Consider the following 98,831-nt stretch of genomic DNA (forward strand, 5'->3'; position numbering starts at 1 on the left):
GCTGCAAGTAACTTCTCTTTCAAGCCTCCGATCGGCAGTACTTCTCCACGTAAGGTAATTTCACCGGTCATGGCCACATCTGAGCGCACAGGGTTACCCGTTAAGCTAGAGACCAAAGAAGTTACCATTGCAATGCCTGCACTTGGCCCATCTTTTGGTGTGGCGCCTTCAGGTACGTGCACATGTACATCTCGTTTTTCATGAAAATCTGCATTTATCCGTAACTTGTCAGCCCTATTACGTACAACCGTCATCGCGGCCTGAATAGACTCTTGCATCACATCACCCAAAGAGCCAGTAAATGTCAATTTACCTTTACCTGGAACTGCCGCACATTCTATTGTAAGTAAATCACCACCTACCTCAGTCCATGCTAAACCTGTGACCTGACCGATACGATCACCATCTTCAGCTTTGCCATAATCAAAACGTTGTACGCCTAGAAATGACTCTAAGTTATCTTGGTTGATGATTACTTTTTGCGTGTCTTTATTGAGTAAAATCTCTTTCACGGCTTTGCGGCACAGTTTAGAAATTTCACGCTCCAGATTACGTACACCTGCTTCACGAGTGTAATAGCGGATAATTCCAATAATAGCACTATCTTCTATTTCAACTTCGTTCGCTTTTAAACCGTTACGTTTAACTTGCTTTGGAATTAGATGCTGAATGGAGATATTCAGTTTTTCATCTTCTGTATACCCCGATAGCCTTATTACTTCCATCCGGTCTAATAATGGCCCTGGAATGTTAAAACTGTTTGACGTAGCGACAAACATAACATCAGATAAATCGTAATCGACTTCTAAGTAGTGATCAGCAAAATTACTATTTTGTTCAGGGTCTAAAACTTCTAACAATGCAGATGCCGGATCTCCACGCATATCTGATGACATTTTATCAATCTCATCAAGTAAAAACAGCGGATTCTTAACCCCTACTTTGCTCATGCTTTGAATCAGCTTACCTGGCATAGAACCAATATATGTTCTTCTATGGCCTCGAATTTCTGCTTCATCTCTTACACCACCCAGAGCCATTCTCACATACTTACGTCCCGTAGAACGCGCAATAGACTGCCCTAAACTGGTTTTACCGACGCCTGGAGGACCAACCAAGCACAATATTGGACCTTTAAGTTTATTAATTCGCTGCTGAACGGCAAGATACTCAATAATACGTTCTTTGACTTTTTCTAAGCCATAATGATCAGCATCCAGAATTTTTTGCGCACCCGCTAAATCTTTTTTCACTTTGGAACGCTTTTTCCACGGCACATTGATCATCGTATCAATATATGAGCGGACTACCGTAGCTTCAGCCGACATTGGCGACATCATTTTCAACTTATTAAGTTCAGATGTGGCTTTTTCTTCTGCTTCAGCAGGCATTTGCGCTTCACTGATACGTTTTTTCAGTGCTTCAAATTCATCCGGTACATCATCCAGTTCGCCCAGCTCTTTTTGAATGGCTTTCATTTGCTCGTTCAAATAGTACTCGCGTTGTGACTTTTCCATTTGCTTTTTAACACGAGAGCGAATTTTCTTTTCAACTTGCAATAAATCTATTTCGCCTTCCATCAAAGCCATTAAATACTCTAATCGCCCAGTGACACTGTCTAACTCTAATACTTTTTGTTTTTCAGGCACCTTAATTGGCATATGTGCAGCCATTGTATCCGCTAAGCGAGCAGCTTCGTCAATACCTGATACAGATGTGAGTACTTCGGGTGGTATTTTTTTATTGAGTTTTACATATCCTTCAAATTGACTCACTGCGCTGCGAATAAAGATATCTTGTTCTTGTTCATCTATATCTTGAGACTCAACAAACTGTGCTTCAGCCAGAAAATATTCATCAGAGATTATAAACTTATCAATCTTCGCGCGCTGCGTACCTTCAACAAGCACTTTTACTGTACCATCCGGTAACTTGAGTAGTTGCAGTACGGTGGCAATCGTACCTACATCATAAATTTCGTCTGTACTTGGATCATCAACAGACGCATCTTTTTGCGCGACTAAAAATATTTGTTTGTCATTTTCCATTGCCGCTTCTAAGCATTTTATCGACTTTTCTCGGCCAACAAACAATGGGATCACCATATGTGGATATACAACGACATCTCGTAGCGCCAACACAGGGATTTCGACTCGATCCGTTCTCTCAAGCGTCATTTGATTCTCTTCGCAATTCGTTATTTTAATAATATAGATAGCTATATGGGGATAGTTACCATAAAGTTCAATATGTTGATAAAAAAAGGAGCCATAGGCTCCTTTTTATTCAACAGTGGTATTACTCTGAGACAGCTTTGTCTTGACCACTATTTTCGTAAATCAAAATTGGATCCGATTCACCTTTTATCACTGTTTCATCAACAACAACTTTGCTCACATTATCAACTGAGGGCAATTCATACATTGTATTTAGCAATACACCTTCAACAATAGATCGTAACCCACGAGCTCCAGTTTTACGTTCCATCGCTTTATGTGCAATGGCTTTTAGCGCATCTTCTCGGAACTCTAACTCAACATCTTCCATTTGGAAAAGCGTAGCAAACTGCTTAGTTAATGCATTTTTAGGTTCATTTAATATTTGAATTAAAGCATCTTCATCAAGTTCTGTCAGAGTGGCAACAACAGGTAGACGACCTATAAACTCTGGGATCAGGCCATACTTGACTAAATCTTCCGGCTCAACATCTTTAAATGTCTCACTCAGAGAGCGTGAAGAGTCTGCTGACTTAACTTCAGCACCAAAACCAATACCTGCATTTTTATGGCTGCGTTGTTCAATCACTTTATCCAAGCCCGCAAAAGCGCCACCACAAATAAATAGAATTTTAGAAGTATCAACTTGCAAAAATTCTTGCTGAGGGTGCTTTCGACCACCTTGCGGCGGAACAGAAGCGACAGTCCCTTCTATTAGTTTAAGCAATGCTTGCTGAACACCTTCGCCAGAAACATCTCTGGTAATAGATGGGTTATCTGATTTTCTCGATATTTTATCGATTTCATCAATATAGACAATGCCGCGCTGCGCTTTTTCTACATCATAATCACATTTCTGTAAAAGCTTTTGAATGATGTTTTCAACATCTTCACCAACATAGCCCGCTTCGGTCAATGTTGTTGCATCAGCCATTGTGAATGGCACGTCAAGCAATCGAGCGAGTGTTTCAGCTAGTAACGTCTTACCACTTCCCGTTGGACCTATTAAAAGAATATTACTTTTACTCAGCTCAACATCAGATTTATTGTTAAGCCCCTGGTTCTTTAATCTCTTGTAATGGTTATATACAGCAACAGACAATACTTTTTTAGCATGCTCTTGCCCAATAACATAATCATCCAAATGATTTCGGATCTCTTTGGGAACTGGTAATTTGTCTGCTGCGTCATGTTTAGGCGCAATATCTTTTATTTCTTCGCGAATAATGTCGTTACACAGATCAACGCATTCGTCACAAATATAAACAGAAGGCCCCGCAATTAACTTACGAACTTCATGTTGGCTCTTACCGCAAAATGAGCAATATAAGAGTTTGTTACTTTTGTCGCCGTCTGTTGGAGTGTCGGACATTCAGCTACCTCATTTTCTCTTCGTTATCCTATTAGATAACCATCTACAATGACTTCACTATACCAAATATTTTCCAACTTGGCATAGTTAGGCGTGCGATAACATCGCACTCCCTACTTCTTTATTTAATTTCTCGACGAGTATGGACTGCATCTATAAGCCCATAATCTAACGCTTCATGCGCACTCATAAAGTTATCACGATCTGTATCACCCGCTAATACTTCATAAGGTTGGCCTGTATGCTCCGCCATTAATCTGTTTAATTTTTCTTTAATAGACAGAATTTCTTTAGCATGAATTTCAAAATCAGAAGCTTGACCTTGAAAGCCACCTAATGGTTGGTGGATCATAACGCGAGAATTAGGCAAGCAGTAACGTTTACCTTTGGCACCACCAGACAGTAAAAATGCCCCCATACTCGCAGCTTGACCAACACAGACAGTGCTTACGTCAGGCTTAATAAAATTCATCGTGTCATAAATTGACATACCTGCGGTCACTGAACCGCCGGGTGAATTAATATACAGGAAAATATCTTTGTCTGGACTTTCTGATTCCAAGAATAATAGCTGGGCCACAATCAAATTAGCCATTTGATCTTCGACTTGTCCTGTCAGGAAAATAATCCGTTCTTTTAACAATCGCGAAAAAATATCAAAAGAGCGCTCACCTTTAGCTGTTTGCTCAACAACCATTGGTACTAATGCACTGAAAGGATCGATCATACCGTCGTTCATATTTTTCATTCCTTATGCGCAGCGATAATTTGGATAGTGCTGCGAATTAGTTAATCTTGGTAGCCTAAAACGAAAAAGGCTCGGACATACTGCTATCTTGCAGAACGTCACGAGCCATTAAATCGTTAGCTTAGCGTTAAGTCAATGACTTATTACGCACCTTGCTGAGGATTCATGATGTCATCAAACGCTTTTTCAACGTCAGTAACAGAAGCAGCAGCTAAAATAGACTCAACTGCTTGCTCTTCCATTGCTACGTTACGCATTTGCTTCATCATTTGATCGTTACCTTTATAATAGGCAACAACTTCTGTTGGATCTTCGTATGCAGAAGCAACCGTTGCAATTAACTCTTCAACTTTTGCATCATCTACTTGGATCTCATTCGCTTTAATAACTTCACCTAGTAATAGGCCAGTTTTAACGCGTGTTACAGCTTGCTCGTGGAACAATTCAGCAGGTAACTCAGGCATATTTTGTGCGTTACCACCAAAACGTTGTGCCGCTTGCTGACGCAGTGCATCAATTTCTTGATCAATAAGTGCTTTAGGAACGTCTGTTTCGTTATGCTCAAGTAACCCTTTGATCGCTTGATCTTTCACATTTGCTTTTACAGCTTGAGAAAGTTCACGAGACATGTTTTTCTTAACTTCTTCTTTAAGTGCATCAACACCCCCTTCAGCAACACCAAACTTCACTGAAAATTCATCATTAAGCTCTGGAAGCTCTTGAACTTCAACTTTCTTAATAGTGATAGTGAACTGTGCAGGCTTACCTTTCAGGTTTTCTGCATGGTACTCTTCAGGGAACGTTACATCAGCGATAACTTCTTCACCAGCTTTTTTACCAATGATGTTGTCTTCGAAACCAGGGATCATACGACCTTGTCCTAGTTCTAGTGGGAAATCATCTGCTTTTCCACCTTCAAACACTTCACCATCTACAGTGCCAATAAAATCAACCGTTACACGGTCATTCTCACCCGCAGCAGCATCACTTTCAGCCCAATCTGCGTGTTGCTTACGAAGCGTTTCTAGCATATTAGCTAAATCTGCATCAGTAACATCAACAACTGGCTTTTCTACAGTAATTTTATCTAAGTCTTTAATTGCTACTTCTGGGTATACTTCAAAAGTTGCATCAAACTCTAAATCTTTACCTGCTTCTAACGCTTTAGGTGCAAATGTTGGTGCACCTGCAGGATTGATTTTTTCAGCTACGATAGCATCGATATAATTACGTTGCATGATATCACCAGCTACTTCTTGACGCACAGCGGCACCAAAACGTTTAGTGATCACTGACACTGGCACTTTACCAGGACGGAAACCGTCGATACGCTGAGTTTTTGACAGTTGTTGTAAGCGTTTTTTAACTTCAGTCTCAACGTTCTCTGCAGGAACGGTGATAGTCAGACGGCGCTCAAGGCCTTGAGTCGTCTCAACAGAAACTTGCATGATTTACCTCAATCTTCAATTTTGGGCGACAACGCGCCTTCCTTACAAACAAGTAATGCACCATGTCAAATTTGAGCTCTCTACGAAACTTCACTAAAGAACTAATTACATGAGCTATTCTTGCTGCCTGCCCTTACTGGGCGCTATGTTTAATAATAGACGCGGCATTATAACCTATAAAACTTGATAGTCGAGTAATGAAAAGAAATTAATAGGGAATAAAGATTCAAGTGGTTAAAATATGATTAATTATGGAATTTATAGTGGGAGAGATGGTCGGCGATGCAGGATTTGAACCTGCGACCCCTTGGACCCAAACCAAGTGCGCTACCAAACTGCGCTAATCGCCGACAAAATATATTATAGATAATCTAGAAAAGTGGTCGGCGATGCAGGATTTGAACCTGCGACCCCTTGGACCCAAACCAAGTGCGCTACCAAACTGCGCTAATCGCCGACAAAATATATTATAGATAATCTAGAAAAGTGGTCGGCGATGCAGGATTTGAACCTGCGACCCCTTGGACCCAAACCAAGTGCGCTACCAAACTGCGCTAATCGCCGACTTAATATTTTCAATGTAGATGGGGCGACTGATGGGGCTCGAACCCACGACAACCGGAATCACAATCCAGGGCTCTACCAACTGAGCTACAGCCGCCACTACATAGAGTCTTACAAATTTTAAAATGGCGCACCCGGAAGGATTCGAACCTTCGACCAACGCCTTAGAAGGGCGTTGCTCTATCCAGCTGAGCTACGGGCGCATCGTCAGAACTTCGTTCTTCCTTACTTTAACTTCATAAAATGAAAGTAAAGTGGTCGGCGATGCAGGATTTGAACCTGCGACCCCTTGGACCCAAACCAAGTGCGCTACCAAACTGCGCTAATCGCCGTTACCATTTTTGTTGTTTCGGAGTCTCCTCGTTGACAACGGGGTGCATAATAGTGATTTGACCGTGGTAGGTCAAACACTTTTTAAAAAAAACATTCCAACTGCTTACTTTTACCCCAAAAAGTATATTTTTTAGATCAGTTTGCTGAAATTTATACAGTTTTCGTGCTATTAGCTCTAACTACGGCATATTTAACTCGCTTTGTTTTGATTGTTCCTTGGCCCAGTCATGGTTTTTGTGAGAAAATAGCGCCAATGCTTCACTAATGTGTAGTGGCAATTATAGAGCAACCCCTTTACGCTCTTTATCGTTCAAGTTTTTAACTCCTAATAAAGGTCAACCATGACGGCAAACATCATTGATGGTAAGGCTATAGCCAAACAAGTTCGTAGCACCGTAGCGAAACGTGTAGAACAAAGAATAGAGCAAGGCCTTCGGGCACCAGGACTTGCTGTTGTTCTAGTAGGACAAGATCCAGCGAGTCAAGTGTATGTTGGCTCTAAACGTAAAGCCTGTGACGAAGTCGGCTTTGTGTCTAAATCTTTCGATCTCCCTGGCGATACCAGCGAAGCACAACTATTAGAGCTTGTCGATTCATTGAACAATGACCCCGAAGTAGATGGGATATTAGTTCAACTTCCTTTACCAGAAAATCTAGATGCCGAAAAAGTACTAGAACGTATTCACCCCCATAAAGATGTTGATGGATTCCATCCATATAATATAGGTCGATTAGCACAGCGTATGCCAGCTCTACGCCCTTGCACACCAAAAGGTATTATTACACTACTTGAATCTACAGGTGTTCATTATAGGGGAATGCATGCGGTTGTAGTTGGCGCATCAAACATCGTAGGCCGACCAATGTCATTAGAGTTGTTATTGGCCGGTTGCACTACCACCGTTTGTCATAAATTTACGCAAGATTTAGAAGCTCACGTGCGTCGTGCAGACTTACTTGTCGTTGCTGTAGGTAAACCTGAATTTATTCCTGGGGATTGGATTAAAGAAGGGGCAATGGTTATTGATGTAGGTATCAACCGATTAGAATCAGGTAAACTCGTTGGCGATGTGCAGTATGACATTGCAGAACAACAAGCTAGCTTTATTACACCAGTTCCAGGTGGCGTTGGACCCATGACGGTTGCAAGTTTAATTGAGAATACACTTGAAGCATGTGAAAAGTACCATAGCTAGCACTGTTTAATATGCCTCGTACATATTTGATAAAGCCGCAATAAAACAGCGGCTTTTTTTATTATAGAAGGCGTATCCAGAAGTTACTTTATTTGCATAATTCTTAACGTAGTTAAAGTACTATTAAGCCAAGTAGCAAGATCGGTATTTTAATAGAGTTAATATAATTAACGCGCAGAGTCATTATCTTTTTTCTTTGAGTACTGTTGTTTTGACTCTAAACCATCTTCTTCCTTAGCCCCTTTTTGATATTCCTGTGCTATCTCTTTTTCAATCAATTCTCTTTGTTGTTGGTACTCTTTCTGTGAAATACTGCCGCTGGCAAGCAACTTATCAAGTTCATCAAGCTTTGAACGCAGCTCATCAATCTTTTCTTTACTCACACCCATACGCCCTAATAATAGCGCCTCTTTCATCTGGCCTAAAAATGATTCATCTTTTGTGTATACAGATACATTTTTATTTTGAAATGACTTCGTGGTTTCTGAAGGCGTATAAGATGCCATCTCTTTGGCAAACTCTTGCCGCTCCAGTTCATGCATTTTTTCGCGCTGTGGGGCTGGTTTAACTTGGAAGCTTGATTCTGTGGTACTTCTGAATAATAACATGCTGATCTCCTTATTTACCTATAAAGAAACCAGCAAGTAACACGCCACAATCACACTGGCGCTATAAGTTCTCAGTCTACTTGGCCTTTAATTGGACCATGGGCCAAATTAACACTCGGGTTTTGTCCTCGCTGACGTAATAGGTGATCCATTAAAGTAATGGCCATCATTGCTTCAGCAATGGGTATAGCCCGAATGCCAACGCAAGGATCATGTCTACCTTTAGTAATGATTTCGACAGCTTCGTTAGATATATTAATACTTTGACCAGGTATCGTAATACTAGACGTAGGCTTTAAAGCAATTGACGCGACAATATCTTGCCCAGTGGAAATACCAGCAAGCACACCTCCAGCATGATTACTTGCAAAACCATCAGGGGTTAGTTCATCACGGTGCTCAGAGCCTTTTTGGGTAATGCAATCAAAACCATCACCAATCTCAACACCTTTAACAGCATTAATACTCATCAATGAGTGCGCCAACTCAGCATCTAATCGGTCAAAAACAGGCTCGCCCAACCCAACAGGCACATTTTTAGCAACCACAGTAACTTTCGCACCTATCGAGTCCCCTTGTTTTTTAAGGTCACGCATATATTCATCTAATGCGTCGAGTTTACTTGAGTCAGGAAAGAAAAATGGGTTTTGTTCCACTTGTGACCAATCAAACTGCTCAGCACTGATAGGCCCTAATTGAGATAAACACGCATTAATTTCGATGCCATGAACCTGCTTCAAATACTTTTTAGCAATGCCGCCAGCAGCTACCCTAATCGCAGTTTCCCGTGCTGAGGAACGACCACCACCTCTATAATCACGATGACCATACTTATGCCAATATGTGTAATCGCCATGACCAGGTCGAAATGTTTCAGCAATTTTGCCATAATCTTTCGAACGCTGATCAGTGTTTTCAATTAACAAACCAATACTGGTCCCTGTTGTTTTTCCTTCGAAAACGCCAGACAAAATCTTTATTTCATCCCCTTCCCTACGTTGTGTTGTGTAGCGACTTTGCCCTGGTTTACGCCTATCTAAATCAAGTTGCATGTCCGCTTCACAAAGCTCTAGCCCCGCGGGAACACCATCCACGACACCACCCAAAGCAAGGCCATGGCTTTCGCCAAACGTACTCACTTTGAATAATTGTCCTATACTATTACCTGCCATTACCCTTCCTCATTCCAATGACAACGACGAGTGCTTGTAACTCAATACGCACACTAGTTATTAAAGTACTCGACTAACTGCTGTTTCGAGATCATAAATACTCCAAGGCCACCGCGCTCAAATTCGAGCCATGTAAATGGCGCTTCAGGGTATAAAGCATCCATATGTACCATAGAATTACCCACCTCGACAAATAATAAGCCATCATCTGTTAAGTGTTCTGCGGCTTCCAATAATATGGTGCGAGTTACATCTAAGCCATCGTCACCAGAAGACAGGCCCAGCTCTGGTTCATGATGAAACTCATCTGGTAAATCTTCCATATCTTCTGCATCGACATAGGGCGGATTAGCCACAATTAAGTCATACTTTTGATTTGGTACGCCGCTAAATACATCAGACTGAATACCATAAACTCTGTCATGGAGCATATGTTCACAAATATTAATATCTGCAACCTCTAGTGCATCATAAGATATATCGACTGCATCCACTTGCGCATTCTCAAACTTATTCGCCAATGCTATGGCGATACATGCTGACCCAGTGCACATATCCAAAATCCGTGTCACTGGCTGCGACTCGGGTAACCAAGGTGCAAAACGCGCGTCAATCAATTCTGCAAATGGTGAGCGTGGAATAAGTACCCGCTCATCAACATAAAAGGGTAAGCCCGCAAACCAAGCTTGGTTTGTCAAATATGGAACAGGAGTGCGATCATCTATACGCGCAAATATATAGCTCATTAAACGTACTTTTTCAGTTCGCGTTAATTTAGCTTGCATTAGCTCTGTTGGCGCATCTAAAGGAAGGTTTAAGATTGGTAATACTAGGCTAACAGCCTCATCCCAAGCATTGTCAGTACCATGGCCAAAGAATAAGCCATGGCTTACAAATTGGCTCGTCGTCCAGCGTAACCAATCTTGAATTGTCAACAATTCATTATATGCTTCTTCAGCAATCTTTTCAGTGATCTGCAACTCACTCATAACCATATCTCAATATAACTGTATTTTATACGCGCTATTGTAACGGTTTTTCAGCTAGGTTTTTACGCTTTTTTTATTTAGAATGCGCTAAAAGATGATGTTAGATATAAATCCCATGACTGATGAAGATGATTTTAGTTTGTTCCGAAACTCAATTACCGGTGCACGAGAGTTTAAACAAGATACGGTGCGCTTTAAAAAAACCGTGAAGCCGCAAACTGGTGAATTACTTAACGAGCAAACAAAACAACACCAATCTGAATTTTATTTTTCAGATGAATATATTCCAGATATAGATACTCATGGTACGGTTAACTACGTTCGACCCGGTGCGGATAAGTACTTAGCTAAGCAATTGCGCCGAGGAGACTTTGCGCCTGAACTAATGCTTGACTTGCACGGTTTAAATAAAGATCGCGCCAAAGATGAGCTAGCTGCGTTAATTCATGCTTGCAAAAAACAACATTATTACTGTGCTTGCATCGTCCACGGTATTGGTGAACGAGTATTAAAACATAAAGTCCCGCAATACCTTGTGCAACACCCTGATGTACTTGCAATACATCAAGCGCCTTTAGAATATGGTGGTAAAGGTGCCGTGCTTATTTTGGTCGACTTACCGCAATCTGATGAGTTTCGACGTTAGAAATAAAGAATTATCTGTAAAATGACTGTAAATTTTCTAGCTGGGGTATTACTAATACGTTATATTGTATTCTTATTGATGTAGTACTTACTTAGAATGAAGTAAGCGATATATAGGGTCACAATGAACGAATTACTCAGTGCTGATTTAGCCATTTTACTTATAGAACCTTCTGCCACACAAAGAAAAATCATTGCAAAAGAACTGCAAGAAGAAGGTATCTCAAATATTGATTTCGCCGACTCACTGGTTAGTGCCAAAGAAATGCTGACAACGAGTATTCCTGACCTTGTCATATCTAGTATGTACTTTAGTGATGGTACAGCACAAGAATTACAAGCGTATATCAATACAGAGCTCAGCGAACACGGTATACCATTTATGTTAGTTTCAAGTGAGACGCGTAAAGCTGAACTTGAGGTATTCAAGCAATCAGGTGTCATTGCCATTTTACCCAAACCATTTAACAAAGTGCACTTAGGCCGCGCTATTAACGCTACGTTAGACATTTTAGCGCCACAAGAACTTGAGCTCGACTTATACGATGTACATGATTTGCGTATTTTAATTGTTGATGACTCAAGACTTGCGCGTAATCATATTCGCAGAGTCTTAACTAATCTTGGTGCACAGCGATTCTGGGAAGCCGAAGATGGCGCACATGCATTAGAAGTGCTGCAGTCAAACATGTTTGACTTAATTGTCACTGATTACAATATGCCGTCTGTAAATGGCCAAGAGTTAACTGAAACTATCCGCAACAGTGATGAACACGCGCATATCCCTGTTTTAATGGTGACCTCCGAGGCAAATGATACGCACTTAGCGAACATTGCACAGTCTGGTGTCAACGCCCTGTGCGACAAACCATTTGAACCTGATACAGTGAAAAAACTGATTTATCAGCTACTTGATCAAGATTAACCAATATATCGTCAATTTAACCATTTGACTGGTTTTTTTCACAAACCAGTCAATCTAACTCTTTATTGGAAAAACAAAAAACACTTAATAATCAATGAAATAAAAATAAGCATCAGTATGGCACAACCTTTGTAATAGTTACTACGTCTAACTAATTAATCATACATATAAAGGAACAAGGCTATGAATACTTTCACTAAACTAACTGCTGCTGCACTATTTCTTAGTACGAGTATATCTGCTCAAGCTAACTCAATTACACTCGATTTATACAGCGAAGTTTCGGAGCAAATCACCAGTATTATTTCAACTCAAATAGAAGAAGCGAAATCTGCTACTTTGCGTTCTGTGACAGACGCATTAAATTCTGAATTAAAAAAGCAAAACAACAACTTAAATACAGCACAAATTAACAAGGAAGAAGACAATGACTAATCAAGTACTTTTTGTCAGCTTACTTGCATTGCCAGTTGTGAGCTTATTTTTAGGATATTTAGGGTTTGAATTATTAAAACTTATAAACCAGCGATTGTCTGCAGTAATATAAAAATGAGTCAATGTATATAAGGTACGGGTATGTTATATAAAAAAACCCGCCAAGCGGCGGGTTATCAAACTAGAGCAAATTATAGCGCGCTTTCGTTTTCAGATAAGAACTTAGCAACACCTTCTGGACTCGCATCCATACCAGCTTTACCTTCAGTCCAACCAGCTGGACATACTTCACCGTGCTCACTATGGAATGCTAATGCATCAACCATACGCAGCATTTCATCAATGTTACGACCTAGTGGAAGGTCATTAACGACTTGGTGACGTACGCTACCTGTTTCATCGATAAGGAATGAACCACGAAATGCTACACCCGCTTCTGGGTGCTCAACATCATACGCTTGACAAATTTCATGTTTAACATCTGCAACTAGTGCATATTTAACTGGACCAATACCACCTTCGTTTACTGGTGTATTACGCCATGCATTGTGTGAAAACTGTGAATCAATAGAAACACCAATTACTTCAACACCACGTTTCTGGAACTCTTCAAAACGCTTATCAAATGCAATTAGCTCTGAAGGGCATACGAAAGTGAAATCTAGTGGGTAAAAGAAAATAACCGCTTTTTTACCTTTAATAGTCTCATGCAAATTATAGCTATCTACAATCTCACCGTTACCTAATACTGCTGCTGCTGTAAAGTCTGGTGCCTGACGGCCTACTAATACACCCATTGTATTCTCCAAATAGTTAGGTTTATATTCAATCTCATCGTACAACTTAGCACGACATCATTAATACTTAATGACTTCTATATTGAGGCTACAAAAAATAATACAACCCCAATAAAAAATTTGCATAAGTGTATGCGTCTGAGGAAGAAATTGATAATCGATTTTAACGATGAGAGTAATCTGTTTTTTGGATGGTATAGTTAGGCGAAAACGTTTGGTAATTGAGTACAAAAAAGCCTCGCTATGCGAGGCTTTTTTTATTGACTTTTAGTCCATAATATTTGCTGGCATTTCGCCTCGCAGTTGCGACCATATTTCACCACTTTGGTGACCATACTTACGCATCAATGATATCGCACCGTCATGATCTTTATGCTGTGCCAAAATAGTTAAATCTTTATAAAACTGCCTTGCTAATTCACGTGTACGTGGGTCTGAAAAGTAATGCCCACCAATTTTGGAGTATAAGCCTTTAAACCCATTAAGAACTAACACGTAAATTCGATTATTTCCTGCAGCAGCCAACTGATGATGGACACGATAATCATATTCAGCAAATGCATCTGCTGTATCTTCTAATTCATCACTTTTTGATAAAATCTCAACAACTTGCTCTGGATTCACTTTTATTGCAGCTCGAGTGTAGATCGCGCTAATATTTGTACGAGCTGATAACAGTTGATCAGTTAGTTCAGGCATTTTATCTTCATCAAGTCGCGCTAACGTCTCAAGAATATTCAAACCTGAAGTTTCCCAGAAATTATTTACTCGAGTAGGCTTACCATGCTGAATAGTTAACCAACCGTCTCGAGCCAAGCGCTGGAGTACCTCTCGCAACGTGGTTCTAGTAACACCAATTAACTCTGATAATTCACGCTCAGCAGGCAAGATAGAACCCGGTGGAAATTCACCGTTCCAAATTGATTCGACAATATATTCCTCAGCAAATCCTGCTGGGCTTTTGGCTTTGAAAATTCTCATCTAACACCACTTCGTTAAATATGCGACTGCATCATTTCGTTAAGCCACTGATTGTACCAGATGATTGACAACTAACAAGCAAAGATCTCTATACCAGCCTATTGATATGCGTTTTATCTAACAATAGTTGCAGTACACTCCTGTGATGGCACATAATACGCAAAAATAATAGGAATGATTATGAATTGGATAACTTCACTGTCTCACTCTCGACCCGCATGGGTACTGCTGGCTGTCAGTGCATTTGTATTTGAAGCCGTCGCGTTATTTTTTCAATATCAGATGGAACTAGCTCCCTGTATTATGTGTATCTACCAGCGTACAGCAATGCTTGGATTATTATTTGCTGGGTTGGTTGGCGCAATAAATCCAAGTAATACAATTTTTAAGATTGTCGGGTTTTCAGGTTGGGGCCTGGCCAGTATTTGGGGCTGGCTAATTGCAAGAGAACACACCAATATGCAAACAACCACTGACCCATTCGCATTTACATGTGATATTGTGCCAAACTTTCCAGAGTTTTTACCATTACATGAATGGCTTCCTTCATTTTTTGCTGCAACCGGTGATTGCGGCAATATTGATTGGCAATTTATGAATATGAGCATGCCTAATTGGATGGAAGTAATTTTTGCGTTTTACAGTGTTTGCTTTATCACGGCCTTTGCTGCATATTTATTTTGTTCAAAAAGGCAATCATAATGTTCGTTTGGAAACTCAGTCAAATAGTAAGTTTAGCAACTTTCAAAACTCGAGAAAGACAACAAATATTAGCATTAGCTATCGATGCGCTACCCCCAATGCAAAAAGTGCTACTTCGCATCGCCAAACTCTGTGTGCTAGTGCCTTTCTTTGTTAGTTTCGCATATATTGAGAGTTGGAAATTGATCCCTCTTTTGCTCATTGCAGGCCTCTTATACCCACTCCTAACCTCTCCTATTGAAATATGCTTTGCCAAACCTCACCTCGTGCACGCTATTCGTAATTTCCAAGAAAATAAGACAACACAAGCCTAACTGGCTTGTGTTGTTACCCTCAGTTAAAAACTCACCTTCCCTTCAAGTTTCAACAATATGCCTTGGCCAATCCCCTTAACTTTCCCCAATGATGCTAAATCAAGGAAATTACCATGCTGACTGCGATAGTTAATGATTGCTTGCGCTTTTTTTTCACCAATCCCTGGTAATACTGCGAGCTCCTGCCAATGTGCAAAATTAATATTAACTAATTCAAACTTATTGTTACTTGTTGACCGTGTCTCTTCTAATGGCAGTGACTGCTCATTTTCAACGGCGTGATTGAAAGTGCTGAATAATATTGATGTGACTAACAAGATATTTCTTATATGCATATTTCCCTCCTGGAAATGGTCATACTATGTAACTGAGAACAATGTTCTCACATGTAAACATCCTAAAATCTATTAGGCACTTTAAATAAAGTTCTCAGACTAAACTTTGTCAAATATAAATCGTACTAAAAATAACTAACCACCTGTTTATAATCTATTTTTATAATAGGGTACTTTAATTTTTCAACATATTATTCGATTAAGAACTATGATAATCTTCTTGCAAGTTACAATTTAAACGATTACTGTATAAAAAAACAGTATTACGCAGGAGTGATCATGGCTGTTGTTATTAAGTATGTTGTAGAAAGAAACGGAGTCGAGCGCATGACCTTTACCAGTAAAAAAGAGGCTGATGCATACGATAAAATGCTAGATGTTGCTGAATCCCTTGAGCAGATGCTAGCGAAAGTAGACGTCCCTCTCAGTGAGCAACAAGTTGAATCGTTAGCGCTTGAAATCGCGAAACGAAAAGATGAATTTCTATCTGTACTAAAAGGTGTTAAGCCTGAGACACCAAAAAAAGCCAAAAAGCCAGAGACAGATGCGGATGATGAAAAAGTAGCAAATATTAATCAAGCATAAAAAAACCGCTCATAGAGCGGTTTTTTTTATGCTTGATGTCAAAATCACTTTAGCACATCAGCAATCGCGTTCGAGAAGTAATCTATATTTGTCTGGCTTACACCTGCAACATTAACTCGGCTCGAGCCCACAATATAAATCGCATATTCTTTTTGCAAACGATCAATTTGCTCTTTATTAATACCCAAAAATGAAAACATACCATTTTGTTGATCTATGAATGAGAAATCTTGCGCAACGCCTTTCTCTGCTAAGCTACTTTTAATCAAAGTTCGTAAACCATTAATACGACTACGCATTTCATCTAGTTCATCATGCCAAAGTTGTGTCAGTTCAGAGCTACTCAAAATTGTATTAACAATATCTGCACCGTGTGCTGGTGGCATTGAATAAATACTTCGAACCACACTCAATAGTACCGAGTTTGATACATCTGCAGTTGCACTATCATTTGAAATAAGTGAACATGCACCAATACGCTCTCGATACAAACCAAAGTTCTTTGAACATGAAGAACAAATCAACATTTCTTCAACTGTATCAGCTAATAAACGTAACCCTTTCGCGTCTTCATCTAAGCTGCTACCAAAGCCTTGATAAGCAATATCAACTAAAGGTGTAAAACCAACATCTTTTGCAAGTTCTGCAACAACCTTCCACTGTGCTTCGTTTAAATCCATGCCACTTGGGTTATGACAACATGCATGTAATAAAACAACATCACCTTTAGGCACCTGCTTCAGTGTATTGATCATCTCATCAAACAGTAACCCCTTATTTTCATAATCATAATAAGGGTATTCTTTCACCGTTAACCCAGCAGCTTCAAACAAGCTGATGTGATTGGCCCATGTTGGTGTCGTTACCCACACGGTTGCATTGGTATTACAACGTTTAATAAACTCCGCTGCTACGCGCAGTGCTCCCGTTCCGCCTGGAGTTTGTGCTGTGCGTACTCTATTAGCAAGCAAAGCACGGTGTTCACCAAGCAATAGTGATTCCATTTTTTGGCAAAAATCTAAATTTCCAGCAAGTCCAATATATGATTTTGTTGTTTCGTTTTCTAATCGAAATGCTTCTGCTTTTTTTACCGCTTTTAATACAGGAGTATTACCTTGCTCGTCTTTATATACACCTACACCCAAGTCAATTTTATTTGGGTTTGTATCTTGCTTGTATGCAGCCATAAGACCAAGGATCGGATCTGTCGGTAATGGTTTCAATGTTGAGAACATGGGTTATCTCTTTTATTAGTGTAATATCAGCATATAGCTAATTGGCGTAATAGCTTATATGCACTGAATAAACGGGGATTAAAACTGTGTTTATAGTAACATAAATTAGCTATAACACGAGTCTTCACATCACGGTAAATATTGAGGAATTCTAATGCAAACAGCGATTAGTAAAGCTAAAGTTTCTGCTGTAAAAAAATCATTCCGAAATGCTTCAGCATCAATGATCCCAATGCATTGCATTTTCTCATTATAAAGTGGTAAACAACTTTCAGATTGTACTTTTGGATCGCATGTATAATATTCTCCACCACTTGCAATATAGTCCTGAACGTTATTAATCACCCGACCATGGCCAGACATAGCAACTTGGACATTATTACTCGTTTGAGAAAATAACGTATTTATTGGAAATAAAGGTCGACTTGGCGCACCAATATATGCCAATTTTAGGAGTTGAAGTCCCTCTCCTGTCTTCGTATTTTGATAAACCCCGAACCAATCTACATGTGTTCTTTGCTTGATAAATTGAACAATTGTCTGTAATTGGCTTAAACTCAGACTATTTTTCTCTGAGTATTCTATGTATTGACTAAGTTCAAAAGGTTCATCTTGTAAATGTCCAAACAGACTACATGCTCCCCCTTCTCCTAATTCGGGGATCCTGAATGACCAAATTGCGCCGTGTGTATTATCCGACTCAGCAAGATAGTTATCCAGTTCTACTAATGCTTGCTCCACTTGCAGTACATCCACATTTAAATTTGCACGATCAAGGTATTTAGAAATCATTTAGCCATCCATACATCTAAAGGTATAAATGGAGATTATCATGAAACGACACATTTGCAAATAATTGCTGTACCAAGTTACGTAATTAGCGTACTAAAAATATTGGGGACGTTTAAAAGTAACTCACTCAGCGAATATTAAAAAGAGGTCAAATTAAGGGGAAAATAGTTATTCCTCTAAGCAGGTATAATTTATTGCAATGAATACACCATTTCAACCTCATTCCCTGCATGGTTATACCTTACGCTTTGTGCTATTTCATTCAATAAGCTCAGCCCTCGACCATGCTCTCTATGTAACTCTGTATCATTACTTTCTTGATTGCGAAAACCATTACCAGAATCACATATAGAAAAGAATAAGCTGAGGGAGTCAGGACAATAACGGGCTGAAATTATAATTAATGCATCCGTAAGACAAACTAGTGCTTGTTCACGTAATTGATAAAATTCGAAAAAACCTTCATCTTGATTTTTAATCTCAGAATCTAAACCCAGTACGCCATGATCTAATGAATTGTTATAAGCTTCAGAAAGTAATAAAAAAATGTTTGATCTATGCTCATTAATTCCCTCAAGCTGACTTAAAACATCAACTAACTCTAGAATAGGATCGCTGTCCTTCATTTGACCTGCATTTAAACTCATCGAAATGCTAAAAGGCAACTTAGAGTAAGTCGTTGACTCAGTACGAAGTGCTTCACTTGCAATGCAGTTAATGATCGCAATACTCAAATCATCTTGTTGCTCACCATGCTCAGAAAATGTATGCACTTTTTCGATAATATCCGCAGTTGTTACCATAGGTACGCTTAATAACGCACTTTTTAGTAACTCTTCTCCAAACATATCGCCTTGCTTACTTTCTGTTTCAATGATGCCATCTGTAGCCATAACCAGTCGCTGATCTGGCTTAACTTCTAAGTGAATTAAGTGCCTCTCAAACTCCTCTTCATCCAAAATACCCAACGCCATATGTTGCGCTTCTAAAGTTCGAATTACTACCCCTTCTTGATCAATCAAATATAAGTCAGGTAACCCCCCAATCCAAGCTGAAATACTCTTACCTGATTCACTCAGTTCAACAATTGCTGCGGCACAAAACATATGGCCAGGTAACAATGTATACAAGACATTATTCAGCTCAAATGCAATATCATTTACAGCCATGCCTTTATTCACCATGGTGTAAAAAACACGAGAGGCGGGTAATGCACCAACAGCGGCCGCAAGTCCATGCCCAGTAAAATCACCTAATAAGCAATAAAAACCACCCATTGGGCTGCGTGCCATCAAAAACATATCCCCGTTAAACATTGAAGCCGGTGAAAGGTGATAATCACAATGATGGGGAAACTTTACTTGTTGAGACAACGCATTACTAAAGATGTGTTCTACAATCTCATGCTCACGTTCGGTTTGATTATAATGATACTCAAGCTGTTTCTTTTGCAAGTGGGCTTCTTGGCTCAATTTACGAGTTCTAGCATGTGCCTTAATTTTTGCCGACAGTATAATTCGGTCAAATGGTTTATGAATAAAGTCATCACCACCCACAGCCAAACATTTTTCAAAGCTCGCATGGTCTTCAAGCGCAGTAATAAAAATCACTGGTAAATAAACATCACCAGCCAATTGTTTTATTTTTGGAGCCGCTTCAAAGCCATCCATAACCGGCATCATTACATCCAACAGCACGATATCTATGTCCGTACTTTGTAATACTTCTAGTGCCTGACATCCATCATTCGCTACTTCTACATGATAGCTTTGTTGCTCAAGCATCGCTTTAAGCAGAGTACAATTAAGCGGCTGGTCATCAACAACGAGAATTCGCACAGACGTAAGCCTTACATTATGAATTAATCAATATCAAACTTCTTATCAAACCGAGATATTTGTAATATTTTTTTAAGCTGGGGTCTACAATTACTTATGTGAATACTGCCTATAGAATCACCCAATGTTTTTTTCATATTAAGTAACATACCTAACGCAGAACTATCCATATAATCGGTTTCACGCAGGTCTATAACTACTTTTTCTGTTTGTTCGCCCACTTCAGCATAGGCCTGTCGAAATGACTGAACTAAATTAAAATCGAACTTTCCCCTGATCTGGATGGTCAATGTTTTTCCATCCGATGAAGCATTCTTGCTCAAACTCATCTTAAGCTCCTAATATGGTTTGAATTTGTTATCCGTGCACTGATTTAAATATAACGCTTATACATTTTTTCGCCAAAAATAAACGTCATCAAATGTAATTTATTTTTTTTATTTGCGTTTCTCTTACTCCTAAGCATAAAAATAAGCTTGGTATCAGCAAATAATATATCTAAAATGCAAAGACAGGCATAACATACAATAGGGTTTAGGTAAAAATGTCAGAAAATCGCTTAGTATATTCAACCGACATTGGTCGAATTAAAGTAGATGAACCTCAAGTTGATTCACCAGCAAAAATATTTAAAGATGGTGCTATACGAATTGAACGGCAGACCAAAGGCCGTAAAGGTAAAGGCGTCATGCTGGTTGTTGGTGTTGACCCTCAAGTCCATGATTTAAAGAAATTGGCTAAGACCTTAAAAAGTAAAATGGGACAAGGTGGTGCGCTAAAAGAAAACATCATTGAAGTCCAAGGCGATGACAGGAACAAACTCAAACTTATTCTTGAGTCTCTTAAGTTTAAAGTAAAAATAGCCGGTGGTTAAATACCGGCTTTATCTTGTAGCTGAGATCTAAATATCTCTATTTCATGTTCTGGTAAAGGAGGACTGTAATAATACCCCTGAACAATAAAGCAATTATTACGTTTTAAGAATGCAACTTGCTCTTTAGTCTCTACCCCTTCAGCGACGACCTGCAACTTAAGCTTTTGCGCCATCGCAATAATAGCCGCCGTAATTTCCATGTCATTAGAGTCATCCGGAATATCTTTAACAAACGATCTATCCACCTTTAAGCTATCGACTGGGAATCGTTTCAAATAACTCAGAGAAGAGTAGCCTGTTCCAAAATCATCAATTGACAACCCAATACCCAGATCTTTCATCTGATGTAACTGTGCAATTGCCGCTTCTACATCTCCCATTAACATACTTTCGGTCAATTCCACATGTAATAGGCTTGGTGGCATTTGTGTTCGTTCTAAAACATCGGAGATTTCTGCTATTAAGTGCGCATCTTTAAATTGCCTTGCTGAGAGGTTGATTGACATATTTCCCGAGCGCCCTTGACGCTGCAATCGCATTGAGAACATACAGGCTTCTTCCAATACCCATGCACCCAACTCCACAATAAGCCCTGTAGCTTCAGCAATTGGAATAAATTTCGTCGGGGGGATCATGCCTTTATCAGGATGTTTCCAACGGATCAACGCTTCATAACCAACAATTTTCAGTGTCTTGCAATCAACTTGAGGCTGATAATATAGTGAAAACTGTTTTGATTTAATAGCTTGCCTAAGTTCATTTTCAATATACAGTCGTTCATTCGCAGCAGCGTCCAGTTCCTGAGAATAAAAGTGGAAGGTATTTCGTCCTTTGGCTTTTGCTTCATACATCGCTAAATCAGCATGCTTAAGCAATTGCTCCTCTTCTTGACTATCAAAAGGCGCCATTGTTATGCCAATGCTGGCACTAACAATCACTTCATTATTACCGAGTTTAATTGGCTGATTTAAAGTACGCTGAATAATATGTGCCACTTCCATTGCATTTTCACGTTTCTCGATACCACTTAGTAGCACAGCAAACTCATCGCCACCGAGTCGTGCAATAGTATCTTCTGATCTTAACCGCAGTTTTAACCGTTCAGCAACTTCAACCAATAACCGATCACCGGCATCATGACCTAACGTATCGTTAATTCGCTTAAACTCATCAAGGTCAAAATAAAACAAAGCAAATGCATAGTGACCGCGCTCAGCCAGTGCCATTGATTTTCGGAGCTGCATTCTAAAGAAGGTTCTATTGGCAAGCCCTGTCAATGTATCAAAGTATGCGAGCTCTTCCATTTTTCTCTGACTTTCTTTTACAAAAGAAATATCTTGCGCAGATGCCACATAACTAGAGATTTGCCCTCCATCTTCTCTGATTGGAGAAATACTTAGACTCACCCAAATAGGTTTAGGTCCAGCCCCTTCAAGCATGGTATCACCACGCCAGTAATTACGACTGCGCAGGTCAATATCGATATCATCAACCAATATTGCCATATCTTTTGAGATTATATTCAGTAATGACTTTCCTAAAAAGTGACCTTCTTCAAAGCCTGTCATTTCCAACATCTTAGGATTTACATATTCCACTTGAAAATGTTCATTCGTAATAACCACAGCAGTACCAGAAAATGAAACCGCCTTTGACAATCTATTTGCGGCTTTTTCTGCTATTTCTTTTTCCGTAATACGTTGATTCAAGCCGCTAACTAATTTTTTTATCTCTGTGCTCATATCGTTAAAAGACGCATTTAACTGACCAATCTCATCTTTACTACTGGGCATTGACGGCATATCCCATTGGCCTCGACCAAAGCCCACAACCGCATTAACTAACACATTGATGCGACCCAATACTAATTGATATAACACTTGATGCAGCAACAGTGCGACAAATAATGCATACAGCAAAAATAAGCCAAAAAATTTAACTTTCAATTCTTCCAGCGCCGATAACGCTGAATCCCTTTTCTTATATACGCCTATATACCAATCCAGTTGCTTTAATTGTTTAATATTAATAATATGATCTTCATTCTCATGAATAAATTCATCTTGAAACTCAGGCAGCTTAACCAACAAAGCTGACTCAATCACATTGCTTAACGCTGGAATTGACAATGCGTCTTCATTTGTCAATTTAGCGCCTTGGTTTTGTTTGCCAAAGTTTGGCGCCGCAATAATCTTGCCTTGTTGGTCAAATATTATAAATCCTTGCCTCGTATCTGGGGCTGGTAAATGCGACAACAGTGTATCTAACTCAAGATCTGTTCCTGTAAAACCTAAATAGCGATCATTGTGATAAAGAGGGACCAGAATACTGATAACCCATTTATTCCAAACATCGTCAAAATGAACCCGAGACCAAATCGCTTCCCTCGTAGGGTTTAACTCTTCTCTCAACAGAGGCAATGTATGCGTGCTAAATAACGCTTGTTTTGGTTTGCTATTTAATAAAATATTGGGAGGCGCTATACGGACAAAATTTCGCTGTGTTACTAAATAAAAATTGAAAAAATCTTGTAATAATGGTGGTGCAATGATATTCCATAATGATTCTGACTGGGAAAACAAGGACTTGTCTTTTGTGCTTAACTCACTTGACGATAAATACGCCGCAGATAACCCATTTTTTGCAGTGCTTCTAAATGCACCATCAAGATCAACAACATTCAACTTTGCTGGTGTTAATGTTAAATTTTCCCCTGTGAATAGCTGCTTGGCCACAACTGCATTTGCTTGTTCCGCCAAACTGGTTTTTAATTCAAGATACTGGCTAAATTGAGTAACCGCCTGACCACTAACTCGCTTTAACTCGGCGTATTCTTCATAAATTAACTGTCTCTCTTCTGATTTCAGCATGAGTGCCGCTGCGAAGATCCCCGCAACCAAACACACCGCCGAAATCAACATCGACAGTTTAACACTTAAGGAGTTGGCTCCAAATCTCGAAGGGGGCCTACGATTGACCACGGTTAAACCCTTATCATAATTGTAATTTTTCTATAAAGATTCGAATTAATATAACAGATCCTTGTTGCTTAAGTCACGCGCGTATCACCCCCCACTGAAACAATTATGTGCCATAACTCTAATTACACAAAATAATAACTTGTCGAACTAATTTAAAGTGTGGTAATAATGTATGTAATTTAAGTTATTCGATTGTTCGAACAAGACTATGAAAATCATAATTACGCACATTACATATTTCTTTTTTAGCTTCTTTAGGTGAAGAGGCTGAACTGTTTGTGAGTAAATCAAATAGCTAAGCCTCCCAAATGGGAGGCTTTTTTTTGCCATTGGGAATGAGGACCTATGACTGAAAACATATTAAACGCACTTCGTCACGACATCAATGAAATAGATGCTGACTTAATGGTGCTGCTAGCAAAACGCCGTCGTATTAGCCACAGTGTATTAGAATATAAAATTGCGAACAGCAAACCTATTCGAGATGAAGAGCGAGAGCAAGCACTGTTAGAAAAACTAATTAGCTATGGCAAATCACTGGGATTAGACGCCTTTTATGTCAACAGTGTTTTTCAAACCATCCTTGAAGATTCTGTTTTAAACCAGCAGGCTTTATTACAAAAAAGCCTAAATCCAGAAGTGCTTGGCGATACACATCGAGTCGCATATTTAGGCGGTCAAGGGTCTTATAGTCAATTAGCCTGTCACAAATACTTTAGCCGTCGGCCGGGTAAAATTGTAGAAATGGGCTGCTCTACGTTCGATAAAATAACGGAGCAAGTTGAACAAGGTAAAGCTGACTATGGCTTACTTCCAATCGAAAATACCAGTTCAGGGAGTATAAATGAAGTTTTCGATTTACTTCAACATGCGCAAGTCTCCATTGTTGGTGAAGTTACGCAAACCGTTGAACATTGCTTGTTAAGTAACCTTGGGACAGAATTAAAAGATATCACTAAAATCTTTGCACATCACCAACCATTTGCACAATGCAGCCGCTTCCTTCAAAGTTTAGGTGAGCTACAACAAGAAACTTGTGACTCAACTTCCAGCGCAATACAATGCGCGTTAGAAACCCCAAACAGTGCGGCAATTGCTTCTGCTCAAGCCGGTAAAAATGTTGGCCTCGAAGTTGTAAAAACCGCCTTAGCCAACCAGGCTGAAAACCACAGTCGTTTCATTGTTGTAGCTCGTCAATCACTGCAAGTTTCAACGCAACTCCCAACAAAAATCAGCTTAATAATGGCGACAAAGCAGCAAGTTGGTTCATTGGCTGACGCACTAATGATTTTTAAGCTTCACAATATTAATATGGTCAAACTAGAATCCAGGCCGGTTCCTGGTAATCCTTGGGAAGAAGTCTTTTATGTGGACTTGCTTGCAAATACTGCTGAGCCTAAAGTGCAAAAAGCACTAGAACAACTCAAAGAGTGTACTCAATTTATTCGTATTTTAGGGTGCTATCAAAGTGAATCTTTACAGGCTGTAGACGTCCTTTAATTTTATCGGTTAAAAATAGCGGACAATCCGCTATTTTTAACTCGATTTGTCAATCTAATACTTTTGAATCGTTGGCTTTATTTAATAGGCCACGACTTTGCGATAAAAACTGAGTTACACAACTGGAAAAGTACTGTTTGGCGTCAGCAAATGCATCTATCAGCGCCGCTTTATCGCCTTTTTTCAACATATCCAACGTTCCGGCAAAAGTGTCTTGATAACTCGCTAATAGCCCTTCTACATCGTTGTATTGGGCGAGCATAATATCTGAGTAAAGCTCAGGAGATTGAGCGAATAACCGCCCAACCATCATGAGTTCAAGTTGATATATTGGGGAAGAACAGCTTCTTAGCTCTTCCAAAGTATGACACTGTTTTGCTAAAAACCGACCATAAACAAACGTTGTTAAGTGACGCATAACTTGGATTATTTGCATCGCTTGATCATGTTTCTTTGCATCAATATTGACCAACTGACAACCCCAAACACCCAACTGCTTTAAAAACCCAGCATAAGCCTCTGACGCTCGGCCATCACATACAACAACGGTCTGTTTTACCCAATGAGAAATATCAGGGCCAAACATTGGATGCAGCCCAACAACGGGACCCTTATGTTTGTTCATCAAACACTTCAACGGGCCTTGTTTAATAGACGTTATATCAGCTAATACGCAATCATCTGCCAATGGGGGTAATCCGGCAACAACTTCTTCAAGCGCGTTAATCGGGACACTAATTAATACCAGTTTAGCCCCTTCAAGCACTTCAGATATGTTGTCTTGCTGAGGTCTATCGAGAATGCGGACCTCATAGCCAGAACGGCGAAACTGTTTCGCAAATAGTTGCCCCATAGCCCCTTCACCACCGACAATAACAATGGGTGATAGGTCAGGTGCAGCACATGCGAGCTTACTTTGTTGATTCTCATACGCTTCGCGCATCATTCGCCTGAGTATATCTTCGATTAAGTCAGGATTAACACCACTTTCTTGTGCTTGCTGTCGCCTTGCAGAGATCAATTCTGCTTCTCGTTCTGGTGCATGTAAAGGTGCACCTGTCTGTTGTTTAACAATGCCTACCTGCTCTGTCAATGCGCGACGCTTCGCTAATAATGCCACTAATTCAGTATCACAGGCATCAATGCCTTCTCTCAATGTATGTAAATCAATTCCATTATCCATAAGTGTAAACTTAAAATTACAGTGTAAAATATATAATACAGCCAGTCTATCAGGAACAAAGTCTTGAGAAAAGACATAAAATAAGCAGTCATAAAAATATAACGCACAAAACAAAACAGGCCACTCAAAGAGTGGCCTGTTTTTTCAGCGTGATAAACGCCCGTATTAATTAAGTTTTTCTTTAATACGTGCTGATTTACCTGAACGCTCACGTAGGTAGTAAAGCTTAGCACGACGAACTGCACCGCGACGCTTAACTGTAACGCTATCGATAAGAGGGCTGTGCGTTTGGAATACACGCTCAACACCTTCACCGTTCGAAATCTTACGAACAGTGAAAGCTGAATGTAGACCGCGATTACGCTTAGCGATTACAACACCTTCAAAAGCCTGTAGACGCTCTTTGTTACCTTCTTTTACACGTACCTGTACAACTACTGTATCACCAGCACCGAATACTGGTACGTCTTTTTTAAGCTGCTCTTCTTCAAGCGCTTTAATAATATTTTGGTTTACTTTTGCCATTATATTTCTCACATTCCTAGGTGTAACTGTCTTCTAGCCACAAGCTTCTTGGTACTCATGCTGAAATTCAGCGAGTAGTGCCGCTTGCTCCTCAGTCAGAGCTAGGTTACGCAACAAGTCTGGACGTCGTAGCCAGGTTCTTCCTAATGACTGCTTTAAGCGCCATTTCGCAATTGCCTGGTGGTTTCCACTGAGCAATACAGCAGGCACCTGTTTGTCGTCCAATGTTTCTGGCCGAGTATAGTGAGGGCAATCTAACAAGCCATCCGAAAAGGAGTCTTGCTCAGCTGACTGGTTGTGCCCTAATACACCAGGCACTAATCGCGCGACTGCGTCAATAAGTGTCATGGCGGGTAGTTCACCACCGCTGAGAATAAAATCACCAATAGACCATTCTTCATCTACAAGAGATTCAATGATCCGTTCATCTATACCTTCATACCGACCAGCTACTAAAATCAATTTTTCAGATGCCGCTAACTGAGCAGCACCTTGTTGATCTAGTTTTCGCCCTTGAGGGGACATATAAATTACTTTAGCGCCTTCTCCAGCCGCAGATTTTGCAGCTAAAATAGCCTGTTGTAATGGTTGAACCATCATCAACATACCAGGGCCGCCACCATAAGGTCTATCATCTACGGTTCTATGCTTATCTGTTGCATAATCTCGTGGATTCCAACAGTTAAAATCGATTAAACCGTTTTTAACTGCACGTCCTGTAACGCCTTGTTGGGTTATCGCATCAAACATTTCTGGAAAAAGTGAAATCACTCCTACCCATAGTGGATTTTGCTGACTCATTTAAAAGCCTGGATCCCAATCAACAGTAATTTTTTTCTCTTCATGTTTGACTTCTTTAATAACTGAATCAGTTAGAAAAGGAATTAAACGCTCCGATTGACCAAATGCATCTTTTTTGTTTGCTTTCACAACCAAAACGTCATTTGAGCCTGTCTCCATCAAGTCATCAACAGTGCCTAAATCATAACCTTTATCAGTTACAACCGACATGCCAATGAGATCTCGCCAATAAAACTCCCCAGAAGGAAGTTCCGGCAATTGCGCTGAATCAACTGAGATTTCAGCATTGGTATACGCCATTGCTTCGTCTCGGTCGTTTACTTGCGCAAACTTGGCGATAAAGCCCTTGTTGTGACGACGCCAGTCGCTCACTTCAAGAGTTTGCCATTTACCTTGTTGCCCTATTAACCATGGGCTGAAATCGAAGATCCCTTGGGGATCATCAGTAAATGAATGTACCTTAAGCCAGCCCTTAATTCCGTAAGGAGCACCAAGCTTACCTACTACAATAATCGTGGTGTTTTCTTGACTCATGGTTACACTTACGCCTATTAAGCCGCTTTACGAGCGTCTTTAACTAACTTAGCTACGCGATCTGTTAGAGATGCGCCCTGACCAACCCAGTGTTCAACACGGGCTAAGTCTAAACGAACTTTCTCTTCTTGACCTTGAGCAATAGGGTTAAAGAAACCTACTTTCTCGATGAAACGACCGTCACGCGAGAAACGGCTATCCGCAACCACAATTTGATAGAAAGGACGCTTTTTAGCGCCACCACGTTGCAAACGAATAGTTACCATACCGTCCTCTGAATAGATTGACTGTTTTCATTAATAAGATTTACTTCCCACAATAGGAAGCTGGGGAATTGTACGAGTTTTTAGCCACAATGCAAGTAAGAAGTGCGGATAAATGACACTTAGGTAGATTAAATGCTGATCTGGGGGATAAAAAACAACCATAACATGGTGCTGCTTTTGTAATCAATAAAAAAGAGGCTGTTGCCTCTTTTTTATTTTCATCAAAGAAATAGCGATATTTTGCTCTAGAACTTAGGACCACCACCGCCCATCATTCCCGGCGGCATCATCCCTTTCATGTTGCGCATCATTTTCATCATGCCACCTTTACCCTTCATTTTTTTCATCATTTTTTGCATTTGGGTAAACTGCTTAAGCAATTTATTAATGTCTTGCACTTGCGTGCCTGAACCTGCAGCTATACGTTTTTTGCGCGAACCTTTAATAATATCTGGACGAGCTCGCTCTTTAGGCGTCATAGAGCTAATAATTGCCTCCATTTGTAAGAACGTTTTGTCCCCTACCTGCCCTTTAACAGCATCTGGTAAATTATTCATACCAGGCAGTTTCTCTAACATCGACATCATGCCGCCCATGTTTTTCATTTGCTTTAGCTGCTCTGCAAAGTCTTCCAGTGTAAAGCCATCGCCTTTAAATACTTTCTCAGCCACTTTTGCAGCTTTATCTTTATCGACTTTCATCTCGACTTCTTCGATAAGTGATAAAACATCACCCATCCCCAAAATACGAGATGCAATACGGTCAGGGTGGAACGGCTCTAGTGCATCCGTTTTCTCCCCTACACCCATAAACTTAATAGGTTTACCCGTAATATGACGGATAGATAATGCAGCACCACCTCGGGCATCACCGTCGGTTTTTGTCAGAATAACACCTGTAAGCGGTAATGCCTCACCAAAGGCTTTCGCAGTATTTGCCGCATCTTGACCTGTCATCGCATCGACAACAAATAAAGTTTCTACTGGTGTAATTGCATTATGAAGGTCTTTAATTTCATCCATCATGTCGGTATCAACATGCAAACGACCTGCTGTATCAACTAACACAACATCTATAAACTTCTTCTTCGCATGGCTTATCGCATTGTTTGCAATATCTACTGGCTTTTGCGAAATATCACTGGGGAAAAACTCAACATCCACTTCAGTTGCCAGTGTCTCTAGCTGTTTTATCGCGGCTGGGCGATATACATCCGCACTCACCACTAATACTGATTTCTTTTTACGTTCTTTTAAGAATTTAGCAAGTTTAGCAACACTGGTTGTTTTACCCGCACCTTGCAAACCAGCCATCATTACCACAGCTGGAGGCTGAGCCGCTAAATTAAGCTCTTCATTTGCTTCACCCATCGCGCTTTCAAGCTCTTCACGCACAATTTTGATAAAGACTTGGCCTGGGCTTAAGCTTTTTGTGACCTCAACGCCCACCGCTCGTTCTTTTACTTGTTTAACAAACTCTCTAACAACGGGCAGAGCAACATCGGCTTCAAGCAATGCCATACGCACTTCTCGTAGCGTATCTTTTATATTTTCTTCAGTAAGGCGGCCTCTGCCACTGATATTCTTTAACGTTTTACCTAAGCGTTCTTGGAGGTTTTCAAACATGTATAGGTTCCAATATATCGTAATTGCTGTGCATTATACTGATATGCACTTAACTAATACAGTATTCAAGTGCAGACAAAGATTCTTTTTAGAAACTCTATGCAAGCGGCTAGGCTTAAAATACAATAGCCTATCAAAGGAAATTAATTATTAGGCCTTAATCATATGTTGATTGTTAGCTTGTCTCTTATTGCCAGCGTTTTTTATGTGCTTGCCACCGGGCATGTGCTATCTCGCCTCTTTCATAAAGAAGGGCCTAGCCATAAATTGACAATCATACTCAGTACGCTCGCGATACTGACACATATGCTTGTTTTAGTGAATTCTGTGTTTACCATTGAAGGGCAAGATTTAAGCACCGTCAACGTCGCATTACTGACATGCTGGGTCATCGTTGTTAGTGTTACCACTGTGTCGCTTAAGTTCCCGGCAACCTTGCTGCTGCCTGTTGTCTACGGGTTTGCTGCGCTACTATTAACAGCGAGTTTGTTTATACCTCATCATATTGTTATGCAATCAATTAATGTCGATATTGGACTTGTCACACATATCTCTTTATCGTTATTAGCGTATTGTGTGCTGATTATTGCTACTTTATACGCCATTCAGTTCTTCTTTATTGATAAACGTTTAAAACAAAAAGACTTAGCTATCATGCATAGTCACTTGCCGCCTCTTATGCAGGTTGAGCGTCAATTATATCAATTACTTACAGTTGGCACTGCACTACTTACTTTGGCTTTATTGTCTGGTTTTATATTTCTTGAAGGAATGTTTGCAAAGGAATTTATACATAAAACTGTATTGTCACTGCTCTCATGGGCGATATTTACAGCCGTTACAATTGGTCATCACTATTTGGGTTGGCGCGGGAAACCCATCGTATTCACTATTATTAGCGCTTCAGGACTGGTTACTCTTGCCTATTTCGGCAGTAGATTCATTCAAGAAGTGATACTTGGTAAGTTTTAACTTGACTAACAATCCAAGCTAACGCTTAATACGCTTTCGTAAGAAAAAAAGGACTCCTCTGTTGGACGACATATCTACAAGCACCCTATTTATAATATTGGGTTTGCTTATTTTGATCTCGGGCTACTTTTCAAGCTCTGAAACAGGGATCATGTCAATTAACCGTATTCGGTTACGCCACCTCGAAAAACAAAATCACAAAGCAGCGAAACGTGTTAGTAAGTTACTACGTCGACCTGATAGGCTCATCGGCCTGATCCTTATCGGTAATAACCTCGTTAATATTGCGGCTGCGCAAGTTGCCACAATAATCGGCATTCGCCTATATGGTGATATGGGTATTGCCATTGCCACATTTGTATTAACACTCGTGGTGCTCATTTTTGCTGAAGTAACGCCAAAAACATTGGCCGCACTTTACCCAGAAAAGGTCGCTTTTCCCAGTTCAATAATTCTTAAGGGTTTACTTAAAGTTCTTTTCCCTTTTGTTATCGCGGTAAATTGGATAACCAATGGGATGTTGCGTATTTTTGGCATCTCAAATCAGCAAATAGAAGAGCATAGCCTAAGTAAAGAAGAGCTTAAAACTGTGGTGAATGAGTCAAGTGCGTTGCTGCCTTCAAATCACCAAAATATGCTCACATCCATTCTTGATTTAGAGCAAGTTACCGTTGAGGATATAATGATCCCGCGCAATGAAATTAACGCAATAGACATAAATGACGATTGGAAAGACATCTCTAAGCAACTCACCAATGCACAACACACCCGTGTATTGCTTTATCGTGACCAAATCGACGATGCTGTCGGCTTTATTCACTCCAGAGATGCGCTGAGGCTACTTACTAAAGAGCAATTCGATAAGCCTTCATTGTTGCGTGCCGTTAGAGAAATTTACTATATTCCTGAGAATACCTCATTAAATACGCAGTTACTTAAATTTCAACAAAGCAAAGAGCGAATTGGCTTAGTTGTTGATGAGTATGGTGATATTCAAGGGTTGGTCACACTCGAGGATATTCTTGAAGAAGTTGTTGGTGACTTTACAACCACGCAGACACGCGCGACAAGTGACGAAGTAGACGTACAAAGCGACGGTTCAGTACTGGTTGATGGTGCCGCTAATATTCGCGATATCAATAAAGAAATGACTTGGGAGTTGCCAACTGAAGGACCAAAAACACTCAGCGGCTTAATTGTAGAGTATTTAGAAGATATTCCGCAAACACAGCTCGGAATGCGTATTGCAGGCTACCCAATTGAAATTATTGAAATTAAAGAAAACATGATTAAGCAAGTCAAAGTATTTCCACAACAACGAACAGCAACAAAATAAGCATACAAAAATAAAGCACCAAACCATCAATTTGGTGCTTTAACATTACGTTTTTATAAGCTGTTTTTAAAAGAATAAACGCTCAAACCAGTTCTTATCTAAATCTGCTTCACAGCGTTTCAGTTGTGCGCCATAGCGACTCGCACGGTGTTTCACTTTATTCGCCACTGCCATCAACCATTTTTTCTTACGATAAGTACCGCGCTTGTAGCCGCCCCAACCATCGTGATAATTTAAATATTGTGCGTAAGCATCCCACTTAGAAATACCATTTACTTTATGGGTTTTATAAACAAACCATGCCATAAAATCTATGGCATCTTCGAAATCATCTCGGTCTGCACCTGAGTTACCTGACTCACGAATATAATCTGCCCAGGTCATTGTTTTAGCTTGCGAGTAACCATATGCAGAGCTCGCCCTACCTGTTGGAATGATCCATAAAAAGTATTCCATTGGCGGAGCCGCATCATGTTTAAATGAGCTTTCCTGATACATCATTGCCATCAACACATGCTTTGGGGCACCCCACTTTTCTTGTGCGTCTCTGGCATCATAATACCAATCTTCTTTTTCCTGAAAAATCTTACATAAATCATCAGGTTGTTTTGGTGGTGCCGTTGCGCACCCACCCAATATAAACAGCAAAGGTATAAATAATCGTTTTTTTGTCATCTTTTTTTAAACCTATTGAACTTTTGCAATTCTGGTGAGTCATAACTTATGAATGCAGTTATTTAGCATTGTTTCATCCCTGAATTTCAATTTACGCAGCTTCTATAGCTGCGTTTTTTTTGCTGCTACGTTTCCCTTCACCTTACTTCCAATATTAAATTCAGCATCATTTATCTACATAAAATACACTACATCAAACACAATCAATACCCTTTTCTCTAGTCAATAGTTCTGGGCCTATAAATTGATTGTACCTGAAAAAGCAGGCAAAATACGCTTGAAAAATACATCGTATTACATTAAAGGAATAGAGATGAAAAAAAGCATAGTCTTATTTGCATTAGGTATCACCTCGCTTAATGCACTCGCCGTTGATACCAGCACGATATCGATTACTGACGCGCCTTTTAGTGCTATTGCAAATGATATCATTGACGATAGTCATGCAATACAATCGGCCACTAACTTTGCAATACAAAACAATAAAAGTGTGTATATTCCTGCTGGTACATTCAATATTGAAAGCACCCTCGATTTCACCATGTAAGAGATTCATATCCGCAAAAATTAAAGTGACTGGCGAAAAAAGAGAGCACTCAAAACGAGTAACCTCTTCTAATATCAGTTTAATCACGGGGCTTATAGTGTTGAATCACATAACCGAACCTTGTAGCAAACCAATTCGCAACCGCAAGGCGTCGCCATTGATATACCCTTAGTCTCATATCGCTCTCATTACACACAACTTGATATCACAGGTTCTAATAAAGGGATCAACGGCAAATGGGTAATATGGAGTCGTTTTGAACGATTTATCTATCGGCAATACTTATTAAAGTAATGAACGATATGACGCGATTATAGATGCTGAAAACGGAGGTTCTATCACGACCAATGGCAGGACAGTCCAAGGTTAGTGGCAACACAATGCGGTACTCAAAAACCCCCAGTTAAGAGACAAGTTAGTGGCGATTGGCGGCCTTGGTAACTACGGCAACCAGTCAACACACTCTAATGGTATTATCATACAAACCGCATCTATTAGCTTGCCGGAAAATAGAACTTGGCGAGCACTGCAGGAGCGCATTGCTATATCTGGTAACGCTGCATACCGAGTGACTGTGCCAGATATTAGAGACGATTATGAACCCGTTTAGTCAGAATACACCCTTTATAATTTCGACGGCAATAACCGCTATGGCAAAGTCAGTCATTTTTCTAGCGTTCAGCGAGTTAAATACAAAGTTGAACCTGGAAAAGTATCCGCCAAGCTCAATTACTCTGGCGGTTGTGGTTTATCTCATAGTAAAACTATGGAAGAGAAAACACATTAAAGCTGATTTCACAATAATTGCTGATAATAAATACTAGGCTATGCGAAAAATGAATAAATTTATTTTAATTTGGAACTTTTTTGAAAGGGCTGAGTCATACCTTGTGAATGCAGTAGTTTAGCATTGTTTCATCCCTGATTTATATTTGCGTAGCCTTTTGAGCTACGCTTTTTTTTGCCTACGCTTTAGCAAAATAATCATCTAAAAAAGCGCTAAAAGACAACCGGTCATCGTTGCTGACTGCTTGCTCTTTTTCTTTAGATTTAGCGGCCTCATTGAGCAGCATTTGTTCGTTATAAACACTATACGACTGCTGCTTTGACGCTGCTTTATATGTGTGTGCAAGCGACAGCGCCATCACACCAGCATCTTGCTGTTCGCTTTTCAATAACCCAATTAATCTACCTGAATACGTAAGCGAACTATCTGTCACCCAAGCACTCAACTTTGCAATTGTATTAGAGTAATCTAACGTGTCGCACGCGCTGTCCATGTACTTTGCAACCGCCGCAAGATCCGTAAATATTTGCGTCGCCCATTTAGTAATGTTCACTGTGTGCGATGCTTGTTTTAACGCCAAATCTGGATTTCTACCTTGATTCACCACATTTTGTAAATTGACCTGCGTTAGTTGCTGTTCATCCCAATCCATTTCTGGTGATGATTTCAATAAGCAATACGTCAAAAATACATCTAAAAATCGGATCTGCTCAATATCAATACCGGTATCAGCAAAAGGGTTAACATCAAGCGCTCTGATCTCAATGTACTCAATTCCACCTTTCGCTAATGCTTGAGAAGGTGTTTCACCACTTTTGCTGTTGCGCTTTGGCCTAACAGGTGAGTAAAATTCATTCTCTATTTGCAAAATATTTTTATTTAACTGTTTTGGGTTATCACTTTTGTAATCAGTTAACTCACCGTATAAGTCTGAGTGACAATGAATTGCTGAACGCAAACCCGCAATATACTCATCTAAATTGTTATACGTCACTTTCAATGACGATTGGGCACTGTTCGTATAACCCAGATCGCCAAGGCGCAATGCCGTGCCATGTTCAAGATATAACGTACCTTTACCAATTTTTTCAAATGGTAAAGCACTGTCATTACCTTGTAAGAAAGAGCGACACAAAGAAGGCGATGCACCAAATAAATAGCTCACAAGCCACATTTCTCGCTTAAAGTTGCGGATCAAACCAAGGTACTGTTCCGAAATAAATGCTTGTTTGGGCTGCTTGTCATCATGGAGCTCTTGTAAGCTTTGCCATAATGAGTCTGGAAACGACATATTAAAATGCACACCAGCAATGGCTTGCATCACACTACCGTAGCGATTTTTTAACCCTTCGCGATACAATGTTTTCATACGGCCAATATTAGAGTTGCCGAATTGCGCCAAGGCTATGTCACTTTCATCGTTAATAAAACACGGCATACTCATCGGCCACAACAGTTCATCGCCCATATGCTCTAAGGTGAACTTTTGCAAGTCGCAAAGTTGTGCCAACGTCTCTTCTGCATTTTCGCCAGCAGGTGTAATAAACTCGAGTAATGATTCAGAGAAATCTGTCGTAATACTATTATGCGTTAGCGGGTGACCCGCTCCCTCTGGATGCGAAGTTTGAGCTATTTTGCCACTTGCTTTAATTCTTAGCGCCTCGCGCTCAATGCCTCGTTTTATGCCTTTAATTGCATGCTTATGCTTAGGCTGAGATAAAGTGTCTAATCGTGTTTTAAGTTCTGTAGTAATCAAAAAAGTATCCTCAAGCCAATACGGGCAATGTCATCTCAATGGGGTCAATTGTGTAAATACTCAAGCGGTAATTATAATTTTTCCGCAATAGTTACCTTGCTCCATATAACTATGGGCCCCAGATATATCGTCTAAGCAAAATGTTTTATCTTCATGCACTCGAATCTCTCCTGTTTGATATGCACTATATAGCGCTTTTAAGTCCGCTCTATTAGCGCTAACAACAAGACCACTTGCGTTAATACCAAGACTCTCTGCTTTAGTGCACATCACATCCTTTGACAAAGTAGGTACCGTTACAACTGAATTGCCCTTCTTTATATGCTCTAGTAATTGCAAACCACATTCGCCGCCGACTAAATCGAGCAAGGAGCAGTTATGCTGCGCACTGTCATAAAACGTGTCGTAACTCATAACACGTACATAAAGCGCCTGTAATAACTGATGAGAAGCTCGAGCGCTCAGCGCCACAACATCAAAGTCTAGCATTTTCGCAATTTGAATCGCTAAGTGTCCTACGCCACCCGTTGACGCATTAATAAACAATGGCTTGTCTTTATGATGCATAAGTTTCTGTAATGCCTGCCACGCAGTCAAACCTGCCAAACATAGACCGGCAATCCGTGGGTTTTCTTGCGCACCAACAACAATTAACTCACTTTGATTGGCATGAACATGAGTCGAATAACACCCAGGCGAATGAGCAAACCCTGCCATAGCAATAATGTGTTGGCCAACCTGAACGTCAGAGACATTTTTACCAACGTTCTCAACCACACCAAATACATCATACCCTAAAGCCATGAACGCCTCAGATGCTTTATTTTTAGCCACAAAGCCTAATCCCATCCGCGTTTTTACGTCAATTGGATTAACACTGCTGCTGATCACCTTAATTCGAACATCTTCCGCATCAAGATGTGATAGAGTCTGTGAAATATTGGTTAAAGCATCTGCGTTACCAAATTGGTATACGCCATAGGTTTGGGTTGTCTCATTCATTGTTATTCCTAACTTTTACCTATTGTTATAACTGACTATAATCTAACATAATTTCTGTGTATTCCCTATGGAGAAAAACATGCGTCGAGGGCAATCAATCACGAATGAAGAGGTCACATTTGACGACTCTCAGCAACTCGTATCAACAACAGATTTAAGAGGCGTAACAACGTACGCAAATGAAGCTTTTTGCGCTATCTCTGGGTTTTCTGAGAATGAACTCGTAGGGAAAAATCATAACATAGTGCGCCACCCGGATATGCCCAAAGCAGCATTTAAAGAGCTGTGGGAAAAACTTAAAGAGGGGCATTCATGGCGGGGAGTCGTAAAAAATCGTTGTAAAGATGGTCGCTATTATTGGGTCGATGCTTTTGTCACTCCGATTTTTGAACGAGGCCAATTGGTCGGCTATCAATCTGTGCGCGTCAAACCTTCTGAGCAATTAAAGCAACGGGCACAACGCTTATACACGGCCATCAATGCGGGTAAACAGGTATGGCATTGGCGTGAAAACATCGGAGTGCGACAAACTATCAGTATAATTGCGATTTTATCGAGCCTTATTTTGCTTACCTTACAAGCTGGGTGGCTTAGCGCAATCATTACCAGTGTACTACTCTTATCATTGCTTTTTATAAACTACGATGAGCTTATAGTTACACCCGCCCAATTGGCCAAACAGCGTGCTGAATTTGATTCTGTCTCTCGGTATATTTACGATGGGCATGCCCCTTTTTGCATTGCAAAATACAACCAAGGTATGCTGCAGGCCAAGTTACGCACTGTGCTGGGTCGAATGCAAGATTCCACCATTACCTTTAAGGGTATTGCCACCAGCTTAGATGAAAAATCCAGTCATACCGAGCAAGGAATAAAAGCACAAAGCCAACGGCTAAGTTCAATGGCCACCGCAATGTCTCAAATGAGTGTAACAATTGGCGAAATATCTCACAGTACAAGTGAAACTGCCACAAAGGTCGATACAACTCAAGCACATTGCAATGATATCAAAGCAACCATGACTGATAATGCCAGTATGGTTAGCTCTTTGGCCAACCAAGTTGATGAAGCAGCGCAAACAGCAACTACACTCGCAAATGAAGCTGATAAAATTGGCCAAGTCATGACCGAAATCGAAGGAATTGCTGAACAAACAAATTTACTCGCATTAAATGCAGCCATTGAAGCCGCGCGCGCAGGCGAACATGGCCGAGGATTTGCTGTTGTTGCAGATGAAGTACGCGCACTTTCATCACGTACACAAAATGCTACCAGCCATATTTATAACTCGATTAAAGAAATCCAAGATACATTACACAACTGGTCAAAAGTCATGCAGTCGACCAAAAACAGGGCTGACAACTGTGTACAAGCGAGCCAAGCAAGCCAAGAAGCGCTTGAAACTATTTATAACCAAATAACTGACATTGCCAATTCTGCGCTAGAAATTTCCGCGGCGGCTGAGCAACAACAAGCTGTGAGTACTGACATTAATACCAATATAAATACCATCAGCAATCATGGTGAAGAGAATTTACAGTTAAGCTATAAAGTCGCTGAAGATGCCGCAAAACTGGTTAATAGCGCAGAGAAGGTCAATGGTATGCTCCTAACATTTAAGGTATAAGGACGTAACAACTTTCTACATCACAAGTGGCGTAATAACATTATATTATTACGCCACTCAACACGTTAGAGAAAACCTAGAGTTGCTTATTTTAGAAAAACAATTTCTTCATCTTGAACATCAACCACAATACTATCGCCACTGACAAACTCACCAGATAACAACCTTTGTGCTAATGGATTTTCAATATACTGTTGAATAGCCCGTTTTAAAGGGCGAGCGCCAAATACGGGATCGAAACCACTTTGGGCAATTTTTTCCAAAGCATCTTTGGTCAAATCAAACTGGAAACCTTTTTCATGTAACCTTGCAGTCAGTTTAGTGAGCTGTATTGACGCTATTTTCTTTATGTGCTCTGTGATCAATGGATGAAACACCACCGTTTCGTCGATTCTATTAATAAATTCAGGTCTAAATTGCGTTGCTAGTTCATTCATGACCCGTTTTTTTAGACCCACATAATCATTGTTACTTGCTTGCTCCTGAACAATATCTGAGCCTAAATTTGAGGTCATGATGATCACGGTATTCTTAAAATCCACCGTACGACCTTGGCCGTCAGTCAATCGACCATCGTCTAATACTTGCAGCAATATATTAAATACGTCTGGATGTGCTTTTTCCACTTCATCGAGCAATACAACTGAATATGGACGACGTCTTACCGCCTCAGTTAAATATCCGCCTTCTTCATACCCTACGTACCCAGGAGGCGCTCCGACGAGTCGTGCCACCGAGTGCTTCTCCATAAATTCTGACATATCTATTCGGACCATGGCATCTTCAGTATCGAACATAAAGTGTGCCAATGCTTTGGTCAGCTCCGTTTTACCAACGCCTGTTGGTCCTAAAAATAAAAATGAACCAATAGGTCGATTAGGATCGGCCAATCCAGCCCTAGAGCGACGAATCGCATTGGAGACCGCATGAACGGCTTCATCTTGACCAATTACTTTGTCGTGTAACTCATCTTCCATTGCGAGTAGTTTTTCTCGTTCACCTTGTAGCATTTTTGCCACGGGGATCCCTGTCCAACGCGATAATATTTCCGCGATTTCATCTTCACCGACTTGATTTTTAAGCAAGTTCATTTCTTGCATTTCCGCTTGTGATGCTAAGTCAAGTTTGCGTTCTAATTCGGGGATTCGGCCGTATTGCAATTCTGACATGCGCTGCAAGTCACTTGCCCGTCTGGCAACTTCTAAATCTAAGCGGCTTTGTTCCAACTCAGCCTTAATGACTTGTGTACCCTGCAATGATGCCTTTTCAGCATTCCAAACTTCATCTAATTCTCGATACTCCCCTTCCAATTCAGATATTAATGCTTGCATCTGTGAACGACGCTTTTGGCTCGCTTCATCTTTTTCTTTAGCCAATGCATTATCTTCGAGTTTGAGCTGAATGATCCGACGCTCCAACTTATCCAACTGTTCAGGCTTTGAGTCAATTTGTAGGCGTATAGAGCTCCCAGCCTCATCAATCAAATCAATTGCTTTATCTGGCAATTGGCGATCAGAAATATAACGATGTGACAAGTTGGCCGCTGCAACAATTGCTGGGTCGGTGATATCAACAGAATGATGTAACTCGTACCGCTCTTTTAACCCTCGCAATATTGCGATGGTGTCTTCCACATTTGGCTCACTGACAAATACTTTCTGAAAACGGCGCTCCAATGCGGCATCTTTTTCAATATATTGTCGATATTCATCAAGTGTGGTTGCTCCCACACAGTGCAGTTCTCCACGCGCCAAAGCGGGTTTTAGCATATTGCCTGCATCCATTGCACCGTCTGTTTTTCCAGCGCCAACCATCGTATGTATTTCATCAATAAATAAAATAACTTGGCCTTCTTCCTTGGATAGCTCGTTTAGAACAGATTTCAAACGTTCTTCAAACTCACCTCGGTACTTTGCCCCTGCTACCAATGCTCCTAGGTCAAGCGAAAGAACACGTTTATTCTTCAATCCTTCAGGGACCTCGCCATTGATAATTCGTTGTGCCAGCCCTTCAACAATGGCTGTTTTACCGACCCCTGGCTCACCAATTAAAACGGGGTTATTTTTAGTTCTTCGTTGTAAAACCTGAATCGTACGACGAATCTCATCGTCTCTGCCGATGACGGGATCTAGCTTCCCTTGCTCGGCACGCTCAGTTAAGTCAACAGTGTACTTTTCAAGCGCTTGACGTGTTTCTTCTGCATTTGGATTATCAACCTTTTGACCACCTCGAATGGCTTTTATCGCCGCCTCGATTTTAGGTTGAGTAATATTCAGTGCCTTGAAAATCTCGCCTAAGTCAGCTTTGTCTTCGCACGCTGAAAAAACAAATAGTTCGCTTGAAATATATTTATCTTTACGCTTTTGTGCGTACTTATCACATAAGTTGATCAAACCAATTAAATTATGTGATAACTGAACGTCTCCACCAATACCTTCAACTTTAAATACTTTCTCTATGGCTTGAGATAACTTAGTATTCAGCTCATCAGCACTAATCCCAGCTTGCGCTAGCAGTGCGCGGACACTTGAGCCTGTTTGCTGCAACAAAGCATACATTAAATGCACAGGTTCAATAAATTGATGGTCTCGGCCCAAAGCTAATGATTGGGCATCAGAAAGTGCTGCTTGAAATTTACTGGTAAATCGGTCCAAACGCATAAGGTATATACCTATTTATAACTATAACTTGTTATTAAATGGGTATGATTTGTGAAATCTTCAAGTCAAAAAGCTGAAAACTCTTTGGATTAATTGCGCCAGATCACACTGGCCATGCGACCTGTTTGACCATCGCGTCGATAAGAGAAAAAACGTTGAGAGTCAGTGACTGTACATAGTTTATCAGTATACACCTTAGTCACGCCTAATTCGGCTAACTGACGAGTCGCAATCGCGAATATATCGGCCAAATATTTACCCGTATTTTGTTCAACAAAATCGCTACAATGTGCGCTATCTAAATCACAAAACTGCGCAACCACTTCAGGGCCAACCTCAAACGCATTAGGACCGATTGCAGGACCCAACCAAGCAAAAATATCACTCGAGTTACAATGAAAATTCGCTAACGTATTCGCCAATATACCGGCAGCCAAAGGTCGCCACCCGCCATGCACGGCAGCAACTTCTCCACCGCATTTGCTCGCTATTAATATGGGTAAACAATCAGCAGTCATAATGGCAAGCGGCTGCAAACGAGCGTTAGTATACAAAGCATCGGCTTGCGGCCATGGCGTAACTGACTTTTTTCCATTTACGACAAATACACAGTTACCGTGTATTTGTTCAAGCCAAATGGCTTTAGCAGGTAGATAAGCACTAAGCGCTTGATGATTTTTCACAACGATGTCGTGTACGTCACCCACATGATACCCTAGGTTAAAACTTAGGAATGGCCCAGTCGATGCACCACCACATCGTGTGGTTGATAATGCACCAACTTTATCTTGAATAGGCCAATTAGGAAGGATCACAGCAAAAACTACAATGCCAAATCGGGATTTTCTTTTGTATCTGCGCGTAACGCTTCAGTGACTATTTGCATGTCATCAGGAATAGGCGCTTCCCATGTCATAATTTCACCTGTAATTGGGTGAGCAATACTCAATTTGATCGCATGCAGTGCTTGGCGTTTGAAGTCTCTTAGTTGAGCAAATAACTCAGGTGTGGCATTACGTGGTGGGCGTGGTCGTCCTCCGTAAAGTTGATCACCAATGAGAGGATGGTTTAAATGCGCCATGTGAACACGAATTTGGTGAGTACGACCCGTTTCTAATCGTAAACGTAAACGCGTGTGCGCTCTAAACTTCTCAGCAACACGGTAATGCGTGATTGCAGGCTTGCCCATTTCATGAATAGCCATATGTGTACGCTTGGTTGCGTGACGACCTATCGGCTTTTCAACCATGCCACCCGCGGTCATTGTGCCATTACATAAAGCTTCATATTCACGCGTAAAGTTTTCGCGTGCCTGTAAGTTCTTTACCAAATGAGTTTGTGCTTGAATCGTTTTTGCTACCACCATCAAGCCTGTCGTATCTTTATCTAGACGATGCACAATACCTGCACGAGGCACATTAATAATATCAGGGTGATGATGCAGTAATGCATTTAATACAGTCCCATCAGGGTTGCCCGCGCCAGGATGCACAACTAAGCCCATCGATTTATTGATCACTAAAATATCATCGTCTTCATAAACAATATTTAACGGGATATCTTGTGCCTCATATTCACGAGGTGCTTCAATAAGCGTTTCAATAGCCACCACTTCACCACCTAGTAACTTTTCTCTAGGCGTATTAAATACTTCACCATCAACGGTGATTTTATCATCCAAAATCCACGTTTTTATTCTTGAACGTGAAAAATCGGGGAACAATTGCGCCAAAATTTGGTCTAGACGTTTACCACCTAGCTCAGTAGGGACTTCAGCTTGAAGAGAAATTTGCTCTGACATCTGTAACTTTACCTAAATTACCAGTGCAAGCTTTGCTCGACTGGGTTAGAATCGCATAATTGCATAGTTTACTCGGTTTTGCCCACTTGGCCTAGCCGAAGACAACAAAGGTAGTAAAATAAAATGATAATGAACTTAGGGAAGCGCGCCTTTGCTATCGTAGTAAGCGCCTCATTTTTAGGATTAGCGGCATGTTCGTCCGCACCAGAACAAGAAGATATCGAACGCGTACCAAATAAATCAGCGCAAGCATTATATGATGACGCAAAACAAACATTAGACTCCGGACTTTATGCTAGAGCCATTGAACTATTAAGTGCTATCAACTCTCGCTACCCATTTGGCCCTTATTCTCGCCAAGTACAGATGGATTTAGTGTTTGCACACTATCAAACAGGCAATACAGAACAGGCGCTTGCCACTATCGACCGCTTTATTCGCTTAAACCCAAACCATAAAAACTTAGACTACATGTATTACATGCGTGGCTTGGTCAATATTAAGGCGGATAAAAATGCGTTTCAGGAATACTTTGGTGTTGACCGAGCTGACCGCGATGCAAGTCGCACACGAGTCGCTTTTCAAGACTTATCTACACTCGTAAAAAGCTATCCGAGCAGCCCTTATATACCAGAAGCGAAGAAGCGTCTAGGTTGGTTGTTAAATAGAATGGCCCGATACGAAATAAAAGTAGCTGAATATTACTTCGAACGTGAAGCGTTCCTTGCGGCAGCTAACCGAGGAAAATATGTTGTTGAGCATTACTCTCAAAGTAGCTACCTCAATGAAGCCCTTATGATCATGGAAAAAAGCTATGACAAACTTGGGTTAAGTGATTTAAGTGAGCATGCTAAGCAAACTAGAGCTCTAAATAAGCGCTAAATACTTTTTGAATAACAAAAAGCCGCAATATTCATGCGGCTTTTTAGTTTAGAACCAATCTCATTTAAATCGCTTCTTCATCTTCTTCACCTGTACGAATACGTACAACGCGCTCAACATCCGTGACAAATATTTTGCCATCACCTATTTTACCTGTTTGCGCCGTCTTAAGAATAACATCAATAGCCCTATCGACATCTTCATCTGCTAATACAATATCGAGCTTAACTTTAGGCAGAAAATCAACCATATACTCTGCACCACGGTACAACTCTGTGTGACCTTTTTGACGACCAAACCCCTTTACTTCACACACGGTCATACCGGTAATACTGATATCGGATAACGCTTCTCTCACATCATCTAACTTAAATGGCTTTATAATTGCTTCTATTTTCTTCATGATTCTTTAGTTTTCCATTGGCAGTGTGTCGATTTTAGTCAATCCTAAAACCGTTAGCAAACAAAGAGATTGGATCTCAACAAAAAACAACGTCATAATGAGTAAAACTAAAGTATGAACCTCGCTCTTTAGCCTTGGAGTATACAATGAGAAATATACGTGGCTTCACCTTAATAGAATTATTGATCGCAATTGCTATCTTGGGCATACTCGCCGCTCTCGCCTTATCTGGTAGCAACAACTTAGCACAAAACAATCGTTCAGAAGCATTTTTACTCGACTTAAAAAGAACGATCTCATTTGCCAGAGCAAAGGCAACAACCAGTGATGAAATTGTCATCGCTTGCCCTGTTAATCCTTCGAAGCTGGCGGCCCGTAGTAATATGTCGTGTGAAAATAACTGGTCAACTAACAATGTTATCGTGTTTATTGACGCCGATAATAGCGGTGCTTATGACAACAATGATACTTTATTACGTGCTATGGATTTATTACCTAACGGTGATAAATTAACATTTAATGGCTCACGCAGAATTCGCTTTGATAGTAGTGGCAGAGTAACATCTGCCACTGGTAGATTTATTTATTGCCCATCAGGTGGTGACAAAAAGAGCAAAGAACTCACATTGGCTGTATCGGGTAATGCTTTTTACACCGGTGATGTTGACCAAAACTGTTCTTAACGCAATAAGAAATAAATTGTGGCCTAACGTGTGTAGTGTGAGCATGAACTACATTGACGTCTTCTCGCTTTTTACTAAAGTTATATCAATTACATTAAAAGAATGATCAAATTTTACGGCAAATAAATACCTTAGTAACCGGAAAACATCGATATGTAATTAGTCAGCATGAATAATTTTTTACACCACCAATACACCATTTAATTTACTTAAATGGGTTTTAGGAATATTGGTGTGTCACAAAAAGCGATATGGAGATCCATGGATGGATACCTTAAAGAGACAAAATAGTTATGCGTTTACCATGATAGAGATGCTGATAACAGTGGCTATTATGAGTATTTTATCCCTACTTTCTTTGGCCAGTTACTCAGAGATATTATCTAACCATCTACCCGAACAGCACTTGCGTCTAGTGAAAAAAACACTCACGTTCGCACGAAGTCAGGCCATGATCTTAGATAAAAATATCACGGTATGCCCTCTCATCAATAACAAATGCCAACCGAAACAGTGGCATAAACCGCTTACCGTTTTCATCGATAATCAAGAGTTACGTATATTTGGTCAAAATGACAAACGACTTATTATTATTGATGCTATTAAGCATCCCCATAACTTCACATACCCACGCCGCGCTATTGTTTTTAAACCTAATGGCAGTATAAAAGGCTTCACAAACGGCACATTTGTATACTGCATCGAAAGAAAGTCAGGCAAGCAAGTCGGACTTGAGCTGACTTTGAGCTTGGCTGGCCGCTCTAGATTAAGAGCAACCGATAAATGCAAATGACTAATTTATCGTTCCCAACACTCATCTGCGGAGCCCGAGCCGGTATTCCCTTTCAGCCCTAGCTCGTTTATTGTCAATGTTGTACATACTGAATCAGAACTGACAGGGCCCCCTTCTGCGGTTGCAGTAATAATGAACGTACTATTATTGACTGTCGCCGCAATAGAGAAGTAACCATTTTCACTAACAGCAGGTACACCTATGTCTTCTAAGTCTGTTGTATACTGCCGGTTATCAACAAAGAACTGTTCTTGTTTATTCGCTGCGTCCAATAAAATCACCATAGCGTCGGCACGAGCAGCTCTTTTTGCATAGCGTTCATAGTTAGGAATGGCAATTGCTACCAAAATCCCGATAATCGCAACCACAATCAATACTTCTATCAAGGTAAAACCTTGTTGCCATTTTGCGCTATTTCTCATCATGTTCTTCCCTTTTATAAATATATAATTGCTGTGTTTGCAAACCAAAATTCAATGGTGCGGCTGTTAACACGACCTTGCCATCGATGGTGATCGGCGCGCCATCCCCCTTCACTTCAGGTGTAATAAACGGCACTCCCGATGCTGGCCCAAAGTCTTCACTATCATCACCTGAGGCAATGGCTGGCCCTATCATTCTCACTACGGCTCTGCAATAGTTTGAATCTGAGCTTGAAACCCCTGTCGGTTTTTCACAGGTAAAGTAAGGCTGAGGAGCCTCGGGTACGTCCGTTTGAGTATCAAAACTCACATTATTATAAACTTTGGTACCGTAATGTAAGTGAAATGCATAAAGTTTTCCTGCACCTGCTTCTACTTCACACTTTGTTGCTGTGGCTGGAGGTGTAAACGATGTAAAGTAAGCCACGCCCCCGGCAACCGAAGCTTCTGACAATGACTTTTCAGATGAGCCCAAGCGGTATTTCCAACCATGGAATGTACCTAATGTCCCTTCTAAATCGGTAAATCGTTCATAATTATTCAGCCGCTTCGAGAAAGGGTCATTTGTGACATTTAATAAATCCTTCACTTTAATCGCCTCCGGAATATCATCCCCCTCAAAAGATTTCGTCACTGAGTTTTCATCTCTTATCATGAATAAGAAATCAACGGTGCCTGTTGATGATGGGCGAGTTCGATTACCTGAACCAACTAAGATGGCTTCATAAGGTGTATCTTTTCGTGTTTTGAGGTCACCATTGCTGGTTTCTGTAACTGAAACCTTACTAAAATAGGTTCTCGCGACTACAGGGGCATGATAAAAACGTCTATCATTTGATACAGCGTTTCCTGCAAGCAGAGCCAATCTAAAATGCGTCCACGGCTTATCTGAGTCCCTTGGCTCAGCACCTGGCATATCTACTCGCCATACACCACCGCCGGTATCTGCCATGTATAAACGATCATCAAAGCCATCGTAGTTTGAGTCTAACGCAGCAACCCCACCCACGATGCTATGGCGACCTTTAAAACCATTATCACGTGTTAACGCCCAAATTAGCTCCCCTGTTTCAGCTTTAACAATAAAGAGCCCCTCCCCAATGGAATCATTACTCTTGGAAACATTATCTTTATTGGTATCGTATCCTGCAGTAAATATCACAACAGGATCATCACCTTGATTTTCTATATGTGTGACTAGAGGCTTGGCCCATGTCTGACCGAGCTTTGCAAAGTCACCTGTTCCACCCGTGATTGGCCCACCCCACATAACCTTTGGCGAGTCAGGGTTGGTAATATCTAAAGCATAATATTGATTACCACCACGACGAAGACCAAAAAACAGCCAAACTTTGTCTCCGGATGACACGAGGTTATCACCATCTCTATCATCATGATAAAGTGTAGATTGCCCATCTACTCCATATAACTTGGTGTCTTCTTGATTATTTTTTTGCGCTTTAAGCACAGGTAGCAAGCTTTCCGGAATGAAGGCCCAGCTTTCGGTCATAGTATTGCCTTCATCTTTAAACATGTGCAAAAAGCCGGCGTTGGTGCCAATCAAAAGTCGGATATTTGGGTTCGCCTCTGTACCATAGTTAATAGATACCACTTTAGAGTGTAATGGGTCACCAAAAATCGTCTCTCGACGCTCATTATCATTGCCGTCATTATCTTCATCATCAACATCAATACCTGTCGCCCACTGCATGATGCTAGACAACTCCGTTGAAGATGCATTCATTTTGTCTGCAAATGTATCAATATCATTGCCATACTGGCGAAGCGCTTCCGCATATGTAAAGTCATGTAATGCTGCATCACCAAAATCAGAGTAAATTTTACGGGTATTTTGTCGACTCAATTGATAATTTACACCGCCTTTATCAACCGCATTGCCATCTTTTGAACCAGGCTCAGACCAGAATGTTGTCGCATTTTGATCTATTTTCCCATCACTATCGATTGCTGCTTTTCCCGCCATATCAACTAACAATTTATTATCCTGCACTTTGAGTTTTTTTAAATTGCCTTTCCACCGTGTATGAGTCTCAGGTAAAAACATCGTGTAATACAAAGAGTCGCTGCTTTTGGTTTGATTACCTGTATTTGCAGCAACAGGCAATGCAAAGCTGTCTGCTTCTTGACGAATACTATTTGTAACTGATTCGAATGCCGCTGATAGTTGAGAAGAGGTATTTGCTTGTAAATATTGCCCTCCCCCTAGCTCAGCCGTTTCTTCAAGGATACTCTCACCGCTAGGGCTCATACCCGTACCGAAACCAATGGTATATACTCGCCCTTTATGATTATTAGTTTCATCACCATCGTAAATATCAAAGTCATCACCGTTACCATGAATTGACCGAGCTAAGGCTGGCATATAATTATTACTAATCGGCGCCGCAACTCCAAAGTTAGCACGATACAAGTTTTTAATACTTTCATTTCTACCCGTATCTCCTGAGGGGTCACCATCTGTCATCACAATAATATTAACGGAGTTATCACACCGTTCAGGATCCCCTGCATTTCGATGAAATGGTGAGATATAGCTATCCCCATTTTCAATACTAGTGTCTCGTCCCCCAACATTCACAGAGTAGTCTCGTTTATCACCCGTTAGATATAAATACGCTTCCCACAATGTCTCACTTAAAGGCGTAGAGCCATTAGCAACTAAATTACCGATTTGTGACTTAATCGTTGATTGACTGGAACCTATACCAGCTAAAACATACCCACCGCTTCCCCCATTAAAGCGCATTAGGCCAAATTCAATATCCGAATTATCGTTGACTAAGTCTGTAATTGCACTTTTGGCCACACCTAGGCGACTATCCGAGCATAAATTATATCGACCGCGATAATAGTCATAACCACAACTGCGACCTGTTTGGCTTGAAAACGCCATGCTACCTGAGGTATCAAAAATAATCATCACCCGAGGCTTTTCATCTACCTCTATATTATGTTTTACGTAAAGCTCTATATCTTCGGCTATTGATTGAAATGTTGCCACGCAGCCAAGCAATAAAATTAGCATCATATTTTTCATATTATTTCCCCGCGCTCGCACTGATCATCTGCTGGCCAACACCCACCACAACTGTAAGCCGATGCTTTGCTCGTGTACCATATTCTACTGTCGTGCTGATCTCAGTTAAGTTACAAACAATGCCTTTGGTATATTTAAATGACCGAGGGCAGTCCAATTCTTTTGGGCCGTTATTTAAGCCTCGCATGACATTATCCGTGCCATGCATCCCATCAAATGTATTATTCTCGGCTAATTCAAGTTGATTAACTGACATCAAGAAACGACTCTGACTATTGCGATTCCCCTCTTCTAGAATAACCCTCTGTACCTCTCCAACCAGTAAGTTCTCAGCTTGTTCTCGCTCTTGTGCTGCATTGGTAATTTTTAAATCAATGCTGCTACTGCTCATTAAGGTCACAGCCACTGCCGTCACTGCAACAATCATGATCATCGCGGTTACCAATACAATGCCATTTTGGTTCTTTATATTCGCCATGCCATAGTCCCATTAAGTCTGATGGTGGTAGAAAAAACAGTGCGTCGATAATTATCTGAAAAGGTATGCGTTCTGCGGTCTGCGTCAAAGCCTAATGTGTAGGTGCGACTATTTAACTTCAAGCCAGGATCCGGCTCTAGCGCTCTTACAAGCAGATAAATTTGCACGGTTAAAATACCATCATCATTTTCCCAATTTGATGTACTCATATCTGGTGTACTGCGATACGTGTCAACGCGATAATCACCGTTGGTATCTAGCCCAAAAACCAGTCGAAAATCTTCAATGCCTTCCATGACTGTTTCTTGATACATTCCCGTTCGAGTTAATCGCAAGCGTTGTAAAGTGGGGATGTCTCGCTCGATATTATTAATCGTTATTGTCTCAGTTGATAGAAAGTAAACATGATGGCTGTATGGCCAAACCGTTGAATTTACAGTCGGTAAATTAATGGTATTGGCACCGGAAACAAACTCAGCTCGCTCTTGGTCTGAGATAAAATAGAATCTATTGTTATCAACCCCCTGAGCTACCCCTCCATTGAAAACAACAGGATTTCCTTCTAACAATTTTAGTTGAATAACATCAGTACTTTTTACACTACTAGCAATACAATCTAATACATTAGACCCATCTGAAACCTCTGCGTAAACAGGCCTGAAATTCGTCGGCGTTTCATCCGGAAAGCTGCCATTATTTAACCCCCCAAAGCAATCGTTGTTTGGGTTTGACACACTTTCGACATTTTCTTCGGTAAACCCTTCATCGTAAAAAGTCCCCCAAAAGCCAACTTGCTCAATATCTCGTTGTAAAATAGACAAAGCTAAGCGACCCGTTTCTTGCATTTCACCAATCGCCATCGTATCCCGAGTCGTCACCTTCATACTAATATAGGTGGCAATAACCCCTCCTAAAATCAATACCCCAATGAACATAGATATCATTAACTCAAGCAGAGAAAACCCATTCTTTTTCATTAAATCCCCCTCGCAAAAACAAAGCTATTCAGCACAACCAGTCGACGTTGATCATCATTTGTGCCGCAGTTTATCGCTTTAGTTTCATCCGTTGCCTTCATTTTTTGTCTGCCGCGCCATGACACAATCACTTCAACATCAAAACCTCGACCTTGGGTCCCTGCCGATGACTGAGGATTAATACACACCGTCGTGTCATCCAAGGTACCGGTATTCTCTCTCGCCCTAATCGCTAATTTCCATTGCTCTAAATCTAGCGCAGCAATTGCTGCACTCGAACACTGCGCACCAAAACAACGTCGTTGCGCATTTAATGGGGTCTGGCTTGTGAATGTTAACTTATAATTACTCGACAATTGCACTGAATCATTGACTCTGATCCTCTGCATAATATCATTTGCTAACGCGACGGCTGCCGCTCGCTGCATAGAATCGAAACTCGCTTGTTTGGCTTTTGCTTGCAGCGCTACCGCGCCCAATAACCCAAAACTCAGTACCATAAATGCAATGAGTACTTCCAATAGCGTAAAACCATTTTGACGGCTGTAAGAGGGGGCCATTAAAAAACCTCAGGTGAAAATCTTTGCTATGCTAAGAATAAAATATTCTAAATATAACTCAATAACCAATTCTCTGAACGGTCAAAATCTCAGATGAACGGATTGCCTATGAAGCAGGCGACTATAAAACGAGGGAGGAAGTGTATTTAATCTTGGCTGATACTAAAAACCGCAAAGGAACATGACAGGTTAACAACCGTTAGATGAGGCCTTTAAGGTCTTTTGCTGCGCGTCGGCTTACAGGTAAAAGCTCAGAAAATCCTTTTAATTTTAGTAACAACCCAGATGATGATGATCTCAAGGATTCAATTGCATTGCGCCGTACTAATGTATTTCGATGTATCTGAATAAACGCTTGAGGATAAGTCGCTAGTAAGCTTTTAAGACTTTCATCAATAACTGCCTCTCCTCCTTCAAACCAAATATGGGTGTACTTATCTTCCGCTTTGGCAACCATTATCTGAGCAACATCCACCGAACGGGTTTGTCCTGCCAGTTGATATTGGATTTTCGGAGAATAAAATCGAGACATAACAGCTTCTAACTGTTCAAACTGTACAGGCTTTACCAGAAAGCCTGATGCAAACACGTGAAACGCATCTAATGCAAATTCAGGATGAGCCGTTACAAAAACAATCTTAATATTGTGATTCGAATGACTTAAGCGCTGAGCCACCTCTAAACCACTCAACCCTGGCATATCAATATCAAGCAATAGTACATCCGGGTTTTCTTGATTCACAAGCTCTAACACTTGCGCTCCATGCTCCGCCATACCGCAGCAATCAAAGCCAGAAAGATTACCCATTAGCCTTTTGGCTCTTTGTCGCGCTAGTGGTTCATCATCTGCAATTAAATACTTCACAGCTTCACCTGTAGAGGAAGAGTTAGAGAGGCAAAATAACACTTATTTGCTTGTTTTATTTCGAGCTTTGCCTCTGGACCGTAATGCAAAACAAGGCGTTCTTTTATATTGCGTTGTGCCATACCTTGCCCTTTATGTTTGGAAACATCAGTACCTATCGTATTACTGATGGTAATTTTTACAGCATGGTCGAATGCTTCAACTGAAATGCTTATTTCACCGCCGGCGATAAGTCCTTCAACACCATAATTTATTGCATTTTCAACTAAGGGTTGAACTGTTAAAACTGGCACCAAAATATCGGGTATAGTAGCCGGAAGAGACCAATCTACTGACATTTTATTACCAAAACGCCACCGCTCAAGTTCAATATACTTCTTTGATAATGCAAGTTCTTCAGTAAGCGGAACTAGTTTATTAGGATGCATAGCCCATTGCGATAAATTTGCGAGCGTTAATACTGCTTGCTCAGCGGAGTCTGAGTCTTGTTGTGTAAGTTCTGCAATCGTATTTAAACTATTGTAAAAGAAATGCGGTCTGATCCTAGCATGTAAAGCATCAAGTTCTAATCTAGATAAAGTAGCATACGTGGTAATTTTATCGCGAAAAATAGCCATGAAATGCAAAAATAAAAAAGTAACAAATAGACAAATTGCACTATTCTTGGCGATAAAAGGCCAATCAAGAAACTCTGCGGATGTCACCTCAAATACGGCAACACCTAAGCTTAATAGGAAAGTGATTACTTGGAATACGATGACAATAACGCTGTATTCGAAAATACCTGAATATCTATTTAAGTAATGCTGTAGCAACGAAAGTACAGTAAAGCCAATGGCACTTACGCAGTGAACAAATAAACTTATTATGCCCAGCCGAACCCAAATAGATTCATAACTCATAGGAGAAAAGGCCAGTAATAATGCCAGAGTCTGCGAGGCGACTAGCATAGCCAGTACACCCCGTTCAGTGACTATAGCAGGGAGCAATCCATTGGTTAAATCAGGTGACTTAAACATGGCTGCATGCTTAGTTAACGCAATTCAATCGGCACAGCAAATACAACATTTTCTTCTTCACCTGGGTTCTCAATGACAGTTTCCCCCCCAAGTTCTTTCAAACGTGTAATAACCTGCTGAACTAAGACCTCTGGTGCTGATGCCCCCGCAGTGACACCCACACTGTTAATGTTATCAAACCAGCTTTCACTCATACTGCTCGCATCATCAATCAAGTATGAAATCGTACCCATTTTATCCGCAAGTTCACGTAAGCGATTTGAGTTTGAGCTGTTTTTTGCACCAACAACCAGTAACACATCAACTTTATCAGCTAAATCTCGCACTGCATCTTGGCGATTTTGAGTTGCGTAACAAATATCATCTTTACGCGGGCCATGTATATCAGGAAATTTACACCTGAGTGCATCAATCACATCCGCAGTGTCATCCACTGACAAAGTAGTCTGACTACAATAAAATACATTGCTCGGATCTTTTATCTCTAATGCGTTCACATCTTCTGGTGTCTCTACAAGGTAAATACCACCATCATCATTGGCATACTGCCCCATAGTGCCCTCGACTTCTGGGTGACCGTGGTGGCCTATCAAGATACACTCTGTGCCCTTACGACTCGCTCGTGTTACTTCCATATGAACTTTAGTCACTAACGGGCACGTTGCGTCAAATACCTTAAGCTCACGTCGTTTTGCTTCTTGACGCACTTGCTGAGAAACACCATGTGCACTAAAAATAACAATACTATCGTCTGGTACCTGATGTAACTCTTCCACAAATACAGCACCACGCGCTTTCAGGCCATTCACAACATATTTATTGTGAACAACCTCATGGCGGACATATATCGGGCTTTCAAAAATATCTAGTGCACGCTCCACGATGCTTATTGCACGGTCTACACCTGCACAAAAACCTCTTGGGTTGGCTAGTAAGATATCCATTAGTTGCTTACCTCAAGAATATCAACTTCAAACGTCACCTTTTGACCTGCCAGCGGGTGATTAAAGTCAACAGTGACTGACTCGCCAGCCACTTCACGTACAAGCCCAGGCAAATCGGTACCATCTGGTTGAGTAAATGCAATGATACTGCCAACCTCTGCGGGTGTATCAGCTCCGAATTTACTACGGTCAACATAATAAATATTATCCGGGTTTGGTTGACCAAACGCATCGTCAGGCTCTAAGTCAAATGACTTACTGTCACCAACAACCAAACCCAATAAACATTTTTCAAAGTTTTCAGTCAAGCTGCCATCGCCCATAAATAACTTTGCAGGCTTATTATGCACTTTAGTCGAATCAGCAGCAGAGCCATCCTCAAGCTTTATCGAAAAATGAAAAAGCACCTCAGACTGAGACCCTATCACTTGTTCACTCATGCTTTTTTCTCCTGAGAAGAATCACCTTTAAAGGCATCAAATAATAATAGACCAGCACCACCTACAATTGCCATATCAGCAATATTGAACGCCGGATAATGCCAGTTTTGGTAGTAAAAATGTAAAAAGTCAATCACGTAACCATGGACAAGCCTATCGACCAAATTTCCTATCGCACCAGCCAAAACTAATGAGTAAGCACCACACAAAACCCAGTTATTTGCCGGTAATTTGCGTAGCCAAAATAGCAATAACGCACTAATTGCCACTGCAATAAAACTTAAAAACCAACGTTGCCACCCACCCGCTTCACTTAAAAAACTAAACGCAGCACCGTAGTTGTGCATGTAGGTAAAATTAAAAAATGGCAGCAACTCGATTGACTCATAAAGTTTCATGCTATCCATTACTGCAGCTTTGGTAACATAGTCTACTGCAAAGAGCAGTAGACTTAGCCATAACCAAACTAAACCACTTTTTTGAGTTGAGTCGGTCACATTATACTCCTATGCAAACTGACGCTGTTCGCCGTCACCTTCAACGTTAGTAATACAACGACCACACATATCAGTATGTGTCTCGTGACTACCCACATCATCGCAATAGTGCCAACAACGCTCACACTTTTGAGCGTCGGTTGCAGCAACAGTGATAAACAAGCCATCGATTTCAGAGGCAATTGCATCTTCCGGTTTGTTACTCGCAGGTGCAATAGTCACTTTCGACGTAAGTAATACAAAACGTAGCTCATCACCTAGCTTTTGTAGCCCACTCGCTAAATCGCCATCAGTGTAAAGTGTCACTTCGGCCTGCAACGTCGCGCCAATAACTTCTTCTTTACGTGCACTCTCTAACACACGGTTCACTTCATCACGCACAGCAAGTACACCTTGCCAATATTCATTGCTTAACTGTCCTTCAGAGGCATCATTAAGACCTTCATACCATACATCGGTAAATACAAACTGGCTGCGCTTACCTGGTAATGCCTGCCAAATTTCTTGTGCCGTAAAGCTCATGATTGGCGCCATCCAACGCGTCATTGCTTCGGCAATATGATAAAGCGCTGACTGACATGAACGACGTGCATGGCTATCACTCTTTGCTGTGTACTGACGGTCTTTAATGACATCTAAGTAGAATGAGCCAAGCTCACCTGTACAGAAATTCATTAGCTTCTGAGTCACTACCAACATTTGATAGTTATCATACGCTTCCAAAATTTCGATTTGCAATTGTGCAGCTCTAGATACAATCCAACGATCTAGCTCAACCATATCACCAATTGCCACTAAATCTGTCTCAGGGTTGAACCCGCTTAAATTCGACAATAAATAGCGACTCGTGTTACGAATACGGCGATAACGATCAGCTGAGCGTTTAAATATTTCATCTGATACCGTCATTTCTGCGGTGTAATCCGTTGATGCCACCCATAAGCGTAAAATATCTGCGCCAAGCTTGTTCATAATATTCTGTGGAGAAATAACATTACCTAAAGACTTTGACATCTTACGGCCGTTTTCATCAACAGTGAAACCATGAGTCAGGACTTGTTTATATGGTGCATGACCATTAATAGCAACCGAAGTCATCATTGACGACATGAACCAGCCTCTGTGCTGATCTGAACCTTCAAGATATAGATCAGCTGGGCCTGTAAGCTCTTCTCGTGCATCCACTACACATGCATGTGATACGCCAGAATCAAACCACACATCTAAAGTGTCTTGCACTTTCATATATTGCTCAGCGTCGTCACCTAACAGCGTTGCCGGATCTAAGTCATACCACGCTTGAATACCTTTGCCTTCAACTAAAACAGCAACTTGCTCAATAAACTCTTCAGTATTTGGATGTAGTGCGCCAGTGTCTTTATCGACAAATAGTGCAATTGGCACTCCCCACGTACGTTGACGAGAGATACACCAGTCAGGACGTCCTTCAACCATGTTTGCAATACGGTTTTCGCCCCACTCAGGTAGCCATTGTGTCTTGGCGATTTCGTTTAGAGAATCCTGTCGTAAATTAGCCTGATCCATACTCACAAACCACTGCGGTGTTGCTCGAAAAATAATTGGCGTTTTATGGCGCCAGCAATGTGGATAGCTATGCTGCAACGCATGGTGATGCATTAATGCGCCTTTTTCACTCAGTACTTCAATCACACTCGCATTAGCCTTAAACACGTGTTGACCGCCAAATAATGGCGTATCAGGGAAATAAACACCGTTTGCGCCAACTGGGTTTGCAACTTCTAACCCATAAGCCAAACCGGCGCTGAAATCCTCTTGACCATGGCCTGGCGCTGTATGCACAACCCCAGTACCAGAGTCAGTAGTAACATGTTCAGCAACAATCACCGGTACATCAAAATCATAAAATGGATGCGCAACTCGAAGGTTCTCAAGGGCTTGACCTTTAACATACCCCAATACATGGAAATGATTAAAACCAAAACGATCCATTGCATCTTTGACTAGCTCAGATCCTAAGATTAGACGTTGAACTTTACCTTCATCTTCCACTTGAACAAGTGCATATTCCAATGCCTCATGTACAGCAACCGCACGGTTTGCCGGTAATGTCCATGGCGTCGTAGTCCAGATCACGGTGCCTACACTGCCTTCACCTTCATGACCTTCGGCCAAATCAAACGCAGCTACTACCGCAGCTTGGTCTACAAAGTCAAACTTTACGTCAATCGCCGGAGATTGTTTATCTTGGTATTCAACTTCTGCTTCAGCCAATGCCGAACCACAGTCAGTACACCAATGCACAGGCTTTGCACCTTTATGCAAATGACCACTTTTAATGATACGACCTAACACACGAATGGCGTTTGCTTCAAAGTCAAAGTTCATCGTCAAATAAGGTTTGTCCCAGTCACCAAACACACCTAAGCGTTTAAAGTCAGCTTTTTGACCTTCAACTTGCTTTTGCGCATAAGCACGGCATTTCTCACGAAACTCGGCAGCCGTTACTTTCTTACCAGGCTTGCCCACTTTTTTCTCTACCTGTAGCTCGATTGGCAGACCATGACAGTCCCATCCAGGTACATACGGCGCATCAAAATCAGATAGTGTTTTCGACTTAATAATAATATCTTTAAGGATCTTATTTACCGAGTGACCTAAGTGAATATCACCATTCGCGTACGGAGGGCCATCATGCAAAATAAATGGCTTCTTACCTTTTTTCGCGCTACGGATCTGACCGTATAAGTCTTGTTCGTACCAAGTTTTCAACATTTTTGGTTCGCGTTGCGCTAAGTTACCACGCATTGGAAACTCAGTTTCCGGTAAATTCAGAGTGTGTTTGTAGTCGCTCATTTATCCTAGTTTCCGTATCGGCTACTTAAAATTAAAACATTGCTTAGCGTCAGCAACATCTGTTGCTATTTGCGCTGTTAACTGCGGCAATGTATCGAATTTTTGTTCATTGCGGAGCTTTTTAACCAGCTCCACTTGCATAAAATGTCCGTAAACATCTTGATTAAAATCAAACAGGTGTACCTCTAACAAGGCCTTCGTGCCATTTAGCGTTGGCTTTGTACCAACGTTAGCAACACCTTTATACTGCTTGCCATTTAAATTGACCCGAACAGCAAAAACCCCTTGCACGGGGATCACTTGTCGCTTTAACGCTATATTCGCAGTGCGAAAACCAAGTTCTCTGCCTTTTTTCCAGCCATGAATTACTCGGCCTGCAATGGTATATGTGTGGCCTAGCATTTGATGTGCAGTATCTAAGTCGCCTTTTGCTAGCGCAGCTCTTATCAGAGTACTACTTACCCGACAATCATCGCGGCGTAAACTGGCCGTGCTTTTTACATGCATAGAGACGGATTCACCAATCTCTTTAAGCATATTAAAGTCACCTCGACGTGCATGACCAAATTTAAAGTCATCACCTACCGTTAAAGCCTTCACTCCAAGCTTTTCAACTAATATGTGCTGAACAAAATATTCTGCACTTTGCTGAGCAAACTGTTGAGTGAAACTCACACAAATCACGCGATCAATATCGAGCTTAGCTAACAAAGCCAACTTATCTCTTAATCGAGTTAGCCTTGCCGGCGCTTTATCTTTGGCAAAAAACTCTTGCGGCTGACGCTCAAATAACATAACTGTACTTGGCAAATTGTAGCGCTTAGCGTCTTGTACAAGGCCTTTTAAAACCTCGACATGTCCCAAGTGCACACCATCAAAGTTACCTATCGTTAACACACAACCAAAGTGATGGGGTCGAATGTTATGGATGCCTCTGATCAGCTGCATTACGTCATAGCCTTAATTGCGTGAATCTTCAAAGTGCCCGATTATACCCAAGTTGCCTAAAAATGCGAACTTCTGCATGATTAAGCACGCACATCTTTTATCGTGCTTAGCCTGACACCAAATACAAACATCAGAAGGAAATAAACAAACATCGCCAACACCAGCAACCCAACCAGTAGCATGACTTGTTCAGGCAGTAACCATGTATGCCATAAGTATTTACTACTTACATACCATACGCACCCGGCCATTATACTCGCTGATACGATACATTTGGCCGCAAACCAGAGTGTAAAGTTCGACATCACGAATACCCCCTGTAGTTTCAACTTTCGATATAAAAGATAAGCATTGCAACTGGCTGAAAGTGATGTTGCCAATGCCAGCCCCAAATAGCCAATAAATGGAGCCAGAGCAATATTAAATAGCATATTTAATACCAGCGTGACGATACCTATTTTCACTGGTGTTTTGGTGTCTTGGCGTGCATAAAATCCGGGCGCAAGTACTTTGATCAACATAAAGCTCACAAGCCCAACCGAGTAAGCCACAACGCCAAGGCTCACAGCCTTAACATGATCTATCTCTGTGTCGGAAAATGCACCATGATCAAACAGAACAGTGATAATTAGGGGGCTTATTACCATTAGCCCAGCCATTGCTGGGAAACCTAAGAAGAGCACAAAACGCACACCCCAATCTAAGGTAACTTGAAAATCGTCCACCGCGTCATTAGCATGCAACTTTGATAAGGCTGGTAAAATCACCGTGGCGATCCCAATACCAAACAAGCCTAATGGAAACTCAATTAAACGGTCTGAGTAATACAGCCATGCAATAGACCCTGTAACCAAAAGCGACGCTATTACCGTATCTAATAGCAAGTTAATTTGGCTAATAGAGACACCAAACATTGCTGGCAGCATCAGTTTTCGTACTTTTGTTACTTCCGGTGAATGCCATGCAAAGGTCGGCTTTTGCAACATTCCTAATCGAAACAGAAATGGGATTTGAAAGAGTAGCTGAGCCAAACCACCGACAAATACCCCAATTGCTAACGCATACGCACCATTTTCAAACATGTCATGCAATAAAATAGCACAGCCAATAATTGCAATGTTAAGAAGTACAGGTGTAAATGCTGCAGCTGCAAAGCGATTGTATACATTAAGTATCGCACCACTTAATGCAACTAAACTAACAAAAAATAAGTAGGGGAAAGTAAACTTTAACAATGTACTGGCAAGTTCAAACTTTTCAGCGTTTTCTCCACCATGCCACCAATCGATAAACCAACCCGTCCCAAACAACGCCGTAATTATTGGAGAGCCAATGACCCCAACTAACGTAACACACAGTAAAATTGTGCCTAATGTTCCCGCTGCTTGGCCAACAAATACCCTTACTTTATCATCACCATGCTGCTCTTTAATTTCAGATAGCACTGGGACAAACGCTTGTGCAAACGCTCCTTCCGCAAATAGCCGACGCAAAAAGTTAGGGATTCTGTTAGCAAATAAGAATACATCAGCAGCTAATCCAGCTCCAAGTAAATTAGCAACTACTGCATCTCGAATTAAGCCCATAACCCTTGAAATCATCGTCATGGCGCTTACTATCATGCCTGATTTAAACAACCCCTTCGCCACATTTAACTCCAAAAATAAAAAACACGTAAATTATGCCATAGTCTTTTGCTTATTTGATATCATCAACTTGAGCTTTGCCTGAATTAGAAAAATTTCTATATCTAACACTAGGTGTAAGAATCAAGGTTTGATACACTACGGGCATTAATCACTGGATGCGAGAAACTCACACCGTATTTTTGTGGTTCATGTGCCTGTTAAAGTTGATCGCCAAACGCTAAAAGCCAAGGTTTTCGTCACTACAGGTTACAATTACGAAGAGACAAAGGTCGTGGTGGTCAATATATGTTGACTTTTGCCAATAAAACAGGCATATTCCTCGGCCATTAAATTAAGCTTATTTTAAGATTGTTAGGAGCACACCTTGGCTAACATCAAGTCTGCAAAAAAACGCGCTATCACTAGCGAAAAACGTCGTCAACACAACGCAAGCCGTCGTTCAATGATGCGTACTTACTTCAAAAAAGTACTAGTTGCTATTGAAGCTGGTAATAAAGAAGCTGCAACTGAAGCTTTCGCTGCCGCTACACCAATTCTAGACCGTTACGCAGCTAAAGGTCTAATTCACAAAAATAAAGCAGCTCGTCATAAGAGCCGTTTAAATGCAAAAATCAAAGCTCTATAATCTTTGATTTTATTGTGAATTAAAAAACCGACGAAAGTCGGTTTTTTTGTACCCGGTATTTAAGTTAACTCAAGTTCTGGATAAAACTTCTTCAACATTGCCGCAATTTTCTTTGGTGAGAAAGGTTTAACCACAAACCCCTTCGCCCCTCGCTCAATCGCATCTTTAACATTATCTACGGTTGAATGCGCAGATACCATAACGACATTAATATCAGCATTAATTTGATTTAGCTGGGCAATAATTTCCTTTCCATCACCATCAGGCAATTCAATATCCAAAAATACAATATCAAAGTGCTGTTCTTCACAGGCCTTGATACACTGGGTTGCGGTAGACGCCTCCCTAACGTGGTCAATACCTAAATGCATGAGTGTTTGGTGCAAAAAACTACGAACTGTTCCTACATCATCGACTATTAAAATTGAGATTTGCTGTTCCATTATCCTTTCCCGTAGGCTGCCAAACTAAAATAAGCTATTATAAACATAATAGATCTATTATAGAGTCCTGCAACCAAAAGGCCATACACAGGTATGTCAAAGCAAGCAAAAAAACAATCTTTACTCGGGCAAACGCAGCGAAAACAATCAACCCGTAAACCTGCAAAGAAAAACAAAGCACCAACGCCTTCAGCACAAACGTCTATCACTTCAGACGTCCCCTCTTCCAACGTTAAGAGTAAGAAAAAAATATGGGTCGGTTTATCGCTTGTGACGTTACTCATTATTCTTTTTCCTAAACCTCAACTGATAACTTACGAAAAGTTAGGGTTAGTCGCACAAAGTATCTACTGGTCAGGTTTGCCTGGGTATGATCCTGTCCTTTTAGACTCAAAACTTCACCCCCGATCTGCATTACATCAAAACATTCTTTACTTATGCGTTGATAAAAATAACCCATCAACTTGTCAAAGATACCAAGTCATAGAACAAAAAGGGGTTATTCCCGCACTTCTTAAACTTATTTTAGATTAAAAAAACTAATCTGAAATATATAAAAATAATCGCTTGATGCATGATTAAAGGATCACCATAATGGCGCTCCTTTAATCAACTATGGAAAACCAAACAGACCATGCCCAACGAGTTCAACTGGCTCTTAAACACCATCTTGCTATTACTAGGCTTTGGCGCCTTTTTTATCAATCATTTAACTTTATTACGTGTTGCCGCAGTAGCAGCATGTAGCCTGTTGTTTCTTTCGTTTAGTCTGGACTTGGTAAATACCAGTGTTGTTTCTAATTTAAGCCTCATATTAATTAATACATTTTATCTATTTAAAGTGTATACATTCGGACAACTAAATCTAAGTCAGTAGTCAAGTCTTCTGAACTACGTTAGAATCCTAGCCATACTCACCTACTCAAGGGTTTTGTATGGCTATGACAGATGAAGAGCTATTTTTAGCATCAATGGGAGATGTAACACCTTTAGCTCATGACAATCAGGCTGAGTTAAACAAAATAAAAGCCCAGCCGACAATTTCTCAATTAGAGAAGCGTAAAGCTGCTGCGCAAGAATCAGCGTTTGATGTTAACTTCCTCTCTACAGAGTATGTGGATTTACTTGACCCATACGATTTAATGACATTCAAACGACAAGGTGTACAAGAAGGCGTATTTAAAAAGCTGCGCTTAGGGAAATACCAGATCGATGCCACAATTGACTTACATGGCAAACGCTTCAATGAAGCAAGAAAGACGCTTTTTGAATTTATCCTCGATTGCCATAACAATAATATTAGAGTGTTATTGTTGCGCCATGGTATTGGGCTAAAAAGCAAACCAACCCCAGCAATCTTAAAGAGCTACATTAATAAGTGGTTACAAGAAGTGCCGCAAGTATTGTGCTTTCATTCTGCACTGCGTTGTCATGGTGGAAGCGGTTCAACATACGTATTACTGAAAAAAAATGACGAACAAAAAACACAAACCAAAGAAATCTATGCAAAGCGTTAAGTCATTACCACTTAACGCTCAATGCCTATTTATTCCGTCATGTAGCTTGAGTAAATAAAGCAGAAACACCTAGCAGCACAATCGATAATACAACTAATGATAATTTCACCCCACTATGATTACTCTTCATCACCTACACCTTATTATTATTATATTTGATCACACCACATTACTGAATGTAATCAATTCTCTCAAGCTGTTTTTTTATACAGCAAATTAATTTTATTGTAACGGCATCAATAGCCTAAATGCTTGTCTACCGTATTCATTAATGCATTTTTATTGATGCAAGCAGTAATATTGTAAACTATCTGCTCACACACAGAACTCATACTCGTCACTGCAGCGCAATGAGGCGTCAATGTAATTAATGGATGTTGCCAAAAAGCATGTCCACTTTCGAGCGGCTCATGATTAAACACGTCAAGTGTTGCTCCAGCTAGTTTTTGGTTATCTAATGCCCAGAGTAAGTCTTCTTCAATAAGATGCTCTCCCCGCGCAACATTTATCAATATGCAATGGTTTGGTAGTTGCTCAAACACTTTTCGATTTAAAATACCCGTCGTTTCACCGGTCAATGGTAATAAGCACACCAAATAATCGAGTTCAAGTAAAAATGTCTGGAGTTCATCGATACCTGCAAAACAATTGATACCACTAATATTTTTTTTCGTTCTGGACCATGCGCTCACTGAGAAATCATTCGCTTTAAGTTTCCTAGCTGCAACTTGCCCCAACTCCCCTAACCCTAAAATGCCAATATGATTATGCTTGAAAGCACGCTTAGGTTTCCAAACCGTTTGATATTGCTTATGTGCATACTCACGTATTCGTAACTTGTGCGCCATTACATGACCCAGAATATACTCAGCCATATCATCAGCCAAATCAGTATCAACAATACGTGTTACCTCTACGTGCTCTGGAATTCGCTGTAATGCGATGCCATCTACGCCTGCACCATAAGACTGCACCACTTGTAAATTTGGCAGTCGATCCCAGATTGATTCTGGGGCATTCCAAGCTATTACAAACTGTACCTTGTCTAAATTTGAACAATTGGGCCATTCATGTATTTCGACACCTGGTAAAGAAGTTCGTAGATTTTGCATTAATTTCGTATTGTCTCGGCCTTCAACACACACAAGTACTGACATGTCACCCTCTCTCTGATTAACAAAATTTTATTGTAATCAAACCCCCCTTTTATTCATAGTGTGTCAGATATGACAACTGTCATATAACTGCCAGAACATTGCAACAAGGTTGTAACAAGATGTTTTTACTCTGTGCTTACAGTGTACACAACGAGAGTTCACAATGATCAGTGTCGATAAAGTCATCGAAGCAAATTTACCACAACTTGAAAACTCCCCAAAAGTGAAAGGCTTAGTAAAAAAAGGGTTAGGCTATTTACTCCACGAACAAGAATTCATTGCTTTTGCTGATGCATACCCGCACTTGCAGGGAATTGAGTTTGTAGAACAAGTTCTAGATGAACTCGATTTTGACGCCCGATATAAGCCAAAACAGATAGAACATATTCCAAGTGAAGGTAGCATTGTCATTGTCGCAAACCACCCTATTGGCTCCTTAGATGCATTAGCGCTGATCCGTGTTATAGCCAAAGTGCGGCCAGACCTAAAAGTCGTTGCCAATCGAATGCTTATGTCGGTTACACCTATGCATTCGTTACTGTTACCTGTCGATAACTTATCTGGAACCAGCCGTCGTACTGAACTTGCCAATATTCAGCAACACCTAAATCAAGAGGGTGCATTACTGATATTCCCAGCAGGTGAAGTATCTAGATTAAGTGCCACCGGTATAAAAGATTGCAAATGGAACTCTGGTTTTTTGCGCATAGCTAAAAAAGCGAACTGCCCAATCTTGCCAATTTTTATAAAAGCCAAGAATAGTCCGCTGTTTTACGGCACTTCCCTTATTTACAAGCCTCTAGCAAGTTTGCTTTTAGTAAAAGAAATGTTTAAGCAACGCCAAAAATCATTAGAGTTTGAAATTGGCGCGAGTATCCCGCCTGAATCTTACTTAATTGAGAATTTAAAAGATAAAGAAATTGTCAGTCTCATTCGAAAACAGCTTTACCGACTCAATAGCAAAAAATCAGTACCGCTGAAGACGCAGACCCCGATCGCGGTCCCTGAGTGTAAAAAAGAGTTAAAAAAAGCCATAGAAACCTGTGAGTTGTTGGGTCAAACCCAAGATGGAATGCAAATCTACTTATACAATTACCAAGGAAGCTCCGTTATTTTTAGAGAACTCGGTCGACTTCGAGAGATTGCATTTCGTGCAGTGGGTGAAGGCAGTGGGAAAAGACGCGATATAGACCGATATGATATGCATTATCAGCATTTAGTCCTGTGGGATACCGAGCAACTAGAGTTAGTTGGTGCTTATCGCCTTGCCAGTGCTAAACACATAATCGAAGAGCACGGTCAGCAAGGTTTATATACCGACAGCCTGTTTAGTTATACTGAAAAAATGCACCCATACTTTGAACGAGGCTTAGAGTTAGGCCGAAGTTTTGTGCAACCAAAGTATTGGGGTAGGAAAAGCCTTGATTACCTTTGGTATGGCATCGGTGCTTTTGTAAAACGCTACCCAGAGCATCGTTATCTTTTTGGTGCTGTCAGTTTATCAAACTCTTTACCTGATGAAGCAAAAGCTATGTTGGTTTACCATTATCAACATTACTTTTCGCGCCTAGCAAATCATGCCCAGCCGAATAATGAATACACCTTATCAAATGCACAAATGACGCATTATAAAAGTTTATTTCATGGTTCAGACATCAAAGAAGATTTTGCAGAGCTCAAACATATTCTCGCCAATATGGGGGCTCAAGTTCCCACGCTATTCAAGCAATATACTGAAATTTGTGACTATGAAGGAGCTAACTTTTTAAGTTTTAGTATTGACCCAGATTTTAATAACTGTATAGACGGATTAGTCTTAGTCGACTTAGAAAAACTTAAACCTCAAAAAGCAAAACGTTATTTAGGGGAGTAATGACAGTACTATGGGGTGAGCAGAAGTTATGTATTTCACTTTTGCTCAATCACATAGTCACTGCGCCCATATTGAGTGTCTGCCCCCAACTTCGCAATATTCTGTTACATTTTTCGGTTTTTTGAATGAATAAACAAGTAGTGTTAGCTGGTCTTTGTATATTAAGCTGCCCCTAACTCAACTACTCACATAACTATGCTCAAATATATAATACAATTAGGTTTATTAGTTTTTACGTTCACCGCAGTATCGACATATCAAGAACTTGGTATGTTAAAAGAAAATGGAAAAACGAGCGCGCCTTTCTTCTCTTTACCCAAGCTCGATGATCCGCAACAACGGATTGACTTAACATCTATTAAAGGAGAACAAACTGTTGTGTATTTTTTCGCACCTTGGTGCAGCATCTGTAAATACAGTATGCCAAACCTAGATAAGCTCTATAAAAATAACGAGCTCAATGCCATTGCAATAGCACTTGATTATCCAGATATACAGAGTGTTCACCAATTCTCTGAAGCGTTAAGTTTATCAATGCCTATCTTACTGGGCGATAGTACTACCGCACAAAACTTCAAAGTAAAGGCTTACCCAACGTACTATGTAATTGATGAAAACCTCAAAGTGGTAGAGCGCTCTGTCGGTTACTCTAGTGAACTCGGTATTAAAATCAGACTGTAAGAAACTGTAGCAACACTCTACAGTTTCTTACCCAAACCTAAAACACTTATACACTCCATTTGGTTACACTGCTGCTGATATTCATTGTTGATTCACTTTTTGCACAGGGACCAAAATAATGTTCAAAGTAACGAATGCTAAGCTCTCACTTGCGCTTTCCCCCATCGTCATATGTATGGCACTCCCAAGTTACGCGGCCGAAGCCGACCAAGCTTCTATGGAGCATATCGAAGTATTTTATAAACGCAGTAGTGTTACCAGTGAAATAACCGAAAACACTGAAAAACTAGTCACTATGCCTGGTGCAATGGGTGACCCGTTACGTGCGGTATTCTCTTTACCTGGAGTAGTTGCTGCTGGAGGCTCGATGAGTGAACCTGCGGTACGCGGTTCATCCCCAAGTGATAATATATTTGAAGTCGATTTTATGCCTGCCGGATATATTTTTCACGATTTTGGCAGTTCCATTTTCAACCGCCACATAATTCAAGATTTCCAACTCTACTCTGCTGGGTATGGTACAGGGTATAGTAATGCCACCGGTGCCGTGTTCGATGTGACTTTACGTAATCCAAAGTACCAACCCATTACAACAACTCTTGACTTCACCATGTTTAATGCTGGTATTTTTGTCGAAGGCCAAGCAACCGACAATACCGCCTTTTACTTCTCTGCTCGAAAAAGTACATTACCCTTATTTTTTCCCAAGGGCGAGGAGCTTGAAGATGATGATGGAAAACCTTCAGGGGTAACCATTAATGAGGCACCGGATGACCATGACTATCAGGGAAAATGGCTATGGGATATCAATAACAATAATACACTTACTTTCAATTTCACAGGCGCTGAAGATTCTGCAGCTGCAGGCTTTAATGAGCGAGCCCAATTAGCACAAAAGACCCCCGAATTCCAAGGTGATGCCGTATATATCCGAGAGTTCAATAGTCAAAATTTACTCTGGGATCATTACAACAAACGTTTTCATTTAAGAGTTGCGGTTGGCGCCTTAGATCACTCAGGCCGGCTGGAGTATGGTAAACGTGCTAGCTTAAGTAACGGTTTTTTTGAGCAAGAGTCAGAAAAACAATTTACTTACAAAGCCCAATTAAACTACCGAATTAACAAACAACATCGGCTAATTACTGATATGGCTTATTTTGACAATGAAACAACATACAGCTATGACTCTTTTCAATACCTCTGCACAGAACTTGACCCTGATTGTGACATAAAGAAAGGTGAACGTATTACTGGCAAGCAGAAGTTTGGGGTCGACTCCGGTTTTATCGGATTGACACACGTCTGGCAAATAGGAGACAAATGGCAAACTGAATTAGGTGGTCAATGGCAACACAATAAGTACACCGATGAAAGTTTTGTATCTCCCCGGCTGGCGATAAATTATTACGTAAGTGATCAAAGCACCATATCTGCCAAATTGGGCCGATATAACCGAATGCAAGATATTGATCATATCGCCCCAGATGTTGGTAATCCTAATCTTAAATCTCAAACTGCTAACCATGCAACTTTAGGATTTAGTCAACAACTACCCAACGAATGGTCATGGTCTTTAGAGGGGTATTATAAAACAATGACCAACTTACCGTTGGCCATTGACGTACACGCGCAAGATGCACACCTTCTTTATAGTAACCAAGTTGAAGGTCAAGCATATGGGTTAGACTTACTAATTAACAAGAACAAAACGGACAATTGGTATGGTTGGATTTCTCTTAGCTATGCAAAAAGTGAGCGGACCGATACTCGCCACCATATTACCAAAGACTATTATGCAGATACGCCAGTGGTATTTAATGCTGTGTTACAGTATGAAATCAATGAATTATGGCAAGGTGGATTCAACTTTACAGCACGCAGTGGCCAAGCTTATACGCCGATTGTCGGTGTCCGTGAAAACCCTGACTTTGATAACCGCTTTCTACCTGTCTACGGTGATGCATTCTCCGAGCGGCATGACTTATATCATCGCCTAGATATTCGTTTTGAGCGTAAAACAGAAGTATTCGGCTTAGATGGTAAATTAATACTTGAATTGATGAATGCGTATGGGCAAAAAAATGTCAGCAGTATCGACCTAGATTATGACCGAGTTAAGTCGGTAAACGACCTTTATATTGAAGAAGAGGGAGACGACTTTGAAATACGCCCTTCTATTGGCTTTAGCGTCACATTTTAATTTAGGCATCTAGCATGACTACCGTGTCAGGGTTTTAATCTCAATACCCTGACACATTTACTATTACGGCAAATTCATAAAACCGATTGCGCCTATCGATAAAACTGCCTTCCACATTTATGGAAAAGCCTTACACTGTATCCAAGTCAACAGAATTTACATAAGAGAGTATGAAGCTATGTTTACAGTGATTTTTGGCCGTGATGGCTGCCCATTTTGTGTCCGAGCTAAAGAAGTAGCAGAGCGCTTAAAAAATGAACGTGACGACTTTACCTATCGCTACGTCGATATTATTAAAGAAAACGTCAGCAAAGCGGATTTAGAAAAGTCAGCAGGGAAACCCTGCCCTACCGTACCTCAAATTTTCATTGGTCAGACACACATTGGTGGATTTACCGATTTTGAAGCCTATGCTAAAGCAGAGTTAGGCCTGTATAATTAAAAGTTACGAACTTACCGCACATCAAGCAAAATTAGGGAGTTCGTAAACCTGATGTTAAATACCTCAAACAAGGTTGATTAAAAAACATACAACATCAAGCACATATAAATTAGTTCTAATTTATACAAGCATTTGCTAGTCTTTTCCTATACAATGCGCGCCTCTTTAAAATCGTTGAGGCGCATTAATGTCAGAACCAGTTACGTTTAAATCTTTAGATCTTTCTCCTGCAATTTTAAAAGCAGTCGAAGAGCAAGGATATAAGACACCATCTGAGATCCAAGCTCAATGTATACCGTTATTGCTAGAAAGAAAGGACGTACTGGGACTAGCGCAGACGGGTACAGGTAAAACTGCAGCATTTGCATTACCATTATTAAACAATATTGACCCGGCTACGAAACAGCCACAAATCTTGGTGTTAACACCAACTCGCGAACTAGCCATTCAGGTGGCTGAAGCGTTTGAACAATATGCTAAATTTACCAAAGGTGTTGAAGTACTCGCACTTTATGGTGGACAAAGCTATGGTATCCAACTAAGTGCTTTACGCCGTGGAGCACAAATTATTGTTGCTACGCCAGGCCGCTTAATTGACCATATTAACCGTAAAACAATCAACTTATCTGATCTTAAAGCGTTAGTATTAGATGAAGCTGATGAAATGTTGCGCATGGGCTTTATCGATGATGTAGAAAACATCATGGAAAAGACACCTGAAAACAAGCAAACTTGTTTGTTCTCAGCAACAATGCCTAAGCAAATACAATCTATCTGTTCTAAGTACTTAGATAATGCTGAGCAAGTTCATATCTCAGCTCGCAACTCAACAGTATCATCTGTAGAGCAGGTTTTTTGGCGTGCAAGCGTACACAAAAACAAAGCGATTGTTCGCTTTTTAGAAGCTGAACAGTATGAAGGTGCAATTGTGTTCGTTCGTACTCGTAACGATACAGTTCAACTTGCTGAGCTACTTGAGCAGCAAGGTTTTTCTGCTGCACCACTTAATGGTGACATGAACCAACAAGCGCGTGAGCGCACTGTTGAGCGCCTTAAGAGTGGCTTACTAGACATCGTTATCGCAACTGACGTTGCTGCTCGTGGTCTGGATGTAGATCGCTTAAGCTTAGTTATCAACTACGATATTCCACAAGACAGTGAAGCTTATGTTCACCGTATTGGCCGTACTGGTCGTGCTGGTCGTACAGGTAAAGCCATCTTATTTGTGAAACATAATGAGCGTTACTTACTACGTAACATCATGAAACACACCAAATCAGAAATTGCAGAAGTTGAATTGCCAAGTGCACAAGTCGTTGAAGAAAAGCGCATCGCTGCACTTCAAACTAAGCTAACGAATGCGCTTGAACATAAAGATATTAACTTCTTCAATGAAGTTGCCGCAGGACTTGCAGAAAAGCTTGAACTTTCTCAAGAAGACCTTGCTGGTGCAATGCTTTGCTTGGCACAACAACAAACACCTCTGAAAGTTGAAGATATTAAAATTCAACAGCGTGAGCGTCGTGACCGTGATGACCGTCGTGACAACCGTCGTGGCGAACGTAATGACCGTCAAGGTCGTGAACGCAATGGTCAAGGCCGTGAACGTAATGGTCAAGGTCGTGAGCGCTCAGAACGTGGTCCTCGTAATAGCAGTCAAGGCCCTATGGATACGTACCGTATCGAAGTAGGTCGTGATCATGGTGTTCAGGTTAAGAACATTGTTGGTGCCATTGCGAACGAAGCAGATATCTCTAGCAAGTTTATTGGTGATATCCGTTTATTTAACGAGCACAGCACCGTGCAGTTACCTCAAAACATGCCAAGTGATGTATTGAACCACTTCAATAACGTTGTTATTTGTAAACGTCCTATGAAGTTGACTAAGAGCACACACAGTGCTGACCAAGGTGGTTCTGAGCGTCGTAATGACCGTGGTGGTGACCGTAAGCGCCCAAGTGCTGATAAACGCGCCCCTCGCCGTGACAGTGAAAATAAAGAACGTCGTTCTGTTAGCTTTAGCTAATAATATTCACTTCGATAAAAAGTCGCTTTCATAGCGGCTTTTTTGTTTCTTCTCCCCATGCCCATGATAACTTTCTAATATATCTCATTATCTTCGAAAACCTTACCAGTCTAGCACTCAGCGTACTTTATGCTACAGTTAGGACTGTTATTGTTTGGGCTAAATAATTATGCTTGCGATATACCGAGCTTATCATTTCATTTTAAAGTGTATTGTCATATTTATTGGCATACCTAACCCATTGCTGCATCGTAATAGAGATGGCCTCACTAGCGCGATAAGCGCGCTCAAGCTTAAGAAAAGTAGTAATGTATTACTTGTAACGGATCAAACATTACACCAACTTGACATAACCAAAACGATTATCACTGCCCTCAATAATCAACATCTTAATGTAACTATATATAACCAAGTTTTACCAAACCCCACCATTGATAATGTCGAAACAGGTTTTATGCTATATCGACATAACAGATGCCAAGCAATCATTAGCGTTGGTGGGGGATCCGTGATTGATTGTGCCAAGTTAATAGGTGCTAAAGTGGCAAGGCCAACAACGCATGTTAAAAAATTCAAAGGATTATTTAAAGTATTGAAGCGCCTACCGCCCAATATTGCAATTCCAACAACGGCCGGTACCGGCTCAGAAACAACCGTTGCGGCGGTCGTTAATGACCCACTCACTCGTACCAAATATGCAGCCACCGATTTTGCACTTGTTCCCCATCATGCGGTTATGCTGCCAGAACTGACGATTAGTTTGCCTCCCCACATAACGGCTACAACAGCTATGGACGCATTAACACACGCAATTGAAGCATTGTTAAGCATAAACTGTATGTCGTTCAGCGAGCAACGTGCATTGGCAGCCTGTGCACTCATATTTGAAAACTTACCAAAAGCATATACCAGCCCTAGCAATATTGATGCTCGAGCATCTCTTCTTGAAGCTTCATTTTATGCAGGCCAAGCATTTACTAGAACGTCTGTTGGCTATGTTCATGCTATTTCTCATCAACTGAGCGCATGCTATAACACACCACATGGTTTGGCCAATGCTGTATTACTCGTTCCTGTACTTGAGTGGTATGGCCCTCGCGTACAACGACAATTGGCCCAAATAGCGAGGTACTGTCAACTAACATCAATTGACTACCCGATTGAACGTCAAGCAGAAGACACGCTAACAAAAATAAAACAATTATTGGCGTATTGTCAGATCCAAAGTTGTTTTACCGAAATAAATATACTCGACATTGAAAAGCTCACAAGAAGTGCGCTTGCAGAAGCTCACCCTGATTACCCCGTACCATTTTTCATGGAGGCTGATGAATGTGAGGGTATTATAAAGCAAGTCACTGCGACAACTTAAAGCGCTCAATTAACTTAATGATAGAACTAGCAAATTGACTTAATGATTCACTATTTTTAGCCATATGTTGCATCTCATCTGCGTTTTCTTTTGCCGTACCCTGCGCTTCACTCATCACAACTTCTATCTTCTGGCAATCCGTTGCTTGATTTAACGCCGCATCCGTTACGCGAGTGCTCATATCCACGACTTCTGTTAATGCTAACTCAATCTCAACGCTTGCAGCCGATAAAGCCTCACTTTGCTCTACACTGACCCCAACTTCTTTGCGCCCTTGTATAATCACTTGCAATGCTGTTTCTGTATCTTGCTGCAAAGTATCAATCATCTGGTTGATCTCTGTCGTTGATGATTGCGTTCGAGATGCTAACGTGCGAACCTCATCTGCAACGACTGCAAACCCGCGGCCTTGCTCGCCAGCACGGGCTGCTTCAATTGCCGCATTTAATGCCAATAAATTAGTCTGCTCTGCAATCGATACGATGGTATCTAAAATGCTTCCTATATTTTGACTATGCTCAGATAAGCGTTCCATCACAGTTACAGCATCACGCATTTTTTCACTTAAAGCAGTCATATGCTGCTTGTTATTGTTCGCTATGAGACTTACTCGCGTGCCTTGTTCATTTGCCGTTCGAATACCCGTTAAGCTTGAATTTGATTCATCGCTGACCAATTGCGCACTGTTTGAAATAGAGCTGCTTAACTCAGCAGCATTATCCATCCGCTGCATTTGTGTCATCGCATTACCGGCAATCAAATTACTCCTAACTTGAGAAGATTCAGACAAAACTTCAAGTTCATGAACTTCTGACTTGATAGCCTCCAGTAAACCTTTTAAGTTATTTTTAACGGTGTTTATGTTATCTATTAGCGCTCCAAATTCATCATCTTGCCGTTTTTTAACTTCTCTAGAGAAGTCTCCATCGGCTAAATACCCAAGCATTTTATTCACAGCAGCCAAAGGCCCTAGCATCGCCTTTGTCGTGTATATGGCAATAAACACAGCCAAACTTACAAATACCCCAGCTAACAACAAGGTCACTCTTTGGGCTTGCTCTATTTTTTCCTGCGCTATGTTCTCATAAAAAATAAACTGGGATTTTGCCGCCATTTGTAATTGCTTTAACGATTGTTGTGCCAACCCCATAGACTTTTCAGCATCAGCGTAAACATTTAACACATTATCTTGCGACGATAACTTTGATTGAAGCGTTTGATAGATACTTTGAGGGCCATCAAGTAACACGGTAAAATGCTGTTGAGCTTGAATAAATTCACTAAACTGTGTTTGCGTATTTAATCCGGTTGCTTGTCGCTGCAAAAATCGAAAATTATCTTCCATATTACCCAATAGAAAACGCATATCATCCTGATGCTGAGCAAGGTTGACAAGTGATAATGCCAAAATACCTTGGGCATTATTGCTCAGTGTAAATAACATATCATCAATCCGAATACCGGTGCCTACAACCTCATCTCGCAACTTAACGTTATCAGTTTCAATCAACTCTAAATCAAGCATAGCGCTACTGGCTTGCTCATAACTTTGTTGCAATTGAGAAAACTGGCTATGATACTCGGTGAGCTGTGCTATTACAGTTAACTTTGCCTTAAATAAAGCATTTCCGTGTTGTTCTAGTAATGATATTTGTTCAATTGCTGCTTGAATAGGTTGACTAAACTCTGTCCGGCCCTGTGTGAGAGTTTGCAATTCATGCTTTTTTGCTTGATATGTACCCATATAAGTTACAAATGTTTTTTTAGAACGATTTAACGCCGCTACGTCGTTTTGTGAAAAAGCTTGTGTAATAAGTTTACTTAGCATTACTTGCTGCAACCGCAATTCATCCGCGATATGTAAGATTGGAACCGCCACCGATTTAACCTCGATATTCGCAGCCGATATTTGCCTTAAAGCCACGTATGCAAGCGCACTCGCCACTACCAGTAATAGCCCAAGGCCTGAAAAGCCCGAAATAATCTTCTGTTTTATCGATAACTGTTTAAACATGGTTTAATTGTGCTTTAAGCAACACCCTTTGTAAAAATTTAAGCCCTACTAGGGACTAATATCCCACAAATTATTTAATATTAGAATAATTACTTTATTTATCACGCCACTGTACGTCTCATAAATATCAATAATAGTTTTCCCACATACACAAAAAGTGGCACACACTCAGCATTCATACAACTTTTTGTGATAATTTAACCCTCTATTTTTTCTAATTAGGAAACCAGATGCGTGAACAAGTATTAAAAGAAGCAAAATCACTATTACGTGTCAGTACAATGGGTGTGCTTTCAACACATTCTCATACCATGAAGGGCTATCCGTTTGGCTCAACAGTACAATTCATAAACAGCGACGCTAATCAGGCTTATCTGTTTATTAGCGATATTGCCCAACATGCAAAAAACCTTTCGCATAACAGTGCATTGTCGTTAACTGTTTTTGATCAAAAAAGCCAAGATGATCCGGAGATTCTAGGTTAACTCTCATTGGTGACGCAACCAAATTACCTAGATGTGAAAGCGTAATACTCATACAGCAATTTATCGAAAAATACCCGTCGGCCAGTCAATATATGGACTTAGCTGATTTCCATATCTGGCAAGTTGACGTTATTCGCGTTCGATTTATATCTGGGTTTGGTAAGATATTTTGGCTTGAACATAATGAGTGGCAGGCTTACTGCGCTTAGCAAAACCAAGGTATGTACAAATATTATAGGAGTCATTTTGCTTTATATTTTTTTCAGGTTTACCAGGTACAGGAAAGTCGACCTTATCACAGTTTTTAGCTCAATATCCTAATGCAACCTACTTTCGAATTGATTCAATAGAGCAAACGATGCGCAACACCAAGATTGAAAACCTCTATGATCATGGTTATCACATTGCTTTTCAATTAGCTAAAGATAATTTAAACATCGGTCAAACCGTGATAGCTGATTCAACTAACCCTATTTACGCTTCCAGAGTCGCCTGGTGGCAAGTAGCTCAAACATGCCGTGTTCCTCATCGCGATATTGAAGTAATTTGCTCCGATTTAAAGCAGCATCGTCAACGCGTCGAATCTAGACAAAGTGACATCCCTCACCTTAAACTTCCGACTTGGGACAATGTATGTCAACGAGAATATGAAGTATGGCACAGTCAACGCATCATCATTGATACTGCAAATAAGACGCCTGAACAGTCTAAGAAAGATTTATTACTTGCCTTACAACTCACATAGACAATCTGTCTGCAAGAACCCCTTTCTTCACATAGATGAAATTCAGCAGCATTTTAATTTAAAACAATAAATTACTGTGTATTCGTATTATTTTGATAAACAAAAAATCATGTAACAACTAACTCTCAAGCGAGTACCAGATTGATTGGTAAAACTCAGTATCAACATGTTTAAAGGAAGGGCTGGTTAGATACTAAAGGTTACAAAAAACTAAGGCGCAACCAGTGTGCGCCCTAATCTGACCACATCCATGCTAGGTATCCGATACCTTGCGTGAAGCCATCCTATTCATCATCCCCTGAACGGGTATACATCCTGAAAACCCGATCATCATCCTTGTCTTCATCCTAAAACACTTCCTGTGCTCCCTTTGCCATCTTGGCTGTCCTCTTCCCGCTAATCCATCGGGTGTTCCTTGCGCTCCTTGCGCACTCCTACCTATCCTTATTGCGCATATCCCATACGCACCGCCACCTTGGCATCCTCTACACCTAATCCTTCTAGGGCTCCATTAACACATCCTGTGTTAGTCCTTCCTTTTTATAGCTCCGCTATAATCTCACATCCTATGAGTTCCTAAACCTTCAATCCTTGTTCCCTTTGCTCCTTGCAAATCAAAATATCCTTATTCTTACAATCCTTTAAGTAGCTGCTGCCACTTCGCCTTCCTAACATGACTAAGTTTACGCTTACATCACCAAACGAAAAGGTCAAAAAAGTAATATTTTTACATACTTTTTTTTGAAATAATTAACAACTCTATTTAAAACAATAATGTAGAATGATAATCATTGTTAATAACCCTGTAACAAAACACTTTTACCTACATCCATGTGAGAAAAATCCTACAAGCCATCTTCCATTATGTCCGTCGTTTTTGCTTTAAACATAAGCTCACCACTGACCTTGTTAAACTCTAACGTTTTTATTTGTTGATACCCATGACCTAAAAAGAATGCTTTTTGTTCTACATTGGTCACAAAAACTGCCATACCTGAAGATGCTTCATTGCTCAGTACCAAATCATCTAAGCCTGAGAGCAAATAATGCCCTAACCCTTGACCTTGTATATGCGGGTCAACAGCAATAAATGCTAAAAAGTAATAATGACCATACTCGTCAAGTGAAGCTCGAATAGTATCTTCTTTTTCAATCAGCTGCTGAGTTTGTAAGTACCCTGCACTCATCATTAACTTTAGTCTCCAATGCCAATAACGAGATGCTTGAAGATCACTTTTCGCTTCGAAAATACACGCAACTGCAACCAAGCGGTCAGCCTCAAATAAACCAATCATTGGTTGACGCCCTTGACCAAAGCTGGCCAACTCTTCTCTTATCAATGCCCTTAATTTAGCTTCATAATCCAGCTCTTTCTTCGACTCTAGCATCGTTCTTAATATAGAGTCATCATGGTAAGCTTGGTACAATAGACTTGCGGCAACGCGCGTATCTTCTGGTGTTAGGTATTTTACCGCTAATTGGTCTTGTTGTAGAACTTGCATATCATACCTTCTTTATTTTTATCTGGTTGAGGTAACTGAAAGGTAACGCTATACCCAATATAGTTTCAGAGTATTTTTTAGGCAAATATTGACGCGATTCATGATACATTGCTAGGGACCACCTCTTAATTTGTTTAGGTTAGCAGACGAAATCAACACAAACGGTCTGCAACCTTAAGTACACCGCCTTAAACAATTAAATGAGTAATAACAGCTGAGTTGACGCTTTGTACAATTGTGCTGAGAATAGATAAATTGTGGTATCATTCCCTTTTATTCGGAGACAATCATGCATAGTGCTGTACTTCATGCGATTACATCTTTACTCAATGAAGGTAAAACCCCCACAGTAGCGCTGACAAAAGCAAGGTTATCTGAGCCTGTCGCTATGCCACTCATCATTGCTGGAATTACAGCGTATAAAAATAACCCTAAATGCATTAATGAAGTAACTCACACAAAGCAAAATGACACAGTTCAGTCAAATGATAATCAACTTGACCGTATTGAAAAAAAGCTTGATTTACTCCTGTCCCTTTTAGAAAAGAACTAATTATGTTTGTTGCTGATTTAACATTTGATTGTTACCAAGACACCACTTTAGATAATGCAGAACAAGCGATTAACCGCTTAGTAAATGCCCTGCGCTTTAATGGACAAATTATTGGGGACGAATTCCCTACAGTCCTAAAAGATGGTTATTTCATTACGCGTGTTATGTGTCCATTAGAAGATTCACTGCACCCTTTGCACCACAGCCCTTTTGTTAAACATGCCATTGAGCAGTTGCAGCAAGTGGGGTTACTTGCTCCAAAAGTCAAAATTATTGGCCAAGATATTCACGCTAATGGCGCTGATATATGCCAATCTCCTTCTAGTTATATTCTCTATACCACTTATGTTCATACATGTAGCCCATTATACTGTGGTGACGATTTTCTCCCTGTTCCGCTATATAAGATCCCAGCGATTGCCAATGGCGATTATAAAGCACTGATTAAATGGCAAGAAGATTGGCAGGCATGTGATCAAATTCAAATTAATGGCGCGACGCGCTGTGAATTTCCCGCTTTAACTGAAATATCGAGTCCAGACAGTGATTTATTCCGTCGAGGCATGGACTTGTCAAAACGAATTCGTCATTTAACGCAAAAGAACGTCTATTACTATTTATATCGTGTCGGCGGTGAAAGTCTCGAAACGGAACAAAACCGAAAATGCCCCTCTTGCGATAACGAATGGGCACTGCCTGAACCTTGGTTTGGCATCTTTGATTTCAGATGTGAACAGTGCCAACTCGTATCTAATATCTCTTGGGATTTCCAGTAAAATTAATAGGATAAGCCTTGCAGAAGCTCTTCTAGCGAGGCTGCTAGCACATGATGGGGCTCTTTGCCGACATACTCAAGGCATACTTCTCCTGTATTCAATTTTACTGTAATTAGCAAATCATCCTGTTCTGTTAAGCCAATAAATATAGTATCGGTTTGCTTGAGCTTTCGCTTCATCAACACATGACCGGTAATATTTTGTTGCAGCCTTTGAAAGTCATCATGATTCCACGCCTGCAGCAATTCAATTTGATGACCTTCAAATTGCGCTACCACATTACCCGCATAAAATTGGCTGTAAAATATATTTAATTGCTCTGGGAACTGGCACTCTAATGCTAGCGCTAAGGCATTTAAATTATGTTCCTCTGCCACAGGCTTTGCCTGCCACTGGATTTGCCCATCAACCATTGGTTCACCCACTTCACACTCACTAGGCCATGTTTTATCATAATACATACAGGGTAACGTCTCATGTTTGCTTTGATATGCCTGCGCGTAGTCTTTATGTACTTGCGTTAAAATCTGCTTTATCACCTTACTGCCAACTATTATTCGATAGGTTATAATGAGCCTCATTGTAACCACAAATGGTGAAACATGACAGATTACGCCAATGCCCCAGAACTAAAAGCCTCTGTATTAGGTAAAACAACAAATTATGCACAGCAATATGACCCAAGTTTGCTCCACCCAATTGCACGCAAGTTAAATAGAGATCAAATCTCAGTTGACGAAGCCGCTCTACCATTTTTCGGTGAAGATACTTGGACTGGATATGAACTCTCATGGCTCAATGAAAAAGGGAAGCCACAAGTTGCCGTCGCAACGTTTACATTTCCCTGCCAAAGCAGTCACATTGTTGAATCTAAATCTTTTAAGCTATATTTAAATAGCTTTAATCAATCTAAATTTGTAGATCATAAAACGGTATCTGAAACATTAGAAAAAGACTTATCAATCGTCACAAACTCTGACGTACAGGTTATGCTATATACCGCCGATGAGCACGCTTGCATACCTTTTACACCAATGCCCGGACTGTGTATTGACAGCTTAGACATCGAGGTCACACATTATAGCCCTCTTTCTGGTTTACTTAAACGCGCATCAAATGACATCATTTCAGAAACATTACATAGTCATTTATTAAAATCGAACTGCTTAATTACCTCGCAACCTGACTGGGCCTCCATTATTATTGAATACACTGGCGTAGCTTTATGTCATGAATCATTATTACGCTATCTGATCTCTTTTAGGAACCACAACGAGTTTCACGAGCAATGTGTAGAGCGCATTTATTGTGAACTCCAGCGTACATTTAACTTTGAAAAGCTTGCTGTTTATGCGCGTTATACTCGTCGCGGTGGCTTAGATATCAACCCTTTCCGCTCCAGTGAACAAAACGAAACGCCGTATAATATTAGAACTAACCGCCAGTAATTTTTTCAATTGGTACACTGATAGAGCACACATCGGCATAATTTGGCCGCTCAATAAACCATGTTTCAGGGCGGCTTTTTCTAGCTTCAATCAATGCGTTAAATTCAATATGCTCAGTATTAAACACTCTGAATTTTGAGGTGTCTTCACTTTGAATATCGCTTAATACTCTCGCTTTAATAATTAAATTAAATGCCTGCCCCACTGCGGGATTTCGCATTAATCGATAAACATGTTCCATGCCATCAAGCACCCGGCCGAATACCGAAATATTACGATCTAAATAACGTGTCGGAGCCAAAGTTATATAAAACTCTGTACCGCCACTATCCACATCATTATCACGAGCCATAGCAAAAACGCCTGTGCAGTGCGTTTGCCAAGTGTGTTTTCCGTCAGCGGATTGAGCTACTGCAAAGCCATTTAAAAAGCCAGTAACTGGTGCATAACCATCTATCATTCTTAGTGAAGTAATGGGTAATCTAGCTTGGCTTGTTAAATAAAACTCCGCAGGTAATGACTTTTCGGCAAACTTCAATCTCTTTGTGCCTTTTTGATCTCCTCCTTGTGCGACAAACCCTTCCACAAAGCGGTAGATGTTCAAGCCATCATAAAACTGCTCTCGAACCAGCTTTTTCATATTCAGTACATGCATAGGTGCAAGCTGGGTATTGAGTTCAATATACACAGCACCTGTTGCCAGTTCAAACTTGATGATATTCTCACTCTCTACAGTACGCCATGCGTCAGAAGGTGCATTCTCGACAATCTCATGAGGCGCACGCTGTACAATAGTCGATGCGTTACTCATAGTCGCAATCATACTCATAGCGAGAGTAATGAACGCAATACAGTCCTTTCTTATAGACAACATATCACTTAACTTCCTTTATTATTTTTATACCAATAGATGGGGTTACTTAAAGGCGCACTTGGTGGGAGCAATGGATTAATAAGATCGATCTGTTTGCGAGAAGAAAAATTAGCATCTTGAAGCTGCTCGGCAAAATAACGATTGAACAAAATATCAAATTGCCCATCAGCTTGTGCTGCTTCCAAACCCATCTTCAGTTTTTGATGTAATTCAGTATCTGCTTTAGCAACAAAAAAGTATACGGCTGATGGATAATAATAAATATGATAGGGGTCAATCTGAATTCCTGATTCTGTGTCTAAATACACACCGTTCAATACATCCATTGGCAAAACATCAAATCGTCCAGAGCGCAGCATTTCATACGCATTTCCCTCTCTTGGATATGAGACTACTTTTAAATTATTTTTCCTAAAAATATCCAAATCAGGCCAATCATCCCGCAACCCAAAATGGAGTCCATAAAAATCGCCAATGGTGTTTAGTTTTTTCATCCGTGCTACGTCTGACTTTCGGATCAAACCTAATCGGTAACCCAACACCCCTTTCACTAAGGGTATTCGAATCGCTCGAGCGAGTTTTTCCCTCTTTGAAGAGGTCACAGACCAAAATACATCAATACCATTGTCTTTACCAAGTAACCTTATTGCCCGTTTTTGGGTGGGAATATCATTCACAAACTCTAATTGCACACCCTCCTCATCATAAGATAAGGCCAGTTTCAATAATGCTTGGATATATGGGTCAGCCCCTACTGTAATTCGCACTGTGGTCTTCGCATGCGCAAGGCCAATAGATAAAAATAATGCCATTACTACTAATACAAACCGCATTACTCACCTCTATCAAATTTATACAGCAAGTCTATACTATCGTATAAACCACTCGTTGCCTCAATATACATTTTAGAAAACACACGATAACGCACCGCTATTTCACTTAAAGAGTCAAAAACACCAACGCGATAACTCACTTGCACATTGGGAGCGATATACCCAGAGACTTCAACCTGAGTATCATCCCCACTGCCTTTTGCTGTTAGGCTAACATCTTCAAATCCGAGCTTCTTACCTGTTTTTGCCACAATACCTTCACTTCGATCTATACTTTTCGACAATAAAAACTGCGTCAACATGGCACTATTACTGCTCTCGCCAGACCCTAACGGCTCTCCATTTAATAAGTATTCTAACGCTTTTGCTTGATCCATCGATGGCTCAGAAAAAATTGTTAATGTGGGGTTGTTTATATTCCCTGTGAGCTCTACACCCGCTTTTACCCTATCTGCCGTCACTTCAGGGTTACGAATAGCGCTAATATTTAAATAAGGTTTATCCAGTGCACCATTAAATCCGATTTGTCCTGTTTCAATGAGTAGGTCCTGTCCAAATGCCCGGTATTTGCCTTCTTGCAATTCCATTTCCCCAGTTGCTAACAAGGGGCTAGCAGGTTCTTTTGTCAGCATAATCTCACCGGAAATATAGCTATCAAGGCCAAGTGCGACAACTCGAAAATCATCAAGTACTTTCACTGTAACATCTAAATCGTAATCGAATGGAACCAAATTTTCTTGTTCACGTTGATCCCCCACAATATATTGGTCTTCGGATGTTTTGATTACGCCTTTTGGTAGTTGTGCAACCTCAACTCGACCATAAGGTAAAACGAGCTCACCTTTCACATGTGCTTTGCGATTCGCAAAATTAACATTCAGCAATGGGGATAAGCTCACCTCAATGCCTGGTTGAGGTGAAATTAAAAATTCTTTACCTGTTGCACTAATATCTGCGGCAAATGCTTCGAACCATTCTAGATTTCCTGAAATATCTAAGTGACCACCATGCACTGCATTTAGTTGCCCTGCTAAATTAGCTTGGTGCTCTGCTAAAGAAATGACTAAACTAGATTGATGCAATGCGACGGGACTCATTGGACTGGCCATTTCAAATTCCGATAACCGTATTTCTCCTCCCATTTTTGGGTTATCTAAACTACCTAACAACGTGACATTTCCCGTCATAGCCCCTGAGAGTGAAACCGGTTGCATCATTACTTGACTCACTAATGGCGTGAATGGTGTAAGCTGTAATTCTTCAATTTTTAATTTTGCGCGAGTCGAACTTCGGTCCGTCGTCGCCATCGTAATATCGCCAAGTAGTTGGCCAAACAATGAAGAATCAATGTGCCAATCTAGCGCGACCTGGTGCTTGTCACTATGCAAAGATGCATGCAGCGATTCAATAGGAAGCTGAGTATGATACTCTCCGCTAGGTGTTATTAGCTGCATATTTTTAACTGCTAACTTGCCATCTGCTCGGTGTAATTCATCAGCTTGCCAGTTCACCTCAAGCATGCCGTTTGCCTGTCCAGTTAAAGCCCATTCACCGACCAGTGAATTAAGATCTGCTAATTGAAATTGCGAAAATGACAAAGCCGCTCGCCCACTTCTATTACCATGACCTTCTTGTTTAGCCTGCATGCATACTTTGCTTTGCTTAATAACCCAACAGTGTGGCATGACGAAGCTCGCTTCTGTCGATAAAACAATACCCGTCGGCTCCGCCAACATGATAGGGAGCCCTTGATAGTTTAACTCAGCGGTAGCAAGTTCAGCTTCCCAACGCGCATTTTTCAATGAGCCATTGAGCTCGATATCGGTCTGAATAGACCCTTGAGAGTGCACTGTTAGCGTATGCTTTTGCCTATTTCCATCAACAGTTAGCGCAATATTATCAAATTTTTCTTGCTCGGTAACAAGCTCTGCCACACTCACCTTTATCGCACCTTGCCATTGTTGAGCTAAGTTGATTTCACCGAATATATTGGCATTCTTCAATTCAAATTGCTGATGACTTATCCGCGTAGCATCACTGTTCAAAAAAATATGTGGGCTTTTATGTGTACCTAGTACTCGTAATGTTCCGTGCATTACAGCGTCTACTGGCAAGAGCTTATCGCGTGTATGGTCAAGATTAAACAGCCCATCTAATTCAACCTGTTCTGCCAATATCCCTTGTAAATTGAATACACTTTTTCCATAACGCAAAGAAAGTTCATCAATAGAACCATAACCATGCTCATTAACTTTTAACTTAATATCCGCTTTAAGCGCTTTTTCCTGAACAATACCTGTGAGAGATAGCTGCTGTACAAACAGCTCCCAAGCGTTATTTTTTTGCATAATTTGAGTTTTAAACTCACCGCTCAACTGTGTATTTATATCATCAATAAACCCCCCTAACGGCAACGCCTTAAGGCTCCCCCGGATATCAATCATCAGTTCATTGTGCCATTGAACTTTTGCGCTCACATTAACTTGCGCCTGCTCTATCTGCAATTGAGCTTCTGAGATATCGATATGACCCATAGACCCTGTTAGCTGGACCTTACTTTCAATGCTCCCCAGTTGAGATGCACTGGCTTTGCCATTTAAGTCGATAACATATTGCTGTGTATTCCCAGTGCCTGCTAAATAAATACGGCCAGCAGACACATCCCCAACTAATTCTAACGGTGTTATGAAATCGCTTTGTTGCTCAATCACCCCATTAATTTTAAATGGCCAATTTAATGTCGTCATGTCAACTTGGCTATTTACTTTACTGGCGACTCCTCCTTGAGTTGTCACCCCTATATTCAAGTCGTTCAAACTCCCGTTAGTTTGAAGAGACAACAAACCATGTGGGGATGTTAACGTGGTAAAGCTACTAATGTTCCACTGTTCTTCTGTATCCAAGTTGATATTTGAGCGTAAAACGAACTGCTGATAAGCCAAGGTCATATCACGTAACAGTACTTCTGTGCCATGCAATTTGGCCGATAACGCAATATCAGAAAGGACATGTTGCTGACTGCTTTTCTCTATCACCACATTATCGATGTTGAGTTGTGTGATCTTAACCGCCATTGGTATAAATAGTTCAAATACTTCAAACACAGGCAAAGCCGTCATTTTCGGCTCATCTCTTGGCGCTGGCTGCTCAGGTAATATTGCCGAAACATTATTCAAATGCAAAACATGTACTTTCAGGGTATTATTAATCCAATCCGCGACAAGATGGGTATCTGTTAACAGTACCTTTGCTTCTGGCGTTGTGACCGATAATTTTTTAATTGAAAGCAATTCTAATACGATATCAACAGGTGCTGAAATTTGCTCCCTCGCTTCAACTTTTATGGACTCCCGCGTCGATTTATTTTCAGTGCCACTCAGTTTCTGGTTATGTAACGTCATATTCAGTTGTTGTGCTACAACCGACACACAGACCGTGGCGCAACTAAACCATGACAATTCTATGTTTACATTCTTGCCTTCAAAATCAAACTGCTGTGTTTGATAATCTATATTAATATCACCACCAGAGAATATGCGTCTATTGACAACACTCATTTCAAGCCCCGGCACTAATTTGCTTACACTCGCCAATAACAAGTGGTTACCTGGTACAGTAAAGAAAATACTGACGACAATTACGATGAGTACTGCGCACGTATACGAAAAACGGTATTTTTTAAATTTATTCAACATTAAATTTCTGGACCTATTACTATACTCAAGCGGGTACTTTTACTATCTTTACTCAATCCCCAAGCATGGTCTAATCTGATCGGCCCTACGGGTGTTAGATACCGCAGACCAAAACCGGCACCAACAGACCATTTTTTTAAAGGGCCATTTGCGACAGCACCAGCATCTACAAATATTGCCGTGCGCCAATTAGGCAAAAACTGATAATTGTATTCTGCTGTCGTGGTTACTCTATACTTGCCACCAATCAGGGTACCGTCATCTTCTCTTGGGCCGATACTTTGATATGCAAAGCCACGTACACTCTGGTCTCCACCTGCAAAATATCGCATATTGAACGGAACTGCTTTGATGTCATCAACCAAAATTCCACCCAAATCAATGCGACCATAAAATAGATGCTTTGTATCATAATTTCGTAGCCACGCATTGTTCCAATTTAGCTTCAGTAATGAAGTAGATGAAATGACTGAATCGCTGGCAACCTCAATAGAAAATAATTGCTCATTACCCCAGTATGGTAACGCTCCGCCCCGAGATTGTTTCTTAGCGTAACTAACCCCTGGAATAAGCATTTCAGTTTCGAGCAGCTCGGTGTTTTGTTGTTTAGTCGTTTCATGCTCTCGTTTGATAAAAGCAGTGCGCACCCACCCATGTTCAGTTAACCATTGACGCTGAAGCTGAATATTCCAAATAGTCGTTTCTACTTTATCGTTAATTTCATCTTGACGCTGATAACCACCTAAAACCCGCCAAATGTCATCATTTGGGTTGCCCACTGGAATAGTATAACTAGCTGTAATATCTTGTAATTGCTGAGATAATGATAAGTTACTCTCTACGAAATGACCATCTTCACTGATCCAAGGCTTAGACCACTTAAACCTTGCTCTCGCGCCTAAGTCAGTACTATAACCTCCACCTACTTCAAAGCTATTTCCCGGTTTTTCGTGCACATCAATACGTATCGGTACTAATCCATTGTGACGACTTTTTAATAAAGGATAAACTTTGACCGACGAAAAGTATGGTGTTGCATTCAGTGATAAGTTGAAATCTGACAACAAGTGAGTACGATATTCTGAATTGCGCTTAAAAGGTGATAAATTACGAATATATTGTTCCGCTTTAGGTGCGCCGCTCACCTTAATATCACCAAAGCGATATCGAATCCCTGTATTGATATGTAAAATCACATTCGCTTGTCTACGCGCTTTATCTATTTGCAATCGGCTTTTAGCCCATTTAAAGTCAAAATAGCCACGTTGTAACAATGTACTTTCTAGCTGCGCTTTGGTTTGCTGGTATTCATCGTGCCTTACAGCAGCACCATTTTTCAAAGGAACCGTTGAGACTAACTTTTGAATAACAGGGTCTCGCTCAGCATCATCCCCAATTATGCTTATCTCTATATCATGCCAGTACAACCGTTTTTTAGGGTTTATTGTCACCAACAAGGTTCGCTTTTCATCAATCAATTGCAACTTAATTTCACTAAAGTAGTAACCTAACGCCTGTAACGCTGTTTCAACTTCTTTTCGCGCAAGCGTATAATCTGCAACACCAAATGGTCGTGCTAGAAAAGGCTGTAAAAAACCCGTAATATTTTCTTCTACAGCTTGGTCAACTCCTTTAATATTCAGAGTCTGCAGTTGTGTGCCACTTTGCGCATTAGTCGCATTCCCCAACAAAGCATTAATCATCAAAAAACAAACAAGTAACTGCTTTAACACTTAATGTAGTTCCATCGTTATGACCAAAAAGCAATACTATCATACGATAGATCAACCCCCTATGAACAATCTCGCATTGTCTCTGTGAAAATTTACAGATCCCTCTTTTTATTTTATAACGGATCACCGACAATATAGATAATTAGTTAAAGTGGATAAAAACATGCAATTTCCGGACGATGATAATGGCCAGCTGCTCAGTGAAATCGCTGAAGCCGGTATAGATTTAACACAATTTCATAACGTCGATTTTTTCATCTTATTTGAGCAAAAACTTCAAGCTGATAAATTTGCTCAAGTTATTGCCAATGATGAGCTCAGCCCCACAACGCAGTTACAACAATGTCCAGATACTGGTATTTGGGAAGTTGTGACATCAGTAAAAATGGTGCCAGTTCATGAATTATTAGGTCAAACAGAGCAATATATCGAAAGTATCGCCAATGCCCACGAAGGTTATGGTGACGGTTGGGGTATTATGGCTCCAGAATAAACATAGCGGGATGCAAGGATGCAGCCAACACAACATTTGATGCGCTATGATTTATCGGCTTTTCTATAGTTTCCTTCATAATCAAAGATTTTTTCACTGACTTGCCAGCCATATTTTTTATGCTGTTTTGCAATAACAAAGTCTGGGGCTAATAACTCTTTACCTGCAGCCACAACCTCTTCTGCATAGCTCCAATTAACCTGAGAATGACATCCTTTAACACGTCGACTATAATGTCGATGAAATACATAACGACTTTTTTTATTAGAAAAATCATAAACTTCATCACAACAAGCACCATCCTCGTCATAATAACTGACTTTTATCAATTGCTCTTTAAGTTGAATAACAGATAAACCAGAACAACGCAGCACCATCGCGTTTTTTAAATTGAGTGCAGCGCGTAATTTATCATCAGGATCAGCCATTACAGCATCACACTGGTTACATTGACGCGCAGCTATATCATTCTCCGCGCCACAGCTATCACACTCCTTAAACCTAAAGCGGAAATCACATTGTTGCTGTGACTGTCCATCATCCAATAGCCCCTGACAGCGACGCCCATAATGCTCAATCAGCTTGCCACCGTCATCCACTTTTCCCCAAAAAACATTCGCAAAGCCACAACTAGGACACAGAACTTGAACAGGCTCACTGTCTGGATTTGGTCTCTTTGAGCCGACTTCTGGGTGATAAAGGTTAAAATCATTTCCAGCATAATCCAATACAATACAATCTTGCTTATTATCTGCAAGCCTAAGCCCTCGCCCTATTATCTGCTGGTATAAACTAACGGATTCCGTTGGCCTTAAAATAGCAATTAAGTCGACATGTGGCGCATCAAAACCCGTAGTTAATACAGAAACATTGATTAGATATTTAATTTTCTTATTTTTAAATTCTTTTATTATCTCATCACGGGCTGTGTTCTTTGTATCACCAATAATTAACTTTGTATTATTTTCTGGTAAATAACCTGTAATTTCTTTCGCATGCATAACCGTTGCAGCGAATATCATCACCCCTTGGCGGTTTTGACTACTTTCAATTATATGACCGATTATACTTTTTGTGGCACGCGTTTGAGCTGATAGTAATTTATTCATATCTGACTCAGCATAACCACCAAATGCATTTGTATTTAAAGCTGAAAAATCATAGTTTGTTGATGCTGGATCAATTTCATTAGGCGGTGTTAAATACCCATTTTTAATCATGTAGCGTAACGGTAGTTCATATATACACCGTTTAAAAGGTGAGCCCTTTGCACCACGTATAAATCCGTGATAATGCTGATAGTATATCCAACCTATACCTAAGCGATATGGTGTTGCTGTTAACCCCAATACTTTTAAATCTGTATTAAAGCGTTTAATTTGCTGGATCACCTGTTGATATTGACTGTCATCACTTTCACTTACACGATGACATTCATCAATAATTATCAATGAATAAAAATCTTGTAATAAGTCTAAGTTCTTTGCAATCGACTGAATACTCGCAAATGTAACTTGCTCCTCAAGCGACTTCTTTTTTAGTCCAGCAGAGAATATACTCGCTTGCAGGTCAAAGCTCATATATTTCTCAGCATTTTGTTGTACCAGCTCTTTAACATGAGCTAAAACGAGAATTTTATGTTTTGCTAATCGCGCAAGTTCCGCAATCACTAAACTCTTACCCGCACCCGTAGGCAAAACAATTACTGCAGCATCATTACATTTCTTAAAGTGGGATATAGTATTATTAACAGCGTCTTGTTGGTAAGGCCTAAGCGTGTAAATGGTACCTCCTAGCAGCTTAGATGCCACAAAAATAAACGCTCGCTTATGCTAAGCGAGCGTAGAAAATAATATAACTAAGTTAAATTAGATCGTATAGTCGTCTAAGTTAACGTCAGCAAAAGCTTTTGGTGTTTTCCCTCGGCCTGTCCATTCAAAAACTTGACCATCTTTTTCTATACGATATTTAGCTTTTACTTTTGCGCGCTTGTCCGATTGAACGCCACCGACTAAATCTTCAAGGGTTAACCCTTTTTCCTTGATAAGTGCTAATACTTCGTCTTTTACTTGCTGTTGTTCACGCTGGCTATCTATTGCTTCGTTGATTAATTCAGCAGCTTTCTCTAGCTCGTTAAAACTCGCAGACTTAATAAAAGATTTAATTTCACGCATTGGCAGTTCTCTTGTATTGATAAGGATATAAATTTACCTACAAACGGTAATATATTAATCAGAAATAAAATTAACTGATCTCTTTATTATTTTTACATATAAAAATAATAAAGCAAATAATTATAAGTGATTTGATATAATAATAAGAGTAGTTAGGAAAGAATAAAATGATAAAGGAGTAACAAGGCTGTTACTCCAATTTAAAGCAGGCTTATACAGCAACTACATTTTCAGCTTCTGGACCTTTTTTACCTTGCTTAACATCAAAAGATACAGCTTGGCCATCAGTCAGAGTACGGAAACCGTCACCAGAAATAGCGCTGAAGTGTACAAACACGTCAGGACCATTCTCTTGTTCAATAAAACCAAAACCTTTAGATTCATTGAAAAACTTTACTTTACCTGTTTTAGAAGTAGACATACCTATTATTCCTGTAGATCAAATCAAAATTAACACTTGCCAATATGGCTTCCTCCCTGAGTTTGCTTATCAACACATCGGAATAATAAATACAGCAGATCATACTAATGTTACCAAGTGTAAGTACCTAACCGGTAACTACAAGTACATTATTCTTTACCGCAACTTTTACATCCATTGAATTGCAAAAACTCAAAGCATAGCTAGCCTAACATATAAACTGGCTTTCTGTACAAACCAAGTCCCATTTATTCTAAAATAAAACGACTTAGGATAAAAAAAAGCGCACTTTTTGGGTACATTGCTATTAAAAACTAATGACTATTCAGTAATTAACCAATCAATCATATCACCAGCTTTGATAGGAACCACATTAGCTCCGCCTAACGGATAACTTTCTGGTACTTTCCAAGGCGATCTTGTTAAAGTAATAGTGTCGGTGTTTCTCGGTAAGTCATAAAAGTCCGGGCCAAAATGACTTGCGAAGCCTTCCAATTTATCAAGTGCATCAACAGCTTCAAACGCTTCAGCATAAAGCTCTAAAGCAGCATGAGCCGTATAAGCACCAGCACACCCACACGCCGCTTCTTTTTTATCTTTCGCATGCGGTGCCGAGTCTGTACCTAAAAAGAATTTTTGACTACCACTTGTTGCTGCTTCAATTAACGCTTGTTGGTGCGTGTTGCGCTTTAATATTGGTAAACAATAATAATGCGGTCTGATCCCACCTGCAAGCATATGATTGCGATTATATAATAAGTGGTGCGCCGTTATTGTGGCTGCCACATTATCCGAAGCCCCTTTAACAAACTCTACAGCATCTTGAGTTGTAATATGCTCTAACACCACTTTTAAGTTTGGAAACGTATCGACAATTTTAGACAATTTCGTTTCAATAAAGATCTTTTCACGATCAAAAATATCAATTGATGAGTCCGTTACTTCACCATGTACCAATAAAAGCATACCAACTTCTTCCATTGCTTCCAGCACTGGGTAGATATTCTCAATGTCTGTAACACCTGAATCCGAATTAGTCGTTGCACCGGCAGGGTATAATTTAGCCGCCACAATGTGGCCACTTGCTTTTGCTTTTTTTATCTCTTGCGGTGTTGTTTTATCTGTAAGGTATAGCACCATTAAAGGCTGAAAATCACCTTGAGGTTCAGCAGCTAAAATACGATCTCGATAAGAGAGTGCGGTTTCTGTGCATGTTGCTGGAGGCACCAAATTTGGCATTATAATAGCGCGCCCCATATAGCGACTAATATCTCGTACCGTATCTTTTAACTGTACGCCATCGCGTAAATGTACATGCCAATCATCTGGGCGAGTAATAGTGAGGGTAGTTACTGTGCTAGTCATTGCTCTTTTCCACTGCTGAATTTGCCCGATCATAGGCAGTTAAAGGCCGTTAGTAAAGTATTTCACATCCGCTTTATATTTAAAGAAGGGTGACTGTTTGCATAGTTTTACAGGCTAAATAACTTTTTCACTTAAAAACATGTTGTTTCACTCTTAAGTACGATAAATTATGCGCACTCTCAAATATGAGTTATGAGCATGCTTTCACACAAAAAACTAGAATCAAAAACCGAACAGCTCAGCATCATAAATCAATTCTCATCTTCATTACTGCAGATCACACAGTTAGATGAGCTATTTGATTATGTAACTTCTCAAGTAGTTAGCCGACTGGGGTTTGTCGACTGCGTTATTTATCTATCAGACGAACATAGTGAATATTTAGAAGAAGTTGCCAGTATGGGACTGTCAAATCAAAATACTAACTATCAAATAACCCAAACACGTATACCAATAGCACAAGGGATCACGGGTTACGTTGCAAGAACAAGAAAAGCATTTGTTTCTGCTGATGTATCTAATGAACCCAAATATATCGCAGACTCAAGGCCTGCTTTATCTGAGCTATGTGTGCCATTGATTTATGAAGAGCAACTGCTTGGCGTGATCGACTGCGAGCACCCTGAACAAAACTATTTCACTGACGGACATTTACAAATCCTATCTACTGTCGCTCACTTACTCAGTGCAAAAATAAATCAAGTTAGAACACTTAATCATTTAACACAAACTGTAGAGCAGCTAAATCAGGCACAGCAACTAGAAAAATCGCTACTTAAAATAGCGAATATTGCGTATCAATCTGAGGATTTAGATGCATTTTATGATGATTTGTATTTAATAATTAATAGCCAGTTACCGGCCGAGAACTTTTTTATTGCTTTATACGATAAGCAAATTGATGTATTGGAAATTAGCTATCTAATTGAAAGTGAAGTTAAATGCAATGCATCTCAGAAAGTATCAAAAGCTCAATTAAAGGATACAGCCTCCTATTTCATTATAAATAGCGCCCGCCCATTATTGTGTAACCATCAAGAGTTTGAGCTGCATATTGCTTCTGGGGACTTTAAAATGGTGGGGCGCTCTCCACGTTCATGGTTAGGCGTGCCATTTACAGTTAATACCCAGTATCAAGGTGTCATAGTAATACAAAGCTACCGAAACGATAAAGCCTTTAATCGTCACCACCTATCGATTCTAACCTATATAAGCCGTCAGGTGAGTATGGCTATTGACAGGCAATTATCTCGACAAGCTTTAGAGCATAGAGCCTTGCATGATGAGCTCACAGGGCTAGCAAACCGCTACCTCCTGCTAGAAAGGATCAAGCATGCCATTTTATCTCATGAAAGAGCTTCTGAGCCAAATTTGCATTGCCTACTGTATTTAGACCTAGACCGATTTAAAAGTATTAATGATGCATTAGGTCACGACGTTGGCGATCATTTTTTAATTGCTATCGTTAACGCTATCCAATCAAGCATTAGGCGTACAGACACGTTTGCACGTTTAGGGGGGGATGAGTTCGCCATTTTTATGGAGAATGTACAAGATAAGCAACAAGTTGAGACAGCATTAGAGCGAATAAACAGCGCCATTGCAAAACCGTTGCACATTGATGGTCACATTTTACAGGCATCTGGCAGTATTGGTGTTGCATTTACCAATGAAGCAACAGACAGCGCCATTGAGTTACTACAACAAGCTGATGCAGCCATGTATGAAGCTAAATCCTCTGGTAGAGGTCGCGTTCGCTATTTTAATAATGCAATGCGTAAAAAGCTAAAACGTCAAGCTGATATCGAAAATGACCTGCAGCATGGGATTAAAAATGATGAATTTGAACTCTATTTTCAGCCTATATTTACGCTCAATCAGCCTCATATCGTTAGTTTTGAAGCACTGGTTCGTTGGCATCACCCAAAAGCCGGATTAGTTTCCCCTGACGACTTTATTCCCATAGCGGAACACACTGGTCAAATCATCGACTTAGATCTACACTTGCTGCACGTTGCTGCTGCACAATTACAACAATGGCGACGTGCCGGAAACCCAACAATTAGAATCACTGTTAACGTCTCATCTCGCCACTTTGCGAGTTTAGATTTTGTCGATTTTATGCGTTCACTGTACATAAAGTATCAACTACCTAACGGTACTCTATGTCTTGAAATCACAGAGTCAGGCCTGATCGAAAACCTGACACTTGCGACGCGAATAATTCACGGGTTAGCGCCTTTAGGCGTTAAGTTATACCTTGATGACTTTGGCACTGGTTATTCTGCATTAGGTTACTTACACCAATTGCCTATCCATACGTTAAAAATTGACAAAAGCTTCATAGATAAACTGACAAACAAAGAGAACCCTCTGGTTGATGCTATTTTGTCTCTCGCTGAATCGCTTAAGTTAAATGTTGTCGCGGAGGGAATAGAAAACCCGAAACAATGGGCGCTATTAAAACGAAAAGGCTGTCAATTAGGACAGGGATATCTCGTTTCAAAACCTTTACCAGCAAAAAAAGCAATGGCACTATTGATAAAGCATACGGAAGTAGCGCTGTCTATATAAAAAATATATAAGTTACCTATGAGAGCGGTGCATCGCTTTTTTAGTCAAAAAGCCTCTGTAACTTTAGAGGCTAGCTCTTCATTAATCATATTATTAACCAAACTCAGCTCTCCGTGCTATCAATCACACCTCCTACTACCATCTTATTTTTAAACCGATACCATACAATTCACCGCCTTTTTATCTATCAATGACCAAAACCAACATGCAGTGATTGAATTGATTGCAACTCATACCACACTAAATACAACATGAACAAAATTAATTTGAATTTTTTACAAAAAAGTTAAAATAAAAATGACAACGCTGTCAAAATTGGTGCTATAGTGATTTTGTTATAAATTAATCACTGCACGCTGGTTTTATAGACGGCCAACCTCTATTATGGCGATGTTAACCATGCTGCTTGGTCATAATTTGAGTTTCACTCACTATATAAATGAGATTTATTGAAGATGATAGACATAAAACACCTAAAAACCATATCTACTCTGAAAGAAACAGGCTCATTAGTTAACACTGCGCGTGAATTATTTTTAACGCAATCTGCTTTGTCACATCAAATTAAAGATCTCGAAAACAAGCTTGATTGCCAATTATTCGAACGGAAAACTCAACCCGTAAGATTTACGCCTCAGGGCATGCTGCTATTAGAGTTAGCTGGCGAAATTCTACCGAGAGTCGAAGCAACCAAATGTCGGCTAAAAGAAAGCTTAAATCAACCTATTTCTCAATTAAGGCTTAGTGTTGAATGCCATGCTTGTTTTCATTGGCTGTTGCCTACCATTAAAGAGTTCAACAATTTTTGGCCTGATATAAAAGTCGATTACGAAAGAGGTTTTAGCTACGATGCAATTCCAGACCTTATGGACGACGAATTAGACCTAGTGCTGACATCAGACATTCGCGAGCCAGATAAACTAGAATATGCACATCTATTTGACTTTAAGTTGAAATTAATAGTTGCACCGGATCATGAGCTGGCGAAAAAAGCCTATGTTACTGCGCTTGACTTAAAAGATGAAACTATCATCTCATACCCCATTCCAAAAGAACGCCAAGATATTTTCAAGCACTTTATACAAAATGCACGGTTTGATGGAACTTTAAAAACAGTCGATCAAGGCTTATTAATATTCCAACTGGTTAGTGCCGGGATGGGCGTGGCGGCATTACCTGATTGGTTAGTAACACCTTATGAAAGCCAGGGGTTAATTAAATCAATTCCATTAGGTGCGTTGGGTTTAAATAGGCCCATGTTCTTAGCAATGAAGAAAAATATGAAAGATAACCCTGTTTATCGTCATTTTTTAAACACCTGCAAGCTTAACAATGTTCGCTAACCTGTTCATATCAACGCCACTCTAATACACTATAACCCAACATCCAAGGTTGGGTTCTCATATGTTCGAATTAAAAAATATTATTGGCAGCTTGTTAATGCCTCTGCCATTTACACTTCTACTCATTGCTTTTTGCTTATTCTTTATAAATAAAACTCACATTAAATCATATTTAACCTGTTGGGTTCTGATATTGTCCCTATGGTCTATCAGCACACCTCATATCGCAGCTTTAATCATTACGCCCCAGGAAAAAGCGCTAAAACCATTTAAGCTATCTCAATATGCGCATTTAGATAAAATTGTGGTTTTGGGCTGTGGGGCTTACCCAAATTCTCAATTGCCAAGTAATACACAACTTAACGGATGCGCACTCGCAAGGTTAGTTGAAGGACTCAGACTCGCAAAGCACTATCCGCGGGCAGAGTTAATTGTTTCTGGGGTACATTCAAATACCACATTAATGTCAAAAGCTGCTATTTCTTTGGGGGTTAAAGCGAACCGTATTAAGCAGAGCCCAAAAGCTTTAGATACCAAAGATGAGGCCAGACTCTTAGCTCCCCATTTAGTTGATAGGCAAGTCGCATTAGTGACTTCGGCAAGCCATATGGCCAGAGCCATTGATTTATTCCAAGCACAAGGTGTTTCAGCTATAACAGCCCCAACACAATTCTACTCATTTTCTATGCACACTTCATCAAGACAATTTATCGCCCAAGCTAGCGTGTTACATGCAGTCACCACACATTGTCATGAATGGTTAGGTAAGCTTTGGATTTCACTCATTAGAGCGCTCGACCCTGAAGCTCTATAGCCCCTTTTTTGTTGATATAGCCCCATCAAACGGGGTTATCTATATCAACAAACGTCACATCCAAGCCATACTGCCTACCTAAATACTCACCAAGCGCTTTAATACCATAACGCTCTGTTGCATGATGGCCCGCAGCAAAGAAATCTATATTTTGTTCTCTAGCACTGTGTATCGTTTGCTCTGATGCTTCACCGGTTAAATACGCGTCTATTCCTTGTTCAGCAGCCAAATCAATATAACCTTGACCACCACCTGTGCACCAAGCTATGGTTGCTATTTTCTTTGCTCTAGGCGCACAAACTAGCGGCTCCCGCTTTAACACCTTTGCTATTTTTTGCGCAAACTCATCAGCCATTATAGGCGTTTGTAACCGTCCTCTAACAGCAACACTATTCGGCCCACTCTCTAAGCCACCTTCCACCTCCATATCCAACAATTTTGCAAGTTGCGCATTATTGCCAAGTTCAGGGTGAATATCGAGCGGTAAATGATAACCAAATAAATTAATGTCATGCGCTAACAAACTGGCAATACGACGTTTTTTCATACCTGTAATTGTTTGTTGTTCTCCTTTCCAAAAATAGCCATGATGAACCAAAATCGTATCCGCACCGAGTAAAATTGCCTCATCAATGAGCGCTTGACTGGCGGTTACCCCTGTCACTACCTTATTAACTACGTTTGAGCCTTCTACTTGTAATCCATTCGGTGCAAAATCTTTAATTGCACTCGGTTTAAGTAACTCAGTTAGAATTTGTGTGAATTCTGAACGCTTCATGACGTACCCACTATTTTGTAGAAAATAATCGCAAATTTTGGCGTCAAATCGAGCTAATTGGAAGCAAAAATCGTAAAAAATTGAAAAATTGCCCAAATATGGGTATAACTACTCTTTAAATCTTAATCCCGCATATCCGCGTATAAAACGACTAGGATCTACGATGAGTAAACTAGATAAAACTGAAGTATTAAGCGCTTTTGAAGTGGCTTATGAAGCTGTCCATGGTAAAAAGCCAGAAATAGAAACCAAGCCAGGCTGGTATAGCATTGATGGTGGCAAAAACATGCGCCTTGCTGACGTTGCAGCACTCACTGAAGAACTATCTTCAGGTTCAGCGACCCCTAGCACAGCTGCGCCTGCTAAAAAAGCAAAAACAAAGAAAGCTGTTGCTCCAGCGACAACTAAGAAAGCCCCTTTCATCGTGATAAAAGAGAATGAAGAAGGTTACACAGCTGAAGAGCTTTGGATTGTAGAACTTGCTCGTAAAGACCATGATTGTCGTTTACCGCGTGGCGTTGTTTAACTTTTAAACAACCCTCTATTATCTCAAAAAGACCGCTTAATAGCGGTTTTTTGTTGCCTCTTTCCTGCTCTTTATTGGACTTACAACTACAAGCATCACAGTCAATATGAGTAACTCTCCATATGACTGATGATCCACTAAACTCATGAACACTGCCATTTAGCCAAATCATTGCCATTGCTTAATTATACTTATTGTAATCAACTAATCGTCT

At 40.4% G+C, this 98,831-nt stretch carries 92 protein-coding genes and 6 tRNA genes (1 of these 98 only partly in view); 37 read left to right on the plus strand and 61 right to left on the minus strand.

Going from position 1 to position 98,831, the window contains the following annotated elements:
• From lon to J8L97_RS01155, 10 genes are all read right to left on the minus strand, one after another.
• On the minus strand, positions 1-2,177 hold the 5' portion of the coding sequence (gene lon, locus J8L97_RS01110; RefSeq protein ID WP_192506777.1) for an endopeptidase La. 181 nt of this gene lie to the left of the window's left edge; 2,177 of the gene's 2,358 nt are visible here — the first part of the coding sequence; its start codon is at positions 2,175-2,177; its stop codon lies beyond the left edge, outside the window.
• A gap of 121 nt (positions 2,178-2,298) precedes the next feature.
• The gene (clpX, locus tag J8L97_RS01115) at positions 2,299-3,588 is read right to left on the minus strand and encodes an ATP-dependent protease ATP-binding subunit ClpX (RefSeq protein ID WP_192506776.1); all 1,290 of its coding nucleotides are present in this window, start codon (positions 3,586-3,588) and stop codon (positions 2,299-2,301) included.
• A 121-nt stretch (positions 3,589-3,709) separates the two neighbouring features.
• Positions 3,710-4,327, minus strand: coding sequence for an ATP-dependent Clp endopeptidase proteolytic subunit ClpP (gene clpP / locus J8L97_RS01120; protein ID WP_192506775.1), 618 nt, complete (start codon positions 4,325-4,327; stop codon positions 3,710-3,712).
• Between the two features lie 152 nt (positions 4,328-4,479).
• Positions 4,480-5,784, minus strand: coding sequence for a trigger factor (tig, locus tag J8L97_RS01125; protein ID WP_211047579.1), 1,305 nt, complete (start codon positions 5,782-5,784; stop codon positions 4,480-4,482).
• A gap of 273 nt (positions 5,785-6,057) precedes the next feature.
• Positions 6,058-6,134, minus strand: a tRNA-Pro gene (locus J8L97_RS01130).
• Between the two features lie 30 nt (positions 6,135-6,164).
• Positions 6,165-6,241: transfer RNA gene (locus tag J8L97_RS01135), tRNA-Pro, on the minus strand.
• Between the two features lie 30 nt (positions 6,242-6,271).
• Positions 6,272-6,348, minus strand: a tRNA-Pro gene (locus J8L97_RS01140).
• Between the two features lie 21 nt (positions 6,349-6,369).
• Positions 6,370-6,445 (minus strand) — tRNA-His (locus tag J8L97_RS01145).
• Between the two features lie 29 nt (positions 6,446-6,474).
• Positions 6,475-6,551 (minus strand) — tRNA-Arg (locus J8L97_RS01150).
• A gap of 52 nt (positions 6,552-6,603) precedes the next feature.
• Positions 6,604-6,680: transfer RNA gene (locus J8L97_RS01155), tRNA-Pro, on the minus strand.
• Between the two features lie 342 nt (positions 6,681-7,022).
• On the opposite strand from J8L97_RS01155, the gene folD reads away from it, so the two are divergent.
• Entirely contained in the window at positions 7,023-7,877 is an 855-nt protein-coding gene (gene folD, locus J8L97_RS01160) for a bifunctional methylenetetrahydrofolate dehydrogenase/methenyltetrahydrofolate cyclohydrolase FolD (protein WP_192506773.1), read from the plus strand.
• A gap of 167 nt (positions 7,878-8,044) precedes the next feature.
• Here folD and J8L97_RS01165 read toward each other — a convergent pair whose 3' ends face one another.
• The 3 genes from J8L97_RS01165 to prmB form a co-directional block, all read right to left on the minus strand.
• Positions 8,045-8,485 (minus strand): hypothetical protein, encoded by a 441-nt coding sequence (locus J8L97_RS01165; protein WP_211047580.1) that lies wholly within the window; start codon positions 8,483-8,485, stop codon positions 8,045-8,047.
• A gap of 71 nt (positions 8,486-8,556) precedes the next feature.
• Positions 8,557-9,657 (minus strand): chorismate synthase, encoded by a 1,101-nt coding sequence (gene aroC, locus J8L97_RS01170; protein WP_210996125.1) that lies wholly within the window; start codon positions 9,655-9,657, stop codon positions 8,557-8,559.
• Between the two features lie 53 nt (positions 9,658-9,710).
• Positions 9,711-10,646, minus strand: coding sequence for a 50S ribosomal protein L3 N(5)-glutamine methyltransferase (gene prmB / locus J8L97_RS01175; protein ID WP_192506770.1), 936 nt, complete (start codon positions 10,644-10,646; stop codon positions 9,711-9,713).
• Between the two features lie 94 nt (positions 10,647-10,740).
• Between prmB and smrB the strand changes: the two genes are divergently transcribed.
• From smrB to J8L97_RS01190, 3 genes are all read left to right on the plus strand, one after another.
• Positions 10,741-11,292 carry an endonuclease SmrB gene (gene smrB, locus J8L97_RS01180; RefSeq protein ID WP_211047581.1) on the plus strand — a complete coding sequence of 184 codons (552 nt, stop codon included), beginning with the start codon at positions 10,741-10,743 and terminating at the stop codon, positions 11,290-11,292.
• Between the two features lie 123 nt (positions 11,293-11,415).
• Complete coding sequence (locus tag J8L97_RS01185) at positions 11,416-12,216, plus strand: response regulator (RefSeq protein WP_211047582.1); 801 nt, start codon at positions 11,416-11,418, stop codon at positions 12,214-12,216.
• A 183-nt stretch (positions 12,217-12,399) separates the two neighbouring features.
• A complete protein-coding gene (locus tag J8L97_RS01190; protein WP_210996123.1) occupies positions 12,400-12,651 on the plus strand; it encodes a hypothetical protein in 252 nt (83 codons plus the stop codon).
• A gap of 191 nt (positions 12,652-12,842) precedes the next feature.
• Here J8L97_RS01190 and J8L97_RS01195 read toward each other — a convergent pair whose 3' ends face one another.
• Complete coding sequence (locus J8L97_RS01195) at positions 12,843-13,448, minus strand: peroxiredoxin C (protein ID WP_010362234.1); 606 nt, start codon at positions 13,446-13,448, stop codon at positions 12,843-12,845.
• Between the two features lie 267 nt (positions 13,449-13,715).
• Positions 13,716-14,429, minus strand: coding sequence for a fatty acid metabolism transcriptional regulator FadR (gene fadR / locus J8L97_RS01200; protein WP_211047583.1), 714 nt, complete (start codon positions 14,427-14,429; stop codon positions 13,716-13,718).
• Between the two features lie 180 nt (positions 14,430-14,609).
• Between fadR and dsbB the strand changes: the two genes are divergently transcribed.
• On the plus strand, positions 14,610-15,131 hold the full coding sequence (gene dsbB, locus J8L97_RS01205) for a disulfide bond formation protein DsbB (protein ID WP_211047584.1): 522 nt from the start codon (positions 14,610-14,612) through the stop codon (positions 15,129-15,131).
• 337 nt (positions 15,132-15,468) lie between these two features.
• On the opposite strand, the gene J8L97_RS01210 is transcribed toward dsbB, so the two are convergent.
• The gene (locus tag J8L97_RS01210; RefSeq protein WP_211047585.1) at positions 15,469-15,780 is read right to left on the minus strand and encodes a ComEA family DNA-binding protein; all 312 of its coding nucleotides are present in this window, start codon (positions 15,778-15,780) and stop codon (positions 15,469-15,471) included.
• 279 nt (positions 15,781-16,059) lie between these two features.
• Here J8L97_RS01210 and J8L97_RS01215 point away from each other — a divergent pair, with 279 nt between their 5' ends.
• Positions 16,060-16,365, plus strand: coding sequence for a YebG family protein (locus J8L97_RS01215; protein WP_192506762.1), 306 nt, complete (start codon positions 16,060-16,062; stop codon positions 16,363-16,365).
• 44 nt (positions 16,366-16,409) lie between these two features.
• Here J8L97_RS01215 and J8L97_RS01220 read toward each other — a convergent pair whose 3' ends face one another.
• The 4 genes from J8L97_RS01220 to J8L97_RS01235 form a co-directional block, all read right to left on the minus strand.
• Positions 16,410-17,600 (minus strand): amino acid aminotransferase, encoded by a 1,191-nt coding sequence (locus J8L97_RS01220; protein ID WP_210996119.1) that lies wholly within the window; start codon positions 17,598-17,600, stop codon positions 16,410-16,412.
• A gap of 129 nt (positions 17,601-17,729) precedes the next feature.
• On the minus strand, positions 17,730-18,392 hold the full coding sequence (locus tag J8L97_RS01225) for a GAF domain-containing protein (protein WP_211047586.1): 663 nt from the start codon (positions 18,390-18,392) through the stop codon (positions 17,730-17,732).
• A gap of 191 nt (positions 18,393-18,583) precedes the next feature.
• Complete coding sequence (locus J8L97_RS01230) at positions 18,584-20,230, minus strand: fused response regulator/phosphatase (RefSeq protein WP_210996117.1); 1,647 nt, start codon at positions 20,228-20,230, stop codon at positions 18,584-18,586.
• A gap of 23 nt (positions 20,231-20,253) precedes the next feature.
• The gene (locus J8L97_RS01235; RefSeq protein ID WP_192506758.1) at positions 20,254-20,559 is read right to left on the minus strand and encodes an STAS domain-containing protein; all 306 of its coding nucleotides are present in this window, start codon (positions 20,557-20,559) and stop codon (positions 20,254-20,256) included.
• 215 nt (positions 20,560-20,774) lie between these two features.
• On the opposite strand from J8L97_RS01235, the gene J8L97_RS01240 reads away from it, so the two are divergent.
• Positions 20,775-21,104, plus strand: a complete 330-nt coding sequence (locus tag J8L97_RS01240) for a stress response translation initiation inhibitor YciH (protein ID WP_192506757.1) — start codon at positions 20,775-20,777, stop codon at positions 21,102-21,104.
• Here J8L97_RS01240 and J8L97_RS01245 read toward each other — a convergent pair.
• Positions 21,101-24,085: an EAL domain-containing protein gene (locus J8L97_RS01245; RefSeq protein ID WP_211047587.1), complete on the minus strand. Its 2,985-nt coding sequence runs from the start codon at positions 24,083-24,085 to the stop codon at positions 21,101-21,103. The two genes, J8L97_RS01240 and J8L97_RS01245, sit on opposite strands and share 4 nt — an antisense overlap.
• 345 nt (positions 24,086-24,430) lie before the next feature.
• Between J8L97_RS01245 and J8L97_RS01250 the strand changes: the two genes are divergently transcribed.
• The gene (locus J8L97_RS01250; protein WP_211047588.1) at positions 24,431-25,585 is read left to right on the plus strand and encodes a chorismate mutase; all 1,155 of its coding nucleotides are present in this window, start codon (positions 24,431-24,433) and stop codon (positions 25,583-25,585) included.
• A 49-nt stretch (positions 25,586-25,634) separates the two neighbouring features.
• Here the strand turns inward: J8L97_RS01250 and tyrA are convergent, their stop codons facing one another.
• The 6 genes from tyrA to ffh form a co-directional block, all read right to left on the minus strand.
• Entirely contained in the window at positions 25,635-26,768 is a 1,134-nt protein-coding gene (gene tyrA / locus J8L97_RS01255) for a bifunctional chorismate mutase/prephenate dehydrogenase (protein ID WP_211047589.1), read from the minus strand.
• A 165-nt stretch (positions 26,769-26,933) separates the two neighbouring features.
• Positions 26,934-27,293, minus strand: a complete 360-nt coding sequence (rplS, locus tag J8L97_RS01260) for a 50S ribosomal protein L19 (protein ID WP_010362248.1) — start codon at positions 27,291-27,293, stop codon at positions 26,934-26,936.
• A gap of 33 nt (positions 27,294-27,326) precedes the next feature.
• On the minus strand, positions 27,327-28,094 hold the full coding sequence (trmD, locus tag J8L97_RS01265; RefSeq protein ID WP_211047590.1) for a tRNA (guanosine(37)-N1)-methyltransferase TrmD: 768 nt from the start codon (positions 28,092-28,094) through the stop codon (positions 27,327-27,329).
• Positions 28,095-28,628 carry a ribosome maturation factor RimM gene (gene rimM, locus J8L97_RS01270; protein ID WP_192506752.1) on the minus strand — a complete coding sequence of 178 codons (534 nt, stop codon included), beginning with the start codon at positions 28,626-28,628 and terminating at the stop codon, positions 28,095-28,097.
• A gap of 17 nt (positions 28,629-28,645) precedes the next feature.
• Complete coding sequence (gene rpsP / locus J8L97_RS01275; RefSeq protein WP_138589647.1) at positions 28,646-28,894, minus strand: 30S ribosomal protein S16; 249 nt, start codon at positions 28,892-28,894, stop codon at positions 28,646-28,648.
• 245 nt (positions 28,895-29,139) lie between these two features.
• Positions 29,140-30,519 carry a signal recognition particle protein gene (ffh, locus tag J8L97_RS01280; RefSeq protein WP_192506751.1) on the minus strand — a complete coding sequence of 460 codons (1,380 nt, stop codon included), beginning with the start codon at positions 30,517-30,519 and terminating at the stop codon, positions 29,140-29,142.
• 165 nt (positions 30,520-30,684) lie between these two features.
• On the opposite strand from ffh, the gene J8L97_RS01285 reads away from it, so the two are divergent.
• Both J8L97_RS01285 and J8L97_RS01290 read left to right on the plus strand, forming a co-directional pair.
• Positions 30,685-31,491: an inner membrane protein YpjD gene (locus J8L97_RS01285; protein WP_210996111.1), complete on the plus strand. Its 807-nt coding sequence runs from the start codon at positions 30,685-30,687 to the stop codon at positions 31,489-31,491.
• Positions 31,492-31,552: 61 nt separating this feature from the next.
• A complete protein-coding gene (locus tag J8L97_RS01290) occupies positions 31,553-32,827 on the plus strand; it encodes an HlyC/CorC family transporter (RefSeq protein ID WP_192506749.1) in 1,275 nt (424 codons plus the stop codon).
• A 66-nt stretch (positions 32,828-32,893) separates the two neighbouring features.
• Here the strand turns inward: J8L97_RS01290 and J8L97_RS01295 are convergent, their stop codons facing one another.
• Positions 32,894-33,502 (minus strand): transglycosylase SLT domain-containing protein, encoded by a 609-nt coding sequence (locus J8L97_RS01295; protein ID WP_192506748.1) that lies wholly within the window; start codon positions 33,500-33,502, stop codon positions 32,894-32,896.
• Positions 33,503-33,815: 313 nt separating this feature from the next.
• Here J8L97_RS01295 and J8L97_RS01300 point away from each other — a divergent pair, with 313 nt between their 5' ends.
• Positions 33,816-34,049: a hypothetical protein gene (locus J8L97_RS01300; RefSeq protein ID WP_211047591.1), complete on the plus strand. Its 234-nt coding sequence runs from the start codon at positions 33,816-33,818 to the stop codon at positions 34,047-34,049.
• Between the two features lie 418 nt (positions 34,050-34,467).
• Positions 34,468-34,659 (plus strand): hypothetical protein, encoded by a 192-nt coding sequence (locus tag J8L97_RS01305; RefSeq protein WP_211047592.1) that lies wholly within the window; start codon positions 34,468-34,470, stop codon positions 34,657-34,659.
• Between the two features lie 355 nt (positions 34,660-35,014).
• Here the strand turns inward: J8L97_RS01305 and gshA are convergent, their stop codons facing one another.
• Together gshA and J8L97_RS01315 are read right to left on the minus strand one after the other, a co-directional pair.
• Positions 35,015-36,592: a glutamate--cysteine ligase gene (gshA, locus tag J8L97_RS01310; protein WP_211047593.1), complete on the minus strand. Its 1,578-nt coding sequence runs from the start codon at positions 36,590-36,592 to the stop codon at positions 35,015-35,017.
• Between the two features lie 60 nt (positions 36,593-36,652).
• Entirely contained in the window at positions 36,653-37,594 is a 942-nt protein-coding gene (locus tag J8L97_RS01315; RefSeq protein ID WP_211047594.1) for an NADP-dependent oxidoreductase, read from the minus strand.
• A gap of 79 nt (positions 37,595-37,673) precedes the next feature.
• On the opposite strand from J8L97_RS01315, the gene J8L97_RS01320 reads away from it, so the two are divergent.
• Positions 37,674-39,221 carry a PAS domain-containing methyl-accepting chemotaxis protein gene (locus J8L97_RS01320; protein WP_211047595.1) on the plus strand — a complete coding sequence of 516 codons (1,548 nt, stop codon included), beginning with the start codon at positions 37,674-37,676 and terminating at the stop codon, positions 39,219-39,221.
• Between the two features lie 86 nt (positions 39,222-39,307).
• Here the strand turns inward: J8L97_RS01320 and clpB are convergent, their stop codons facing one another.
• The 3 genes from clpB to rluD form a co-directional block, all read right to left on the minus strand.
• Entirely contained in the window at positions 39,308-41,881 is a 2,574-nt protein-coding gene (gene clpB / locus J8L97_RS01325) for an ATP-dependent chaperone ClpB (protein WP_210996106.1), read from the minus strand.
• 89 nt (positions 41,882-41,970) lie between these two features.
• On the minus strand, positions 41,971-42,696 hold the full coding sequence (pgeF, locus tag J8L97_RS01330; protein ID WP_211047596.1) for a peptidoglycan editing factor PgeF: 726 nt from the start codon (positions 42,694-42,696) through the stop codon (positions 41,971-41,973).
• A gap of 8 nt (positions 42,697-42,704) precedes the next feature.
• Positions 42,705-43,682, minus strand: coding sequence for a 23S rRNA pseudouridine(1911/1915/1917) synthase RluD (gene rluD, locus J8L97_RS01335; RefSeq protein ID WP_192506735.1), 978 nt, complete (start codon positions 43,680-43,682; stop codon positions 42,705-42,707).
• A 123-nt stretch (positions 43,683-43,805) separates the two neighbouring features.
• On the opposite strand from rluD, the gene J8L97_RS01340 reads away from it, so the two are divergent.
• On the plus strand, positions 43,806-44,564 hold the full coding sequence (locus J8L97_RS01340; RefSeq protein ID WP_211047597.1) for an outer membrane protein assembly factor BamD: 759 nt from the start codon (positions 43,806-43,808) through the stop codon (positions 44,562-44,564).
• Positions 44,565-44,628: 64 nt separating this feature from the next.
• Here the strand turns inward: J8L97_RS01340 and glnB are convergent, their stop codons facing one another.
• Positions 44,629-44,967: a nitrogen regulatory protein P-II gene (gene glnB, locus J8L97_RS01345; RefSeq protein ID WP_010362263.1), complete on the minus strand. Its 339-nt coding sequence runs from the start codon at positions 44,965-44,967 to the stop codon at positions 44,629-44,631.
• A 146-nt stretch (positions 44,968-45,113) separates the two neighbouring features.
• Between glnB and J8L97_RS01350 the strand changes: the two genes are divergently transcribed.
• Both J8L97_RS01350 and J8L97_RS01355 read left to right on the plus strand, forming a co-directional pair.
• Positions 45,114-45,650 (plus strand): GspH/FimT family pseudopilin, encoded by a 537-nt coding sequence (locus J8L97_RS01350; protein WP_211047598.1) that lies wholly within the window; start codon positions 45,114-45,116, stop codon positions 45,648-45,650.
• A gap of 265 nt (positions 45,651-45,915) precedes the next feature.
• A complete protein-coding gene (locus J8L97_RS01355) occupies positions 45,916-46,443 on the plus strand; it encodes a GspH/FimT family protein (protein WP_211047599.1) in 528 nt (175 codons plus the stop codon).
• A gap of 5 nt (positions 46,444-46,448) precedes the next feature.
• On the opposite strand, the gene J8L97_RS01360 is transcribed toward J8L97_RS01355, so the two are convergent.
• The 13 genes from J8L97_RS01360 to murJ all read right to left on the minus strand — a co-directional run bounded on the left by J8L97_RS01360 (position 46,449) and on the right by murJ (position 61,135).
• Positions 46,449-46,868 carry a type IV pilin protein gene (locus J8L97_RS01360; RefSeq protein ID WP_192506732.1) on the minus strand — a complete coding sequence of 140 codons (420 nt, stop codon included), beginning with the start codon at positions 46,866-46,868 and terminating at the stop codon, positions 46,449-46,451.
• Positions 46,855-49,923, minus strand: a complete 3,069-nt coding sequence (locus J8L97_RS01365) for a pilus assembly protein (RefSeq protein WP_211047600.1) — start codon at positions 49,921-49,923, stop codon at positions 46,855-46,857. Before J8L97_RS01365 ends, J8L97_RS01360 begins: the two co-directional genes overlap by 14 nt.
• Position 49,924: 1 nt before the next feature.
• Positions 49,925-50,401: a pilus assembly protein PilX gene (locus tag J8L97_RS01370; protein ID WP_192506730.1), complete on the minus strand. Its 477-nt coding sequence runs from the start codon at positions 50,399-50,401 to the stop codon at positions 49,925-49,927.
• Entirely contained in the window at positions 50,389-51,378 is a 990-nt protein-coding gene (locus tag J8L97_RS01375) for a PilW family protein (RefSeq protein WP_211047601.1), read from the minus strand. Before J8L97_RS01375 ends, J8L97_RS01370 begins: the two co-directional genes overlap by 13 nt.
• On the minus strand, positions 51,378-51,938 hold the full coding sequence (gene pilV, locus J8L97_RS01380) for a type IV pilus modification protein PilV (protein ID WP_211047602.1): 561 nt from the start codon (positions 51,936-51,938) through the stop codon (positions 51,378-51,380). Before pilV ends, J8L97_RS01375 begins: the two co-directional genes overlap by 1 nt.
• A gap of 199 nt (positions 51,939-52,137) precedes the next feature.
• Entirely contained in the window at positions 52,138-52,803 is a 666-nt protein-coding gene (locus tag J8L97_RS23900; RefSeq protein WP_192506727.1) for a LytR/AlgR family response regulator transcription factor, read from the minus strand.
• Positions 52,800-53,822, minus strand: coding sequence for a sensor histidine kinase (locus J8L97_RS01390; RefSeq protein WP_211047603.1), 1,023 nt, complete (start codon positions 53,820-53,822; stop codon positions 52,800-52,802). The genes J8L97_RS23900 and J8L97_RS01390 overlap by 4 nt, the downstream gene beginning before the upstream one ends.
• 14 nt (positions 53,823-53,836) lie before the next feature.
• Positions 53,837-54,766, minus strand: a complete 930-nt coding sequence (gene ispH, locus J8L97_RS01395; protein WP_192506725.1) for a 4-hydroxy-3-methylbut-2-enyl diphosphate reductase — start codon at positions 54,764-54,766, stop codon at positions 53,837-53,839.
• Positions 54,766-55,206, minus strand: a complete 441-nt coding sequence (gene fkpB / locus J8L97_RS01400; protein ID WP_192506724.1) for an FKBP-type peptidyl-prolyl cis-trans isomerase — start codon at positions 55,204-55,206, stop codon at positions 54,766-54,768. Before fkpB ends, ispH begins: the two co-directional genes overlap by 1 nt.
• Positions 55,203-55,703, minus strand: coding sequence for a signal peptidase II (lspA, locus tag J8L97_RS01405; RefSeq protein ID WP_192506723.1), 501 nt, complete (start codon positions 55,701-55,703; stop codon positions 55,203-55,205). The genes fkpB and lspA overlap by 4 nt, the downstream gene beginning before the upstream one ends.
• Before the next feature lie 9 nt (positions 55,704-55,712).
• Positions 55,713-58,538 carry an isoleucine--tRNA ligase gene (gene ileS / locus J8L97_RS01410; protein ID WP_211047604.1) on the minus strand — a complete coding sequence of 942 codons (2,826 nt, stop codon included), beginning with the start codon at positions 58,536-58,538 and terminating at the stop codon, positions 55,713-55,715.
• Positions 58,539-58,559: 21 nt separating this feature from the next.
• A complete protein-coding gene (gene ribF, locus J8L97_RS01415; RefSeq protein ID WP_192506721.1) occupies positions 58,560-59,486 on the minus strand; it encodes a bifunctional riboflavin kinase/FAD synthetase in 927 nt (308 codons plus the stop codon).
• An 80-nt stretch (positions 59,487-59,566) separates the two neighbouring features.
• The gene (murJ, locus tag J8L97_RS01420) at positions 59,567-61,135 is read right to left on the minus strand and encodes a murein biosynthesis integral membrane protein MurJ (protein WP_312037106.1); all 1,569 of its coding nucleotides are present in this window, start codon (positions 61,133-61,135) and stop codon (positions 59,567-59,569) included.
• Between the two features lie 364 nt (positions 61,136-61,499).
• Here murJ and rpsT point away from each other — a divergent pair, with 364 nt between their 5' ends.
• A complete protein-coding gene (rpsT, locus tag J8L97_RS01425) occupies positions 61,500-61,760 on the plus strand; it encodes a 30S ribosomal protein S20 (protein WP_010362279.1) in 261 nt (86 codons plus the stop codon).
• A 59-nt stretch (positions 61,761-61,819) separates the two neighbouring features.
• On the opposite strand, the gene J8L97_RS01430 is transcribed toward rpsT, so the two are convergent.
• Positions 61,820-62,203 carry a response regulator gene (locus J8L97_RS01430; RefSeq protein WP_010362280.1) on the minus strand — a complete coding sequence of 128 codons (384 nt, stop codon included), beginning with the start codon at positions 62,201-62,203 and terminating at the stop codon, positions 61,820-61,822.
• A gap of 93 nt (positions 62,204-62,296) precedes the next feature.
• Between J8L97_RS01430 and J8L97_RS01435 the strand changes: the two genes are divergently transcribed.
• The 3 genes from J8L97_RS01435 (at position 62,297) to smrA (ending at position 63,720) form a co-directional block, all read left to right on the plus strand.
• Positions 62,297-62,737, plus strand: a complete 441-nt coding sequence (locus J8L97_RS01435) for a hypothetical protein (protein WP_211047605.1) — start codon at positions 62,297-62,299, stop codon at positions 62,735-62,737.
• A gap of 100 nt (positions 62,738-62,837) precedes the next feature.
• The gene (locus J8L97_RS23345; RefSeq protein ID WP_225738292.1) at positions 62,838-63,080 is read left to right on the plus strand and encodes a hypothetical protein; all 243 of its coding nucleotides are present in this window, start codon (positions 62,838-62,840) and stop codon (positions 63,078-63,080) included.
• 58 nt (positions 63,081-63,138) lie between these two features.
• Positions 63,139-63,720 carry a DNA endonuclease SmrA gene (smrA, locus tag J8L97_RS01440; protein WP_211047606.1) on the plus strand — a complete coding sequence of 194 codons (582 nt, stop codon included), beginning with the start codon at positions 63,139-63,141 and terminating at the stop codon, positions 63,718-63,720.
• Positions 63,721-63,956: 236 nt separating this feature from the next.
• On the opposite strand, the gene J8L97_RS01445 is transcribed toward smrA, so the two are convergent.
• Complete coding sequence (locus J8L97_RS01445) at positions 63,957-64,877, minus strand: glyoxylate/hydroxypyruvate reductase A (protein WP_211047607.1); 921 nt, start codon at positions 64,875-64,877, stop codon at positions 63,957-63,959.
• Between the two features lie 163 nt (positions 64,878-65,040).
• Here J8L97_RS01445 and J8L97_RS01450 point away from each other — a divergent pair, with 163 nt between their 5' ends.
• The 6 genes from J8L97_RS01450 (at position 65,041) to J8L97_RS01475 (ending at position 73,471) form a co-directional block, all read left to right on the plus strand.
• Entirely contained in the window at positions 65,041-66,750 is a 1,710-nt protein-coding gene (locus J8L97_RS01450) for a GNAT family N-acyltransferase (protein WP_211047608.1), read from the plus strand.
• 270 nt (positions 66,751-67,020) lie between these two features.
• Positions 67,021-67,431: a TlpA family protein disulfide reductase gene (locus J8L97_RS01455; RefSeq protein ID WP_225738291.1), complete on the plus strand. Its 411-nt coding sequence runs from the start codon at positions 67,021-67,023 to the stop codon at positions 67,429-67,431.
• A gap of 118 nt (positions 67,432-67,549) precedes the next feature.
• Positions 67,550-69,631 carry a TonB-dependent siderophore receptor gene (locus tag J8L97_RS01460; RefSeq protein WP_211047609.1) on the plus strand — a complete coding sequence of 694 codons (2,082 nt, stop codon included), beginning with the start codon at positions 67,550-67,552 and terminating at the stop codon, positions 69,629-69,631.
• Between the two features lie 178 nt (positions 69,632-69,809).
• Positions 69,810-70,073: a GrxA family glutaredoxin gene (locus J8L97_RS01465; protein ID WP_192506714.1), complete on the plus strand. Its 264-nt coding sequence runs from the start codon at positions 69,810-69,812 to the stop codon at positions 70,071-70,073.
• A gap of 187 nt (positions 70,074-70,260) precedes the next feature.
• Positions 70,261-72,099 (plus strand): DEAD/DEAH box helicase, encoded by a 1,839-nt coding sequence (locus J8L97_RS01470; RefSeq protein WP_210996089.1) that lies wholly within the window; start codon positions 70,261-70,263, stop codon positions 72,097-72,099.
• A 169-nt stretch (positions 72,100-72,268) separates the two neighbouring features.
• The gene (locus J8L97_RS01475) at positions 72,269-73,471 is read left to right on the plus strand and encodes an iron-containing alcohol dehydrogenase (RefSeq protein ID WP_211047610.1); all 1,203 of its coding nucleotides are present in this window, start codon (positions 72,269-72,271) and stop codon (positions 73,469-73,471) included.
• On the opposite strand, the gene J8L97_RS01480 is transcribed toward J8L97_RS01475, so the two are convergent.
• Positions 73,455-75,485 (minus strand): methyl-accepting chemotaxis protein, encoded by a 2,031-nt coding sequence (locus tag J8L97_RS01480; protein WP_211047611.1) that lies wholly within the window; start codon positions 75,483-75,485, stop codon positions 73,455-73,457. The genes J8L97_RS01475 and J8L97_RS01480 overlap by 17 nt on opposite strands.
• Before the next feature lie 230 nt (positions 75,486-75,715).
• On the opposite strand from J8L97_RS01480, the gene J8L97_RS23350 reads away from it, so the two are divergent.
• The 3 genes from J8L97_RS23350 to J8L97_RS01490 are packed head-to-tail and all read left to right on the plus strand — an operon-like array spanning position 75,716 to position 76,715.
• The gene (locus J8L97_RS23350) at positions 75,716-75,970 is read left to right on the plus strand and encodes a pyridoxamine 5'-phosphate oxidase family protein (protein ID WP_247688489.1); all 255 of its coding nucleotides are present in this window, start codon (positions 75,716-75,718) and stop codon (positions 75,968-75,970) included.
• Between the two features lie 50 nt (positions 75,971-76,020).
• On the plus strand, positions 76,021-76,179 hold the full coding sequence (locus tag J8L97_RS24025; RefSeq protein ID WP_409455144.1) for a hypothetical protein: 159 nt from the start codon (positions 76,021-76,023) through the stop codon (positions 76,177-76,179).
• Positions 76,180-76,223: 44 nt separating this feature from the next.
• Positions 76,224-76,715, plus strand: a complete 492-nt coding sequence (locus tag J8L97_RS01490) for an AAA family ATPase (RefSeq protein ID WP_211047626.1) — start codon at positions 76,224-76,226, stop codon at positions 76,713-76,715.
• Between the two features lie 845 nt (positions 76,716-77,560).
• On the opposite strand, the gene J8L97_RS01495 is transcribed toward J8L97_RS01490, so the two are convergent.
• Positions 77,561-78,217: a GNAT family N-acetyltransferase gene (locus J8L97_RS01495; protein WP_192506708.1), complete on the minus strand. Its 657-nt coding sequence runs from the start codon at positions 78,215-78,217 to the stop codon at positions 77,561-77,563.
• Positions 78,218-78,506: 289 nt separating this feature from the next.
• Here J8L97_RS01495 and J8L97_RS01500 point away from each other — a divergent pair, with 289 nt between their 5' ends.
• Both J8L97_RS01500 and J8L97_RS01505 read left to right on the plus strand, forming a co-directional pair.
• Complete coding sequence (locus tag J8L97_RS01500; RefSeq protein WP_192506707.1) at positions 78,507-78,770, plus strand: hypothetical protein; 264 nt, start codon at positions 78,507-78,509, stop codon at positions 78,768-78,770.
• Between the two features lie 2 nt (positions 78,771-78,772).
• Positions 78,773-79,546, plus strand: a complete 774-nt coding sequence (locus J8L97_RS01505; protein WP_211047612.1) for a Zn-ribbon-containing protein — start codon at positions 78,773-78,775, stop codon at positions 79,544-79,546.
• 2 nt (positions 79,547-79,548) lie between these two features.
• Here the strand turns inward: J8L97_RS01505 and syd are convergent, their stop codons facing one another.
• On the minus strand, positions 79,549-80,127 hold the full coding sequence (gene syd / locus J8L97_RS01510; RefSeq protein WP_211047613.1) for a SecY-interacting protein: 579 nt from the start codon (positions 80,125-80,127) through the stop codon (positions 79,549-79,551).
• A gap of 21 nt (positions 80,128-80,148) precedes the next feature.
• On the opposite strand from syd, the gene queF reads away from it, so the two are divergent.
• Complete coding sequence (queF, locus tag J8L97_RS01515; RefSeq protein WP_211047614.1) at positions 80,149-80,994, plus strand: NADPH-dependent 7-cyano-7-deazaguanine reductase QueF; 846 nt, start codon at positions 80,149-80,151, stop codon at positions 80,992-80,994.
• Here queF and J8L97_RS01520 read toward each other — a convergent pair.
• From J8L97_RS01520 to J8L97_RS01535, 4 genes are read right to left on the minus strand one after another with little or no spacing between them, the layout of a single operon-like run.
• On the minus strand, positions 80,981-81,868 hold the full coding sequence (locus J8L97_RS01520; protein ID WP_211047615.1) for a peptidylprolyl isomerase: 888 nt from the start codon (positions 81,866-81,868) through the stop codon (positions 80,981-80,983). The two genes, queF and J8L97_RS01520, sit on opposite strands and share 14 nt — an antisense overlap.
• A gap of 5 nt (positions 81,869-81,873) precedes the next feature.
• A complete protein-coding gene (locus J8L97_RS01525; RefSeq protein WP_211047616.1) occupies positions 81,874-82,701 on the minus strand; it encodes an ABC transporter substrate-binding protein in 828 nt (275 codons plus the stop codon).
• Positions 82,701-86,396, minus strand: a complete 3,696-nt coding sequence (locus J8L97_RS01530) for a translocation/assembly module TamB domain-containing protein (protein ID WP_211047617.1) — start codon at positions 86,394-86,396, stop codon at positions 82,701-82,703. The genes J8L97_RS01525 and J8L97_RS01530 overlap by 1 nt, the downstream gene beginning before the upstream one ends.
• The gene (locus J8L97_RS01535) at positions 86,396-88,129 is read right to left on the minus strand and encodes an autotransporter assembly complex family protein (RefSeq protein WP_211047618.1); all 1,734 of its coding nucleotides are present in this window, start codon (positions 88,127-88,129) and stop codon (positions 86,396-86,398) included. The genes J8L97_RS01530 and J8L97_RS01535 overlap by 1 nt, the downstream gene beginning before the upstream one ends.
• Before the next feature lie 163 nt (positions 88,130-88,292).
• Between J8L97_RS01535 and J8L97_RS01540 the strand changes: the two genes are divergently transcribed.
• Entirely contained in the window at positions 88,293-88,622 is a 330-nt protein-coding gene (locus J8L97_RS01540; protein WP_192506699.1) for a ribonuclease E inhibitor RraB, read from the plus strand.
• Positions 88,623-88,666: 44 nt separating this feature from the next.
• Here the strand turns inward: J8L97_RS01540 and J8L97_RS01545 are convergent, their stop codons facing one another.
• The 4 genes from J8L97_RS01545 to pyrC form a co-directional block, all read right to left on the minus strand.
• Positions 88,667-90,433: a DEAD/DEAH box helicase gene (locus J8L97_RS01545; RefSeq protein ID WP_312037108.1), complete on the minus strand. Its 1,767-nt coding sequence runs from the start codon at positions 90,431-90,433 to the stop codon at positions 88,667-88,669.
• 57 nt (positions 90,434-90,490) lie between these two features.
• Complete coding sequence (locus tag J8L97_RS01550) at positions 90,491-90,796, minus strand: H-NS family nucleoid-associated regulatory protein (protein ID WP_192506698.1); 306 nt, start codon at positions 90,794-90,796, stop codon at positions 90,491-90,493.
• A 211-nt stretch (positions 90,797-91,007) separates the two neighbouring features.
• Complete coding sequence (locus J8L97_RS01555; RefSeq protein ID WP_010362305.1) at positions 91,008-91,217, minus strand: cold-shock protein; 210 nt, start codon at positions 91,215-91,217, stop codon at positions 91,008-91,010.
• Between the two features lie 321 nt (positions 91,218-91,538).
• Positions 91,539-92,582, minus strand: a complete 1,044-nt coding sequence (gene pyrC, locus J8L97_RS01560; protein ID WP_211047619.1) for a dihydroorotase — start codon at positions 92,580-92,582, stop codon at positions 91,539-91,541.
• 198 nt (positions 92,583-92,780) lie between these two features.
• Between pyrC and J8L97_RS01565 the strand changes: the two genes are divergently transcribed.
• The 3 genes from J8L97_RS01565 to J8L97_RS01575 all read left to right on the plus strand — a co-directional run bounded on the left by J8L97_RS01565 (position 92,781) and on the right by J8L97_RS01575 (position 97,313).
• A complete protein-coding gene (locus J8L97_RS01565; protein ID WP_211047620.1) occupies positions 92,781-95,156 on the plus strand; it encodes an EAL domain-containing protein in 2,376 nt (791 codons plus the stop codon).
• Positions 95,157-95,611: 455 nt separating this feature from the next.
• Entirely contained in the window at positions 95,612-96,499 is an 888-nt protein-coding gene (locus J8L97_RS01570) for a LysR family transcriptional regulator (protein ID WP_210996148.1), read from the plus strand.
• Positions 96,500-96,560: 61 nt separating this feature from the next.
• Positions 96,561-97,313 carry an ElyC/SanA/YdcF family protein gene (locus tag J8L97_RS01575; RefSeq protein WP_211047621.1) on the plus strand — a complete coding sequence of 251 codons (753 nt, stop codon included), beginning with the start codon at positions 96,561-96,563 and terminating at the stop codon, positions 97,311-97,313.
• A gap of 25 nt (positions 97,314-97,338) precedes the next feature.
• On the opposite strand, the gene J8L97_RS01580 is transcribed toward J8L97_RS01575, so the two are convergent.
• Positions 97,339-98,091 (minus strand): Nif3-like dinuclear metal center hexameric protein, encoded by a 753-nt coding sequence (locus J8L97_RS01580; protein ID WP_211047622.1) that lies wholly within the window; start codon positions 98,089-98,091, stop codon positions 97,339-97,341.
• Between the two features lie 163 nt (positions 98,092-98,254).
• Between J8L97_RS01580 and J8L97_RS01585 the strand changes: the two genes are divergently transcribed.
• A complete protein-coding gene (locus J8L97_RS01585) occupies positions 98,255-98,617 on the plus strand; it encodes a hypothetical protein (RefSeq protein WP_211047623.1) in 363 nt (120 codons plus the stop codon).
• Positions 98,618-98,831: the final 214 nt, after the last annotated feature.

Source organism: Pseudoalteromonas sp. MMG012, from assembly GCF_018100875.1.
Taxonomy (GTDB): Bacteria; Pseudomonadota; Gammaproteobacteria; order Enterobacterales; family Alteromonadaceae; genus Pseudoalteromonas; species Pseudoalteromonas aurantia.

What these genes read in the sequence shown, in the direction of transcription:
- dsbB (WP_211047584.1), top strand. Translation starts at nt 14,610, where the DNA reads ATGAATTGGATAACTTCACTGTCTCACTCTCGACCCGCATGGGTACTG.
- J8L97_RS01235 (WP_192506758.1), bottom strand. Translation starts at nt 20,559, where the DNA reads ATGAGTTTGAGCAAGAATGCTTCATCGGATGGAAAAACATTGACCATC.
- J8L97_RS01500 (WP_192506707.1), top strand. Translation starts at nt 78,507, where the DNA reads ATGCATAGTGCTGTACTTCATGCGATTACATCTTTACTCAATGAAGGT.
- pyrC (WP_211047619.1), bottom strand. Translation starts at nt 92,582, where the DNA reads ATGACTAGCACAGTAACTACCCTCACTATTACTCGCCCAGATGATTGG.
- J8L97_RS01295 (WP_192506748.1), bottom strand. Translation starts at nt 33,502, where the DNA reads ATGACAAAAAAACGATTATTTATACCTTTGCTGTTTATATTGGGTGGG.
- J8L97_RS01450 (WP_211047608.1), top strand. Translation starts at nt 65,041, where the DNA reads ATGATCAGTGTCGATAAAGTCATCGAAGCAAATTTACCACAACTTGAA.
- prmB (WP_192506770.1), bottom strand. Translation starts at nt 10,646, where the DNA reads ATGAGTGAGTTGCAGATCACTGAAAAGATTGCTGAAGAAGCATATAAT.
- J8L97_RS01435 (WP_211047605.1), top strand. Translation starts at nt 62,297, where the DNA reads ATGTCAAAGCAAGCAAAAAAACAATCTTTACTCGGGCAAACGCAGCGA.
- folD (WP_192506773.1), top strand. Translation starts at nt 7,023, where the DNA reads ATGACGGCAAACATCATTGATGGTAAGGCTATAGCCAAACAAGTTCGT.
- J8L97_RS01470 (WP_210996089.1), top strand. Translation starts at nt 70,261, where the DNA reads ATGTCAGAACCAGTTACGTTTAAATCTTTAGATCTTTCTCCTGCAATT.
- J8L97_RS01250 (WP_211047588.1), top strand. Translation starts at nt 24,431, where the DNA reads ATGACTGAAAACATATTAAACGCACTTCGTCACGACATCAATGAAATA.
- J8L97_RS01165 (WP_211047580.1), bottom strand. Translation starts at nt 8,485, where the DNA reads ATGTTATTATTCAGAAGTACCACAGAATCAAGCTTCCAAGTTAAACCA.
- ileS (WP_211047604.1), bottom strand. Translation starts at nt 58,538, where the DNA reads ATGAGCGACTACAAACACACTCTGAATTTACCGGAAACTGAGTTTCCA.
- syd (WP_211047613.1), bottom strand. Translation starts at nt 80,127, where the DNA reads ATGAGGCTCATTATAACCTATCGAATAATAGTTGGCAGTAAGGTGATA.
- rluD (WP_192506735.1), bottom strand. Translation starts at nt 43,682, where the DNA reads ATGTCAGAGCAAATTTCTCTTCAAGCTGAAGTCCCTACTGAGCTAGGT.
- J8L97_RS01460 (WP_211047609.1), top strand. Translation starts at nt 67,550, where the DNA reads ATGTTCAAAGTAACGAATGCTAAGCTCTCACTTGCGCTTTCCCCCATC.
- J8L97_RS01480 (WP_211047611.1), bottom strand. Translation starts at nt 75,485, where the DNA reads ATGTTTAAACAGTTATCGATAAAACAGAAGATTATTTCGGGCTTTTCA.
- J8L97_RS01190 (WP_210996123.1), top strand. Translation starts at nt 12,400, where the DNA reads ATGAATACTTTCACTAAACTAACTGCTGCTGCACTATTTCTTAGTACG.
- J8L97_RS01350 (WP_211047598.1), top strand. Translation starts at nt 45,114, where the DNA reads ATGAGAAATATACGTGGCTTCACCTTAATAGAATTATTGATCGCAATT.
- J8L97_RS01580 (WP_211047622.1), bottom strand. Translation starts at nt 98,091, where the DNA reads ATGAAGCGTTCAGAATTCACACAAATTCTAACTGAGTTACTTAAACCG.
- J8L97_RS01315 (WP_211047594.1), bottom strand. Translation starts at nt 37,594, where the DNA reads ATGAATGAGACAACCCAAACCTATGGCGTATACCAATTTGGTAACGCA.
- clpP (WP_192506775.1), bottom strand. Translation starts at nt 4,327, where the DNA reads ATGAACGACGGTATGATCGATCCTTTCAGTGCATTAGTACCAATGGTT.
- tyrA (WP_211047589.1), bottom strand. Translation starts at nt 26,768, where the DNA reads ATGGATAATGGAATTGATTTACATACATTGAGAGAAGGCATTGATGCC.
- J8L97_RS01505 (WP_211047612.1), top strand. Translation starts at nt 78,773, where the DNA reads ATGTTTGTTGCTGATTTAACATTTGATTGTTACCAAGACACCACTTTA.
- J8L97_RS23350 (WP_247688489.1), top strand. Translation starts at nt 75,716, where the DNA reads ATGCGTGAACAAGTATTAAAAGAAGCAAAATCACTATTACGTGTCAGT.
- J8L97_RS01185 (WP_211047582.1), top strand. Translation starts at nt 11,416, where the DNA reads ATGAACGAATTACTCAGTGCTGATTTAGCCATTTTACTTATAGAACCT.
- J8L97_RS01585 (WP_211047623.1), top strand. Translation starts at nt 98,255, where the DNA reads ATGAGTAAACTAGATAAAACTGAAGTATTAAGCGCTTTTGAAGTGGCT.
- J8L97_RS01495 (WP_192506708.1), bottom strand. Translation starts at nt 78,217, where the DNA reads ATGCAAGTTCTACAACAAGACCAATTAGCGGTAAAATACCTAACACCA.
- J8L97_RS01215 (WP_192506762.1), top strand. Translation starts at nt 16,060, where the DNA reads ATGGCTGTTGTTATTAAGTATGTTGTAGAAAGAAACGGAGTCGAGCGC.
- trmD (WP_211047590.1), bottom strand. Translation starts at nt 28,094, where the DNA reads ATGAGTCAGCAAAATCCACTATGGGTAGGAGTGATTTCACTTTTTCCA.
- smrA (WP_211047606.1), top strand. Translation starts at nt 63,139, where the DNA reads ATGGCTATGACAGATGAAGAGCTATTTTTAGCATCAATGGGAGATGTA.
- J8L97_RS01220 (WP_210996119.1), bottom strand. Translation starts at nt 17,600, where the DNA reads ATGTTCTCAACATTGAAACCATTACCGACAGATCCGATCCTTGGTCTT.
- ispH (WP_192506725.1), bottom strand. Translation starts at nt 54,766, where the DNA reads ATGGATATCTTACTAGCCAACCCAAGAGGTTTTTGTGCAGGTGTAGAC.
- J8L97_RS01300 (WP_211047591.1), top strand. Translation starts at nt 33,816, where the DNA reads ATGAAAAAAAGCATAGTCTTATTTGCATTAGGTATCACCTCGCTTAAT.
- J8L97_RS23345 (WP_225738292.1), top strand. Translation starts at nt 62,838, where the DNA reads ATGCCCAACGAGTTCAACTGGCTCTTAAACACCATCTTGCTATTACTA.
- fkpB (WP_192506724.1), bottom strand. Translation starts at nt 55,206, where the DNA reads ATGAGTGAACAAGTGATAGGGTCTCAGTCTGAGGTGCTTTTTCATTTT.
- ffh (WP_192506751.1), bottom strand. Translation starts at nt 30,519, where the DNA reads ATGTTTGAAAACCTCCAAGAACGCTTAGGTAAAACGTTAAAGAATATC.
- J8L97_RS01465 (WP_192506714.1), top strand. Translation starts at nt 69,810, where the DNA reads ATGTTTACAGTGATTTTTGGCCGTGATGGCTGCCCATTTTGTGTCCGA.
- J8L97_RS01525 (WP_211047616.1), bottom strand. Translation starts at nt 82,701, where the DNA reads ATGCGGTTTGTATTAGTAGTAATGGCATTATTTTTATCTATTGGCCTT.
- J8L97_RS01240 (WP_192506757.1), top strand. Translation starts at nt 20,775, where the DNA reads ATGTCAGAAAATCGCTTAGTATATTCAACCGACATTGGTCGAATTAAA.
- J8L97_RS01430 (WP_010362280.1), bottom strand. Translation starts at nt 62,203, where the DNA reads ATGGAACAGCAAATCTCAATTTTAATAGTCGATGATGTAGGAACAGTT.
- J8L97_RS01360 (WP_192506732.1), bottom strand. Translation starts at nt 46,868, where the DNA reads ATGATGAGAAATAGCGCAAAATGGCAACAAGGTTTTACCTTGATAGAA.
- J8L97_RS01375 (WP_211047601.1), bottom strand. Translation starts at nt 51,378, where the DNA reads ATGAAAAAGAATGGGTTTTCTCTGCTTGAGTTAATGATATCTATGTTC.
- smrB (WP_211047581.1), top strand. Translation starts at nt 10,741, where the DNA reads ATGATGTTAGATATAAATCCCATGACTGATGAAGATGATTTTAGTTTG.
- tig (WP_211047579.1), bottom strand. Translation starts at nt 5,784, where the DNA reads ATGCAAGTTTCTGTTGAGACGACTCAAGGCCTTGAGCGCCGTCTGACT.
- J8L97_RS01285 (WP_210996111.1), top strand. Translation starts at nt 30,685, where the DNA reads ATGTTGATTGTTAGCTTGTCTCTTATTGCCAGCGTTTTTTATGTGCTT.
- J8L97_RS01320 (WP_211047595.1), top strand. Translation starts at nt 37,674, where the DNA reads ATGCGTCGAGGGCAATCAATCACGAATGAAGAGGTCACATTTGACGAC.
- rpsP (WP_138589647.1), bottom strand. Translation starts at nt 28,894, where the DNA reads ATGGTAACTATTCGTTTGCAACGTGGTGGCGCTAAAAAGCGTCCTTTC.
- J8L97_RS01555 (WP_010362305.1), bottom strand. Translation starts at nt 91,217, where the DNA reads ATGTCTACTTCTAAAACAGGTAAAGTAAAGTTTTTCAATGAATCTAAA.
- J8L97_RS01210 (WP_211047585.1), bottom strand. Translation starts at nt 15,780, where the DNA reads ATGCATATAAGAAATATCTTGTTAGTCACATCAATATTATTCAGCACT.
- J8L97_RS01370 (WP_192506730.1), bottom strand. Translation starts at nt 50,401, where the DNA reads ATGGCGAATATAAAGAACCAAAATGGCATTGTATTGGTAACCGCGATG.
- J8L97_RS01565 (WP_211047620.1), top strand. Translation starts at nt 92,781, where the DNA reads ATGCTTTCACACAAAAAACTAGAATCAAAAACCGAACAGCTCAGCATC.
- rplS (WP_010362248.1), bottom strand. Translation starts at nt 27,293, where the DNA reads ATGGCAAAAGTAAACCAAAATATTATTAAAGCGCTTGAAGAAGAGCAG.
- rimM (WP_192506752.1), bottom strand. Translation starts at nt 28,628, where the DNA reads ATGAGTCAAGAAAACACCACGATTATTGTAGTAGGTAAGCTTGGTGCT.
- J8L97_RS01340 (WP_211047597.1), top strand. Translation starts at nt 43,806, where the DNA reads ATGATAATGAACTTAGGGAAGCGCGCCTTTGCTATCGTAGTAAGCGCC.
- J8L97_RS01355 (WP_211047599.1), top strand. Translation starts at nt 45,916, where the DNA reads ATGGATACCTTAAAGAGACAAAATAGTTATGCGTTTACCATGATAGAG.
- clpX (WP_192506776.1), bottom strand. Translation starts at nt 3,588, where the DNA reads ATGTCCGACACTCCAACAGACGGCGACAAAAGTAACAAACTCTTATAT.
- ribF (WP_192506721.1), bottom strand. Translation starts at nt 59,486, where the DNA reads ATGCAGCTGATCAGAGGCATCCATAACATTCGACCCCATCACTTTGGT.
- fadR (WP_211047583.1), bottom strand. Translation starts at nt 14,429, where the DNA reads ATGAGAATTTTCAAAGCCAAAAGCCCAGCAGGATTTGCTGAGGAATAT.
- J8L97_RS01520 (WP_211047615.1), bottom strand. Translation starts at nt 81,868, where the DNA reads ATGTTGTCTATAAGAAAGGACTGTATTGCGTTCATTACTCTCGCTATG.
- J8L97_RS01365 (WP_211047600.1), bottom strand. Translation starts at nt 49,923, where the DNA reads ATGAAAAATATGATGCTAATTTTATTGCTTGGCTGCGTGGCAACATTT.
- queF (WP_211047614.1), top strand. Translation starts at nt 80,149, where the DNA reads ATGACAGATTACGCCAATGCCCCAGAACTAAAAGCCTCTGTATTAGGT.
- J8L97_RS01225 (WP_211047586.1), bottom strand. Translation starts at nt 18,392, where the DNA reads ATGATTTCTAAATACCTTGATCGTGCAAATTTAAATGTGGATGTACTG.
- J8L97_RS01540 (WP_192506699.1), top strand. Translation starts at nt 88,293, where the DNA reads ATGCAATTTCCGGACGATGATAATGGCCAGCTGCTCAGTGAAATCGCT.
- clpB (WP_210996106.1), bottom strand. Translation starts at nt 41,881, where the DNA reads ATGCGTTTGGACCGATTTACCAGTAAATTTCAAGCAGCACTTTCTGAT.
- J8L97_RS01195 (WP_010362234.1), bottom strand. Translation starts at nt 13,448, where the DNA reads ATGGGTGTATTAGTAGGCCGTCAGGCACCAGACTTTACAGCAGCAGCA.
- J8L97_RS01455 (WP_225738291.1), top strand. Translation starts at nt 67,021, where the DNA reads ATGTTAAAAGAAAATGGAAAAACGAGCGCGCCTTTCTTCTCTTTACCC.
- glnB (WP_010362263.1), bottom strand. Translation starts at nt 44,967, where the DNA reads ATGAAGAAAATAGAAGCAATTATAAAGCCATTTAAGTTAGATGATGTG.
- J8L97_RS01390 (WP_211047603.1), bottom strand. Translation starts at nt 53,822, where the DNA reads ATGTTTAAGTCACCTGATTTAACCAATGGATTGCTCCCTGCTATAGTC.
- J8L97_RS01475 (WP_211047610.1), top strand. Translation starts at nt 72,269, where the DNA reads ATGCTTGCGATATACCGAGCTTATCATTTCATTTTAAAGTGTATTGTC.
- J8L97_RS01530 (WP_211047617.1), bottom strand. Translation starts at nt 86,396, where the DNA reads ATGTTGAATAAATTTAAAAAATACCGTTTTTCGTATACGTGCGCAGTA.
- J8L97_RS01570 (WP_210996148.1), top strand. Translation starts at nt 95,612, where the DNA reads ATGATAGACATAAAACACCTAAAAACCATATCTACTCTGAAAGAAACA.
- J8L97_RS01575 (WP_211047621.1), top strand. Translation starts at nt 96,561, where the DNA reads ATGTTCGAATTAAAAAATATTATTGGCAGCTTGTTAATGCCTCTGCCA.
- J8L97_RS01550 (WP_192506698.1), bottom strand. Translation starts at nt 90,796, where the DNA reads ATGCGTGAAATTAAATCTTTTATTAAGTCTGCGAGTTTTAACGAGCTA.
- pilV (WP_211047602.1), bottom strand. Translation starts at nt 51,938, where the DNA reads ATGGCCCCCTCTTACAGCCGTCAAAATGGTTTTACGCTATTGGAAGTA.
- aroC (WP_210996125.1), bottom strand. Translation starts at nt 9,657, where the DNA reads ATGGCAGGTAATAGTATAGGACAATTATTCAAAGTGAGTACGTTTGGC.
- J8L97_RS01445 (WP_211047607.1), bottom strand. Translation starts at nt 64,877, where the DNA reads ATGTCAGTACTTGTGTGTGTTGAAGGCCGAGACAATACGAAATTAATG.